The sequence below is a fragment of the Pseudomonas sp. RGM 3321 genome (assembly GCF_022836805.1).
GTDB lineage: Bacteria > Pseudomonadota > Gammaproteobacteria > Pseudomonadales > Pseudomonadaceae > Aquipseudomonas.
The window spans coordinates 1-112,456 of record NZ_JALHBH010000100.1; the positions used below are offsets into that span (position 1 = coordinate 1).

At 59.4% G+C, this 112,456-nt stretch carries 91 protein-coding genes, 4 tRNA genes and 3 pseudogenes; 47 read left to right on the forward strand and 51 right to left on the reverse strand.

The window, feature by feature from the left end; genetic code table 11:
- The 10 genes from RGM3321_RS07955 to RGM3321_RS08000 form a co-directional block, all read left to right on the forward strand.
- Positions 1-96, forward strand: a 96-nt coding sequence (locus tag RGM3321_RS07955; protein ID WP_244390993.1) for an IS3 family transposase, incomplete at its 5' end; no start/stop codon positions are given.
- A gap of 285 nt (positions 97-381) precedes the next feature.
- Positions 382-1,596, forward strand: coding sequence for a methyl-accepting chemotaxis protein (locus RGM3321_RS07960; RefSeq protein WP_244392564.1), 1,215 nt, complete (start codon positions 382-384; stop codon positions 1,594-1,596).
- 9 nt (positions 1,597-1,605) lie between these two features.
- Positions 1,606-1,974: a response regulator gene (locus tag RGM3321_RS07965; RefSeq protein WP_002553206.1), complete on the forward strand. Its 369-nt coding sequence runs from the start codon at positions 1,606-1,608 to the stop codon at positions 1,972-1,974.
- 23 nt (positions 1,975-1,997) lie between these two features.
- Entirely contained in the window at positions 1,998-2,288 is a 291-nt protein-coding gene (locus tag RGM3321_RS07970; RefSeq protein WP_244392458.1) for an STAS domain-containing protein, read from the forward strand.
- Between the two features lie 46 nt (positions 2,289-2,334).
- The gene (locus RGM3321_RS07975) at positions 2,335-4,437 is read left to right on the forward strand and encodes a chemotaxis protein CheA (protein ID WP_244392460.1); all 2,103 of its coding nucleotides are present in this window, start codon (positions 2,335-2,337) and stop codon (positions 4,435-4,437) included.
- Between the two features lie 30 nt (positions 4,438-4,467).
- A complete protein-coding gene (locus RGM3321_RS07980) occupies positions 4,468-6,123 on the forward strand; it encodes a methyl-accepting chemotaxis protein (protein ID WP_244392461.1) in 1,656 nt (551 codons plus the stop codon).
- A 50-nt stretch (positions 6,124-6,173) separates the two neighbouring features.
- Positions 6,174-6,713, forward strand: a complete 540-nt coding sequence (locus RGM3321_RS07985) for a chemotaxis protein CheW (protein ID WP_002553202.1) — start codon at positions 6,174-6,176, stop codon at positions 6,711-6,713.
- Between the two features lie 9 nt (positions 6,714-6,722).
- On the forward strand, positions 6,723-7,532 hold the full coding sequence (locus RGM3321_RS07990) for a CheR family methyltransferase (protein WP_244392462.1): 810 nt from the start codon (positions 6,723-6,725) through the stop codon (positions 7,530-7,532).
- Positions 7,529-8,062: a chemoreceptor glutamine deamidase CheD gene (cheD, locus tag RGM3321_RS07995; protein ID WP_244392464.1), complete on the forward strand. Its 534-nt coding sequence runs from the start codon at positions 7,529-7,531 to the stop codon at positions 8,060-8,062. Before RGM3321_RS07990 ends, cheD begins: the two co-directional genes overlap by 4 nt.
- Entirely contained in the window at positions 8,025-9,101 is a 1,077-nt protein-coding gene (locus RGM3321_RS08000) for a chemotaxis response regulator protein-glutamate methylesterase (RefSeq protein WP_244392465.1), read from the forward strand. Before cheD ends, RGM3321_RS08000 begins: the two co-directional genes overlap by 38 nt.
- Positions 9,102-9,195: 94 nt before the next feature.
- Here the strand turns inward: RGM3321_RS08000 and RGM3321_RS08005 are convergent, their stop codons facing one another.
- Positions 9,196-9,999: a type III effector gene (locus tag RGM3321_RS08005; protein ID WP_244392466.1), complete on the reverse strand. Its 804-nt coding sequence runs from the start codon at positions 9,997-9,999 to the stop codon at positions 9,196-9,198.
- 165 nt (positions 10,000-10,164) lie between these two features.
- Positions 10,165-10,275, reverse strand: a pseudogene (locus tag RGM3321_RS08010) (type III effector); the annotation flags it as partial.
- Between the two features lie 115 nt (positions 10,276-10,390).
- On the opposite strand from RGM3321_RS08010, the gene RGM3321_RS08015 reads away from it, so the two are divergent.
- From RGM3321_RS08015 to RGM3321_RS08060, 10 genes are all read left to right on the forward strand, one after another.
- Positions 10,391-11,404 (forward strand): LacI family DNA-binding transcriptional regulator, encoded by a 1,014-nt coding sequence (locus RGM3321_RS08015; RefSeq protein WP_244392468.1) that lies wholly within the window; start codon positions 10,391-10,393, stop codon positions 11,402-11,404.
- Positions 11,405-11,662: 258 nt separating this feature from the next.
- Entirely contained in the window at positions 11,663-12,607 is a 945-nt protein-coding gene (locus RGM3321_RS08020; RefSeq protein ID WP_244392470.1) for a substrate-binding domain-containing protein, read from the forward strand.
- Positions 12,608-12,618: 11 nt separating this feature from the next.
- A complete protein-coding gene (locus RGM3321_RS08025; protein ID WP_005782656.1) occupies positions 12,619-13,395 on the forward strand; it encodes an ATP-binding cassette domain-containing protein in 777 nt (258 codons plus the stop codon).
- Between the two features lie 14 nt (positions 13,396-13,409).
- On the forward strand, positions 13,410-14,429 hold the full coding sequence (locus RGM3321_RS08030) for an ABC transporter permease (RefSeq protein WP_244392472.1): 1,020 nt from the start codon (positions 13,410-13,412) through the stop codon (positions 14,427-14,429).
- Positions 14,426-15,541, forward strand: a complete 1,116-nt coding sequence (locus RGM3321_RS08035) for a phosphotriesterase-related protein (RefSeq protein WP_244392474.1) — start codon at positions 14,426-14,428, stop codon at positions 15,539-15,541. Before RGM3321_RS08030 ends, RGM3321_RS08035 begins: the two co-directional genes overlap by 4 nt.
- Positions 15,538-16,293 (forward strand): glutamine amidotransferase, encoded by a 756-nt coding sequence (locus RGM3321_RS08040; RefSeq protein WP_244392476.1) that lies wholly within the window; start codon positions 15,538-15,540, stop codon positions 16,291-16,293. Before RGM3321_RS08035 ends, RGM3321_RS08040 begins: the two co-directional genes overlap by 4 nt.
- Before the next feature lie 12 nt (positions 16,294-16,305).
- On the forward strand, positions 16,306-17,430 hold the full coding sequence (locus RGM3321_RS08045; protein WP_244392478.1) for a M20 family metallopeptidase: 1,125 nt from the start codon (positions 16,306-16,308) through the stop codon (positions 17,428-17,430).
- A 233-nt stretch (positions 17,431-17,663) separates the two neighbouring features.
- Positions 17,664-17,861: a hypothetical protein gene (locus RGM3321_RS08050; protein WP_044318962.1), complete on the forward strand. Its 198-nt coding sequence runs from the start codon at positions 17,664-17,666 to the stop codon at positions 17,859-17,861.
- Positions 17,862-17,925: 64 nt separating this feature from the next.
- Entirely contained in the window at positions 17,926-18,102 is a 177-nt protein-coding gene (locus tag RGM3321_RS08055) for a hypothetical protein (RefSeq protein ID WP_244392480.1), read from the forward strand.
- Positions 18,103-18,276: 174 nt separating this feature from the next.
- Positions 18,277-18,501, forward strand: a complete 225-nt coding sequence (locus tag RGM3321_RS08060; protein WP_002553187.1) for a hypothetical protein — start codon at positions 18,277-18,279, stop codon at positions 18,499-18,501.
- A 34-nt stretch (positions 18,502-18,535) separates the two neighbouring features.
- Here the strand turns inward: RGM3321_RS08060 and RGM3321_RS08065 are convergent, their stop codons facing one another.
- The 4 genes from RGM3321_RS08065 to RGM3321_RS08080 form a co-directional block, all read right to left on the reverse strand.
- Positions 18,536-20,152 carry a hybrid sensor histidine kinase/response regulator gene (locus tag RGM3321_RS08065; protein WP_244392482.1) on the reverse strand — a complete coding sequence of 539 codons (1,617 nt, stop codon included), beginning with the start codon at positions 20,150-20,152 and terminating at the stop codon, positions 18,536-18,538.
- A 76-nt stretch (positions 20,153-20,228) separates the two neighbouring features.
- Positions 20,229-21,593 carry a TolC family protein gene (locus RGM3321_RS08070; protein ID WP_244392484.1) on the reverse strand — a complete coding sequence of 455 codons (1,365 nt, stop codon included), beginning with the start codon at positions 21,591-21,593 and terminating at the stop codon, positions 20,229-20,231.
- Between the two features lie 11 nt (positions 21,594-21,604).
- Complete coding sequence (locus RGM3321_RS08075; RefSeq protein ID WP_244392486.1) at positions 21,605-23,743, reverse strand: peptidase domain-containing ABC transporter; 2,139 nt, start codon at positions 23,741-23,743, stop codon at positions 21,605-21,607.
- Complete coding sequence (locus tag RGM3321_RS08080; RefSeq protein WP_244392488.1) at positions 23,740-24,996, reverse strand: HlyD family efflux transporter periplasmic adaptor subunit; 1,257 nt, start codon at positions 24,994-24,996, stop codon at positions 23,740-23,742. The genes RGM3321_RS08075 and RGM3321_RS08080 overlap by 4 nt, the downstream gene beginning before the upstream one ends.
- 249 nt (positions 24,997-25,245) lie before the next feature.
- On the opposite strand from RGM3321_RS08080, the gene RGM3321_RS08085 reads away from it, so the two are divergent.
- Positions 25,246-25,470: a hypothetical protein gene (locus RGM3321_RS08085; RefSeq protein ID WP_005782644.1), complete on the forward strand. Its 225-nt coding sequence runs from the start codon at positions 25,246-25,248 to the stop codon at positions 25,468-25,470.
- Between the two features lie 62 nt (positions 25,471-25,532).
- On the opposite strand, the gene RGM3321_RS08090 is transcribed toward RGM3321_RS08085, so the two are convergent.
- Complete coding sequence (locus tag RGM3321_RS08090) at positions 25,533-26,033, reverse strand: hypothetical protein (RefSeq protein ID WP_244392489.1); 501 nt, start codon at positions 26,031-26,033, stop codon at positions 25,533-25,535.
- A 335-nt stretch (positions 26,034-26,368) separates the two neighbouring features.
- Here RGM3321_RS08090 and RGM3321_RS08095 point away from each other — a divergent pair, with 335 nt between their 5' ends.
- Entirely contained in the window at positions 26,369-29,371 is a 3,003-nt protein-coding gene (locus RGM3321_RS08095; RefSeq protein ID WP_244392490.1) for an autotransporter domain-containing protein, read from the forward strand.
- 160 nt (positions 29,372-29,531) lie between these two features.
- Here RGM3321_RS08095 and RGM3321_RS08100 read toward each other — a convergent pair whose 3' ends face one another.
- The 5 genes from RGM3321_RS08100 to RGM3321_RS08120 all read right to left on the reverse strand — a co-directional run bounded on the left by RGM3321_RS08100 (position 29,532) and on the right by RGM3321_RS08120 (position 35,193).
- Positions 29,532-31,154, reverse strand: coding sequence for an FGGY-family carbohydrate kinase (locus RGM3321_RS08100; RefSeq protein ID WP_244392491.1), 1,623 nt, complete (start codon positions 31,152-31,154; stop codon positions 29,532-29,534).
- Positions 31,155-31,158: 4 nt separating this feature from the next.
- On the reverse strand, positions 31,159-31,887 hold the full coding sequence (locus RGM3321_RS08105) for an SDR family oxidoreductase (RefSeq protein WP_244392492.1): 729 nt from the start codon (positions 31,885-31,887) through the stop codon (positions 31,159-31,161).
- A gap of 36 nt (positions 31,888-31,923) precedes the next feature.
- Positions 31,924-33,171 (reverse strand): hypothetical protein, encoded by a 1,248-nt coding sequence (locus tag RGM3321_RS08110; RefSeq protein WP_244392493.1) that lies wholly within the window; start codon positions 33,169-33,171, stop codon positions 31,924-31,926.
- Positions 33,168-33,989, reverse strand: a complete 822-nt coding sequence (locus RGM3321_RS08115) for an ATP-binding cassette domain-containing protein (RefSeq protein WP_122259808.1) — start codon at positions 33,987-33,989, stop codon at positions 33,168-33,170. Before RGM3321_RS08115 ends, RGM3321_RS08110 begins: the two co-directional genes overlap by 4 nt.
- Before the next feature lie 112 nt (positions 33,990-34,101).
- Positions 34,102-35,193, reverse strand: a complete 1,092-nt coding sequence (locus RGM3321_RS08120) for a sugar ABC transporter substrate-binding protein (RefSeq protein WP_244392494.1) — start codon at positions 35,191-35,193, stop codon at positions 34,102-34,104.
- A gap of 308 nt (positions 35,194-35,501) precedes the next feature.
- Between RGM3321_RS08120 and RGM3321_RS08125 the strand changes: the two genes are divergently transcribed.
- Together RGM3321_RS08125 and RGM3321_RS08130 are read left to right on the forward strand one after the other, a co-directional pair.
- Positions 35,502-36,563 carry a LacI family DNA-binding transcriptional regulator gene (locus tag RGM3321_RS08125; protein ID WP_244392495.1) on the forward strand — a complete coding sequence of 354 codons (1,062 nt, stop codon included), beginning with the start codon at positions 35,502-35,504 and terminating at the stop codon, positions 36,561-36,563.
- 36 nt (positions 36,564-36,599) lie between these two features.
- A pseudogene (locus tag RGM3321_RS08130) lies at positions 36,600-36,727 on the forward strand (DNA-binding domain-containing protein); the annotation flags it as partial.
- Between the two features lie 81 nt (positions 36,728-36,808).
- Here the strand turns inward: RGM3321_RS08130 and RGM3321_RS08135 are convergent.
- Entirely contained in the window at positions 36,809-36,976 is a 168-nt protein-coding gene (locus tag RGM3321_RS08135) for a hypothetical protein (protein ID WP_244392496.1), read from the reverse strand.
- 361 nt (positions 36,977-37,337) lie between these two features.
- On the opposite strand from RGM3321_RS08135, the gene RGM3321_RS08140 reads away from it, so the two are divergent.
- Positions 37,338-39,422: a calcium-binding protein gene (locus tag RGM3321_RS08140; protein ID WP_244392497.1), complete on the forward strand. Its 2,085-nt coding sequence runs from the start codon at positions 37,338-37,340 to the stop codon at positions 39,420-39,422.
- A gap of 274 nt (positions 39,423-39,696) precedes the next feature.
- Here RGM3321_RS08140 and RGM3321_RS08145 read toward each other — a convergent pair.
- From RGM3321_RS08145 to rluD, 7 genes are all read right to left on the reverse strand, one after another.
- Positions 39,697-39,773 (reverse strand) — tRNA-Pro (locus RGM3321_RS08145).
- Between the two features lie 97 nt (positions 39,774-39,870).
- Positions 39,871-39,946 (reverse strand) — tRNA-Lys (locus RGM3321_RS08150).
- A gap of 5 nt (positions 39,947-39,951) precedes the next feature.
- Positions 39,952-40,028: transfer RNA gene (locus RGM3321_RS08155), tRNA-Pro, on the reverse strand.
- A 29-nt stretch (positions 40,029-40,057) separates the two neighbouring features.
- A tRNA-Asn gene (locus RGM3321_RS08160) sits at positions 40,058-40,133 on the reverse strand.
- 296 nt (positions 40,134-40,429) lie between these two features.
- Positions 40,430-42,994, reverse strand: a complete 2,565-nt coding sequence (gene clpB / locus RGM3321_RS08165) for an ATP-dependent chaperone ClpB (RefSeq protein WP_244392498.1) — start codon at positions 42,992-42,994, stop codon at positions 40,430-40,432.
- Positions 42,995-43,164: 170 nt separating this feature from the next.
- On the reverse strand, positions 43,165-43,893 hold the full coding sequence (gene pgeF, locus RGM3321_RS08170; protein ID WP_244392499.1) for a peptidoglycan editing factor PgeF: 729 nt from the start codon (positions 43,891-43,893) through the stop codon (positions 43,165-43,167).
- The gene (rluD, locus tag RGM3321_RS08175) at positions 43,890-44,852 is read right to left on the reverse strand and encodes a 23S rRNA pseudouridine(1911/1915/1917) synthase RluD (protein ID WP_005895286.1); all 963 of its coding nucleotides are present in this window, start codon (positions 44,850-44,852) and stop codon (positions 43,890-43,892) included. The genes pgeF and rluD overlap by 4 nt, the downstream gene beginning before the upstream one ends.
- Positions 44,853-45,001: 149 nt before the next feature.
- Here rluD and RGM3321_RS08180 point away from each other — a divergent pair, with 149 nt between their 5' ends.
- The 7 genes from RGM3321_RS08180 to RGM3321_RS08210 all read left to right on the forward strand — a co-directional run bounded on the left by RGM3321_RS08180 (position 45,002) and on the right by RGM3321_RS08210 (position 54,391).
- Positions 45,002-46,024 carry an outer membrane protein assembly factor BamD gene (locus RGM3321_RS08180; RefSeq protein ID WP_244392500.1) on the forward strand — a complete coding sequence of 341 codons (1,023 nt, stop codon included), beginning with the start codon at positions 45,002-45,004 and terminating at the stop codon, positions 46,022-46,024.
- A 129-nt stretch (positions 46,025-46,153) separates the two neighbouring features.
- Positions 46,154-46,393 carry a PP0621 family protein gene (locus tag RGM3321_RS08185; protein ID WP_002551997.1) on the forward strand — a complete coding sequence of 80 codons (240 nt, stop codon included), beginning with the start codon at positions 46,154-46,156 and terminating at the stop codon, positions 46,391-46,393.
- Positions 46,383-47,975 (forward strand): ATP-binding protein, encoded by a 1,593-nt coding sequence (locus RGM3321_RS08190; protein ID WP_244392501.1) that lies wholly within the window; start codon positions 46,383-46,385, stop codon positions 47,973-47,975. Before RGM3321_RS08185 ends, RGM3321_RS08190 begins: the two co-directional genes overlap by 11 nt.
- A 2-nt stretch (positions 47,976-47,977) precedes the next feature.
- Positions 47,978-49,315 (forward strand): sigma-54 dependent transcriptional regulator, encoded by a 1,338-nt coding sequence (locus RGM3321_RS08195; RefSeq protein WP_244392502.1) that lies wholly within the window; start codon positions 47,978-47,980, stop codon positions 49,313-49,315.
- Between the two features lie 181 nt (positions 49,316-49,496).
- On the forward strand, positions 49,497-50,114 hold the full coding sequence (locus RGM3321_RS08200; protein WP_244392503.1) for a TetR/AcrR family transcriptional regulator: 618 nt from the start codon (positions 49,497-49,499) through the stop codon (positions 50,112-50,114).
- Positions 50,115-50,195: 81 nt separating this feature from the next.
- On the forward strand, positions 50,196-51,305 hold the full coding sequence (locus RGM3321_RS08205) for an efflux RND transporter periplasmic adaptor subunit (RefSeq protein ID WP_244392504.1): 1,110 nt from the start codon (positions 50,196-50,198) through the stop codon (positions 51,303-51,305).
- Positions 51,302-54,391 (forward strand): efflux RND transporter permease subunit, encoded by a 3,090-nt coding sequence (locus tag RGM3321_RS08210; RefSeq protein ID WP_244392505.1) that lies wholly within the window; start codon positions 51,302-51,304, stop codon positions 54,389-54,391. The genes RGM3321_RS08205 and RGM3321_RS08210 overlap by 4 nt, the downstream gene beginning before the upstream one ends.
- 2 nt (positions 54,392-54,393) lie before the next feature.
- On the opposite strand, the gene thiO is transcribed toward RGM3321_RS08210, so the two are convergent.
- Genes thiO through RGM3321_RS08245 form a run of 7 tightly spaced genes read right to left on the reverse strand, consistent with a single transcriptional unit; the run spans position 54,394 to position 61,329 of the window.
- Entirely contained in the window at positions 54,394-55,506 is a 1,113-nt protein-coding gene (gene thiO, locus RGM3321_RS08215) for a glycine oxidase ThiO (protein ID WP_244392506.1), read from the reverse strand.
- Between the two features lie 27 nt (positions 55,507-55,533).
- Positions 55,534-55,935 (reverse strand): type IV pilin protein, encoded by a 402-nt coding sequence (locus RGM3321_RS08220; RefSeq protein WP_244392507.1) that lies wholly within the window; start codon positions 55,933-55,935, stop codon positions 55,534-55,536.
- Positions 55,936-55,946: 11 nt separating this feature from the next.
- Positions 55,947-59,144, reverse strand: a complete 3,198-nt coding sequence (locus tag RGM3321_RS08225) for a PilC/PilY family type IV pilus protein (RefSeq protein ID WP_244392508.1) — start codon at positions 59,142-59,144, stop codon at positions 55,947-55,949.
- Entirely contained in the window at positions 59,131-59,625 is a 495-nt protein-coding gene (locus RGM3321_RS08230) for a PilX N-terminal domain-containing pilus assembly protein (RefSeq protein ID WP_244392509.1), read from the reverse strand. Before RGM3321_RS08230 ends, RGM3321_RS08225 begins: the two co-directional genes overlap by 14 nt.
- Before the next feature lie 11 nt (positions 59,626-59,636).
- Positions 59,637-60,344 carry a prepilin-type N-terminal cleavage/methylation domain-containing protein gene (locus RGM3321_RS08235; RefSeq protein ID WP_244392510.1) on the reverse strand — a complete coding sequence of 236 codons (708 nt, stop codon included), beginning with the start codon at positions 60,342-60,344 and terminating at the stop codon, positions 59,637-59,639.
- Positions 60,341-60,856, reverse strand: coding sequence for a type IV pilus modification protein PilV (pilV, locus tag RGM3321_RS08240; RefSeq protein WP_244392511.1), 516 nt, complete (start codon positions 60,854-60,856; stop codon positions 60,341-60,343). The genes RGM3321_RS08235 and pilV overlap by 4 nt, the downstream gene beginning before the upstream one ends.
- On the reverse strand, positions 60,856-61,329 hold the full coding sequence (locus RGM3321_RS08245; protein WP_244392512.1) for a GspH/FimT family pseudopilin: 474 nt from the start codon (positions 61,327-61,329) through the stop codon (positions 60,856-60,858). Before RGM3321_RS08245 ends, pilV begins: the two co-directional genes overlap by 1 nt.
- Before the next feature lie 131 nt (positions 61,330-61,460).
- Here RGM3321_RS08245 and RGM3321_RS08250 point away from each other — a divergent pair, with 131 nt between their 5' ends.
- Positions 61,461-61,961 (forward strand): GspH/FimT family pseudopilin, encoded by a 501-nt coding sequence (locus RGM3321_RS08250; protein ID WP_244392514.1) that lies wholly within the window; start codon positions 61,461-61,463, stop codon positions 61,959-61,961.
- 6 nt (positions 61,962-61,967) lie between these two features.
- Here RGM3321_RS08250 and ispH read toward each other — a convergent pair whose 3' ends face one another.
- The 6 genes from ispH to murJ all read right to left on the reverse strand — a co-directional run bounded on the left by ispH (position 61,968) and on the right by murJ (position 69,381).
- Positions 61,968-62,915: a 4-hydroxy-3-methylbut-2-enyl diphosphate reductase gene (gene ispH / locus RGM3321_RS08255; protein ID WP_244392516.1), complete on the reverse strand. Its 948-nt coding sequence runs from the start codon at positions 62,913-62,915 to the stop codon at positions 61,968-61,970.
- 58 nt (positions 62,916-62,973) lie between these two features.
- Positions 62,974-63,450, reverse strand: coding sequence for a peptidylprolyl isomerase (locus RGM3321_RS08260; protein ID WP_002551981.1), 477 nt, complete (start codon positions 63,448-63,450; stop codon positions 62,974-62,976).
- Positions 63,443-63,949, reverse strand: coding sequence for a signal peptidase II (lspA, locus tag RGM3321_RS08265; RefSeq protein ID WP_004667306.1), 507 nt, complete (start codon positions 63,947-63,949; stop codon positions 63,443-63,445). Before lspA ends, RGM3321_RS08260 begins: the two co-directional genes overlap by 8 nt.
- Entirely contained in the window at positions 63,942-66,773 is a 2,832-nt protein-coding gene (ileS, locus tag RGM3321_RS08270) for an isoleucine--tRNA ligase (RefSeq protein WP_244392518.1), read from the reverse strand. Before ileS ends, lspA begins: the two co-directional genes overlap by 8 nt.
- Before the next feature lie 20 nt (positions 66,774-66,793).
- Positions 66,794-67,720 carry a bifunctional riboflavin kinase/FAD synthetase gene (gene ribF / locus RGM3321_RS08275; RefSeq protein WP_004659638.1) on the reverse strand — a complete coding sequence of 309 codons (927 nt, stop codon included), beginning with the start codon at positions 67,718-67,720 and terminating at the stop codon, positions 66,794-66,796.
- 122 nt (positions 67,721-67,842) lie between these two features.
- Positions 67,843-69,381, reverse strand: a complete 1,539-nt coding sequence (gene murJ / locus RGM3321_RS08280) for a murein biosynthesis integral membrane protein MurJ (protein ID WP_244392520.1) — start codon at positions 69,379-69,381, stop codon at positions 67,843-67,845.
- 250 nt (positions 69,382-69,631) lie between these two features.
- Here murJ and rpsT point away from each other — a divergent pair, with 250 nt between their 5' ends.
- Entirely contained in the window at positions 69,632-69,910 is a 279-nt protein-coding gene (gene rpsT, locus RGM3321_RS08285) for a 30S ribosomal protein S20 (RefSeq protein ID WP_003344603.1), read from the forward strand.
- Between the two features lie 103 nt (positions 69,911-70,013).
- Here the strand turns inward: rpsT and RGM3321_RS08290 are convergent, their stop codons facing one another.
- The 5 genes from RGM3321_RS08290 to rplU form a co-directional block, all read right to left on the reverse strand.
- Positions 70,014-70,484, reverse strand: coding sequence for a CreA family protein (locus RGM3321_RS08290; RefSeq protein WP_244392522.1), 471 nt, complete (start codon positions 70,482-70,484; stop codon positions 70,014-70,016).
- Between the two features lie 27 nt (positions 70,485-70,511).
- Positions 70,512-71,630: a glutamate 5-kinase gene (proB, locus tag RGM3321_RS08295; RefSeq protein WP_005746379.1), complete on the reverse strand. Its 1,119-nt coding sequence runs from the start codon at positions 71,628-71,630 to the stop codon at positions 70,512-70,514.
- An 89-nt stretch (positions 71,631-71,719) separates the two neighbouring features.
- Positions 71,720-72,943: an Obg family GTPase CgtA gene (gene cgtA / locus RGM3321_RS08300; RefSeq protein ID WP_002551973.1), complete on the reverse strand. Its 1,224-nt coding sequence runs from the start codon at positions 72,941-72,943 to the stop codon at positions 71,720-71,722.
- Between the two features lie 216 nt (positions 72,944-73,159).
- The gene (rpmA, locus tag RGM3321_RS08305; RefSeq protein ID WP_002551972.1) at positions 73,160-73,435 is read right to left on the reverse strand and encodes a 50S ribosomal protein L27; all 276 of its coding nucleotides are present in this window, start codon (positions 73,433-73,435) and stop codon (positions 73,160-73,162) included.
- Between the two features lie 32 nt (positions 73,436-73,467).
- Positions 73,468-73,779 carry a 50S ribosomal protein L21 gene (gene rplU / locus RGM3321_RS08310; RefSeq protein WP_002551971.1) on the reverse strand — a complete coding sequence of 104 codons (312 nt, stop codon included), beginning with the start codon at positions 73,777-73,779 and terminating at the stop codon, positions 73,468-73,470.
- A 239-nt stretch (positions 73,780-74,018) separates the two neighbouring features.
- On the opposite strand from rplU, the gene RGM3321_RS08315 reads away from it, so the two are divergent.
- The gene (locus RGM3321_RS08315; RefSeq protein WP_244392523.1) at positions 74,019-74,987 is read left to right on the forward strand and encodes a polyprenyl synthetase family protein; all 969 of its coding nucleotides are present in this window, start codon (positions 74,019-74,021) and stop codon (positions 74,985-74,987) included.
- Positions 74,988-75,067: 80 nt separating this feature from the next.
- Here RGM3321_RS08315 and RGM3321_RS08320 read toward each other — a convergent pair whose 3' ends face one another.
- The 5 genes from RGM3321_RS08320 to selD form a co-directional block, all read right to left on the reverse strand.
- Positions 75,068-75,964 carry a LysR family transcriptional regulator gene (locus RGM3321_RS08320; RefSeq protein ID WP_244392525.1) on the reverse strand — a complete coding sequence of 299 codons (897 nt, stop codon included), beginning with the start codon at positions 75,962-75,964 and terminating at the stop codon, positions 75,068-75,070.
- Between the two features lie 58 nt (positions 75,965-76,022).
- Positions 76,023-76,610 (reverse strand): NAD(P)H-dependent oxidoreductase, encoded by a 588-nt coding sequence (locus RGM3321_RS08325; protein ID WP_244392527.1) that lies wholly within the window; start codon positions 76,608-76,610, stop codon positions 76,023-76,025.
- A gap of 198 nt (positions 76,611-76,808) precedes the next feature.
- Complete coding sequence (locus tag RGM3321_RS08330; protein WP_244392529.1) at positions 76,809-77,573, reverse strand: sulfite exporter TauE/SafE family protein; 765 nt, start codon at positions 77,571-77,573, stop codon at positions 76,809-76,811.
- A 33-nt stretch (positions 77,574-77,606) separates the two neighbouring features.
- Positions 77,607-78,707 (reverse strand): tRNA 2-selenouridine(34) synthase MnmH, encoded by a 1,101-nt coding sequence (gene mnmH / locus RGM3321_RS08335; protein WP_244392531.1) that lies wholly within the window; start codon positions 78,705-78,707, stop codon positions 77,607-77,609.
- Positions 78,707-79,741, reverse strand: a complete 1,035-nt coding sequence (gene selD, locus RGM3321_RS08340; protein ID WP_244392533.1) for a selenide, water dikinase SelD — start codon at positions 79,739-79,741, stop codon at positions 78,707-78,709. Before selD ends, mnmH begins: the two co-directional genes overlap by 1 nt.
- 235 nt (positions 79,742-79,976) lie before the next feature.
- On the opposite strand from selD, the gene RGM3321_RS08345 reads away from it, so the two are divergent.
- The 4 genes from RGM3321_RS08345 to phnE are packed head-to-tail and all read left to right on the forward strand — an operon-like array spanning position 79,977 to position 83,207.
- Positions 79,977-80,828, forward strand: a complete 852-nt coding sequence (locus tag RGM3321_RS08345; protein ID WP_244392535.1) for a putative selenate ABC transporter substrate-binding protein — start codon at positions 79,977-79,979, stop codon at positions 80,826-80,828.
- Positions 80,825-81,622, forward strand: a complete 798-nt coding sequence (locus tag RGM3321_RS08350) for an ATP-binding cassette domain-containing protein (RefSeq protein WP_244392537.1) — start codon at positions 80,825-80,827, stop codon at positions 81,620-81,622. The genes RGM3321_RS08345 and RGM3321_RS08350 overlap by 4 nt, the downstream gene beginning before the upstream one ends.
- Positions 81,616-82,443 carry an ABC transporter permease gene (locus RGM3321_RS08355; protein WP_244392539.1) on the forward strand — a complete coding sequence of 276 codons (828 nt, stop codon included), beginning with the start codon at positions 81,616-81,618 and terminating at the stop codon, positions 82,441-82,443. Before RGM3321_RS08350 ends, RGM3321_RS08355 begins: the two co-directional genes overlap by 7 nt.
- A complete protein-coding gene (gene phnE, locus RGM3321_RS08360) occupies positions 82,440-83,207 on the forward strand; it encodes a phosphonate ABC transporter, permease protein PhnE (RefSeq protein ID WP_244392541.1) in 768 nt (255 codons plus the stop codon). Before RGM3321_RS08355 ends, phnE begins: the two co-directional genes overlap by 4 nt.
- Positions 83,208-83,274: 67 nt before the next feature.
- Here the strand turns inward: phnE and ggt are convergent, their stop codons facing one another.
- Positions 83,275-85,002 carry a gamma-glutamyltransferase gene (gene ggt, locus RGM3321_RS08365; RefSeq protein WP_244392543.1) on the reverse strand — a complete coding sequence of 576 codons (1,728 nt, stop codon included), beginning with the start codon at positions 85,000-85,002 and terminating at the stop codon, positions 83,275-83,277.
- Between the two features lie 291 nt (positions 85,003-85,293).
- Here ggt and RGM3321_RS08370 point away from each other — a divergent pair, with 291 nt between their 5' ends.
- Positions 85,294-86,058 (forward strand): response regulator transcription factor, encoded by a 765-nt coding sequence (locus tag RGM3321_RS08370; protein ID WP_244392544.1) that lies wholly within the window; start codon positions 85,294-85,296, stop codon positions 86,056-86,058.
- 29 nt (positions 86,059-86,087) lie between these two features.
- Positions 86,088-87,422 (forward strand): ATP-binding protein, encoded by a 1,335-nt coding sequence (locus RGM3321_RS08375; RefSeq protein ID WP_244392566.1) that lies wholly within the window; start codon positions 86,088-86,090, stop codon positions 87,420-87,422.
- 152 nt (positions 87,423-87,574) lie between these two features.
- On the opposite strand, the gene RGM3321_RS08380 is transcribed toward RGM3321_RS08375, so the two are convergent.
- The 3 genes from RGM3321_RS08380 to RGM3321_RS08390 all read right to left on the reverse strand — a co-directional run bounded on the left by RGM3321_RS08380 (position 87,575) and on the right by RGM3321_RS08390 (position 92,123).
- Positions 87,575-89,545 (reverse strand): TonB-dependent receptor, encoded by a 1,971-nt coding sequence (locus tag RGM3321_RS08380; RefSeq protein ID WP_244392545.1) that lies wholly within the window; start codon positions 89,543-89,545, stop codon positions 87,575-87,577.
- Positions 89,546-89,669: 124 nt separating this feature from the next.
- Entirely contained in the window at positions 89,670-90,563 is an 894-nt protein-coding gene (gene mmsB, locus RGM3321_RS08385) for a 3-hydroxyisobutyrate dehydrogenase (protein ID WP_244392547.1), read from the reverse strand.
- 33 nt (positions 90,564-90,596) lie between these two features.
- A complete protein-coding gene (locus RGM3321_RS08390) occupies positions 90,597-92,123 on the reverse strand; it encodes a CoA-acylating methylmalonate-semialdehyde dehydrogenase (RefSeq protein WP_244392548.1) in 1,527 nt (508 codons plus the stop codon).
- Positions 92,124-92,281: 158 nt separating this feature from the next.
- Here RGM3321_RS08390 and RGM3321_RS08395 point away from each other — a divergent pair, with 158 nt between their 5' ends.
- The 6 genes and pseudogenes from RGM3321_RS08395 (at position 92,282) to RGM3321_RS08420 (ending at position 102,299) form a co-directional block, all read left to right on the forward strand.
- Entirely contained in the window at positions 92,282-93,229 is a 948-nt protein-coding gene (locus RGM3321_RS08395; protein ID WP_244392550.1) for a LysR family transcriptional regulator, read from the forward strand.
- Positions 93,230-93,502: 273 nt separating this feature from the next.
- On the forward strand, positions 93,503-95,590 hold the full coding sequence (gene tssI, locus RGM3321_RS08400) for a type VI secretion system tip protein TssI/VgrG (RefSeq protein ID WP_244392552.1): 2,088 nt from the start codon (positions 93,503-93,505) through the stop codon (positions 95,588-95,590).
- Positions 95,587-96,144, forward strand: a complete 558-nt coding sequence (locus RGM3321_RS08405; RefSeq protein WP_244392554.1) for a DUF4123 domain-containing protein — start codon at positions 95,587-95,589, stop codon at positions 96,142-96,144. Before tssI ends, RGM3321_RS08405 begins: the two co-directional genes overlap by 4 nt.
- A pseudogene (locus RGM3321_RS08410) lies at positions 96,141-99,925 on the forward strand (toxin VasX). Before RGM3321_RS08405 ends, RGM3321_RS08410 begins: the two are co-directional and overlap by 4 nt.
- 169 nt (positions 99,926-100,094) lie before the next feature.
- Positions 100,095-100,973 carry a hypothetical protein gene (locus RGM3321_RS08415; protein WP_244392567.1) on the forward strand — a complete coding sequence of 293 codons (879 nt, stop codon included), beginning with the start codon at positions 100,095-100,097 and terminating at the stop codon, positions 100,971-100,973.
- A 447-nt stretch (positions 100,974-101,420) separates the two neighbouring features.
- A complete protein-coding gene (locus RGM3321_RS08420) occupies positions 101,421-102,299 on the forward strand; it encodes a hypothetical protein (protein WP_244392569.1) in 879 nt (292 codons plus the stop codon).
- A gap of 89 nt (positions 102,300-102,388) precedes the next feature.
- Here RGM3321_RS08420 and RGM3321_RS08425 read toward each other — a convergent pair whose 3' ends face one another.
- The 4 genes from RGM3321_RS08425 to recC all read right to left on the reverse strand — a co-directional run bounded on the left by RGM3321_RS08425 (position 102,389) and on the right by recC (position 112,182).
- Entirely contained in the window at positions 102,389-102,799 is a 411-nt protein-coding gene (locus RGM3321_RS08425; RefSeq protein WP_244392556.1) for an NUDIX domain-containing protein, read from the reverse strand.
- 127 nt (positions 102,800-102,926) lie between these two features.
- Positions 102,927-105,020 carry an exodeoxyribonuclease V subunit alpha gene (gene recD, locus RGM3321_RS08430; RefSeq protein ID WP_244392558.1) on the reverse strand — a complete coding sequence of 698 codons (2,094 nt, stop codon included), beginning with the start codon at positions 105,018-105,020 and terminating at the stop codon, positions 102,927-102,929.
- Complete coding sequence (recB, locus tag RGM3321_RS08435; protein WP_244392560.1) at positions 105,017-108,709, reverse strand: exodeoxyribonuclease V subunit beta; 3,693 nt, start codon at positions 108,707-108,709, stop codon at positions 105,017-105,019. Before recB ends, recD begins: the two co-directional genes overlap by 4 nt.
- Complete coding sequence (gene recC, locus RGM3321_RS08440; protein WP_244392562.1) at positions 108,706-112,182, reverse strand: exodeoxyribonuclease V subunit gamma; 3,477 nt, start codon at positions 112,180-112,182, stop codon at positions 108,706-108,708. Before recC ends, recB begins: the two co-directional genes overlap by 4 nt.
- Positions 112,183-112,456: the final 274 nt, after the last annotated feature.

The window sequence follows — 112,456 nt, forward strand, 5'->3', positions numbered from 1 at the left end:
CTGGATGAGTACATCCGCTACTACAACAATGACCGCATCAAGCTGAAGCTAAACGGCTTGAGCCCCGTAAAATACAGGGCTCAGGCGGCGCGCTAAAACTGTCCAACTTTCGGGGGGCAGTCCACTGGAGCGTGAGGAACGGAGAGGCGTGCGGGGAGAACACTATCGTCATGCCGCTCTGGACGCTCTGCGCCCGCTCTTGGGTGAATCTCGCTCTGCGCCAACTTGCAGTGCCCTGAATACCCGCTATTTTTAATCTGACCGGGGTCTGCGCGAAGCGATCGGACGGAAGGCGCTCGTACAGGTATCAAGTTCGTCTGCGCCGTGCAGATAACCATTGAGTCGTGTACAACGCTGCACTGTTCAGGGATCGAACCCATGATGTCGAATCATTCCAGCAGTACTCCTGCGCAAAACCGCCAACGTTTCGTCTGGTTTTCTCTGATTCCCGTCATACCTGCCGCTGCCTGGATCCTCACGCAATCCGGGGCGAGTACGACCAATCTGGTCGCTTGCGCAGCACTGCTGGCTATCGGTCTCGGTGCCTGTGCACTGGCTGCCCGCACCCAGCAGAACGACGTGGGTCGGGCCGTTGCTCAAGCGCTGGACCATCACCAGGCACATAACGCTCAAACCAGCGCCATGGCCTCCCATGCACAGCTCAATGAAGTCTTTCTCGGTGCCATGCCGATCTGGGCCAAACAGGTCGAAAGCTCGCGCCAGCAAACCGAAACCGCCATTGTCGAGCTGAGCAGCCGCTTCATGGGAATTTCCAAACGCTTGCAGGAAACCGTACAGGCCTCGCAACACGCTGCCGGTGAGCTGGACGGTCAGAATGCCGATGGCGCTCTGAAGGTCCTGTCCCAGAGTGACAGCGAGCTGAGCCAGGTGATTGACTCACTTAAAGCCACCCAGGCTAGCCGCGACCAGACGCTCTCTCAGGTTCGCAGCCTGACCGCCTACACAGGCGAGTTGCGCACCATGGCCGCGGACGTCGCAGCGATTGCTGCGCAGACCAACCTGCTGGCCCTTAATGCCGCGATTGAAGCGGCCCGCGCAGGCGAAGCCGGCCGTGGTTTTGCCGTGGTAGCCGACGCGGTGCGCAGCCTGTCGAGCAAGTCCAGCGAAACCGGTCAGCAGATGTCGGCCAAGGTCGACATCATCAACAACGCCATCACGCAACTGGTGCAGGCCGCCTCCAGCGGTGCCGATCAGGACAGCCATTCGGTGGCAGCTTCCGAGCAAAGCATCCAGAACGTCCTGGAGCGCTTCCAGAGCATTACCGGTCGCCTGACCGAATCCGCCGACCTGCTCAAGCAGGAGAGCTACGGTATTCGCGACGAAATGACCGAAGTCCTTGTAAACCTGCAGTTTCAGGACCGGGTTAGCCAGATTCTCGCTCATGTACGCGACAACATCGACTCTTTGCACGCGCATCTGTTGCAAGCCAGCCAGTCTCCCGATGAGGCCGTCGCCATCGACGCCCGGCAATGGCTGGCGCGCATGGAGTCCACCTACGCAACCGACGAGCAACGCCGCACTCACCGCGGCGAATCGGCAGCACAGCGGGATTCGCAGGAAATTACGTTTTTCTAGGAGTAGATCATGGCTAAGAGTGTATTGGTGGTCGACGATTCAAGCAGTGTCCGGCAGGTTGTCGGCATCGCGCTGAAAAGTGCCGGATACGACGTTATCGAGGCTTGCGATGGCAAAGATGCACTGGGCAAGCTGACCGGGCAGAAAGTGCACTTGATCATCAGCGACGTGAACATGCCGAACATGGATGGCATCACGTTCGTCAAGGAAGTGAAGAAGCTGGCCAGTTACAAGTTCACGCCGATCATCATGCTGACCACCGAGTCTCAGGAATCGAAAAAGGCAGAAGGTCAGGCGGCAGGCGCAAAGGCGTGGGTCGTCAAACCGTTCCAGCCAGCGCAAATGCTCGCAGCGGTTTCCAAGCTGATCCTGCCCTGAGACCAAGGGCCATGGAGGCCAGCATGCCGACCCCAAACGACAATCAGGGCGACACCACCCGCGTGCAGATCGACGGCGAGCTGACGATCTACACCGTGACCGAACTCGCCGCCCGTTTGCTGCCGCAGATCACTGGTGCGGCGCGAGTGGAAGTCGACTTGTCACAAGTTACCGAGATGGACGGTGCCGGCCTGCAATTGCTGGCAGTCATCCAGCGCGAAGCCGGCAAGACCGGGACCTCGCTGCACATGACCGGGCAAAGCAAGGCAGTCACCGAAACCTTCGAGTTATGTAATCCCGGTGTCGTGCTTTAGCGCGTCCATTTGCATTATTGCCGAGTGATCGACCAAGGAAGCCATCGTGAGTATTAACCTCGATCAGGCACAGCAAACGTTCATTGTTGAAGCGCGTGAGCTTTTGCAGGCCATGGAGGAGTCCCTCCTGCAACTCGAAAGCGAACCCGGCGATCAGGACGCGATTGGCGCAGTGTTCCGCGCAGCGCACACCATCAAGGGTTCGGCCGGGCTGTTCGGGCTGACGCCTATCGTCAGCTTTACCCACATCGTTGAAGACGTGCTCGACCGCCTGCGTGAAGGCAGCGTTTCGGTGGACGCCGGGCTGATCGCGGTGTTGCTGAAGTCCGGCGATCACATGCTTGAGTTGATCGATGTGGTGGCCAGCCGTGGCGAGCCATTGCAGCCGCCCGCCCTGGAACGCGAAGCAGCACTGCGTCAGGCGTTACAGGTCTATCAGGCACCGGGCAATGCCCAGCCTGCTGACGAGGCGCGAGCGCCGAGCGTGATCGCTGAACAGCCTGCCGAAGTGCTATGGCATATTTCACTGCGCTTTGGCGTGGATGTGTTTCGCAACGGCATGGACCCGCTGTCGTTCCTGCGTTACCTCAATACTCTGGGGCAAATGGTTCAGGTCACCACCGTCACCGACAGCATCCCGGCGTTGGAAGCGTGGGACCCGGAATCCTGCCACCTGGGCTTCGAGATCGATTTTCGCTCGTCTGCCGGGCATGCCGCGATCAACGAAGTGTTCGACTTCGTGCGGGAAGACTGCGCTGTTGAAATCACCCCGGTGAACGAGACGCCAGACCACGTCGAGCCTACCGGCACCGAACTGGTCTCGCAGGCTGAACACAGCCCTGCGGTTGCCAGCGGCGAACTGCTGGGCGACCAGCGTGCCGTGCCGCGTGCGCCTGCGGCGGCAACAGCTGTAGAACGACCTTCTTCGGCCAGCGAGCAGAAAAACAAGGACGGCCGTTATGTTCGCGTCAATGCCGACAAGCTTGATGAGCTGATCAATCTGGTCGGCGAACTGGTCATTGCCAGCGCCGGGGCCAGCCTGCTCGCCCGTTCGTGCGACAACGACCCGCTTCAGGAAGCCAGCTCGACCGTGTCAGGGCTGGTCGAGCAAATTCTGGATGGCGCGCTACATCTGCGCATGATCCCCATCGGCGACACCTTCAATCGTTTCCGCCGCGTAGTGCGCGATGTCAGCCAGGAGCTGGGCAAGGACATCGATCTGATTATCAACGGTGCGGAAACCGAACTGGACAAGACCGTCGTAGAAAAGATCGGCGACCCGCTCATGCACCTGCTGCGCAATTCCATGGACCACGGCATCGAAAGCGCCGAAGCGCGTCGCGCGGCAGGCAAACCGGCAAAAGGTCATTTGAGCCTTAATGCGTACCACGACTCCGGCAGCATCGTCATTGAAATTGCCGACGACGGTGCGGGGCTCAACCGCGAGCGGATCCTCGACAAGGCCCAGCAGCGCGGGCTGGTGGCAGCGGGTGCGAGCCTCACCGATCAGGAGATCTACAACCTGATCTTCGAGCCCGGTTTTTCTACCGCCGAAGCCGTCACCAACCTGTCAGGGCGTGGTGTCGGCATGGATGTGGTGAAACGCAATATCACCTTGCTGCGCGGCGCTGTGGACCTGGACAGCCAGCCCGGTCAGGGCACCCTCGTACGCATCCGCCTGCCGCTGACGCTGGCGATCATCAACGGTTTTCTGGTCGGTATCGATCAGTCGACTTACGTCATCCCACTGGACATGGTTCAGGAGTGCATCGAGCTGGACGAACAGAATCGTCACCTGACCCGCGACAGCGGCTACCTCGATCTGCGTGGTGAAGTGTTGCCGCTGGTCTACCTGCGTGATCACTTCAATCATGAAGGCCCGGCTGCACGGCGCCAGAACGTGGTGGTGGTGCGCTACGCCGAACACAAGGCCGGGTTGGTGGTAGATGAGCTGCTCGGCGAGTTCCAGACCGTTATCAAACCGCTGGGCAAGCTGTTCGGCGCACTGCGCGGCATCAGCGGCTCGACGATTCTGGGCAGCGGTGCGGTGGCGTTGATTCTCGACATACCGGCCTTGCTCAACCAGATCGTCCAAATGGAAGCCCGCTCGACCCAGGCACCTCAAGCCCTGTTGCCCACTTCTCGCTGACGGATTCGCAATTCCCAAGGAGTTACTTCAATGAAATGGTTTTACGATCTGAAGATTTCCACCAAGCTGATTACCTCGTTCCTGGTGGTTCTGGCGTTGACCGCGGCCATGGGAGTCTTTGCCATTATCCAGTTGGGCCAGGTCAATCAGGCCGCCCAGGAAATCAAGGAAAACTGGATGCCGTCCATACGCGCGGCGTCGGGCATGCGCTTTTATGCCGCCAACTTCCGGCTGAAGGAAAACCGCCACATTGCTGCCGACTCTGCCCAGGAAAAGACGCAGATGGAGCTTGAGGCAGCAGAATCGCGCCAACAGTTTGAAACGCGGCTTGCCACTTACGACAAGTTGATCGTCAGCGATCAGGACCGTCAGATGTTCAGTGCCGTGAGTGCCTCCTGGTCCAACTATCTGAAAGTCAGCGACAATCTCTTCGCTCTCTCCCGGCAGGGCCAGGAGGCCGAAGCGCGTGCCTTGCTGCGCGGCGAGTCCAAACTGCACTTCGATGAAGTCACCAACCAATTGCAAAAGATGGTCGAGCTCAATGACGCCGGGGCAACTGCCGCTGGCGACAAAGGCACGAGCCTGTACGAAAGCGCGCGCATCTCGATCATTGCCGTGCTGGTTGCAGCCTTGCTGGTCGGCCTGGGTCTGGCGCTGTTCATTGCACGGGTTATTTCCCGCCCATTGAAAGAGGCAGCGACTGCCGCCGAGCAACTGGCCGAAGGCAATCTGAACGCCCACATCGGGCACGGTTCCAAGGACGAAACCGGCATGGTGCTGAACGCCATGCGCAACATGGTCGGCAAGCTGTCACACATTATCGGCGAAGTGCGTAATGCCGCCGACAATCTGGCCAGCGCTTCGGAAGAAGTCAGCGCCACCGCGCAGTCAATGAGCCAGGCCACCAGCGAACAGGCGGCCAGCGTCGAAGAGACAAGCGCGTCGGTGGAGCAGATGAGCGCCAGCATCAACCAGAACACCGAGAACGCCAAAGTCACCGATGGCATGGCCAGCAAGGCTGCCAAGGAAGCGACCGACGGCGGCGAATCGGTGCAGCAGACTGTCGTGGCGATGAAGAAAATCGCGCAACGCATCAGCATCATCGACGACATCGCTTACCAGACCAATCTGCTCGCCCTCAACGCGGCCATCGAAGCAGCCCGTGCGGGCGAACATGGCAAGGGCTTCGCGGTAGTGGCCGCCGAGGTGCGCAAGCTGGCTGAACGCAGCCAGGTCGCGGCTCAGGAGATTGGCGAGCTGTCGTCAAGCAGTGTGGAAATGGCCGAGAAGGCTGGCAAGCTGCTGGACGAAATGGTGCCTTCGATCAACAAGACTTCAGATCTTGTGCAGGAAATCAGCGCGGCGTCAGAGGAGCAGGCTGCCGGTGTGGCGCAAATCAACACCGCCATGACCCAGCTCAATCAGGTCACCCAACAGAACGCGTCAAGCAGCGAAGAACTGGCCGCCACCGCTGAAGAGATGAGCAGTCAGGCCGAACAGCTGCAACAGGCCATGAGCTTCTTCACCCTCGATGCATCGCCAAGGAATGTCGCACAAGGCAGCCCTGTCGACAGCCGCAGCAGCCCGAACCGCCAGCCCCCGCGCCCACCACAACAGGCTCCGCGCAAGGCGTTTGCGCAAAGCATGGCGGGTGCCCCGGACGAATCGGAATTCACTCGTTTCTGATGACTGGCTGCTGATTGCCGGCCTCGATAGCGATTCACAGGGAGAACGACATGGGCTCATTGGTCACGACTCGACAGACCGCCACGGCGGTCGAGGAAGAGGCGCAGTACCTGACATTCATGCTCGGTGGCGAGATGTTCGCCATCGGCATTCTGGGCATCAAGGAAATCATCGAATACGGCAGCCTGACGGTGGTGCCGATGATGCCCGCCTTCGTGCGCGGGGTGATCAACCTGCGCGGTGCCGTAGTGCCCGTGGTTGATCTATCGGCGCGCTTCGGGCGACAAAACTCGGACATCACCCGGCGCTCGTGCGTGATCATCATCGAGGCCAGCAGCGAGGACGGCCAGCCGCAGGACATCGGCCTGCTAGTCGATAACGTCTCGGCGGTGCTGGAAATACCGGCCTCGCAGATCGAACCGCCACCGAACTTCGGTGCGCGCATTCGTGCCGACTTCATCAGCGGCATGGCCAAGGTCGACGGCAAGTTCGTCATCGTCCTTGAGGTCGATCGCGTGTTGTCTATCGATGAGATGTCCAGCCTCGCCGAAGCAAGCCAGTCGCTGCCTTCCGACGCTGACGCGACGTGAGGCCTGCACATGCCTGATACAGCGTCGCTCACCGATCGCGAGTTCGGCCAATTCCAGGCCTGGCTGTACAACGCTGCGGGCATCAAACTGACGCTGGCCAAGAAAGCACTGGTGGCTGGCCGTCTGTTCAAGCGCCTCAAGCACTACCAACTGGACAACTATGGCGAGTATTTCAAGCTGATCATGGGCGACCAGCGCAATGGCGAGCTGCAAGTGGCGCTCGACCTGCTGACCACCAACGAAACGTACTTCTTTCGCGAGCCCAAGCATTTTGATTTTCTGCGCCAGCAGGTGCTGACCAAGGTGACGCCGGGCAAGGTATTCAGGGTCTGGAGCGCCGCCAGTTCATCTGGCGAAGAGCCTTACAGCCTGGCAATGACGCTGGCGGAACATCTGGGCACCACCCCCTGGGAAGTGGTCGGCTCGGACATCAGCACTCGCGTGCTGAGCAAGGCGCGCAGCGGGCACTATCCCATGGAGCGCACCGAAACCCTGCCGCAACCATTGTTGTTCAAATATTGCCTGAAGGGCATTGGCCGTCAGGAAGGCACCTTTCTGATCGACAAGTCGTTGCGCAGCCGGGTCAGCTTCGTGCAGGTCAACCTCAATGACACTCTGCCCGATCTGGGGGAATTCGACGTGATCTTTCTGCGCAACGTAATGATTTATTTCGATCAGGAAACCAAGAGTAAAGTCGTTGCGCGATTGCTGCCGCGTCTCAAGTCAGGGGGTTATTTCATCATCAGCCATTCGGAGAGCCTCAACGGCATAAACGACACGCTGAAACTCGTCTCCCCTTCGATATACCGCAAGCCATGATCAAGCCCGTCGGCGTGGCCGAAATAGTCCTGGCTCCCGGCGAAGTGGTCTTCGAGACCCGGCCTGCGCGCCTGCGCACACTGTTGGGCTCGTGCGTAGCAATCACGTTCTGGCACCCGTGGCGGCGTATTGGTGGTATGTGCCACTTCATGCTGCCAGGGCGTATTCGCAAGGGTCAGCCACTGGACGGCAAATACGCTGATGAAGCGCTGGAGATGCTTATTATCCATGCGCTGGCCAGCGGTACGCTTCCGGAGGAGTATCAGGTCAAGCTGTTCGGCGGCGGCGAGATGTTTCCCGCTCAGCGCCACGACCAGCAGATGCACAACGTCGCAGATCGCAACATCAATGCGGCGCTGACGCTGGCCAACCGACATCACCTGAAACTGACGGCTCAGGACATGGGCAGCACCGGTCATCGCAACATCATCTTCGACCTGTGGAACGGAAACGTATGGGTCAGGCACCAACCAATGGAAGCAATCGAAAAAGATGCCAAACAAAAAAATCAGCGTATTGCTGGTCGATGATTCGGCCGTCGTTCGCCAGGTACTCGTGGCCATTCTCAACGACACCCCCGATATTCATGTCATGGGCGCGGCGTCAGACCCGATATTCGCCATGGCCAAGCTGGCTCAGGAATGGCCGGACGTCATCGTGCTGGACGTGGAAATGCCACGCATGGACGGCATCACCTTTCTCAAGAAGATCATGAGCGAACGGCCGACGCCGGTAGTGATCTGCTCGTCGCTGACCCAGAAAGGCGCAGAAACCTCGTTGCAGGCGCTGTCTGCCGGAGCGGTGGAAATCATCACCAAACCTACCACCGGCCTGAAGAACTTCCTCATTGACTCAGCCGCCGAGCTGGTCGCGGCAGTCCGCGCAGCGGCGAACTCCAACGTCAAAAACCTTGGCAAGCGCACGGCTCCGCCCGTTTTGGCCCCGGCAAGCAAACTCACCGCCGACGCCATTTTGCCCGCAGCCAACGGTCACGCCATGGCGCAGACCACCGAGCGCATTGTGGCCATCGGCACCTCGACCGGCGGCACCCAGGCACTGGAAGCGGTGCTGACTGCCCTGCCCAGAGTCTGTCCGGGCATGGTCATCGTCCAGCACATGCCGGAAAAATTCACCGCCTCGTTCGCTGAACGCCTCAACGGCTTGTCGCAGATCGAGGTACGCGAAGCCAGAAACAACGACCGCATCCTGCCTGGCCTGGCCCTGATCGCACCCGGCGGCAAACACATGATGGTCACTCGCAGCGGCGCCTATTACCACGTTCAGGTCATCGACGGCCCACTGGTCAACCGCCACCGCCCTTCAGTGGACGTGCTGTTTCGTTCGGTCGCCAAATTCGCCGGCAAGAATGCCACGGGCATCATCATGACCGGGATGGGCGACGACGGCGCACGCGGATTAAAGGAGATGCTTGATGCCGGCAGCTCGACAGTGGCTCAGGATGAAGCCAGTTGCGTAGTGTTCGGCATGCCCAAGGAAGCCATCAAACTGAACGCTGCGCAGAGGATCATGCCACTGCAGGAAATTCATCAGGCGATATTGCACCGATGAACCCGGAGCTGTCGCCGTGCAACCAGCGTTTCTTTCGACACCCACGTTTCACAATAGAAACCCCGGTCGCACGGCCGTGCTCAGAAGAACAGCCTTACCGGGCCCACGGCGGTGGCAGCAAGGCCTGATGGTCAGCGCTGGACCTGGATGACCCTGAAGCCCCGTCAGAGAATGAGACCAACTGGAAAAAAGGCTCTGCCTCCAGGTTTTTGTGCTGATTGGAAGTCCCTGATCTGTTGCTTTTATGCTCATTGCGATAAGACGCATAGCTCCAGTGCCCAGGGGAGACATCGGAGTCCGGGCGATGGCTGCTCTGCCTCACACCGGCGGCGCTCAACTCCTGTTCGATACTGCTGATCATCCCCCTCATTTTGCCCATGTACTCTGGGCTGTAGGTGTTATCTGCACGGTCAGGCTTGGCGTAGATCGTGAACTGAGCGCCCAGCGCCACGCGCTGCTTTGCCGCCGGCATCTCTGCCTGCAGGCATTTCATGTCAGTCACTTTCCACGAGTCCACCGGGCTGTCGCTCGCCTGCAGTATTTTGCCTATCGCATTGAATGCGTCCGGTACATCCTCAGGCGCCACGCTGAGGTGGATCTTGTCTCCGGCAAACTCCCCCTTGCAGTTCGGCTCCAGGCGATCCATATGGATGAAGACCTCAGACCCCGTCATCTTGAAATGATTGGCGGCAGTCCAGCCACCGTGATTTTCACCCAGCGCGCTTTGCGCGACTTCATAAGTGGGGGCACGGTGATTAACGGCGAAACGTGTCTGTGTGTTGGCACGCACTTCGCGCTGATTCAAACGGCGCAATTCTGCACCTGCATCTTTCTTCACAGTCGGCTGGGCAATTGCCGTATTGAGTTTTAAATTGAATGCGGGTCTGTTGATAGGCATAGCTTTTATACCTGCTACTTATCGGTCATGAAAACAATGGGTTGCGCCGATGCCGCAGCATCTGCTCAACCTCTCCAACTCGCCGCTCTGCACTGGTCGTTGAGGACCTCGCAGATAGCTGCCCGCTGAGTGGTCGACAGGCAAAACAGGTTCCATGAAACAGGATCAGGACAATTGATCACCTATCGAGAAACCGACATCGTGTTTGATCTTGCCGTTCTCGAACTGATCCATCCATGGCAGCACATCGGTGCCAGCTGCTTTCAAGGCGTCCATACGGATTTTTTCGACGCCACCCGCAGAGAAAATCGTCGGGGTGTTCGAGCACGCATGAGAAGATACCGGCACCTCACTTCAATGCTTCGTTCTTCAGGCATCAAAGCCGATCGCTATGACCAGACCCGTAACGCTTCAGGATGTCGCCAACCATGCAGGCCTTTCCAAGGCTGCGGTGTCGCGCTATCTGAACCAGAGCATCAGCCTGCCGCCGGAAACGGCGCAACGTATCGACACGGCGATCAAGGCGCTGGACTACCGGGGCAACAGTCTGGCCCGGCGCCTGAGCAAAGGCGGCAGTGAGACCATCGGCCTGGTGCTGCCGGACATCGCCAACCCGTTTTTTGCCGAGCTGGCAGACGCGGCCGAGGAAGAGGCATCCGCACATGGTTACAACCTGGTGCTGTGCGTAACCCGCAACCTGCTTGAACGCGAAAGCACTTTTGTTCGCTGGCTGGACTCACGTAACGTCGACGGGTTGCTGCTGGTCAGCAATCGCCCGGATGATGGCACTCTGGCCCGTCAATTGGCGAGCTACCGCAATATCATTCTGCTGGACGAAGATGTTCCCGGCACCACCCAGCCCAAGGTGTTTGCAGATAACCATCAAGGCGGTCGCCTGGCCACTGACTACCTCATCCGCCATGGTCTTCGGCGTATCGCCCATGTGTCCGGGCCGTCAGCCTTGATGAGCGCACGCGAGCGCTATGCCGGCTACCGTGAAGCACTCGCCCTGGCCAACATTGCAGAAATGCCCGAATACGTGTGTTTTGGTGATTACAGTCGTGAATACGGGCGCCTTGCAGCCGCACAATTGCTTGACCTGCCCCGCCCCCCTGAGGCGATTTTCGCCGCCAGTGACTTCATCGCGCTGGGCGTGCTCGACGTTCTCCGGGAGCGCAATATCAGTGTGCCCGGCGCAATGTCACTGGTAGGCTTCGACGATGCCGTTTACGCCAGCCTGTTGACCCCGCCGCTGTGCACTATCCGCCAATCCTCGCGGGAACTTGGTCGGCGCGGAGTGGCGCAACTGCTGCAAAGAATGACCGGCGGCGAATGTGCGCAGGATGTGCTGCGAGTACCCGTAGAGCTGGTCTGCCGGGGAACGGTAGCAAGACGCAGTGACTGATTGCGGGGCATCGGGTAACACCGCGCGTTAAATCGGTGCAGGGTAACGATGCATTGAAAAGGCGGTATTAATCAGAAACCAGCGCGCATCAGGGCTGGAAGGTCGTAGGTACGTGCGTTCTGGCAAATGGCATAAAATCTGCTTTCACCCTTGTTCAAACCCGAAGACAAACTCCAACTTGTCTTTTTTTTGAGACAATTGGTAAACCGGTTTACCGATCTGATTTGCCGCCCCGGCAATCGGACAAGGAGGATGGCAATGCTGCGTTTCAGCAAGCGTTTCACCCTGACCCTCGGCGCTGTTCTGGCCTTGGCGTTGTCACCCATCATTCAGGCCCAGACCGGCAAACGTCTGGCTCTGGTACAGGTCAACCAGCAGGCGCTGTATTTCACCCAGATTACCCAGGGCGCACAGGCTGCGGCGAAAGCTGCCGGAGCAGAGCTGGTGGTGTTCAACGCCAACGACAATCCGTCAGCCCAGAACGACGCCATCGAGGCCTATATTCAGGACAAGGTCGACGCCATTCTGGTCTGCGCCATCGACGTGAATGGCATCAAGCCTGCGGTCAGCGCCGCAGCGCAAGCCGGTATCCCCGTGGTGGCGATAGATGCGGTAATTGATGGTGACAACTCCGTACAGGTCGGTGTCGACAACCGCGAAGCAGCCCGTCAGATCGGCCAGTACACCGGCGAATACATCAATCGCGAACTCGCGGGCAAGGCCAGCATCGGCGTGGTCGGTGCCTTGGGCTCCTATGTGCAGAATCTGCGTCTGGACGGTTTCCGCGAGGGCCTGGCAAAGACCGCCAGCCAGGCGAAGATCGTCAATACCGTAGACGGCAACAACGTACAGGACACCGCCCAGGCTGCGGCGGAAAACCTGCTGACCGCCAACCCTGAATTGCAGATCATTTATGCCACCGGCGAACCCGCCCTGATTGGCTCGGTAGCAGCCAGCATGTCGCAGGGTACAGGCGAGCGGGTGAAAATTTTCGGTTGGGACCTGTCTTCTCAAGCGGTGCAAGGGCTTGATGACGGCTCGGTTGCCGTGGTGGTGCAACAGAACACTCAGGCCATGGGCAAGACGGCAGTGGATTCGGCTCTGGCGCTGCTGTCCGGAAAGTCGGTGACACGCGAACAGAGTATTCCCGTCACGCTGGTGACCAAAGCCAACCTGGCCGCTTATCGCGCCGAGTTCAAATAAGAGGGCTCAGTATGCAAACGCCTGGCGAAGTGCCTCGGGTACAGATGAGCGCGATCACCAAACACTATGGCTCGATAGCGTCGTTGCGCGGTGTTGACCTGCTGCTGCAGCCCGGTGAAGTGCTGGGGCTGGTGGGCGACAACGGCGCAGGCAAATCCACGCTGACCAAGATCCTCTCGGGTGCAGTGCTGCCTACCAGTGGACGTATCGCCATCGACGGCGAAGAAGTCAGCTTCAGCGGCCCGGCAGATGCTCAACGCTGTCATATCCAGATGGTTTATCAGGACCTGTCGCTGTGCGACACAGTCGACGTGGCCGGCAACCTGTTCATGGGCCGTGAGCCGATGCGCCGGGTGTTCGGTGTGCCGTTGCTCGATGAGACGCGCATGCATCAGGAAGCCCGGCAGATCCTTGAAGCGCTGGGCATCACCATCCCTGATACCCGTGCGCAGGTTCGCCATCTTTCAGGCGGCCAGCGCCAGGCCGTTGCGATTGCCCGCGCGGCTGCCTTCGGCCCCAAGGTTCTGATCATGGACGAACCCACCGCGGCGCTTGCGGTAGCCGAAGTCGAGGCAGTGCTGGAGCTGATTCGCACCATAAGCCGCAAAGGCGTCAGCGTGATTCTGATCACCCACAGGTTGCAGGACCTGTTCCTCGTCTGCGACCGGATCATGGTGATGTATGACGGGGCCAACCTGGCCGAGCGAAGGATCGCCGACACCGACCTCAACGAGGTCGTCGAACTTATCGTCGGGCACAAATTCACTGCCCGCTCCGCTTGTGCCTGAGAGGACACGACTTCATGAACACTCTCGACCTGACACGCCAACGTATCCTGCCGCAATCGCGGCTCAAGCGCGTGCTGCACGATTTCCCCGGCGTGGTCAGCATCGGCCTGTTTTTCGCCCTGTGCCTGGTGCTATTCACGCTGGTGACTGACAACTTCCTGAGCAGTGCAAACCTGCTTAATGTCATTCGCCAGAACGCCCCGTTGCTGATCGTCGCCGTGGCAATGACGCTTGTCGTCACCACCGGCGGCATTGACCTGTCCGTGGGCTCGACGCTGGCCCTGGTCGGGGCGCTGGCCGCCATGGCGCTCAATGCCTGGCACCTGCCATGGCCGCTGGTACTCGTCGGCGGGCTCGGTGTGGGGGCGATGATCGGCGCGTTGAACGGCTATTTCATAGCCTACGCGGGCATCCCGGCGTTTATCGTCACCCTCGCTACCCTGACCATCATTCGCGGCCTGGCAATGCTGTTGACGCAAGGCTACTCAATTCCCGTACCACGTGAAGAGACCGTGTTTCTGAGCCTCGGGCGCGGCTGGTTTCTGGGTGTGCCGCTGGCCGCCTGGCTGGCCCTGCTGGCGGCGCTCGGCGGGGCGTTGATGCTCGGCAAAATGCGTTTCGGACGCTACCTCACCGGTATTGGTGCCAACGCCGAAAGTGTACGCCGCGCTGGGGTCAACCACAGGGGTGTATTGCTGCGGGTGTACATGCTCAGCGGTATGGCAGCGGCGCTGGCGGGCATGATTGTCACGGCGCGTTTAGGCAGCGGCTCTTCGAATCAGGGTGAAGGCTTTGAACTGGAAGTGATCGCCGCCGTGGTGCTTGGCAGCACCAGTCTGTTTGGTGGTTTCGGCACGATCGTCGGCACGCTGCTGGGAGTTCTGACCATGGCTGCGATCAAGAACGGGCTGATTCTGGCCCACATTTCACCGTTCTACACGCAAATTGCCACCGGCCTGATCGTGCTGCTGGCAATCTGGCTTAACACGCGCATTCTGCGCACTGGCCGTCCACTCGGGAGGGCTGGAGCATGAGCCTGTTCCGTCATTCCTCGCCCCTGCCCGTCGGCGTCGACAGCGGTCATGCCATGAGTGTGCTGGGGCCTGTGCCCGTCGAGCGTCTGGGCGTGACCTTGATGCACGAACATATCCTGCTCGATGCCTCAGGCAAATGGGTACCGCCCAGTTGCTGCGGCGAGCGCCATCTGGCCGAGCGTCCGGTCAGCATGGAACTACTGGGCGAGCTGTACATGAACCCATTGGTCAGCCGTGACAACTGCCAATTGTTCGATGTCGACCTGGCTTGCGAGGAACTGCTGAAATACCGCGCCCTGGGCGGTGAAACGGTAGTCGATCCAACCAATCTGGGCATCGGTCGCGACCCGCAAGCGCTGCAACGCATCGCCCGCCTGACCGGCCTGAACATCATCATGGGTGCCGGTTTTTATCTGGAGCCCTCGCACCCGCATTACGTGCGCGAACGCTCGGTGGAACAACTGGCGGAGCAGATCATTCATGACGTGGGCGGTGGCGAGGAAAAGCCGGAGGTGATTGCCGGGCTGATCGGCGAGATTGGCGTTTCTGCCGCATTCACGGCTGACGAAGAGAAATCACTGCGTGCCGCAGCCCGTGCAAGTGCCGCGACCGGCGTACCGCTTTCGGTGCATCTGCCGGGCTGGGAACGCCTCGGCCACCGGGTGCTGGACATTGTTGAAGCGGAAGGTGCCGACCTGCGCCACACGGTGCTGTGCCACATGAACCCCAGCCACAGTGACCCCGCCTACCAGCACGCACTGGCGGCACGCGGAGCGTTTCTGGAATACGACATGATCGGCATGGGTTACTACTTCGCCGACGAGCACGCGCAGTCGCCCGGCGATGAAGAAAACGCGCGGGCCATCGTCGCCCTGATCGAGCACGGCTTCGGCTCGCAGGTGCTGTTGTCTCAGGACGTCTTTCTGAAAACCATGCTGACCCGCTACGGCGGTCATGGTTATGGCTACCTGCTGAAACACTTTGTCCCGCGCCTGCGCCGTCATGGCGTTACCGGTGAACAACTCGAAAACCTTTTGATCGACAACCCGCGCCGGGTCTTCCAGCGCGGCTTCCAGGCTCCTTTTTCATCGCAGAGGAATGCAACGTCATGAAACAGTCCGTATTGCTGGCTGGCGAATCATGGGTCAGCACGTCAACCCACATCAAAGGCTTCGATCAGTTCGATAGCGTCACGGCGCACAACGGTGCCCGACGCCTGCTCGCGGCCATGACCGACAGCGATTACCAGATCACTCAGATGTGCGCCGATCAGGCCCAGACCGACTTCCCGGCCACGATCGAAGCCCTGAGCCAGTATCAAGCGGTGATCCTCTCCGACATCGGTGCCAATACTTTGCTGCTGCACCCCGACACATGGCTGCGCGGCCAACGCACACCCAACCGCCTGAAGGCCCTGCGCGAGTATGTATTGCAGGGCGGCGCATTGATGATGGTCGGCGGCTATTTCAGTTTCCAAGGTATCAACGGCGGCGCGCGCTACCGTGGCACCCCTGTGGAAGACGTCTTGCCCGTGCGTTGTCTGCCGTATGACGACCGCATCGAAGTGCCGGAAGGCTTCCTGCCGCAGCTCAAGACCGAGCACCCCATACTGCAAGGCCTGGGCGGCGAATGGCCGTACCTGCTTGGTTACAACGAAGTGGAGCTGCACCCGGAAGCCCGATTGCTGGCCACCGTCGGGGGCTCTGATCACCCGCTGCTCGCCGCGCGCGAAGTCGGTGCCGGGCGCACGCTGGCCTGGACCAGCGACCTCTCCGAGCACTGGCTGCCGGAAGCCTTTCTCAACTGGGACGGCTATCGCCGCTTCTGGATCAACAGCCTCGACTGGCTGACTCGCCGCACCTGACCGGAGGCCCCGATGCTCGATGACGCGATTGCCCTGACCCGCGCCCTGCTGGCGTTCCAGACTCTCAACCCACCGGGCGATGAAGAGGCCTGTGCAGCCTTTCTCGCCGAACAGCTGATCCGCCACGGGTATCGCTGCGAGTTGCAGCGCTTCGGTGAGCGCCGTTTCAATCTGGTGGCCTGGCTTGACGGTGAAGGCCCTGGCAAACCCCTGGGGTTCACTGGCCACTTGGATACCGTACCGTTGGGCAATGCCACCTGGAAGCACTCACCGTTTGCCGGCGAGATTGTCGATGGTCTGCTGTACGGGCGCGGAGCCAGCGACATGAAGGCCGGCATTGCCGCCTTCATCGTGGCCTGCCAGCGCAGCCGTGCCGCCATTCAGCGCGGCCCGGGCGTTCGCTTGTTGCTCACCGGCGGAGAAGAAACAGGATGTGATGGCGCCCGCGCACTGTGCACTGACGCTCCCCATTTGCTTGGCGAACTCGGCGCACTGCTGGTCGGCGAACCGACTGCCAACTATCCGATACTCGGGCACAAGGGCGCATTGTGGCTACGCTGCGCCAGCCACGGTCTTACGGCGCATGGAGCAATGCCGGAAGAGGGCGTGAATGCCATCTATCTCGCCGCCCGACATATCGACCGCGCACAGACCTTTGAGGTGGGCCCGGCCCATCACCTTATGCGCAAGCCGACCCTGAACGTCGGCACTATCAGTGGAGGCCTGAACATCAACTCGGTCCCGGACTACGCAGAGTTCACCCTCGACCTGCGTACAGCGCCGAATCTGGACCATGATGAGATCCGCACGCGATTGGCGGCGCATCTGGGCAACGGCGCAGAGTTGAGTACCCTGATTGATTTGCCTGGTGTTTGCGCCGACCCCGACGATCCCTGGGTCCGACAGGTTTTTATCCGCTGCCAGGCTTTGCATGACGCTCCTTTGCAGGCGCAGGCCGTACCCTACTTTACCGATGCCGCGGTGCTGCTACCCTCCGTCGGCCACCCACCCACTCTTATTCTCGGCCCGGGAGAGCCGAGCATGGCCCACAAGGTGGATGAGTATTGTGAGGTCAGCAAACTTCAACAGTGCGTCGAGCTGTATGCCGGCTTGATCGAAGACTGGGCAAACATTTAATCCACTGCTGCAGCGCAACACACTAACACCTCACAATAATAGCCTTTTAATATTAAGCCACTGCCTTAGCACACCTGTACTATTTCTTTAGCCTGCGCACTGGTTAAGTATTGTAACGGCCATTAACAAGTATCAGGCAATGACTGAAATGCCTGTAACACGCTAATGGCTTACTGACCAGAACCTTTGAAATGACACAAAAAAGGTGATTTCAAATGAATAAGGAATTGATGATGCGCGAACTCGACAATGAAGAACTGGCACAGATCGGTGGCGGTATGACAGTAGGAGAAGGCGTGGCAGCCATAGGCGTAGTAGCCGCGGCAACGGCGCTGGCTCCGGTGACTGCGGTCGGTGCTGGTGTCATATTGGCCGGCGTGGCAGGGGCCAGTGCGATTGACGCCTTTCAGACCTACCAGATGGCGCAGTAACAAGCCTTGCCATTCCGGGTGGGCAGCGCAGTGCAGGCACCTGCCGGGAAAACAGGAGGACATTATGATGCCCGATCGTCATAAGCTCTTTGGGAAAACCGTCAATTCGTCGGGACTGTTCTGGCTGGCAGCGCTTGCGTTTCTTATTGCCGCCAGTCTTGATTTTCAATGGCATTACATTGGCCTTGCCGGCATGTTTACAGCGGTGGCCGCCATCGCTCGGCGTCGGCAGGAAACCTGACAAGCCCAGACTCATGATGAATGACTTGATCATCTAACCTCTTGCAACGGTTGGTCCGGCTGCAAAACTCACAGACCGCCAGCCTCTGGATGCAACTGATTGCACACGAGGATCAAGTCACCCGACCGCCAACTCGGTTTACCATATTTTTCAATAACGACCACGAGGTTTGACATGATTATCCGCAATCAGAAAACCACTGGAACCACCGTCGACAATTATTCGGTTCATGCTCATGTACTGACCGACGCCGAGATGTACAGCGTCTCCGGTGGTGCCGATTTCACCATCATGCCGGTGCCTGGCATCGGCGTGATCAAACCGGACCCGATCTGCGTCTATCCATTCCCTGACGTGCCCCCGCCGTCGGATATTCGCGGGCCATTCATTACTGCCTGATGCACCTGAATTCCCTGGCCCGTGTGCACGCAGGTCAGGGAATACTCATCCGCCGCTCGCGAATCGAGAGCAGGTTCAGGCGCAGTTCCGAAGGCCGCAACGGCTTGGACAACACTGACACTTCCGCGCCCTGCATTGACTCAAGCACGACTTCCACTTCCCGCCCGGTAACAATCAGCGCAGGCACGTCCCAGCCACGGGCAGCTCGTATGCCCTCGATGCAGTCCAGACCGTTGGCCACTGTGCCCAGATCGTAATCGGCGACGATAATGTCGCAATGAGTGGTCAACCCCTCCGCCGATCGGGCGGTCTGCACTTCGCATCCCCATCGTTCAAGCAGCGCTGCGGTGGCCATCAGAACGTTCTGGTCGTCCTCCACCAGACACACCCTGACCCCTTTGAGCAGGCTCTCGCCCAATGCTTTCTTGGGTACCACCCGAACAGGCGCGCTCACCTCTTCAAGCCCATGAATGGTGACCGTAGTCCCGCGGTCTATTCGCGAGACAATCGCGATTTGCACATTGAGAATCTGGCTGAGCCTTTTGACGATGGACAACCCCAACCCGACGCCCTCCACGTCTTTGTCGCGCACATGGCGGATGCGGTAGAACTCGTCACAGACCCTGGGCAGATGTTCGGCAGCAATACCCCGGCCCTGGTCATACACACTGATCGACAGACGCCCCGCATGGCTGCGCACGCCGATCAGCACCGGGTGGTCAGGGGCATATTTGAGCGCATTGGAAATGATGTTCTGCACCATCGTAGCGAGCAAAGTGGCATCGACCCTGACCCAGCGCCGACAAGGTCGCACCCGAAGCTCTACACCGGCCCAGCGGGCGGCCGCAGCGTTCTGATGAGCGACTTCATTAAGCATGTCACCCAGATTGACCACATCCGACTTGGCTGAAACCTTGCCGCTGTCCAACGTGTAAATATCCAGAATCGAGCGAAACAGCTGTGACACGTTGTGCAGGGAGCGATCGATATTATCGACCAGTTGACGCTCATAATCGCCCAGCGGGCTGGACCGCAGGCAAGCGGTAAACATGCCGATGGAGTGGATGGGCTGGCGCAGGTCATGGCTGGCCTGAGCCAGAAACCGTTCCTTCTCGCGATTGGCCACAGTCGCCTGCTCTGACGCCTCGCGAGCCCTCACCAACAGAATGTGCGCATAGCCAGGCACCAGAATAGTGACGGCGACTAGCATCAAGACCATAAATGGCTGCGCCTGCCAGTACGGCGTCAATTGATAGATGACCAGTATCGCCAACAAGGCCAGGGACGCTGCAATTGCAAGGTATCGCGAACCAAAGCGCATGCCGTTGCCCAGAGTGACCCAGACCATCACGCTGAAAACCGGCAGTGTTGCCTCGCCGCCAACGATCAGTCCGACGGAAATGGCAGTGTAGTCATGCACCATCCCGAGTACACGGCGCAACGCGAATACACCTGGATAGCTGATGATGTGCTGGCGCAAGACCAGAGAAACCACCAGAAAGCCCGCATAGTAGAAAATGATGGGCTGATAGGTGGCAACCTTGAGCCCCGGCAGAAGGCCAATCAACGATACATAGCTGATCGCGAACGTCGCCACGATCAACCGCAAGGTAGCCTGATCCAGTTCAGCGTTTTTCTTTCGGTCTTTCATGGACGCACCTCGTTGTGCAGCGAGCGCAGTACATTCTTGCGTCCATGCAGTCGATCACGCGGGGCCTGTGACGGCATCAGTCGCCGATGTTCAGGCTGCCAAGGTCAGACGCCAACTGCAGCTTGGCGTTATGCCAGTTGACCAGAGACTCCACGCGTTTCTGAGTCGCCGCGCTCAGATCGTTTTGCGAGCGCAGAAGCTCAAGAATACTGCCAACGCCTGCTTTGTAACGACCCTGGGCAATTTCGTAAGACTTGCTGGCACTCTCGACAAAAAGACGACTGATTGCCAGCGCCCTTGTTCTGGACTCCAGAGTCTGTCGACTCTTCCAGACACTAAGCGCAATACTGTTTTCAACCTCGTGCAGGGCCTGTTCGCGGGCGTCGCTTTCGTAACGGGCGGCCCGCGCTCTGCGCCGATTGAGAAAGCCATCGAAAATCGGCACGGTGATTTGCACACCGATGGTCCAGGTGTTCACCTCCTGACGGGTTGAAACCTGCTCGATAGGCGTGTCCTGACGGCTGTAATTGCTGAACAGCGACACCGTCGGCAGCCCCTGGGCTTTTGCCGCATCGGCCTTGGCCTGGCTGGCCGCCCAGTCAGCGCGGGCCTTTTCGATAGCTGGATGGGACGCTCTGGCCTGCTCCATCAGGCTATTGACGTTGCCCAGGAACACTCCTTCATCGGCCCCGGGCTCATCCAGCTCAACCAGCTTGAGCAGTGCCGACGGCGACAACCCCAGCTGACTGGCCAACTCGCCTTGCACCGCCGCCAGATCGCCCTCCGCCATGACCCTGTTCAACTGTGCTTCGGCATAACTGGATTGAGCCTGGAGACGATCCGTCTGCTCGCCGGCACCCGCGCGATACTTTGCGTCAGCGGCTTTCAGACTATTGGCCGCCAGACGCTCGGCGCTGATTCTGGCGTGCAACAACGCCATGTTCGCCTGCACTTGATAGAAAACCCGGGCGGTAGCAAGCATCGACTTCTGCACCTCTTCGATCCGGCTGCTACTGGCGACATTCAACAACTGCCGGGCGCTTTCGACGTTGGCGGCGCGCAGACCAAAGTCGAACAATACCCAGCTCAGGTTGAGGCCGTAGACGCTGGTGTTGGAGTTCAGCCTGGAGTCGGCTTCGGGAAAACCCGGGTAGCGCGTGGTCTTGCCAGCCCGCCCCTTTTGAAACTGCCCCTGCACGGTCGGATAGTAAGCCGAATGCTCGGCATCCAGGTCAGCCTGCCGTGCCAGCTCGGTCAGCCACACCTCACGCAATTTCGGATCGGCACACAGCGCGACAGACACGGCCGTTGCCAGACTCAATGCGTCTGGCAAACGACTGGAGCCGGGGCACGCTTCCACACGAGCATCGGCCAGGCACAACGACGCCATTAACAGGCCGAAAGCGCTCAACAGACACTGCCAGCCAGCGCAACGAATCATGCCCCGCCGCCTCACGCTGAAGGAGCCTCATTGAGCAACGGGCCATCGTAGGCAACCCGGCCTTGCGCAAGCGCCACGACCCGATCCGCCGTGCGGATGGTTTCCGGGCGGTGGGCAACGATGATGCGGGTGATGTTCAACGTTTGCAGCGCCTGATTGACCGCGGCTTCCCGGGTGATATCCAGGTGGCTGGTCGCTTCATCGAGAAACAGGAGTTGCGGGCGCTTGTAGAGGGCGCGGGCCAGTAGCACCCTTTGCTTCTGCCCACCGGACAGTACCGTGCCCATGTCGCCCACCAGCGTGTTATAGCCCATCGGCATCTGCGCTATATCATCGTGGACTGCAGCCAGATGCGCGCATTGCTCGATCCACTTCTGATCGGCACCGGTTTCGAAAAAGCTGATGTTGTCGCCGATGGAACCGGCGAACAGCACATCGTCCTGAAGCACCGTACCGGTGATACGGCGCAGCCTGCCGATGTTTTCCGGCCCGACCGGCAAGCCATCCAGCAGAACACTGCCTGCGCAGGGCGCCAGAATGCCCAGCATGACATTGAGCAAGGTACTTTTACCGCCACCCGATGGACCCACGATGGCTACCGATTCGCCTGCGCGGATATGAATCGACACGTCGTCCAGCACATACGGTTCATGCTCGGAATAGCGAAAGCGCAATTGACGCACTTCAAGGCTGGGCACCCTGTCGTTGCACGCGTCATCGAACTCATCCGGACCAGCAATCGGCTCGGCATCGTGCAGCACGATATCGGCGAGCCGTTCACCGTGCAGGCGCAACATGATCACGTCGACAATCTTGTCGATCAAACCGGCCACACGACCGTTGAACTGCTCCTTGTACGCGTTGAAAGCAATCAGCATACCGGCGCTGAACTGCCCTTCCAGAACCAGCCCGGCCCCCATCCAGATAACAATGATCGTAACCTGCCCGAACAGCACGCCATTGAAGGCGCGATAGGCCAGTTGCAGTTTTTGCGGGTGCAGACCGGCATTGATTTCCTCGACCAGTAAAGCGCTCCAGGCACTGCAACGCTGCTCATGCCGATTGAACAGCTTGATGGTGCGCACGCCGCGCGCACTTTCCAGAAAGTGCGACTGCTGGCGAGCAGCATGGACCAGCTGGTTCTCGCTGGCACGCCGCAACGGCCCGAACCAGATCCAGCGCGCCAGACCGTAGATAATCATCGCCACCACAGCAACGAGCGCCAGCTTTGGGCTATAGGCAATCATCAGCCCCAGCGTGACGACCGTCATCAGCCCGTCCAGCAGGGCTTCAATGAACGATGTGGTCACGGTCTGCTGGATGGCCTTCAGAGAACCGAAGCGCGAGACGATATCGCCCAGATGACGACGCTCGAAAAATGCCACCGGCAGGCGCAGCAGATGGGTAAAGACATTGATCTGCCACTGTGACCCGAGCATCGTGCCCAGGTACATCAGCGCCCACGCACGGGCCAGCGCAACGGTGTGCTGAATGATCAGCAATAGGCCAAAGCCGATCGCCAGCACCGTCAGCAGGTCCAGGTCTGCGCTGACCAGCACCTTGTCGATAACGGTCTGCATGAAGAACGGACTGAGGATGGTGCACAGCTCCAGCGCCAGGGCCAGAAGCAACACCTGCGTCAGCACCCGGCCAAAGCCCTGTACTCGTCCCAGCAGTTTGCGCAGCGGGATCGGCGGCTGTGCAGCGGCGGGCTGAAAATCACTTTCCGGCCACAACTCCAGTGCCACGCCGGTAAATGCTGCCGACACCTCGTCAAGCGTCAGCTTGCACACGCCACGCCCCGGATCATGCACCACCACACCGCGTGCGTTGACCTCCTTGAGCACTACGAAATGGTTGAAGTTCCAGTGCAGCACGCAGGGCAACTGCAACTGACCGAGCGCATTCAGCTCGACCCGCAAAGCACGGCTGCCCAACCCGAGCCGCGCCGCCATGTGGGTCAGTTGCTTGAGGTTGACCCCTTTCATTGAGGGCGAGAGACGTTGCCGCAACGACAAGAGGTCACTGTGCTGGCCGTGATAACTGGCGATCATGGCCATGCACGCCAGGCCACATTCAGTGGCTTCGGCCTGGAGCACCACCGGCAGCTTTCTCCCCACACCAAAAGCGAAGGTATTTCTCAGGTTCAAAGCCGCTTTCCTATTCCGCGCAAGGGCTCCAGCATCCACTCATAGAGCGGCAGCCTTTCCTGCATGATGTCGGCGTCCAGTTGCATACCGGAACGCAAGCGCTCATGCATGCCCTGGCCATCGATGGATTGAGACGCCAGGGCAACCGTGACCCGGTAGAAAGGCCCCTGTTCACGCATCGGCTCAGAAACGTTGCCCAGGGTCATGACTTCATCGGCCGGCAAGGCGGTACGCGAGATCGATGACACCCTGCCCGGTTGCAGTCCAAAGCGTTGATAGGGATAGGCCTGGTAACGCAACATCACCGTGTCACCAGCGCGCACGAACCCCACGGAGCGGCTGGGCAGATACAGTTCGGCGTGCAGTTTTGCGTCGGCAGGCACAACGCTCAGTAACGGTCGCGTACTGTCGACTCGCGATCCATTGGAGACCGCGATCGCCGTGGCCTCACCCAGCGTCGGTGCGGTGATGAAAATCTCTCGCTTGGTTTCACTTTCGATCAAGCGGTCCTGATTCTCGGCCAGTCTGCGTCGCAGATCGGCAAGCTGCTTGCTCTGGTTGAACGGCAGCTCGACCAGTTCAGCCCGCAGCCTGGTACTTTCGGCACGAACCGTCAGCAGCGAGCGATTCAGCTCTTCGCCGCGCAGGCGCATGTCCAGAACTGCATCCTGCTTTTCCTGAAGCTGATCACGGGACACGTAGTCCTGGCGTTGCAGGTTGGCGTAGCGCTCGGCAAGGCCCTTGGTCAAAGCCAGCCGCTGACGCGTCAGGTCGATCTGCGCGAGTATTTTCTGCTGCTCGGTTTCAAGCGCCGCGACCTGACGTTTCTTGCCCTCCAGCTCCTGAAGATGCAGAGCGAGCGTCTCGTCGATTTCCTGAGCGAGGCTTTCCTGACGCCGTTTGATCGACAGGCTGATCGCCCGTTGCGCGCCACCCGCCTCACCGCTTTGTGTGTCGCTGGACAAGGCCATCAGCACGGCACCGTCTGTAACGTGTTGCCCCTCGACGATGTCGAGCCGGGTGATCACGCCAGCTTGTGGTGAGTAGATCCTGATCAGGCCGGTTTCAGGCAGCAGTACGCCGCTTGCGGCCGTACGTTTGGTGTAGGTGGCGAAGGTCAGGAACAGGCCCATGCTGATGCAAAACAGCAACGCCACCGCAGCGGCCAGCCTCATCGACAATGGACTGACCAGCAAAACCGTCCCCAACGTACTGCGCTTTTGCGCATCAAGCGCCTCAGGTCGAAAGAGCATGAATGACCATCGCTTCAATCATCAGGAATGCTCCATAAAACAGGCACCATAAACGGGCGACGCATTACAGCCCTGACGACAACTAACCTCAATAGCACACATGAACTAATGGCCAAAAGACATACTAGCGAATAGCTCATTTGTGCTATTGAGGTGTTGGTAAGCGGTGACTTTAATGGTGTTGTCTTCCGTCGTTCAAAGGTACGGAAGCCCTGATTTATCAATGACCCTTTCAGAGGAAACAACGCCATGACTCAAGCAGTGAACCCACAACAGGCACATGATGCGCTTCCTGCCGGACCAGCACTTCGAGTGCTGAACGAGACCGAGTTGAGCCAGGTCGGTGGTGGTATTGAATTCAGTGCATTTGGTTACACCTTCGCAGGCGGAGAGTCGTTTGCACCAGGTTTCAACTATGCGTCTATCACCAACTCGCGGGGTATTCCGGTTTATTACACAACCTGGCAGAACTGACAGCGTTATCAATGCGCCGCTTACAGAACCCGGACACTGTCCGGGTTTTGTGCTGATGGCGTTTATTTCTGAAGTGTGAATTCGGCTTTGTCAAAAGACAGCCAGCAAGCATCATTGTCGGTCCATTTTGATTCACTGGTGCCCAACACACCTTTCACAAGAACCCTGTCGCCCTTCTTGAAGCTGCTTATTTTTTTCTTGTTGACCAACAGGTCATCGCGGGTGAGGCCCTGGCCCGTGCATTTGGGATTGGACGGATCGCTGAAGATGACCGAAATCTGATTCTGACCTACTGCCGTCCCTGTTTTGGTAATGCGCTGTACGACGCCAGGAATGATCAGTGTTCGGGCGTCCCATTTCTCTTTCGCGGTGACCTCATTGGTCTGCCAATCGCGCCATATTTCTGTCAAGGTTGTTTCTCTGGCCTCGGCCAGCCCTCTAAAATCCCCACTCAGTACATCACCCGTTTGATCAAGGACACCATTGGTCATTGACATGGCCTGATCAAGACCCGCACACCCCGACAATGCCAGAATCAACGGAAACAAAACTACACTTTTCATTCACACACTCCACTGACTGGCACACCAGGCACCTAACGCTGCCACTCATTATTTAAATAAATAACGTCGAATAACTTCGCACGCAACCGTAATCACGGCGCAACAGAATATCAATAGTACAGATGCACTAAGCCATCCCTGGCCAACTGATTAAACCTGACATTAATAGGTGCCACTAGTGCATACGCGCACGTGCCACTAGTACACGCGTGCTATTTCCATTACCCCATCGCCTCTCAATACTCCCGTTGTTGGCACCCCGCCGAACGGAAACGCCTAAGCCCTCAGGGCTGGCAGCCACCCCTTGTGGTCTTTATGGAGTATCTGGAGTCGCTATGAACCCCTTATTTAAACTATCCCCTCTTGCTTTTGCGGTTACTCTTGCACTGCTCCCAGAGGCCCAGGCAGCGGATTACGTTCTTACCGATGGTCAGGAAACCTTTAACAGCGACCGCGTCATCGATGGCTCGATCAACGTACGGTCAACTGACGGCAACACCTCCAGCCTCACCATCAACAGCGGCGCAACCGTGACCAGCGAAGGCGGCAACATTGTTGGTCAAGCCAGCAGTACCGGCGTCAACCCGGCCCAGGCCAGCGTCATAGTCGAAGGGGCCGGTTCGCGCTGGGTGGTGCCGCGGACTTCATTCGTACTCGGTAACACGATCGTTGTCGGTGGGGTCGGTCAAGGCGACCTGAACGTGCGCAACGGGGGTCAGGTGTCGGTGCGGGATCTGGATCTGGGTGATGTCAACGGCTCTCGCTCCAACGCATTTTCAAACGCGCAGTTGCTGGTGAGTGGCCAGAACTCCCTGGTTGACGCGGTCAACATCGAGGCGGGTGGGGTGTTTGTCTACAGGTCGAGCATAACGGCCAATGATGGCGGCAAGATCAACAGCCAGCAGGTAGACATTGACTCCGTCGTCAATCTTTCCGGTGCCGGAACCCGCTGGGACAACAGTGGCGTGTTCAGAAACAGAAACAACCTTACTCTCGATAACGGCGCAGTACTGACCACCGACTCGCTCTTGCTGGGTTCGGCTATCAGCAGCCGCAGCAATCAGGTGAGTATTTCCGGACAAGGCACCCGCCTGGCAGCGCAAAGCATGACGCTTGGCACCAGCGACACCCGCACTTACCTGACGCTGTCCGACGGTGCCGAGCTGAGTTCTACCAACGGTATCCTCATCAGCACTATCAGCAGCATCAACACTCCCACACGCGGCACGCTTGCTGTGGGCGGTCCGGTCGTGACCGACCCCAACCGTACCGATATCGATTCGGTGACTGCCGGAACAGCTCAGGCGGCCGGCCGACTGGACCCGCAAACCGCCATTAATTTCGGCACCGGCAACGGCCACTTGGCGTTCAACCATACCGATACTGATCTGCAGGTTGCCAACACGCTGAATGGAACGGGCCGAGTGTATGCGTTCAACGGCAATACCACCTTGAGCGGCGACCTCACCGGGCTGGCTGGCAGCGTCGTTGTGCGCGGCGGGCGACTGGTGCTGTCGGGGAACGTCGACCAGGTCAATCAGCGCGGCAATACAGCCACGACCCAAAGCCTTTCGCGGTTTAACGTAGGCAACGGCACCCTGGTGGTCAACGGTATTGCCGGGCGCACCGAGTTCGGGACGTATACCAACAGCGCCCAGGTACTGGACGGCGGCGTTCTGGCCGGCGTCGGTCAGGTGGGCACGACGCAGGTAGCGTCCGGCGGTACCCTGTCGCCCGGCGAAAGCGCCATAGGTGCGCTGGCCATACAAGGCGACCTCGACATGGCCGCAGGCTCACGTTACGCCGCGGACATCGCAGGCGACGGTAGAGCAGACAAGATCAACGTAAGCGGCACGGCCACCCTGCGCGGTACGCAGGTCAACGTGACTGCGCTGGATCCTGCGCAGAGCTATCAGAGCGGCAGGACTTACACCTTACTCTCTGCTCAGGGCGGTGTGGTCGACGGCGCCGCCGCAGGGACCGCCTATGCCCAGGCGCTGACCAACTCGGCGTTTCTGAATGTCGGACTGCAGCGTACCGCCAATGATCTGAACCTCACCATCGAGCAAAAAAGCGTAGAGCCGACGCCGACGCCGGAACCAACTCCAGCTCCAACTCCAGAACCTACACCTACACCTGAACCGACTCCGACTCCGACTCCAGAGCCTACGCCTACGCCAACTCCAGAGCCGACTCCAGCACCAACACCAGGCATCTTTCAAACGGTCATGCTGACTCAAAACCAGTTCAATACCGCTGGCGCGCTGAGCGTACTCGAGCAAAGCGGTGAGCCGCTGCGCCTCTACAACAACCTGCTGATTCTGGATGCCGAAAGCGCTCGCAACGCAGCCGATCAACTGTCTGGCGACTACCTCGGCAGTACCTCGACGGCCCTGATCGCCAATAGTCAGGTGGTATCGGGGGTGCTGGGCACTCGTATGCGTAATCTTCTGGATACGGGAACATTGCGCATGCCTGCCATGGCACTCAATCTGATGCCAAGCACATCGACCACGCAAAACGGTGCCTGGGTGCAGCCATTCGGCAACTGGACCAGGACAAGCGGCAATAACGGTGCCGGTGGTCTGCACCAAAGCACTGGCGGCCTGCTGTTCGGGGCAGATGGTAGCTTCACACCGGATTGGCGCGGTGGCGTCTACGCTGGCTACAGCCGTTCGAAGTTCGACGCCGATGACAGCGATGCTGACGGTCACAGCGACAACTATCATCTGGGCCTCTACACCGGTGGCCAGATCGATGCCCTGCGCCTCAGTGCTGACGTCGGTTACACCTGGCACAAGCTGGAGAGTGAGCGGAATGTGGCGTTTGCCGGATTCAGTGATCACTTGACCGGCAAACGCAACGCCCAGTCGCTGCAGGCAAGTGGTGAAGCGGCCTACCGCATACCGGTCGGCAGCATGGCTCTGGAGCCTTTCGCCGGTCTTTCCTACGTGCGCTACGACGCCAAAGACCTGCACGAAAAAGGCGGGCCAGCCGCACTGGACGTGTCCAGCGATAAACAGGACACCTTCTTCTCGACACTGGGTCTGCGCGCGTCGTCGAGCATCAATGTGGCGAACGTCAATACGCAGGTTTACGGCTCAGTAGGATGGCGACGCGCCTACGGTGACCTGGACCCGCGCAACGTCCAGTCTTTCGCCGGCGGTCCAGACTTCGAAGTGCAGGGCGTCGCTCAAACGCGCAACACCGCCTTGACTGAAGTGGGCGCGAAACTGCGCTTGAACAGGCAGACCGATCTGGACCTGTCCTACCAGGGGCAGTTCGGCACCGACACGCGTTTCCATTCGGTCAATGCAGGCGTGACTGTTCGCTTCTGACCGTAGTTGTAGCGCTCAGCGCTATACACAAGTCTGTTCTCGATTCTGGCCTAAGGCCGTGGGAGCAAGCTTGATCGCCAAGGGTCCAGTACAGCACCGAAAACGGGGCGTCTGGACCCTTTTTTGTTGAGCAGGCTCATCACGGACTTCAGGGTCGAACTCACTCTCGAATGAAGATAGATCGCACTTCTCGTTCAGCTGCCTGAAGAACCTCGAACGCAGCGTAGCGCCTGCGATGCTGGTCTGCGAGCGCTCCCTCTACCGGTGTAAACACGCGGTCCAGGCTCGCCATGCGTTCCATGACATCGAGCAGACGGAGACCCGCTTCAGCAGCAACGGCACCCAGCATGGCCGCCCCTCGCAATACCGGTTCCTCGGTGTCACTAACCGCCACCGGTACACCGGTGGCATCGGCAAGCAACTGCCGGACGAAATCGCTCTGGGCTGCACCGCCACTGGCGACGATCAGCTCGATAGGGATACCGTCACGCGCCAAGGCTTCGAGCAGCTGCCGCAGACCGTAGGCGATGCCGCAGAGGCCGGCGACGTATAGACCGGGAAGTCCCTCCAGCTCCCGATCCAGGGTCAGGCCAGCGAGCACCGCACGGGCATCGGGATCGGCGAACGGCGAACGATTACCGAGGAATTCGGGCACCACGTGCAGACCGTCGGCCAAGCTCAGCGCCGCGCTACCGAGAGGCGCCACCTGGGCTTCGAGCCAGGCAAGCAGCGTCTGGCCCTGTTGCTCGGCCGTCTCGCGTGCTTCCCCCACCGCTGGATGCAGAGAGACCAGATGATCGATGGCCGACCCCGCCGCCGACTGCCCGCCCTCGGTGAGCCAGAGCCCCGGCAGCATAGCCGAGTAATACGGGCCCCAGACGCCATTAACGTAGGCCGGCACCGGACTGGATGCCATGGAGCAGGCCGAGGTGCCGAAGATATAGGCCAGACGCTGCGTGACCGCCGTCTGCCCATCGGGGGAGGCACCGCCGAGGGAACCGACCCCGCCAGCATGGGCGTCGATCAGCGCCGCGCCCACCGCCGTGCCCGGCAGCAGGCCGAACTCGGCTGCCGCGGTCGGGCAGAGACCCTGGCCCAAGGGCGTACCGGGTTCGACGATGCGCGTGCCAAGCCGTACGAAACCTTCTTCTGCCAGTTCGCCAAGCCCTATGGTCTCGAAATAGGAGGCGTCCCAGCGTTGCTCGTGGGCCAGGTAGGTCCACTTGCAGGTGACGGTGCAGGCCGACCTCGCCAGGTCGCCGGTGGCACGCCAGGTGAGATAGTCTGCCAGGTCGAAGAAATGCCCGGCGCGGTCGAAAGCCTGTGGCCGATGACGTTTGAGCCAGAGCAGCTTGGGCGTTTCCATCTCCGGCGACATGCGCCCCCCTACGTAGCGCAGTACCGGATGACCAGTCGCGGTGATCTCGATCGCCTCCGCCGTGGCGCGATGATCCATCCAGACCATGACGTTGCGCTGGTCGTCGCCTGAGTCGCCGACGCCGACCGGATCGCCCGCGGCCGTTACCACCACCAGCGAGCAGGTGGCATCGAAGCCGATGCCAGCGATGGCCTCGGCCCCAGCGCCAGCCTTGTCCAGCGCGCCGCGGACGCTGCTGACAATGGCCTGCCAGATCTGCTCAGCCGACTGCTCGACCCGCTGTCCGCCGCCATGCCAGGTCTCAAGCGGAGCCTTGGCCGCGGCCAGCAGCCGCCCGCTGGCGTCGAACACGCCTGCCCGCGCGCTGCCAGTTCCCACATCGACCCCTATGAAATGTCGGCTCATGGCATTAAAGGTCCACGCTGAAGGGCATGATGACCAGATCGCGGACCACCACGTTGTGCGGCCGGGTCAGCATGAACAGCACCGCTTCGGCGACCTCGTTGGCCTCCATCAGGGCACCCGACGCCTTGGCCTCGTCGAGCTTGGATTGCGGCCAGTCGCTGATCAACGCGGTGACCACCGGCCCGGGTGCCACCGCGCCGACGCGAATGCCATGTTTAATCAATTGCCGACGCAGGCTATGAGTGAAGGCCTGGATGGCATGCTTGGACGCCGTGTAGATCGGCTCCCATACCACCGGGATCAGCCCGGCGATGGAGCTGGTCAGCATGATGTCGCCGCTGCCCCGTTCGATCATGTGTGGCAGCACCGCCTGCACCGACCGGAAGACGGCGTTGATGTTCAGATTAAGCATGCGATCCCACTGATCCGGATCGCCATCCGCAACTTCGCCGCCGATGTAGGCGCCGGCGTTGGCGTGGAAGATGTCGAGCCGGCCGAAGCGCTCGAGGATCTGCGGCAGCATGGTCTTGACGCTGTCCGGATCAAGCAGGTCCACCACCACGGGAAAGGCGTTCGGGCCCAGCTCGACGCAGACCTTTTCCAGGCCTTCGCGAGAGCGGTCTATCAACGCCACCTGGGCACCGGCAGCGAGCATTTCCTTGGCGCACGCCAGGCCGATACCGGAGGCACCGCCGGTGATGGCGGCTACTTTCATGGATAGTTTCTGGTTCATGTGTTCACCTTTGCATTCGAAAGTGGGGCGTCAGCGTCACGCCCGCCCGTGGACAGCCCGCGAACGACGCGCCAGCGCGTCGATGATGACCGCGAGCGCCAGAACGGCACCGGTGATCATGTAGCGCAGCGCCGAGGACAGATCGAGCATGGTCAGGCCGCTGGCGATAGACTGGATAACGATCACCCCGAGCAGGGCGGAGTAGGCACTGCCGCGACCGCCGAACAGGCTGGTGCCGCCAATCACCGCCGCGGCGATGGCATTGAGGTTGACGTCACCGGTCCCCGCCTGCTGACTGGCCGAGGCCAGCCGCGCCGCGGCAAGGATGCCGCCCAGCGCGGCCAGGCTGGCGCACAGCACGAAGGCCGAGGTGTAGATGCGCCGCACATTGATACCGGCGCGGCGCGCAGCTTCGCGATTGCCACCCACCGCCATCAGGCTGCGCCCCCAGCGGGTCCGGGTGAAGGCATAATTCATCGCCACCACCAGCGCGACGAAGAAGGCGAAGATCCACGGCACCCCACGATCCTGGTTGAGGTAGTAGGCGACAGAACCGAGCAGGACCGTCAGGGCCAGGGATTGCAGCGCCAGCCCGACCAGCGAGGGCGACGACAGCTGCGCCTGGCGCCGCCGCGCCCGTTCCCGGTAGCCATTGAAGAACCGCAACGTGCCGGTCAGACCCGCCAGCAGGTAGGCCAGAAGCGGCGGCAGGGTGTCGAGTTGGCCGAAGCTCACCAGGAAGGAGTCGTACGGCAGGTTGATGGAGCCGGCATTACCAAGCACCTGAAGCTGCAATCCCAGCACCGTCAGCAGCCCCGCCAGAGACGCTACGAAGCTGGGCATGCCCAGGCGGGTGAACAGCAGCGAATAGAGGCTGCCGATCAGGGCGCCCGCGACCAGGGCAGCAAGGATCGCCAAGCCCACCGGCCATCCCTGATTGACCCAGAGAACGCCCACCAGCGCTGAGGCGAAGCCGCTGATGGAACCCACGGACAGATCAATCTCCCCTACCATCAGCACGCACACAACTCCAAGAGAAATGATGCCCACAGTAGCAGCGTCGAACAGCAGGTTGGACAGGTTGGCGCTGGAGAGAAACACCGGATTCAAAACGCCGAACGCTGTCCAGATCACCACCAGGCCGATCACCACGGGCAGCGGTCCGAGGTCTCCGGCGCGAATTCGCTCAGCCGTGGCCTTGAGGCTGGCGGCCAGGCCCACGGTCTGGTTGACGCGGCTGTCGCTCCGGTCGAGTAACGCCGCCGTTTCGTTGGTCTGGCTCATGACGGCTGCTCCTGAGTGGTTTCGAGGGTGGCAGCCTGACGACGCAGAGCGCGCCGCGAGACCGAATTGTCGTCAGCCCCGGTGATCGCGCCGATCAGCTCCTGGCTGCTCACGTCCGGGGCGAAAATACCGTTGTTGCGCCCAAGACGCAGCACGGCGATGCGATCGGCCACGGCCCGCACGTCTTCCATGTTGTGGCTGATGACCACCACCGCCAGCCCCCGGTCACGTACCCGCTCGATGAGGTTGAGTACCTCGGCGGTCTGGGCCACGCCCAGAGCAGCGGTGGGCTCGTCGAGCAGGATGACCTTGGGTTCGAGCAGCAGTGATCTTGCGATGGCCACCGTCTGACGCTGGCCGCCGGAGAGCGCGGCGATGGGTAGCCGCACGCTGGGAATGCGCGCCGATAGCTCGCCCAGTAGCTTCCAGGTACGGACCTCCATGGTGGTCTCGTCCAGGGCCCAGGGGTGCAGTTCGCGGCCGAGGAACATGTTGGCCACGACGTCGAGGTTCTCGCACAGCGCCAGGTCCTGGAACACTGTAGCGATACCCAGCGCCTGGGCCTGGGCGGGACTGGCAAGGCTCACCGCCTGCCCGCCCACCTTAAGCGAACCGGAGGTGGGCTGGTGAACGCCAGAGATGATCTTGACCAGGGTGGACTTGCCGGCGCCATTGTCACCGACCAGGGCCACCACTTCGCCGGGATAGAGGTCCAGGTCGATATCGGATAGCACCGAGATCGCACCGAAGCTCTTGCAGATACCACGCAAGCTCAATACGGGCTCGCGCGGGGCCGTCTGGCCGGAATGATCAGCCATGTTTGACTCCCTTATATTGTTGTTGATGTCCAGCAGGACGTAAGAAGTCAGCGCGAGCTGAGTAAGGCGGCTGTCCGTCAAGTACCGCGCTCGCCCCGCCCGCGCAATGGCATCAGGGCTTGATGCCCAGTTTCTGACAACCCGCGGCATAACGATCCGTGCACAGCTGGGCAGCGGTCTGGATCGGTTGGCCGGCCACGCGTTGATCGATAATCTGCGCCTTCAAATTCTCGGCCGTGACCAGAGTCGGCACGAACAACCGCGACGGCGCGTCATACAGCGTGGTCTCAGGCTTGGGCGTCTTGCCAGCGATAAACTCGCCCGCAACATCAGCCGCCGCGCTGGCGACGATCTCGCTGGGCTTGGAGATGGTGTTGTACTGGTCGCCAGCAATGATCAGCTGTAGGCCGGCCACAGTGGCATCGTTGCCGGTGATCGGCGGCACCGGACTCACCCCGGCCGCCTTGAAAGCAGCCACGGCACCGCCAGCGGTACCGTCGTTGGCAGCCACCACGCCCAGGATGCGCTTGCCGAAGCGGGTGATCTGGCCGCTGGCCCATTGCTGCGCCTTGGCGGGTGCCCACTCGGGCGTGTCGTAATCGGCGAGGATCTGATAGCCGCCTTCGGCAAGCCCGGCCATGATGCCCTTCTTGATCAGCCCGGCGGCGGCATCGGTGGGCGAGCCGCCGATCACAAGCAGGCCACCGCTCTGCGGATCGACCTTCTGCGCCTGCAGGTGCTGTACCAGCGAGGTGGCGATCGTCTTGCCAATCGCCTCGTTGTCAAAGGACACATAGTAATCGACCGGCACCGAGGTCACCGGTCGATCGTAGGCGATGACCTTGACGCCACGGGCCTGCGCCTGACGGACCAGGGAGCCCGCCGCCTTGGAATCCACCGGATCGAGAACGATGGCCTTGGCCCCCTGCGACAGCGCGGCGTTGAACTGCTGCTGCTGACGGGAGGCGTCGCCGTTGGCGTTCTGGTAAATCACTCGGCAGTCGGCACAGACCGTCTTCATCTGTCGCTGGAAGCCTGGCAGGTCGTGCTCTTCGTAACGGGTGGAACTCTGGTCGGGCATGAGGAAAGCCACCGGCGATGCCGAGGGCGGGGCCGCCTGCAGACCGGAGGCGGCCAGACTGGTGCCGACGGCAAATGCCAGCACGGTGCGGGAGAACCGGGAGAGCTTGAAGATTCGCGCCATTTTCTTGTTATCCTTGGATAGGGCTTTGAACCGGGCTATTCGTAGACTGCGGCCCCGCCCGGTGGGTGGGGTGTGCTGCGGCGGGAGCCTCAGGATCGCTATACTCCCCTACCTGACGACACACACCCGACCGATGCCGATCACGAGATCCGACGAAAGATGGATATGGCCAGCGGCACAGCATTGCAGACCAGATTGCAATTCCATCGACGGTGCTGCGTAAATTGCACAATCGATGGTGCAATAAGATTTACTCCTCTACTTCCACCACTGTCAAGTGACTTTGCGACCAATGGAAAAGCTCTGTGATGCCCCCTAGCAGCAAGAAGAAAGCGACCATCTACGATCTGTCTCAGCTTTCGGGCTCTTCCGCTTCCACCGTCAGTGCGGTGCTCAACGGCTCCTGGCGAAAACGACGGATCAAGGAGGCGACGGCGCAGCTCATCCAGTCTCTCGCTGACGAACACGGCTACAGCACCAACCTGCAGGCCCGTGGCCTGCGGCAGTCTCGTTCCGGCCTGGTCGGGCTGATGCTGCCGCTCTACGACAACCGTTTCTTTTCCGCACTGGCGCAAGGCTTCGAGGCACGCGTCCGGGCGCGTGGCCTCTGCCCGCTGGTCGTCAGCGGCTGCCGCGATCCGCAGTTGGAGCTTAGTACCGTGGAGTCGCTGCTGGCCTACTCCATCGACGAGCTATTCATCGTCGGCGCTACCGATCCGGACAGCATCCACGGCGCCTGCGCGCGTGCCGGCGTGCGCCATCTCAATCTCGACCTGCCGGGTACCCTCGCGCCATCGATCACCAGTGACAACTACGCCGGCGCCTTCGAGCTGACGCAGGCAATCCTCAGCGAACTGGCGCCCATCAGCGACCTGTCATCGTCGGATCTCTGCCTGTTCGGCGGCTACTCCGACTATGCCAGCCGGGAACGGATCGGCGGATTTCTGGCCGCCAAGCGAGCGCATTTCGGCGACGCCACCAGCGACGACGTCTTCAGCGCCCCCGGCTATTCGCCGGCCATGACCCGCCAGGCCCTGACCGCTCACGTCCAATGCCATGGGCGGTTGCCGAGAGGGGTTTTCATCAACTCCACCATCAACCTGGAGGGCCTGCTCGGCGTGCTGCCGCAGCAGTCGACGGACCCTGTCGCGAACCTGGTGGTGGGCTGCTTCGACTACGACCCCTTCGCCTCTTTCCTGCCCTTCCCGGTCTACATGATGCGACAGAACGTCGAACGCATCCTTGAGCTGGCCTTTGAACTCATCGACCAACCCGAGCCAGTGGTTCGGCTGTACAAGGTCGCACCGATACTTGTACCACCACGCACGGCACTGCCCAGCTTGCTGGATGCATCCGCCCAAGACTATTGAGCCGGACTAATTACGCTGCAGGCGCGACTGGCTAAAGCAGGCTTGAACACCTGGACATGCCTGTTAAAGGACCACGAAAAAGCAGACAACTGCGGGGCTATCTGCTCATAGAGCCTACCGACGTCTTCAGCGAGGTGCCCTATGCTCAAAGCGGTCTCGGCTGAAATTTATCCTTGAACAAAAAAAGCGTCCCTGGGGACGCCTTTTCTGTTGAGCTCAATCTTCAAGTCAGGCTGATACCTGGTTCAAGCTTGCTCGCCTTGCTCGTCTTGCTTGTCATCGTCGTCATGCTTGAGTGCTGGCTTCATGCCGGGCTGAGGCGCGTGTTCAGCGTTTGGCGCGATTTCTTCGCCGTGGTTCTTTTTCTCTTGCTGAACTTTTTTGTCGTGGGCGACGTTACGTGGGTCGGTCATGGGAATTCCTTGATTGGGCAGAGGATTCAAGCACCCATCGACGTGATGCGTTGGCTTTGAGCGCCGGGGCAAGTTTTGGAGTCAGACTGGGCGGAGGCGTTCAGTGCATTTCGGCCGGCGAGCGCGCAACCACTCGTACTCATCTCTGATGAATAGAGGTAAGGATGACCGACCCTTATCAACTAACGCTTCTAGCCGCTTGTTCAATATGGGGGTCCTGTCGCAAGGGTGCAGTTGACACGGTGTGCTGCCGACAGAACACAAAACGTTCGCATTTATCCATGCTGCCAAGGTCAGATCCAGAGGATCCGTGCAAGCCCCTTCCCAATCCGTTCGGGTTCCATGCCTAAAGGACACTGTCATGGCGTCAATCGATAGCAAGGCCACCATCAACTACACCGTGCGAACAGGCCCGGGGACAGTGCAGGTCGACCCCTCCACGGGTGGCGATTCAAACTGGAGCATCATCCTTCAGCCTGACGGCAAAATCCTCGTCGGCGGCGAAAGCTTCCAGACTGCCATTGGCTACCCTGGCTCGCCGGGCGATGAAAGCTACGGCACGCGCGGCAGCTTCACGTCGGTGCGCCTTAACAGTGACGGCAGCCTGGACAACAGCTTCGGCCAAGAGGGAATTGCCCTCGTGCCCGGCAACCTGGACCCGGAAGATTATGCTTACTACGTAATGGCGGTACAGGCCGACGGTAAAGTGCTATCAGCACAGCCAGGGCTTGGCGGTTTGAAGGTAGAGCGCTTTAACGTGGATGGCACCCTGGACACCACTTTCGGCAAAGGCGGCGCGGCTGGCCTTGATGTACCGATCGGCGCTGATGGAATGGCTATCTACGCCACAGCAGATGGCTCGGTGTACGTCAGCCTTCGCGGCACATCCCAGGCGATCGTGTTCAAGCTGGACAGCAGCGGGGCTCCGGTCGAGGATTTCGGTGTCAACGGCGCACTTGTCCTCAACCCGACCGGGCATTACGGCACCGGCAATATCGCCACCGTTGTGCAGCCCGACGGCAGCGTATTGCTCGGCAGTTGGCTGTACGTGGGCGCCGACGGCCCTCACGACCCGGGCGATCCGGTTTATGCCGTTCAGCGACTTGCAGCCGACGGCAGCCTGGATACCGCGTTTGGCGTGGACGGCGTGGTGTACTTCGATACTGCGCTGGGGCTGGACTACCGCGCTGCGATAACCGTACAAGACGATGGCAAGATCATCGTGGCCGGCGAGAGTAACGACAATAACGCTTTCAACGTACTGCGGCTGAATGCGGATGGCTCGTTCGACACCTCCTTTAGTGACGATGGCAAGCTGACGATCCAGGTGCCCCAGGGCGCGTCGAACTATGCTCACTCGGCAATCGTTCAGCCCGATGGCAAAATCCTTATCGCCGGCGACGTGATCACCCGTCTGAACGCCGATGGCAGCCTGGACACAACCTTCGGCAGTCAGGATGGCCAATACCACGTGGACGGATCCAGCCAGGCCAATCACCTGATTGGCGACGACACGGCCGAGATTATCCGCGGCCTGGGCGGAGACGATGTGCTGCAAGGCGCGGGTGGCCGTGACGTGCTGGCAGGCGGGACGGGCGCAGATATTTTCCGCTTCACCCAGATCAGCGACAGTTACCGTACCGCTACCGAAACAGGCAGCGACCGGATTCTCGATTTCGACGCCTCTCAGGACCGTGTCGATCTGATTGCGTTGGGCTTTACCGGCATTGGCGATGGCCACAATGGCACGCTGGCCATCCAGGCCAACGCAGAGGGCACTCGCACATACCTGAAAAGCTTCGATGCCGACGCCAATGGACAGCGCTTCGAACTGGCGTTTGAAGGCAACCTGACGGGGCAGTTGAACAGCACCAACCTGGTGTTCACGGCCCCCACCGTCGAAGGAACGGCTGGCAAGGACGTAATCACGGGGAGCGCAATGTCGGAAGTCATCTATGGCTTGGCCGGCAACGACCGTATCGACGGCGGCAGAGGCTCGGATGTGATCATCGGAGGCGCGGGCGCCGACTTGCTGATCGGCGGCGACGACCCGAACCTTTCGGTCTATGGCCGTAATGGCATCAATGACGCTGACGTGTTCCGCTACACGGCAGCCACTGACAGCTACCGCACGGACAGCCAGAGCTTCGTGGACCTGATTGCCCGGTTCGCAGACAACAATGACAAGATCGATGTGTCGGCGCTGGGTTACACAGGGTTCGGCGACGGTACCGGCACTACGCTGAAGATGGCCTATAACGCGGATCTGGACCGCACCTACCTCAAGGATGTGGAACCTGACGCTGAGGGCCATCGGTTTGAGATTGCCCTCACCGGCGACTGGACCCAGGATCTGCGCACCAACGATATGATTTTTGCGCCAACCGCGGAAGTGTCGCTGGTGGGTGTGGCTAGCGCGGCCACCCAATCAACAGACATGGTGTAAACCAGGCATAACGCCTGCGGGGGTTGTAGGAAGCCGGGGGTCGCCTTGAGACGTTTGTGCGTAGCCAGACAGCGTGCAAGCAGTCTTACAGGCAACCCTCTACCGGCCAGACCGTAAACAGGCGGGATGAGGCGTACGAAGTATTAATCGCTTCATGAGTGTTGTAGCTATAAATCTCCAACAAAAAAGGCGTCCCGAAGGACGCCTTTTCTGTTGAGCTCAAAACAACTGTTTTTGAGCTCTGATCTTCAACCCTGATACAGCTGGGCGAAAATGGTCGGGGTAAGGGGATTCGAACTCCTGACATCCTGCTCCCAAAGCAGGCGCGCTACCGGACTGCGCTATACCCCGATGATGCTAAAAAACACCTCCTAGGAGGCGTTTTCTATTTGGGTGACACTTGTGGCGTCACTCCCTAAGATCCAGCCAGATACAAACTGACCAAAAATGGTGGGTCGTGTGGGATTCGAACCTACGACCAATTGGTTAAAAGCCAACTGCTCTACCAACTGAGCTAACGACCCAAATATGGTCGGGGTAAGGGGATTCGAACTCCTGACATCCTGCTCCCAAAGCAGGCGCGCTACCGGACTGCGCTATACCCCGACTGAAACTGCATTGAACCTTGCGAAATCTGGCTCCACGACCTGGACTCGAACCAGGGACCCAGTGATTAACAGTCACTTGCTCTACCAACTGAGCTATCGCGGAACTATCGATTTCAGATTCAACTTTACAACATGTTGCCTTGAAATCAGCGTGCTGTTAACTCGTTGATTTCAATCTCATCGACCTTTGCGCTTCGTTTGTATCGTTGCGTTCACGTCTCTGAGGCGCGCTATTCTACAATTTTAAAAACACCTGTCAACCCTATAAATTGCTTTTTAAGACAATGATTTGCGATTTTTTCCCAGATCCCCTTTCAGGCCCGATTTTACTGCTGGCAGCATCCTCAGAAAAAAGGCCCTCGGCGAGAGGGCCCTTCTATATAGAGCTGGCGAGCGCTATCAGGCAAACACGATCTCGTCGTCGACCACCTTGCCAGTGATGGTGCTGCCGGGCATGAAGCTGCCCGAGAGGATCATCTGTGCCAGCGGGTTCTCGATCCAGCGCTGGATCGCCCGCTTCAGCGGCCGTGCTCCATAGACCGGGTCGTAACCGACGGCAATCAGCTTGTCCAGCGCCTCGGGGCTCAGGGTCAGCGCCAGCTCGCGTTCAGCCAGACGTTTGCGCAGGCGGCCCAGCTGGATATCAGTAATACCGGCGATCTGGTCACGCGCCAACGGTTCGAAGATCACCACTTCGTCGATCCGGTTCACAAATTCGGGGCGGAAGTGCGTACCGACCGCATCCATCACCGCAGCACGTTGCGCCTCACGATCACCAACCAGTTCCTGGATCTGGGCCGAGCCCAGGTTGGAGGTCATGACGATCACGGTATTGCGGAAGTCCACCGTCCGCCCGTGGCTGTCAGTCAGGCGTCCGTCTTCAAGCACCTGCAACAGGATGTTGAACACGTCGGAATGCGCCTTCTCGACCTCATCGAGCAGGATCAGCGAGTACGGCTTGCGACGCACGGCTTCGGTCAGGTATCCGCCCTCTTCGTAACCGACATAGCCCGGTGGTGCGCCGATCAGACGAGCCACGGAATGTTTCTCCATGAACTCGGACATGTCGATACGCACCATCGCCTCTTCGGTATCGAACAGGAATTCGGCAAGCGCCTTGCAGAGTTCGGTCTTACCCACACCGGTCGGGCCGAGGAACATGAACGAACCGCTCGGACGATTCGGGTCGGAAAGCCCTGCACGCGAACGACGTACGGCATTGGAGACCGCGACCACCGCTTCTTCCTGACCGATCACCCGGTTGTGCAGCAGAGTTTCCATGCGCAATAGTTTTTCGCGCTCGCCTTCCAGCATTTTCGACACGGGAATACCGGTCCACTTTGACACGACTTCGGCAATTTCTTCCTCGGTCACTTTACTGCGCAGCAATTGGTTCTCGGGTTTGCCGTGCTGATCGACCATTTGCAGGCTGCGTTCCAGGTCCGGAATGATCCCGTACTGCAACTCGGCCATGCGGTTCAGGTCGCCACGACGACGCGCCGCTTCCAGTTCCTGACGGGACTGCTCTATTTTCTGCTGGATCTGTGCAGAGCCCGTTACTTCAGCTTTTTCCGAGGTCCAGATTTCTTCGAGATCGGCATATTCCTTCTCAAGGCGCACCACTTCTTCCTGAAGTTTTTCCAAGCGCTTGATAGCCGCTTCATCCTTTTCCTTCTTGAGCGCCTGAGCTTCCACTTTCAGCTGGATCAGCCGACGCTCAAGACGATCAAGCACTTCAGGCTTGGAGTCGATTTCCATACGAATGCGGCTGGCCGCTTCGTCAATCAGGTCGATGGCCTTGTCGGGCAACTGCCGGTCGGTGATATACCGATGGCTAAGTTTGGCTGCGGCGATTATCGCACCGTCAGTAATGGCGACCTTGTGGTGCACTTCATAGCGCTCTTTCAGGCCACGCAGGATCGCGATGGTGTCTTCTTCACTTGGCTCGTCCACCAGCACTTTCTGGAAGCGACGCTCAAGTGCAGCGTCCTTCTCTATATATTGGCGGTACTCGTTGAGCGTGGTGGCACCGACACAATGCAGCTCGCCGCGAGCCAGCGCAGGCTTGAGCATATTGCCAGCGTCCATCGAGCCTTCGCCTTTGCCGGCGCCGACCATGGTGTGCAATTCGTCGATGAACAGGATGATCTGGCCTTCCTGCTTGGAGAGTTCGTTGAGCAGCGATTTCAGGCGCTCTTCGAATTCACCACGGTACTTGGCACCAGCAATCAATGCGCCCATGTCCAGCGACAGCAAACGCTTACCACGCAGGCCATCCGGCACTTCGCCGTTGATGATGCGTTGCGCCAGGCCTTCGGCGATAGCGGTTTTACCCACGCCAGGCTCACCGATCAGCACCGGGTTGTTCTTGGTACGGCGTTGCAGGACTTGAATGGTGCGACGAATCTCGTCATCACGACCGATCACCGGGTCGAGCTTGCCCTCTTCGGCGCGCTTGGTCAGGTCGACGGTGTACTTGTCCAGTGCCTGACGCGACTCTTCGATGTTCGGGTCATTCACGGCACCTTCGCCGCGCAGGTTGTTGATGGCATTTTCCAGAGCTTTCTTGCTGACGCCCTGCCCCAGCAACAATTTGCCGAGTTTGCTGTTCTCGTCCATTGCCGCGAGTAAGACCAGCTCGCTGGAAATGAATTGATCGCCTTTCTGCTGTGCCAGACGGTCGGCCTGGTTAAGCAGGCGCGCAAGATCCTGCGACATGTTGACGTCACCGGTCGGGTTCTGGATTTTTGGCAGTCGGTCCAGCTCTGCGCTCAGTTCCTTGCGCAGGCTGTTGATGTCGAAGCCGACTTGCAGCAATAGAGGCTTGATGGAACCGCCCTGCTGCTCAAGCAGCGCCTGCATCAAATGCGCAGGCTCGATGGCGGGATGGTCGAGGCCAACGGCCAGCGACTGGGAATCGGATAACGCTAACTGTAATTTACTGGTCAATCTGTCGATACGCATTAGTCACCTTCCTTTAATGCAGGCCGGAGCAATGAACACACCTATAAAGAAAACCTGCTGAATAGCCAGTTAGATGCGGACGATTCTGCGCGTTTCAAGCGGGCCGTGGTTGATACAGATCAGACGTGTGTTCAGGCAAGCCTAGCTGGCCCGCGCAAAAGAGCCTGCAATCAGGCGTGATCAATCCAGATCAGCGAGGCGAAGCGGCCGGTGCGCGCGCCACGGCGGTAGGAAAAGAAGCGAGAGTCGGTAAAAGTGTCCAGACCGCCGCCATACACCGCATGAATGCCCTTTGCCGCGAGTCGCAGCCGGGCAAGACTGTAGATGTCGGCCATGAAACGATCAGGGTTCGAACTGGCGACAAATGCATCGGCTGTCTGCGGATGGCTGTGGATAAAGGCTTCGCGCACCTCGGGGCCGACTTCGAAAGACGGCTGGCCGATAGCCGGGCCAAGCCAGACCATGATGTCTTCGGCAGCGCACTGCAAACTGTCGGCGGTGGCTTCCAGCACACCGGCCGCCAATCCGCGCCAGCCAGCGTGCGCGGCGGCGACGCGAGTACCATCGCGACGACAGAACAGTGCGGGCAGACAATCGGCGGTCATGATGGTGCAGGCGACGCCTGGGCTATCGGTCCAGCTGGCATCGGCTTCGACAACCCGGGACGGATCAGCAGGCACGACGTCTACGCCATGCACCTGCTTCAACCAGGCGGGCTCAACATTGAGACGGGAGGTCAGGAGCAGGCGATTGCTCGCCACGGCCTGTGGGCTGTCATCGACGTGATCGCCCAGATTGAGGCTGTCGAAAGGGGCCAGACTGACCCCGCCCGAGCGGGTGGTGACGCACGACTTGATCCGAGCTGGCGCAGGCCAGTCAGGTATCAGCCAGTCATTCACCCGATGAACGCCTCGCGATCCTGCTTGAGCAGCGACAGCAACCAGACGAAATCATCCGGCAGTGGCGATTCCCAGCTCATGCGCTTGCCGGTGATCGGATGATCCAGCTCCAGGAAGCGGGCATGCAGCGCCTGCCGCGGGAAAGTCTTGAGCGAGTCGACCATGGTCAGGCTGGCGGCTGGAGGAATGCGGAAGCGACCACCATAGGCCGGGTCGCCGACCAACGGGTAGTTGATATGCGCCATGTGCACGCGGATCTGGTGGGTACGGCCGGTTTCCAGCTTGACGCGCACATGCGTGTGCGAACGGAAGCGCTCCAGCACGCGGTAATGACTGACCGCCTGCTTGCCGCCTTCCATCACGGCCATGCGCTGACGCTGCTGGCCGTGACGACCGATCGGAGCGTCGATCTTGCCGCCTGCGGTCACCACGCCGATCACGATGCACTCGTAGATACGGCTGACACTGCGACTCTGCAACTGGGTAACCAGTTGGGTCTGTGCCTGAATGGTCTTGGCGACCACCATCAGACCAGTGGTGTCCTTGTCCAGACGATGCACGATGCCGGCACGCGGAACATTAATGATGTCCGGCACATGGTGCAGCAAGGCATTGAGCAGCGTACCGTCGGCATGACCGGCAGCCGGATGCACCACCAGACCCGCAGGCTTGTTGATGACGAGGATCTGGTCGTCTTCATAGATGATGTCGAGCTCGATGTCCTGAGCAACCCATTCACCCTGGGCCTCCTGCTCGGCAATCAGCTCGAGAACAGCGCCACCATGCACGATGTCGCGGGGGCGCAATACGCCTCCGTCCACAGTCAGGCGGCCGTCCTTGATCCAGGCGGAAAGGCGCGAGCGCGAGTGCTCAGCGAATAATTGTGCGGCGACTTGATCGAGGCGTTGACCGCCCAATTCGGACGGCACCTCTGCGCGGAGTTCTATATTTTCGGACATGACCAGACTAGGTGGCGGCTAGCCTTTGGTTTCGGCAGCGCGCTTGTGGTTAAATACGGCGTCTTTTGTCCCGCCGGTATCGCGGGGCGCTCATCATAACAGGACGGCCCCGCCCAAGACAGCAGGCCGTTATAGGGACGCAAGCCGCCATGCAAGTGAAACACCTGCTGCTGATCGCCATCCTCGCATTGACTGCGGCCTGTTCGTCGAAGGAAGTCATCGACGAAAACCTCAGCGAAGTCGAGCTGTACCAGCAGGCGCAGGCCGACCTGGGAAATAACAGCTATAACAGTGCCACGGAGAAACTCAAGGCGCTGGAATCACGCTATCCGTTCGGTCGCTACGCTGATCAGGCCCAGCTCGAGTTGATCTACTCGAACTACAAGAACGGTGAACCCGAAGCAGCCAAATCCGCTGCCGAGCGTTTCATCCGCCTGCATCCGCAGCACCCGAACGTCGATTACGCGTATTACATGAAGGGCCTGACCTCCTTCGATCAGGATGTCGGCCTGCTGGCGCGCTTCCTGCCGCTGGACCAGACCAAACGTGACCCGGGTGCTGCCCGCGACTCGTTCAACGAGTTCGCTCAGTTGACCAGCCGCTTCCCGAACAGCCGTTATTCGCCGGATGCCAAGCAGCGCATGATCTACCTGCGCAACCTGCTGGCCTCCTACGAAATTCACGTAGCCGACTACTACCTGACCCGTCAGGCCTATGTCGCCGCCGCCAACCGTGGCCGCTATGTCGTGGAAAACTTCCAGGAGACGCCATCGGTAGGTGACGGTCTGGCCGTGATGGTCGAGTCCTATCAGCGTCTGCACCTCGACGACCTGGCAGCCACCAGCCTTGAAGTGCTCAAGACCAACTACCCGAACCACCCGCAGTTGGCTGACGGCAAGTTCACCCCGCGTCAGGCCGAAGCTGACAACCGCTCGTGGCTGTCGAAAGCGACCCTTGGCCTGATCAACGGTAGCGCACCGCTGCCACCGGGCCAGACCCGTGCCGATCAGGACATCAAGAAGCAGTATCAGGACGCCAAGGACGCCATTCCGAAAGAGCTGTTGCCGGAAAATCAGGCAGAGCTGGACGAGCAGGCGGAAAAAGACGCCGAAGCGAAAGGCACCAAGAGCCGTTCGTGGTTCAGCTACATGACCCTGGGTCTGTTCGACTGATCTTCACGGCATTAAGAAAGGGGCCTTCGGGCCTCTTTTTTTATGCAGCACATTTATGCGCCGCAGCCACTGTGCGCCTGACTGTACCTTGGCTACACTGCGCCATCGTCAATCACTAAGCTGGTAGTCATGGTTCGCTTACTTATGTGGGCCGCGTTGATCGCGGCGGTGATCTGGTTCGTCAAGCGCCTGATCAATCCCCCCAAGCCGAAATCCCGTGCCGAGCCGCCTGAGATAGCGGCCACCCCGATGGTGCGCTGCGCACACTGCGGCGTTCATCTGCCTCAGGATCGCGCGCTGAGCCAGGCACAGCAATGGTATTGCAGCGAGGCACACCGCCTGGAAGGCCCCGCGGCACGTGACCGCTGACACACCCTCGCTTGCCAGCCCACAGGCGCAACGGATCCTGCGGCTTTACCACCTTTATCGACTGACCATCGGCGTCGTACTGGTCCTGCTGATTTCCAGCAGCCTGGAAACCGAACTGTTGCAACTGGCCAATCCGAACCTGTTCCGTTCGGGTTGCTGGCTGTATCTGGTGTTCAACATTCTGGTCGTCGTGCTGTTGGAGCGCCCCAGCCGTCAGGCGCAGCTGTTCAGTCTGGCGATGACTGACGCAATCATGCTCTCGGCGCTGTTTTACGCGGCGGGTGGCCCTTCCAGCGGCATCGGCAATCTGTTGATTGCTTCCGTGGCAATCAGCAATGTGTTGCTGCGGGGCCGTATCGGTCTGCTGATCGCTGCCGTTTCGGCCATCGGCATCATCTACCTGACGTTCTATATCAGCTTCGGTACACCGTCGGTTTCCAACGACTACGTGCAAGCCGGCTCTCTGGGTGCCCTGTGCTTCGCCGCCGCACTGCTGGTGCAGGCGCTGACAGCGCGTATGCAGGTCAGCGAAGTGCTGGCCGAACAGCGTGCAGCGGATGTCGACAGCCTTGAAGAACTCAACGCGCTGATTCTGCAACGCATGCGTACCGGCATTCTGGTACTGGATGCCAACCGTCAGGTGCTGCTGGCCAATCAAGGTGCCCTGACCCTGCTCGGCCACGAGCGACTGGTCGGGCAGGTTATCGACGCTTACTCGCCGCAGTTGGTGGAACGCCTGCGTCAGTGGCTCGTCAACCCGATCATGGCGCCGCGCAGCGTCACCAGGTCACCCATCGGGCCGGTGCTGCAACCGAGCTTTGCCGCACTCAATCGGGGCGATCAGCGCCAGACGCTGATTTTTCTTGAAGACCTGTCGCAGATTGCCCATCAGGCGCAGCAGCTCAAGCTCGCCGCGCTGGGACGCCTGACCGCCGGGATTGCCCACGAGATACGCAACCCGCTGGGCGCAGTCAGCCATGCCGCACAGTTACTCAACGAATCTGAAGAACTCAGCGCAGCAGACCGACGCCTGGGGCAGATCATTCATGACCAGTCGGGGCGTATTGATCGGGTCATCGAAAATGTTCTGCAACTGTCACGCCGGCGTGAGTCGCAACCCGAACTGCTGGACCTGAAAACCTGGCTGGAGAACTTTGTTGCCGAGTTTCGCAGCGCCGCCGCGGCCGGACAGTCGGTTCATGTCGAAATCAGCCCCGGAACGCTGACAACCCGCATGGATTCAGGGCAACTGACCCAGATCATGACCAACCTGCTACAGAACGGCCTGCGCTACAGCAGCAGAAATCATTCGTCAGCGCAGGTCTGGCTGAAGCTGCATCACGACCGACAAAGCGACTTACCGATTCTGGAAGTGCAGGACGACGGGCCGGGGGTCAGCGAGCAACATTTGGCCAAGCTGTTCGAGCCGTTTTTCACCACGGAAAGCAAAGGCACCGGTCTTGGTCTATATCTGTCACGCGAGCTGTGCGAAAGCAATCAGGCGCACCTGGAATACGTCCCGCGGCAAGGTGGCGGCAGTTGTCTGCGCATAACCTTCGCCCACCCGTTCAAAACGAGCTGAGCATGAGCCAACGGCAAAAAATCCTGATAGTCGATGACGAGCCGGATATCCGCGAACTGCTGGAGATCACTCTGGGGCGCATGAAACTCGACACCCGATGCGCCCGCAATGTTGCCGAGGCCCATGACTGGCTGGCCCGCGAGCCGTTCGATATGTGCCTGACCGACATGCGTCTGCCCGACGGCAATGGCCTTGAGCTGGTGCAGCATATCCAGCACGGCTACCCCCATGTGCCGGTGGCGATGATCACTGCCCACGGCAACCTGGACATCGCGATTAATGCGCTCAAAGCCGGGGCTTTCGATTTTGTGACCAAGCCGGTTGACCTCGGCAGGCTGCGCGAACTGGTCAATAGTGCGCTGAGCCTGCCTTGCGCCCAGCCAGCACGCAGCATCGACAGCCGCCTGCTGGGCGACTCGCTGGCGATGCGTACCTTGCGCAACCAGATCGGCAAGCTGGCCCGCAGCCAGGCGCCGATCTACATCAGCGGCGAATCGGGCAGTGGCAAAGAGCTTGTAGCGCGGCTGATCCACGAGCAGGGTCCGCGCATCGACAAACCGTTCATACCGGTGAATTGCGGGGCCATTCCTTCCGAGCTGATGGAGAGCGAATTCTTTGGCCATCGCAAAGGCAGTTTCAGCGGTGCCCACGAAGACAAGCCCGGTCTGTTTCAGGCGGCACATACCGGGACGCTGTTTCTCGACGAGGTGGCAGACCTGCCGCTGGCCATGCAGGTAAAGCTGTTGCGAGCTATCCAGGAAAAATCCATCCGCAGCGTAGGCAGCCAGCAAGAACAGATCGTGGACGTACGCATTCTGTGCGCCACCCACAAGAACCTGAATGCAGAGGTTGCGGCAGGCCGTTTCCGTCAGGATCTGTATTACCGGTTGAACGTGATCGAAGTGCGCGTCCCCTCATTGCGCGAGCGGCGCGAGGACATCGATCAACTGGCAGCCAGTGTTCTCCGGAGACTTGCCGGCAATGGCACGCAACCGGTGGCGCGCCTGAATGCGCAGGCGCTGGATACGCTGAAGAGCTACCGATTCCCCGGTAACGTGCGCGAACTGGAAAACATGCTGGAGCGCGCCTACACGCTCTGTGAAAACGATGAAATCCATGCCAGCGATCTGCGCCTGGCAGAGTCTGCCAGCCCCCAGGAGCACAACAGCCCTAGCCTGGCCGACATCGACAACCTTGAAGACTACCTCGAAAGCATCGAGCGCAAGCTGATTCTGCAGGCTCTGGAAGAAACCCGCTGGAATCGTACCGCGGCGGCAGAAAGGCTCAGCTTGTCCTTCAGATCGCTGCGTTACCGGCTGAAGAAACTGGGGCTGGATTGAGCGCTCCGTACGGCACAGCCTGACCGACTATCGTGCGACGCGCCGCGTCGGCATGCCTTTCTGGACGCTCTGCGTCCGGTCCCGGTTGGATGTCGCGTGCGTTGAGACCGTAATGGTCGTGACCAATCCCCGACAATGTCACTTATTGTCCACTTACTCCAATGTCAGTAAGCTCCGCCTCATGAGCAAAAACATCAGCAATACCGCAGCAGGCCGTGGTCCGGTGGACCATGAGATTCGTGATCAGATCGTGATTGCGGCCACCGAACATTTCAGCCAGTACGGTTACGGCAAGACCACCGTGTCCGATCTCGCCAGGGCTATCGGTTTTTCCAAGGCGTACATCTACAAATTCTTCGAGTCCAAACAGGCCATCGGCGAGATGATCTGCGCCCACTGCCTGAGTGAAATCGAGGCCGAAGTCAGCGCTGCAATCAGCCAAACGGACAAGCCACCGGAAAAGCTGCGACGCATGTTCAAATCAGTCGTTGAGGCCAGCATTCGCCTGTTTTCGCAGGACCGCAAGCTGTACGAAATCGCCACATCGGCAGCTACCGAACGCTGGCAGGCTACACTGGTTTACGAGGAACACCTCAAGGCCACTCTCCGGGACATTCTGCAGGAAGGCCGACAGACCGGCGACTTCGAGCGCAAGACGCCTCTTGATGAAACGGTCATGGCGATCTATCTGGTCATGCGCCCCTACATCAACCCGCTGCTGCTGCAATACAGCTTCGAGCACACCGACGAAGGGCCGAGTCAGTTATCCAGCCTGGTGCTGCGCAGCCTGTCGCCTTAACAAAACAACAGTTGTGACTATTGACTAAATTGGTCACTGGAATCAAAGTGCAGACACTGATCACTGCACATTGAGATTCCCATGCTCCGGCACCGATTCGTTTTGCTTGCTCTCGCCAGTGTTTTGCCGGCTGTCCTGACCGCCTGCAACGAAAAAACGCCAGCGGACCCGCGCACAGAAGCGCCACTGGTGCGCGTTGCGAGCCTCCAGGAGGCCGGCCTGGAGCCCCGTTCCTTCACCGGAACCGTAGCGGCGCGGGTGCAAAGCGACCTTGGTTTTCGGGTGTCCGGCAAGGTGCTGGAGCGGTTTGTCGATACCGGGCAGGCCGTCAAGCGCGGTCAACCGTTGATGCGTATCGACCCAGCCGACTTGAAGCTCGCTGCCAACGCCCAACGCGAAGCAGTGAATGCGGCCAGAGCCCAGGCAAAGCAGGCCGCAGACGAAGAGATACGTTACCGAAGCCTTCGCAGCAGTGGTGCCATTTCAGCGTCAAGCTACGACCAGATCAAGTCGACGGCTGATTCGGCCAAGGCTCGACTCAGTGCAGCCGAAGCGCAGGCAGAAGTTGCTCTTAATGCAACTCGCTACGCAGACCTTGTGGCGGATGCCGACGGCATTGTCATGGAAACCCTCGTTGAGCCCGGTCAGGTCGTCAGTGCAGGGCAAGCCGTGGTACGCGTGGCCCACGCCGGACCGCGTGAAGCGGTTATTCAACTTCCGGAAAACCTGCGCCCCCGTATCGGCTCTATCGCCCAAGCCACGCTGTTCGGCAATCAGGACATCAGCGCCACGACACGCTTGCGACAGCTGTCGGACGTTGCGGACCGTCAGACCCGCACCTTTGAAGCTCGCTGGATACTGGAAGGCGAGATGGCAAATGCCCCACTGGGCACCACCATCACCGTGAAAATCCCCAGCGCAGATAGCTCCAGTCAAAGCACATTGCGGGTGCCAATCGGCGCGCTGTATGACGCTGGCAAGGGACCGGGCATCTGGGTCATTCAAGGGGAGCCAACACAGGTTTACTGGACGCCAGTAGTGGTTCAGCAGCTTGATGACGAGCAAGCCAGCATCAGTACGCAGCTCAAGCCAGGCACACGAATAGTCGCACTTGGCGCGCACCTTCTGCACGAAGGCCAGCAAGTAAGAGTGACCGCTCAAGCGGCCTTGGCACAGAGCGCGCGCCCATGAGTAATGACCGTTTCAATCTGTCAGCGCTGGCCGTCCGCGAGCGCTCGATTACCCTGTTCCTTGTTTGCCTGATTTCGCTGGCCGGGATCATTGCCTTTTTCAAACTGGGCCGGGCCGAAGACCCGGCATTTACCGTCAAGGTAATGACCGTGGTGTCCGTCTGGCCGGGAGCAACCGCCCAGGAGATGCAGGATCAGGTGGCGGAGAAGATCGAAAAACGCCTTCAGGAGCTGCGCTGGTACGACCGCGCTGAAACCTACACCAGGCCAGGCATGGCATTCACAACCCTGACTCTGCTCGACAGCACGCCACCGTCGCAAGTGCCGGATGAGTTTTACCAGGCGCGCAAGAAAATTGGTGACGAGGCCATGACGCTTCCGTCCGGGGTTATCGGGCCGATGGTCAACGACGAGTATTCGGACGTCACTTTCGCGCTGTTCGCGCTGAAGGCCAAAGGCGAGCCGCAGCGCGTACTGGCGCGTGACGCCGAATCACTGCGCCAGCGCTTGCTGCATGTGCCGGGAGTGAAGAAGGTCAACATCGTGGGCGAGCAGCCCGAGCGAGTCTACGTCGAGCTCTCTCACGAGCGACTGGCAACACTGGGGATAAGCCCTCAGACGGTGTTTGCCGCGCTGAACGATCAGAACGCGCTGACTGCCGCAGGCTCGGTCGAAACCCGAGGACCGCAGGTATTTATCAGGCTCGACGGCGCTTTCGATGAGCTGCAGAAAATCCGCGACACACCTGTTGTGGCACAGGGCCGGACATTGAAGCTGGCGGACATTGCCACAGTAAAGCGTGGTTACGAAGATCCGGCGACGTTCATGATTCGCAACGGCGGCGAGCCTGCGCTGCTGCTGGGGATTGTCATGCGCGATGGCTGGAACGGGCTGGACCTGGGAAAGGCGCTGGACCAGGAAGTGGGCGCGATCAACGCCGAACTGCCACTGGGCATGAGCCTGAGCAAGGTCACGGATCAGGCCGTCAATATCAGTTCGGCGGTCGATGAGTTCATGATCAAGTTCTTCGTCGCACTGCTGGTGGTCATGCTGGTCTGTTTTATCAGCATGGGCTGGCGTGTCGGTGTGGTGGTTGCTGCCGCCGTCCCGCTGACCCTGGCGGTGGTATTCGTAATCATGGCCATGAGCGGCAAGAATTTCGACCGGATCACACTGGGCTCGCTGATCCTGGCACTCGGGCTGCTGGTAGATGATGCGATCATCGCCATCGAAATGATGGTGGTGAAGATGGAAGAAGGATACGACCGCGTCGCTGCCTCTGCGTATGCCTGGAGCCACACCGCCGCGCCGATGTTATCCGGCACGTTGGTCACCGCTGTCGGCTTCATGCCCAACGGCTTCGCGCGCTCCACGGCAGGCGAATACACCAGCAATATGTTCTGGATCGTCGGTATCGCGCTGATTGCCTCGTGGGTGGTCGCCGTGTTTTTCACCCCATATCTGGGCGTGAAACTGTTGCCTGAGGTGAAGCAGGTCGAAGGCGGACACGCAACGCTTTACGACACGCCGCGCTACAACAGCTTCCGTCGGATTCTGGCGCGCGTCATTACAGGTAAATGGCTGGTAGCAGGCTCGGTCATCGGGCTCTTTGTGCTGGCCGTGCTTGGCATGGGACTGGTCAAGAAACAGTTCTTTCCGGTATCCGATCGTCCTGAAGTATTGATCGAACTGCAGATGCCTTATGGCACCTCGATCTCTCAAACCAGTGCGGCCGCTGCAAAAGTGGAAAGCTGGCTGGCCGAGCAGGCGGAAGCCGGGATCGTCACTGCCTACATTGGTCAGGGTGCACCACGCTTCTACATGGCGATGGGGCCGGAATTGCCTGACCCGTCATTCGCCAAGATCGTGGTGCGCACCGACAGCCAGGAACAGCGTGAAACGCTGAAACACCGATTGCTCCAGGCTATTTCCGAGGGACTGGCTGCAGAGGCACGGGTAAGGGTCACGCAACTGGTATTCGGCCCCTATTCGCCCTACCCCGTCGCTTACCGTATTGCCGGACGCGACCCGGAAACACTGCGCAGCATTGCGGCGCAGGTGCAACAGGTTCTGAACGCCAGCCCGATGATGCGCACCGTCAATACCGACTGGGGCACACGTACTCCGGCGCTGCATTTCACTTTACAACAGGACCGTATGCAGGCCATGGGGCTGAGTTCCAGCCAGGTCGCTCAGCAACTGCAGTTTCTCCTGACAGGTCTGCCCGTCACGGCAGTGCGCGAGGATATTCGCACCGTGCAGGTGGTTGCACGCTCGGCTGGCGACACCCGACTTGATCCGGCGAAGATAATGGACTTCACCCTCACCGGCGTCGACGGGCAACGTGTTCCGCTGTCGCAGATTGGTACCGTTGATGTGCGTATGGAGGAACCGGTGATGCGACGGCGGGACCGCACGCCGACCATCACTGTTCGGGGCGACATAGCCGACGGCCTGCAACCACCGGATGTGTCGACAGCCATAACCCGGCAGTTACAGCCGATCATCGACAAGCTGCCCAGCGGCTACCGGATCGAGCAGGCAGGTTCAATCGAGGAGTCCGGCAAGGCCATGACTGCAATGTTGCCATTGTTTCCGATCATGCTGGCGGTCACGCTGATCATCCTGATTCTTCAGGTGCGTTCGATATCCGCCATGGTCATGGTCTTCCTGACCAGTCCGCTGGGGCTGATTGGTGTGGTGCCTACGCTGATCCTCTTTCAGCAGCCATTCGGCATCAATGCGCTGGTCGGGCTGATCGCACTGTCCGGCATTCTGATGCGCAATACGCTGATTCTGATCGGCCAGATACACCACAACGAACAGGCGGGGCTCGATCCGTTTCAAGCGGTGGTCGAGGCCACCGTACAACGTGCGCGCCCCGTGATACTGACAGCGCTGGCCGCTATTCTGGCGTTTATCCCGCTCACCCACTCGGTGTTCTGGGGCACGCTCGCCTACACGCTGATCGGCGGCACCTTTGCGGGTACGGTGCTGACCCTGGTGTTTCTGCCGGCCATGTACTCGATCTGGTTCAGGATCAGGCCGGATGGCGGCGGGCGAGGCCTGGAGACACAGCCCGCCTGAATTCAGGCAGTCGGAAAATGCAAACGCCCTGAAGGTGTATAAGGCGAAGGATCAATAATGGGCTCGCGGTTCAGCAGCAGGTCAGTGATCAACTGGCAGGAAGCCGGGGCCAGCACCAGGCCGTTGCGGTAATGACCGCAGTTGAGCCACAGGCCATCAAACCCGGCCAGCGGCCCGATGAACGGAATGCCCTCGGGCGAGCCGGGACGCAGGCCTGCCCATTGGGCGACAGGCTCAGCGTTGGCCAGCTCCGGAAGCAATTCGATGGCCGACGCCTTGAGGCTTTCCAGCGCGGCATGCGTGGTGGTCTTGTCGAACCCTTCATGCTCCAGGGTGCTGCCGATCAGGATATGCCCGTCACGACGCGGGATCGCGTAGCGCCCTTTCGCCAGCACCATGCTCGACAGAAAGTCCGATGCGCACTTGTAGAGAATCATCTGGCCCTTTACCGGCTCGACCGGCAGGTCCAGACCAAGGGTCTTGAGCAGTTCACCGCTCCACGCGCCTGCTGCCAGGATCACCCTATCCCCGGTTACATCGCCTGAAGGTGTGCTCACGCCTGAAACCCTGCTGCCCTCGCGCACAAAACCGCTGACTTCACACTGCTCGCGAATCTCGACATTGGGCATCGCCAGCAAGGCAGCCTTGAGCGACTTGACCAACCGGGGGTTGCGCACGTTGGCCACATCGGCCATGTAGATGGCCCGCGAATAGCCCTCCCCCAGAACCGGTACGGCATCATGCACCGCCGAAATATCGACACTGGTCAACGAGCGTTTCTCGCGCACGGCCCATTCAAGCGCGGCCTGTTCGTCGTCAAGATCGAGCCAGTAAAGGCCTGTCTTGTGAACCTCGGGATCGATACCGGTCTGTGCGAGCAACCGCTCGGCGAGATGCGGGTAGAAGTCCTGCGACCAGTGCGCCAGCGCGGTGACTGCCGGGCTGTAGCGCCACGGATAAAGCGGCGAGACAATTCCGCCGCCCGCCCAGGAAGACTCCTGGCCAACACCCGAACGATCCAGCAGCACGACGCTGACCTGCTCGGAGGCGAGATTGAAGGCGGTCAGCAGACCTATGACGCCACCGCCGACAATGACTGTTTTTTGCTTGGACATCTTGGTCTCGGGACAAGGAAAACGGTTTTAGCGGCCCCAGCAGTCTTTGGTGGTCACGCCCGAGGTAGCGCCAGTGTTGCTGCGCGCACCGGTGTTGGTGATCACGAAACTGCCGCATTTGTCACCGGCCATCAGCGTGCCCGGGGTTGGGGCTGCTGTCAGCGTGAAGTCGGTGGCGTTGAGGACCGAATTAATCGTGTAGTACGCATTGCTGGCAACCACACCCTTGTAATCAGCATAAGTTCCCTTTTGCGAATAGAAGCGTTCCAGCGCCTGAGTCTGCTCTGACAGCAGGCTGGCGATTGCAGACCGCTGAGTACGCTTCACGTACTCGGTGTAAGCGGGATACGCGACAGCGGCAAGAATACCGACTATCGCCACGACGATCATGAGTTCGATCAACGTAAAGCCCCTGGATGTCGCTCGCATGATTCGTTTCCCTATTGGATTTGTCGCCACATGATGCGTTGGAAGACGTTGGCGCTACCGCCTTTTTCAAGGATCTTGGTGGGCGTGCCGCCGCTGGAGTCAATCACGTATTTGTTGTCGTTGGTACCGTTTGTACCGGCAACGATAGAAGCAACTACCGGGATGCCGGTCCCGATACCGAGACCGCCAACGATCAAATCCGAAGAGTTGATATCGCCGTCATTGTTGGTGTCCAGTACTTGGTAATTAAGCATGCTGCCGGTTGCAGCGTTTAGCTCGAACAAGCGCCCGGTCCCGGTGCTTTCGCAGGGGTCGGTAGAGTTGACGGCTGCCGTGGTGAAGATGATCCGACCGCGAGAGGTTTGCGCCGGATAGATAATCCGTTCGCCGACGTAAGGAGCCGTGGTTGCCAAAGGCAGGTACCAGCCTTTCTTGGTGCCCCAATCCACATCATTGGAAGTCGTGGTGTAATACGTATTGCCACTCCCGACTACCGTCCCGTTAATGGCCTGGGGCTGCAGATTGGCCTCAACGATGCTGCCTGAACCGTTGTCGCCATCCCAGATGGCATAGAAATCCTGCAACGAGCTGGTCTGCTTGTCCGCAGTTTCGCTGAATTTCCCGGTGCCGAAATACACGATTTTGCCGTTGAGTGGATGGTCCAGCAACAACGGCTGAACGGTAATCGACTGACTGGCCCCTTGAGGTGCAGTGAACAGTGGTGAGCCATTGAAGGCGACTTTCCAGCTGGACGCTGCGGCCCCGCTCATGTCGAACTTCCATAGGCGGCCCTTGAGATCACCCGCATAGGCTGCTTGAACGACATTCTGCGAATTGACCCGAAGTTTCACCGAAGACAGCCCGTTATCCGTTTCACTGCCCATGACCGGAGTAGGGATTTCGGCAATGAACTGTCCGGTGTTGGCATTGAGTACATACAGAGACGCCCTCCCGGTAAAACTGCCGTAACCATTGCCAACGACAACGATCCCTGTGCCATCAGCCATACGCGCTACATCCGGCTTGGAGTAGGTGTATCCAAGGTTGTTGAACTTGTTGTTGGTGTCTGAAGTGTCGGGAGCCTTGACCTCCCACAATGCCCCGATGCTGTCTGCCGAACCTTCGAAAAGCTTGATCGCAAAAAAAGCCTTGCCGCCAGCGCCCAGCCCGGAATACGCCACCGTGCGCCATACACTCCCTGCGGATGCCTGCGTATCGAAGACTGCAATCTGACCATCCACCGTAAAACGGTGAACGCCGGAACCGTAGGAAGAGGATGAAATGGTCGCCAATGAACTCAGAGACGTAGACGGCATATACGCGTATTTACGCGCACCGGAGCTGGCATCGATCACATTGAAGAAGCCATCGTTGGCGTTGGCAAGCAGGCTGGAACTCATGTTGCTGGACTTGCCAGACAGGTAAGTGGTGTACGTGGTGTCTCCGAGCAGGTCAGAAGCCGTTTTCTCTGTCGGCAGCCCGGCGCCCAGTGATGAATTGACGATATCGCCCAAAAGCATGGTACGGGTACGAAGCTTGGCATTGGCCGTGCCCTTGGCCCATGCAATAACTTCCGCGCCGGTCACTCCGGTCGGCAATGTTGCTGTGAAAGCATCACGCTGAGCCTGCGTGAAATTCAGAAAATCCAGAGTGATTTTCGTCGGCGTCGCAGCTGTGCTCCATGACTCGAAAACAGGCGCCTGGGTGCTGCTGGTGATCGTGGTGTCGGTGGTCCAGATGGGGGCGCTCAGCGCTCCTGTCGTAGCGTCCAGATTGTACGCCTTGATCGTGCCATGCCAGTCCGTTGGATCATAAAGCGTCTGATAGAAGCGGCTGCCCGCCTGAAGAGTGGACGAGTTTGCCACGCCACCACCGCCCGAACCGGCCTTGGCATAGATATCGCTCAATGTGAGGTTCAAGGCGTTGTTCAAGCCGGCACTGTCATTGGTCTGGAAATACTTGCCGTGCCCATGATTATTGTCGGCAGCATCTATCAGCATCTGGTTGGCGGCGGTGAAACCAATGGTGTAGGTGGTCATGTTCTGTTGAGCGAAGCCATCGTTATCCCAACTTCTCTTGGTCAGATCGGTGGCAGGCGTACTGGTGCCCCTTCGCATGTCGATGTCATAGGCAAACTTGGCGATGTCGTCCAGATACAGCGTATCCCCTTCGCCGTCGCCATTGAGGTTGGCCCCATCGTTCGCTGCGTTCAAATCCCAATTGGGCAATGAACGGGAAGTATTGAGGACATCCTCAGGGTCGTCGGTTGGAAATGTACGGTCGTAGGTCGGCAGACCGTCAGTTATGACGACGCCGAAGTTTTTCTGACAGCGATACTGTATCGGACTGGTGTAGGTGCTCGGCGCACCGCTGTAGCCGTAATAAGGCTTCATGCCTCGAAAATAGCGGGTTATTTCATAATAGGTTTCAGCCAGCGGCGTATTGGAATCACCCCTGAGAGCCTTGATCGCTGTGTTGAGGGCATCGAGGTTCTTGGTTGCCTGGTCCTGGCTGACACCTCCATTGTTGTAAGTCGTGGCTGGAACGGGCGAAAGGTCCAGGACTTCCCTGGAAACTTTCCCGCCGGCACCTGGGTCCGAGCCCGAGGGCGGATTGAACCCGGCCAGACCGATTCTCAGGGTTTTATTGTTGGCAACAAGGTTCAATGAAACGTTACGCGCGACATTGATGCGGTAATCGTTGGGAATGATGTTGTTGACGGTGAAATCTTTGGTATTGGTGTTGGCGGCCCGCGTCAGGTCAATCAGATAAGAGAGGTAATCTGCAGTGTAGCGAGTGGTGCTCTCGTTGCCGGCCGGATCGGGCAACTTCAGGCAGTAACCCACGTTGTCACGCGCAACGTAAGTGTAAGCGTTGTTGCACGTGTAGGGCCCGGCAGAGTCCAGCGAGAGCGTGTCGTCGCCCTGAATGGAGACGCCTCGGCAGTTAAAAAAACCGCATGACCCTGGCTGCGCATAGATAATCGACGGACGATTGGTCACCGTCGGATCAAACCCCGTTGCCCAGATGATGTTGTACATACTCCCGGAGTTATCCACCAGCAGCATGAGGTTGGGCGGCACGGCCGACGCACTGAGCAACGGTACTTGGGCTGGCGTGAACGCATACACAGGCGTAAGGGCATAAAAAGCCAAAAGCGCACCGCCGAGATACTTCAGGCTGTGACGGAGTTTCTCAGCAATTGGCATAAATACTCTCCAGCACAGTGCGCGACGTGCCTTGAATAGCGACTGATGTCACACGGTACAACGTTACCGTACCGGTGCAGGTGGGAGGACGTCTGATAGGTGTCGCCGTGGTCCCCAGATTCTGTACACCGTAAAAACCACCACCTGCTGCAGCAAGCCAGCTCACTCCGGACGCCCCCACTCCCGCAGCGGTCAGGGTGGCAGACTCAGCGGGTGGGGCGCAGTTTGTACACTTGGCCAGCGTGTACCCGGCCACCTTGATCGAAGACTCACCCAGCCTTAACGCAGCTTCGGACCTTTGAAAGGTCTGATTGCGCAACGTCACGCTGCCCGACATTTTCTCCTGCAACGTTGCGTTCTGCATGGAAGAAATACCCAGCAGTGTCAGCAGCAGCAGAAACACCAGACTGACGAGCAGCACCATACCGCGCTGCTTGGCAGGGAACGTGTTTTGCAACTTGAAACGCAGGGTTCTGTTCATGCCGGGCCCGTTCAAAAGCGATTACGCAGGTAAGCAACAACGTTGTACTGCTGACTCTTGACGATGCCGTTCTGGCCGTCCTGCATTGTCAGACTGATACGCACGCTGCGTATGTCAGGGGCATTGGCGGCGGTAATAACCGAGGTGTAGGACATCGGGTTACCCGCCATGCCAAAGGAAACGGAAAAGTCAGCGACGTTTTGCAACAGCGGCTGCGGCGTAGTCGAGTTCCCGGGCCTGATCGTCAGGTCGGTGCCACTGAAGGCGTAAATCCACTGGCGAATTGGAAACGCCGTTTGCCCGGTACCAGGTGTTCTTGCGCCGGAATAAAGCTGAGTCGTTGTCTGGCAGTCGGAAACGATTGTCCAGGTCGGAGTACTGCCAGCCGTCCCCACGTCCGCAGTCACCAGCGTCAGCGTTTTGCTCGCGTTATCCCATAGAATCGGAGTGGTGAGTGCACTAGGCCACGCGATCGCCGGAGAAACAGGCGTGACGTTTTTATAATCCAGGCAGCCGTACATCCCGGACATCCTGATTTCCTGAATCAGCTTGCTCAGTATGAAGCGCGCATCTTCCTGCATGCGTGCGGCGGCGTTCTGGCTCTGATAAGTGGCTCTTGAGGCCGAGAATATCTGGATGATGCCCAGACTGACCACCAGCCCCAGCACCAGCGCTACCATGATTTCGATCAGCCCGAAGCCTTTGGAAAACCTCCTCATGGGTTGACCCCTACACGCGAGGTCAAAACAAACACTTGCCCGGCTGCCGTTGCCGCTGTGTTGCTAATGGCGTTATCGCTAGCCCCCGTGGCACGCGCGTCACTCCAGCCAATGGTGATAGTGACAGCGGGGGCATTGCTGACGTCTATGCTGCCCGTGCCGCTCGGGCCTGCGAACGTGGTTATGTTGTTACTGAAGTCATACAGATCCTGATCCCGGGCTTTGTTCAAATTGGCTACTGGCGCCGCTGCCAGATTCGCCAAGGCATAGGTCGCCAGTACGTTGGTCGAGCCGTTGGCACTGGCATTGCCATCAACATTAGCGCGAATACGATCCATCATGTCGTAGGCAATGAAGCTGGCCTGGCTTCTGAGGGTCGAACTGTCGGTGTACTTGAGGGCGTTCAGCTGGATGGCGGCGGCCCCCAGCAGGCCAATCGCCAGGATCAGTACCGAAACCAGCACTTCGATGAGGGTCATGCCAGTCTGGCGATGTCGGGCTTCACAGGCCATCAGCAGCCTCCGCCCAAGGTGATCCGACCGGTCAGACAGACCTTTATGGTCTTGCTAATAGTGCCTCGGGTGTAGGTCATGGTCACCGCCGCAGCCGGGGCAATGAGCGCTCCCAGGTTGTTGAAATCAATTGCCGTGGCATTGTTATCGGCCACAAGTGTGGCGCCGCTGCTCATGGCCGCCACTTTTCGCAGCGCCGTAGGCGTCGTCTGAGTATCGGAAACCAGATAAACCTGCAATTCGCCAGTCCACGCCGTCCCGCTGGTCGGCGCAATACGCACTGCCACTCCCCGGTTTATCGCCTCGAGTCGCGCATAGTTGAGCGCCCGCTGCAAATCGCTGAGCTCGGTATCGGCCTTGTTGCTCTGGATAGCGCTGGTGAAATTCGGGATAGCGATAGCCGCCAGGATGCCCACCAGGGACACAGTGACTAACAATTCGATGAGGCTGAATCCCTTGGCTATATGACGCATTGAGTGTCTCCTAGACGTTACGACTATAAGGCAGCAATGCCGCAGGAAAATCCATAGCGGGACGTACGGTTGTTTTGTGACGACGAACGCCCGCAAGGTTCTGAGAACGCGGTTTCCAGGGAGGAAAGCATATGAGGCATGCAGGGTTCACACTGATCGAATTATTGATCGTCGTTGCACTGATCGGCATTCTGGCCAACGTCGCAACACCTTCTTTCAAGCAACTGATCGAATCCAGTCGCGGGCTCGCCACCGCTCAGGAACTGGCCAGCGGTATCCGTTCGGCAAGAGTCGCCGCTATAACGCGCAATCAAATTGTGACGATTCATGCCATTGAAGATGACTGGAGCAACGGCTGGCGGATCATACTCGACCTGGACGGCAAAGGCCCCGACGAAAACGATACGCTGCTTGTAGAGCGCGCCAATGGCGGAATGACCCGCGTGGTCGGCAACCAGAAAGTGACGGAACGACTGAGTTTCAACGGCCTGGGCAACTTGCGCAACAGAACCAACGGCACGTTGCATGTGTGCCTCAACGACCAGCCGGTCAGCAACTATCGCGTGATAGTTGCGCCAACTGGACGGGTCAGGATAGAGGACACGAAGCGTGATGTTGCGTTGTGCGGGTAGGCAGCCTCAGAGCAGCGACTTGACGCGCAATTCCTTGGGCATGGAGAACGTGATGTTCTCCTCGCGACCGGCGAGTTCATCCGCACCGGTGGCGCCCCAGGCATGCAATTGCTGGATCACACCGCGCACCAGAACTTCCGGAGCGGACGCGCCAGCGGTGATGCCGATACGCTCGACGCCTTCGAACCAGCCTTGTTGCATGTCCTCGGCACCGTCGATGAGGTAAGCCGGAGTCGCCATGCGCTCGGCCAGCTCGCGCAGGCGGTTGGAGTTGGAGCTGTTCGGGCTGCCCACCACCAACACCACGTCACACTCGTCGGCCAGTTGCTTGACCGCATCCTGACGGTTTTGCGTGGCGTAGCAGATGTCGTCCTTGCGCGGCCCGCCAATGGCCGGGAAGCGCTTGCGCAACGCGTCGATCACCCGGCTGGTGTCATCCATCGACAAGGTGGTCTGGGTCACGAACGCCAGGGAATCAGGGTTGCGCACCTGCAGGCTGGCAACGTCCTCTTCGTCTTCGACCAGATAGATCGCGCCGCCATTGCTGGCGTCGTATTGGCCCATGGTGCCTTCGACTTCCGGGTGACCGGCGTGGCCGATCAGTATGCACTCGCGGCCATCACGACTGTAACGGGCGACCTCGATATGCACCTTGGTCACCAGCGGACAGGTGGCATCGAACACTTTCAGGCCACGACCAGTTGCCTCGGTACGCACAGCCTGGGAAACACCGTGGGCGCTGAAGATGACAATGACATCATCCGGCACCTGGTCCAGCTCTTCGACGAAGATCGCACCGCGAGAGCGCAGGTCTTCGACGACAAATTTGTTGTGAACGACTTCATGGCGCACATAAATTGGCGGACCAAACACTTCCAGAGCGCGATTGACGATTTCGATCGCGCGGTCCACTCCGGCACAAAAGCCGCGGGGGTTGGCGAGTTTGATTTGCATGCTGTGCCTCATGGTTGGTACGGGGCAGCCCGGTCTGGACAGGGCTTGATGGCGAAGGTCAGGAAGCCAGAATCGCCTTCACTTCGAAGATTTCCACTTCAAAGCTCAGAGTCTTGCCTGCCAGCGGGTGATTGAAGTCGATGGTGACCTGATCATCATCGAAAGCTTTCACCACGCCGGGCAACTCGGTATTGGCGGCGTCATTGAAGATCACCAGCAACCCTTCGGACAGTTCCATTCCGACAAACTGCGAGCGTGGCATGATCTGCACGTTTTGTGGGTTGGGCTGACCAAAGGCGTTTTCCGGCGGAATTTCCACGGTCTTTCGATCGCCCGCCTTGAAGCCGAAAATCGCCATTTCGAAACCGGGCAACAGGTTGCCGTCACCAACCTTGAACGTGGCCGGGGCCTTTTCGAAAGTGCTGTCGACGGTATCGCCGTTTTCCAGACGCAGGGCGAAGTGCAAGGTGACCTGCGTATTCTGACCGATGCGCAGCTCGCCAGACGAGCCTTGAGTCGACGACTGTTCAGTCATTGACGGTTTCTCCGGTTTTCTTGCTCTTGAACATATCCAGCGCCAGCATGATTGCGCCGACAGTGATCGCGCTATCGGCGACGTTGAACGCCGGGAAGTACCAGCGGTTCTGCCAGTGGACCAGAATGAAGTCGATCACATGGCCCAGCACGATACGATCGTAGAGGTTGCCCAGTGCGCCGCCAAGTACCAGCGCCAACGCAACGGCCAGCCATGTGTCGTCACGCCCCAGACGTTTGAGCCAGACGACCAGCACGGCACTTACCACAATAGCGATCAGGGCAAACAACCAGCGCTGCCAGCCGGCACCGTCTGCCAGAAAACTGAAGGCAGCACCGGTGTTATAGGCCAGGGTCCAGCTGAAGAAGTCCGGAATCACAATGATCTGTTGGTACAGGCTCAAAGCGTTCTCGAAGTAATACTTGCTGGCCTGGTCAATGACCAGAACCAGCACGCTCAACCACAGCCAGGCCAGACGGCCAAACGAGGTGTCAGGCATAGTGACGCACCTCGCCTGCACCGCTGATGTTGTCTACGCAACGGCCGCAGATTTCCGGATGCTCAGGGTTTACACCCACATCCTCGCGGTGGTGCCAGCAACGGGCACACTTGGCGTGGCTGGACTTGAGCACTTTGAGTTTCAGGCCCGCGACCTCGGTAACCACCGCATCAGCCGGAGCCGACACCAAAGGAGCCACGCTGGCCGTCGAGGTGATCAGTACGAAGCGCAGTTCGTTGCTCAGCTTCGACAGGTCGGCGACCAGCGAATCTTCAGCGTACAAGGTCACTTCGGCCTGCAGGTTGCCGCCAATCGCCTTGGCCGCGCGCAGGTTTTCCATTTCCTTGTTGACCGAGGTCTTCACCGCCATGATCCGCTCCCAGTAGGCGCGGTCCATGTCGAAGTCGGCAGGCATTTCGGTCAGGCCTTCGTACCAGGTGTTGAGCATCACCGATTCGTTGCGCTCGCCCGGCAGGAACTGCCACAGCTCGTCGGCAGTGAACGCCAGGATCGGCGCGATCCAGCGCACCAGCGCTTCGGAGATGTGGAACAGTGCGGTCTGGCAGGAACGACGCGCGGTGCTGTCGGCAGCCGTGGTGTACTGGCGATCCTTGATGATGTCCAGATAGAAACCACCCAGCTCCTGCACGCAGAAGTTGTGGATCTTCGAGTACACGTTCCAGAAGCGGTATTCGCCGTAATGCTCTTGCAGCTCGCGTTGCAGCAGCAGCGTGCGGTCTACAGCCCAACGGTCCAGCGCGAGCATTTCTTCAGCCGGCAGGATATCGGTTGCCGGGTTGAAGCCCGACAGGTTGGAGAGCAGAAAGCGCGCAGTGTTGCGGATACGACGGTAAGCATCGGCGCTGCGCTGCAGGATCTGGTCGGAAACCGCCATTTCGCCCGAATAGTCAGTCGCCGATACCCACAGGCGCATGATGTCCGCGCCCAGCGAGTCGTTGACCTTCTGCGGTGCTACCACGTTGTTCAACGACTTGGACATCTTGCGGCCGTTCTCGTCGACCACAAACCCGTGGGTCAGCAGCTCGCGATATGGTGCGTGGTCGTCCAGCATGCAACCGGTCAGCAGCGACGAGTGGAACCATCCACGGTGCTGGTCGGAGCCTTCCAGATACAGATCGGCACGTGGACCGCTTTCATGGCCCATCGGATGCGAACCGCGCAATACGTGCCAGTGCGTGGTGCCCGAGTCGAACCAGACGTCCAGGGTGTCGGAGATCTTGTCGTACTTGGCAGCCTCGTCACCCAGCAGTTCGCTGGCGTCCAGCTTGAACCAGGCTTCGATACCCTCTTTCTCGACGCGCAGAGCCACTTCTTCCATCAGCTCGACGGTGCGTGGGTGCAGGTCGCCGCTTTCCTTGTGCAGGAAGAACGGAATCGGCACGCCCCAGTTGCGCTGACGCGAGATGCACCAGTCAGGACGGTTGGCGATCATCGAGTGCAGGCGCGCCTGGCCCCAGGCCGGAACGAACTCAGTGTCTTCGATGGCCTTGACCGCACGCTTGCGCAGGGTCTCGCCGCTCTCAGGCTGCTTGTCCATGCCCACGAACCACTGCGCGGTGGCGCGGTAGATCAGCGGCGATTTGTGGCGCCAGCAGTGCATGTAGCTATGGCTGATGGTTTCGGTGTCCATCAGGCTGCCGACTTCGACCAGCTTGTCGATGATGTTCTGGTTGGCCTTGAAGATGAACTGGCCACCGAAGAACTCCAGCGATTCGACATACACGCCGTTGCTCTGCACCGGGCTGATGATGTCGTCGTTGCTCAGGCCGTACTGCTTGCAGATATTGAAGTCGTCTACGCCATAGGCAGGCGAGCAGTGAACGATACCGGTGCCGGCCCCCAGCTCGACGTAGTCAGCCAGATAGACGGGCGACAGGCGGTCGTAGAACGGATGGCGGAAGTTGATCAGTTCCAGCGCCTGACCGGTGGTGGTCGCGACGACGGTGCCTTCCAGTTTGTAACGGGCCAGACAGCTTTCGACCAGTTCGGCGGCCAGTACCAGCAGTTTGTCGCCGACATCGACCAGCGCGTATTCGAATTCAGGGTGGACGTTCAGCGCCTGGTTGGCGGGGATGGTCCACGGAGTGGTGGTCCAGATCACGATGGAGGCAGGTTTACCCAGCGAAGGCACGCCGAACGCGGCTGCCAGTTTCGCTTCGTCGGCGACCGGGAACGCGACGTCGATAGTCGAGGACTTCTTGTCCTGATACTCGACTTCGGCTTCAGCCAGTGCCGAGCCGCAATCGAAACACCAGTTGACCGGCTTGAGGCCCTTGAAGACGAAACCGCCCTTGACCATCTCGGCCAGCGCGCGGATTTCCCCGGCTTCGTTGGCGAAGTTCATGGTCAGGTACGGATTGCTCCAGTCACCCAGCACGCCCAGGCGGATGAACTCGGACTTCTGGCCTTCGATCTGCTCGGACGCATAGGCGCGGCACAGCTCACGCGTACGATCTGCGGAGAGGTTCTTGCCGTGGGTCACTTCAACCTTGTGCTCGATCGGCAGACCGTGGCAGTCCCAACCCGGCACATACGGGGCATCGAAGCCCGCCAGGGTCTTGGAACGCAGGATCATGTCCTTGAGAATCTTGTTGACCGCATGACCGATGTGAATATTGCCGTTGGCGTACGGAGGACCGTCGTGCAGGACGAACTTGGGACGATCCTTGCCAATCTCGCGCAGCTTCTGGTACAGGCCAATGCTGTCCCAGCGCTGCAGAGTTTGCGGCTCGCGCTGGGGCAGGCCGGCCTTCATAGGGAAGGCGGTGTCCGGAAGATTTAGCGTGGCTTTATAGTCAGTCATTTCAGGCTCTTGTTTAGCGGTTAGCCATGCCAATGGGCACGGGCGGCGGCGACGTCCGCATTGATCGCCGTCTTGAGCGCCTCCAGTGAGGCGAAACGCTGCTCATCACGCAGCTTGTGGTGGAAAGCCACCGTCAAACGCCGGTCGTAAAGGTCGCCGGCAAAATCCAGAAGGTGCACCTCAAGGTGGGCACTGCCATCACCCGCTACCGTCGGGCGCACACCGATGTTGGCGACCCCCGGCCAGGTTTTGCCATCGATTTCCGTGCTGACCAGGTAAACCCCGCTCAACGGCACACGACGACGCTTGAGTTGCACATTGGCGGTGGGCGTACCCAATTGACGCGCCAGCTTCTGACCATGCAATACCCGTCCAGTGATCTGGAACGGACGACCAAGCATGCGTTCGGCCAGGGCAAAATCCGACGCAGCCAAGGCCTTGCGTACCTTGGTACTGCTGACCCGGATGCCATCTATTTCAACGGTCTGCGCCGCTTCTACAGTAAATCCATACGTCGTGCCGGCCTGTTGCAGGAAGTCAAAATCGCCGACCCGGTCAAAACCGAAGCGAAAATCGTCGCCCACTTCGAGGTGTTGGACGCCGAGGCCGTCGATCAGCACGGTTTCGACGAAACTCGCCGCACTGAGCTTGCACAGCCGCTGATTGAAGGACAGGCAAAGTACCCGGTCAACGCCTTCGGCACTCAGCAGCTCGAGCTTGTCACGCAGGCGGGCCAGACGTGCCGGAGCGGTCTCGGGAGCAAAGAACTCACGCGGCTGCGGCTCGAAAATCACCACACAGCTGGGCACACCCAATTCAACGGCACGCTCGCGCAGACGCGCCAGGATAGCCTGGTGGCCGCGGTGAACGCCGTCGAAATTGCCAATCGTGGCGACGCAGCCCCGATGTTCGGGGCGCAGGTTGTGAAGGCCTCTAACCAGCTGCATAACGCACTTCTTGCTCATAAAGTGGCCGATTATAACCACACACGGCCGTGGACGACAGGCAACACACCAAGACCGGATGAAGGTTCTTGGCGTGCCCCCGGAAAACAACGATCAAACCGGGCCTACATAATGGCCTTGCGGGCGAAATCCCTCAGGCGAAAACCCAGCAACAGAAGCATGGCGAAGTAAGTCACGACACCCGCCGCAACCAGCGCACCCAGACGCAGAAAACGCTCCAGCATGTGACCTTCGTCCCACGCTGGCATGACGTGCATGAGCCCGAGCAGCACAGCCGACATCACCGCAACAGCGACCACCAGCTTCAACAAAAATACCGTCCAGCCAGGTTGCGGCTTAAACAGATCCTGTTTGCGCAACTGCCAGAACAGCAACCCGGCGTTGATACACGCCCCCACACTGATGGCCAGCGCCAGACCGGCATGCTGCAAGGGCACGATAAAGGCCAGGTTGAGCAACTGAGTCACTATGAGGGTGAAGATCGCGATTTTCACCGGGGTGCGGATATTTTGTTGGGCATAAAAGCCGGGGGCCAGCACCTTGATCAGGATGATCCCCAGCAAGCCGACCGAATAGGCAACCAGAGCACGCTGGGTCATGGCCGAATCAAGCGCATCGAATCTACCATACTGGAACAACGAAACGGTCAACGGCTCGGCGAGCAACCCCAGCGCCAGTGTGCAAGGCAGGACCAGCACGAAACACAACCGCAGCCCCCAGTCGAGAATCCGCGAATATTCCTGACGATCGCGCTGCGCGTAGGTTTTCGACAGGATCGGTAGCAGGATTGTACCCAGCGCAACACCCAGCACGCCGGAGGGTAATTCCATCAGACGGTCGGCGTAGTACATCCATGACACCGAACCGGCGACAAGGAACGAGGCAAATATCGTATTGATGATCAGAGAAATCTGACTGACAGAAACGCCAAGGATGGCGGGCAGCATCTGTTTCATTACGCGCCAGACGCCGGTATCACGCAGATTCAGGCGCGGCAGCACCAGCATGCCGATCTTTTTCAGGTGTGGCAGCTGGTAGAGCAGCTGCAACAGGCCGCCGACCAGCACCGCCCAGCCCAGCGCCATGACCGGAGGATCGAAGTACGGGGTCAGGAACAGCGCGAAGAAAATCATGCTGACATTGAGCAGCGTTGGTACGAACGCAGGCACCGAGAAACGGTTCCAGGTGTTGAGGATCGCCCCGGCCATCGATGACAGAGAGATCAGCAATATATAAGGAAAGGTCACCCGCAGCAGGTCCGAGGTCAGCGCAAACTTCTCCGGGGTGTCGACAAAGCCGGGGGCAGTGGCCCAGATCACCCAGGGCGCAAAGATCACCCCGAGCAGCGTCACCAGCGCCAGCGCCAGGGTCAGCAACCCGGTGACGTAGGCAACAAAGGTGCGAGTCGCCTCCTCCCCTTGCTGGCTCTTGTATTCAGCCAGAATAGGCACGAACGCCTGGGAAAAAGCGCCCTCTGCGAAAATCCGGCGCAGCAGATTGGGCAGTTTGAAGGCAATAAAGAACGCATCCGTGGCCATTCCGGCTCCGAAAGTGCGCGCGATGATAGTGTCGCGAACAAAGCCCAGAACCCGGGAAACCATGGTGATAGAGCTTACGGCGGCGAGTGACTTGAGTAGATTCATTGAAAGAGTTGTGCGCCTTGGCAAAGGATGGGCGATTAAGCCCGCCATTTATGCGATACTTCGCGCCGCAAAAACGCCCGAAGCAAAGGCCGCGAGTTTACAGGTCACAGGCCGGAAATAAATCCTCCGGTCAAATGTAGCAACCACTCAGCGGAACACATTAACTGCCCTTGACAAGACTTCAACTCATCGGCATGATTCGCGGCCTATTTTGTTTGCTATTTCACAAAGTCTTTCGAGGAGCTCGACGGTGGCCAACACACCTTCCGCCAAAAAACGTGCAAAACAGGCTGAGAAGCGTCGCAGCCACAACGCCAGCCTGCGTTCCATGGTTCGTACCTACATCAAGAATGTAGTTAAAGCCATCGACGCAAAAGACGCAGAAAAAGCGCAAGCCGCTTATGTTCTGGCTGTTCCTGTTATCGACCGTATGGCCGATAAAGGCATCATCCACAAGAACAAGGCTGCTCGCCATAAAGGTCGTCTGAACGGCCACATCAAGGCTCTGAGCCTTGCTGCTGCAGCCTAAGCGACCCGTTTGTTAAAAAACCGACCTCAGGGTCGGTTTTTTATTGCCTGCAGGAAAGTAGCGGGAAACATGAATGCGCGACGCGGCGCAGATCTGTGACGCATCAAGGCGCTGGAGCGGTCGACCAGGGCAGAATAGGGATTGCGGTCACGGCATTCTGCGGGCTGCCTTCGATGACCCGGTCGCTGTAGACCAGGTACACCAGCGCGTTGCGCTTCTTGTCGAAGAAACGCACCACCTGCATGGTCTTGAAGACCAGCGACGTACGCTCCTTGAACACCTCATCGCCATCCTTGAGGGCTTCCTTGAAGCGGATAGGCCCGACCTGACGACAGGCGATGGACGCCTCGGCACGGTCCTCGGCCAATCCCAGACCACCCCTCACGCCACCGGTCTTGGCGCGCGACAGGTAGCACGTCACGCCGTCGACCTTGGGATCGTCAAACGCCTCGACCACAATGCGGTCGTTTGGCCCGACCATCTTGAACACCGTCGACACCTGACCGATCTCTTCAGCCGAGACCAACGCCGGCATCAACAACGCGGCCGCCAATAAACCTTTCATGAAGCGCATCAAATAGTCCTTTTTTGCAGCCTCGAGTCAGACGAGGATCAGGTTGTCCCGATGAATCAGCTCAGGCTCGGCCATATAGCCCAGCTCGCGTACGATGGATTCGGAAGAGTGACCAATGATTTTCTGGGCTTCGATGGCACTGTAGTTGCTCAGCCCGCGAGCGATCTCGCGACCGTCCGGGGCGACGCATACCACCATCTCGCCACGCCGAAAGCTGCCCTGGACCAGCTTGACACCCACCGGCAGCAGGCTTTTCTGATCCTTTGCCAGCGCCGCAACAGCACCATCATCCAGCACTAGCGTGCCGCGAGTTTGCAGGTGCCCTGCCAGCCACTGCTTGCGCGCGGCGAGCATGCCGCGCTCGGGAGACAGCAATGTCCCCAAACGCTCGCCACCCTTGAGCCGCGCCAGCACACGCTCGATACGCCCACCGACAATGACGGTATGCGCACCGGAACGCGCCGCCAGACGCGCAGCGCGTAACTTGGTCTGCATACCGCCGCGTCCCAGCGCGCCGCCTGTACCACCAGCCACAGCATCCAGCGCGGGGTCATCGGCGCGCGCTTCGTAAATGAGCTGCGCATCGGGGTTGTTGCGCGGATCAGCGTCGAACATGCCGTCGCGATCAGTCAGGATGACCAGCAGATCGGCTTCGACCAGATTGGCAACCAGCGCCGCCAGCGTATCGTTGTCGCCGAAACGGATTTCGTCGGTGACCACTGTGTCGTTTTCGTTGATGACCGGCACAACCCCAAGCTCGACCAGCGTGCGCAGGGTGCTGCGGGCATTGAGGTAGCGCTTGCGGTCTGACAGGTCGTCGTGGGTCAGCAGAATTTGCGCGGTATGCCGGCCATGCTCGGCAAAACTCGATTCCCACGCTTGCACCAAGCCCATCTGACCGATGGCCGCAGCAGCCTGAAGCTCATGCATGGCACTGGGTCGGGCCGTCCAGCCAAGACGGCTCATACCGGCAGCCACCGCCCCGGAAGACACCAGCACCAGCTCGACACCCGCCTCATGCAGCGCCACCATCTGCTCCACCCAAACACCCATGGCGTTGCGATCCAGGCCCTTGCCATCCGCGGTCAGCAAGGCACTGCCAATCTTCACAACCCAGCGCTGGGCGCCCGTCACTTTGCTGCGCATCTTCTTCCAACCTTAGCCAGAGATTTTCAAATTCGGGATACAAAAACGCCGCTGACAATCGTAGCGGCGTTCAAGTTTACTTCAAGCGATCAGTCACGGACGTAAATGATTTCCGGACCATCTTCATCATCCACATCTTCTTCATCCCAATCATCGTCACCGATGTCGTGCACGCTCTTCACGCCACTGCGACGCAGTGCACGCTGATCGTCCAGCGCCTGCAACTGAGCACGGGCCTCGTCTTCGATGCGCTGATCCAGCTCGGCCAGCTCTTCAGCGTAGCCAGGCTCCTCGGCGATACGCTGGCTGCGCTCTTCGAGGTAACGCATGATGTCACGGGTCAGCTGCTCGGTGCCTTCTTTGGCAATGGCAGAGATCACGTAAACCGGGCCGGTCCACTCCAGACGATCGACGATTTCCTGCTTGCGCGCTTCCTGTTCTTCTTCAAGAATCTGATCGCACTTGTTCAGCACCAGCCAGCGATCACGCTCGGCCAGCGACGGGCTGAATTTTTCCAGCTCGTTGACGATCACTTCGGCGGCATCCGGAGCACTGCTTTCATCCAGCGGTGCCATATCGACGAGGTGCAACAGCAGGCGGGTACGCGCCAGATGCTTGAGGAAGCGAATCCCCAGACCAGCACCATCGGATGCACCCTCGATCAGGCCCGGAATGTCGGCCACCACAAAGCTCTTCCAGCGATCGACACTGACCACGCCCAGGTTTGGCACCAGCGTGGTAAATGGATAGTCGGCGACTTTTGGCTTGGCAGCGGATACCGAGCGAATGAAGGTGCTCTTGCCAGCGTTCGGCAAGCCCAGCAAACCAACGTCAGCCAGCACTTTCAGCTCAAGCTTGAGATCACGCTGATCACCCGGCTTACCCGGCGTGGTCTGACGCGGAGCGCGGTTGGTACTGGATTTGAATCGGGTGTTACCCAGACCGTGCCAGCCGCCTTGCGCGACCATCAGACGCTGACCGTCTTTAGTCAGGTCACCAATGATTTCCTGAGTAGTGGCGTCGATGATGGTGGTCCCGACCGGCACACGCAGCACCAGCTCTTCACCCTTGCGACCCGTGCAGTCTGCGCTTCCGCCATTGGAGCCGCGCTCGGCGTCGAAGTGACGGGTATAGCGGTAGTCGACCAGCGTATTCAGGTTGACGTCGGCGACCATGAAGATCGAGCCACCATCACCACCATCACCACCGTTCGGACCACCGTTTTCAATGAATTTTTCGCGACGGAAGCTCATGCAACCGTTGCCGCCGTCACCGGCTTTTACTCGAATGGATACTTCATCTACAAATTTCATAACGCACGCCTCCCGCCACAGGGACGAGCAGAACCACATAAATTACATAAGACTCTTGCAAAAATGAGCGTTGCGATACCGATCAGAAACCAGCGACCCCAAGGGTCAACATCACAACAGCCCGCACAAACAGTTTTGCAAGAGACTCACCTGCCTCTCTACCTCTACAAACAAAAAAGCCCCGTCGCAAGACAGGGCTTTTAAGCAACTGCGTGATTACGCTGCGGAGACTTCAGTCTTCGGAACGATGCTCACGTAGCGGCGACCGAAGGCGCCCTTGACCTGAAACTTGATCACGCCTTCCACTTTCGCGAACAGGGTGTGATCTTTACCCATGCCAACGCCGTAGCCAGCGTGGAATTGGGTACCGCGCTGACGCACGATGATGTTGCCAGGAATGATAGCCTGGCCGCCATACATCTTCACGCCAAGGCGTTTGGCTTCTGAGTCGCGCCCGTTACGGGTACTACCACCAGCTTTTTTGTGTGCCATGAGTCAATTCTCCAAATGAGGATTAGGCTGAATTAAGCCTGAATACCTGTGATTTTGATCTCGGTGTACCACTGGCGGTGGCCCATACGCTTCATGTGGTGCTTACGACGACGGAACTTGATGATACGAACCTTATCGTGACGACCTTGCGAAACCACTTCAGCCACAACGGTAGCGCCAGCAACAACTGGAGCACCGATGTTGACGTCGTCGCCATTGCCAACCAGCAGAACGCGGTCGAAAGTGACGGATTCGCCAGTAGCGATTTCCAGTTTTTCAATTTTCAGGTATTCACCTGGGGCGACTTTGTACTGCTTGCCACCGGTAACAATTACTGCGTACATGGTATTTCTCCGAAAATCCTGCTCACCCAGCTCTTTATAAGAAGAGTATCGGCTGGCATGGCTGCATGGGGCTGGAACGGCCCGTTTGCATTGCGTAAGGCAGGTGCTGCCCAGGAAAGTTAGGGTGCGCGATTGTACGCAAGGCATTCGTGTGTTGCAAGAGGCGGGTCGTCATACCTTGACACGCTCTACCTCGCGACCTAGCATGCGGCGCAACCTATCCGGAGCACGTGTCGCTGATGCAACCCCAAGCCTTCTATCGCGCGGTGGCGGACGACTTTAGTGCCGTTGACCTTATCATCAAAAAGCAACTGACGTCGCGCGTACCGCTGGTCTCGAAAATCGGTGATTACATTACGTCGGCAGGCGGCAAGCGTCTGCGTCCGTTGCTGGTACTGCTGTGTGGCAAGGCGCTGGGCCGCGAAGGCGATGACCTTCGCCTGCTGGCCGCCACCATCGAATTCCTCCACACCGCAACCCTGCTGCATGACGATGTCGTCGACATGTCCGGCATGCGTCGCGGTCGATCCACCGCCAACGCGCTGTGGGGCAATGCGCCCAGCGTGCTGGTGGGTGACTTCCTGTATTCGCGCTCGTTCGAAATGATGGTCGAACTGGGCTCGATGGAAGTCATGAGAATCCTGTCCAAGGCGACCCGTATCATTGCCGAAGGTGAAGTGCTGCAGTTGTCGAAGATTCGCGACGCCAGCACCACCGAAGAAACCTACATGGAAGTGATTCGCGGCAAGACAGCCATGCTGTTCGAAGCCTCGACTCACAGTGCCGCAGCCCTGTGCAACGCACCAGAGGTACAGAGCGAAGCGCTGCGCACCTTCGGCGACCACCTGGGCGTGGCTTTCCAGCTGGTCGATGACCTGCTGGACTACCGTGGCGATGCCGAAACCCTGGGCAAGAACGTCGGCGACGACCTTGCCGAAGGCAAACCGACCCTGCCACTGATCTACACCATGCGTGAAGGCAGCCCGGAGGAGGCCGCGCTGGTTCGTCAGGCGATCCAGAAAGGTGGCCTGGAAGATCTGGAAAGCATTCGCAATGCCGTGGAAAGCGCTGGAGCGCTGGACTACACCGCACAACTGGCCCGCGACTATGCCGCCCGCGCGATTGCCTGTCTGGACGCCCTGCCGCCCAGCGAGTACCGGGATGCACTGGTCGAGCTGAGCGAGTTTGCGGTCGCCCGCACACACTGACAGTCATCGCAATGAAAAGCCCGTCCAGCGTGACGGGCTTTTTATTACCTGCGCATAACGCCCATCACGCTCAAGCACCTTCAGTGCGTGTAGTCAGCAAGTTTCTCCTGCATGAAATCCAGAAAACACTGAATCCTCAACGCCAGTCGCGAATTGCGGTAGTACACGGCATGAATCGGCTGGCGATAGCCACTGTTGGCGTCTTTCAACAGACAGACCAGCCGTCCCTCGCGCAGGTCATCACGGGTCATGAAGTCGGAAAGACAGGCGATGCCCACGCCCTCCAGCACCAAATGTCGCAAGGTGTCACCGCTGGATGCCGAGATGGCAGGCCTGATGGACAGGTGATCGCCTTCAGCGTGGCGCAAGGGCCATTGATTAAGAAATTCTACGTGTGTGAAACCCACCAATACATGTTGCGCCAGGTCTTCTGCGGTTTTCGGGGTGCCGTGGCGTTGCAGGTAGGCCGGGCTGGCGACGATATTCAGCGGGCAACTGCCCAGCGAGCGGGCATGCAGGGTCGAGTCAGGCAGCTCACCGATTCGAATGGCGATATCGGTACTCTGCTCAAGCAGGTCGATGAACCAGTCATCGCTGTTGAGCTCCAGCTCGATGTGCGGATAACGCTGACGAAACTCTGCCACGTGCGGCACGACGGAATGCAGCATGAACGGTGACGCGGCGTTGATACGCAAGCGCCCGGCGGGTGTCTGCCTGGAGAAGGAGAGCCGTTCTTCGAGGCTTTCCATCTGCTCAAGGATGTGACGGGCACGCTCCAAAAAGAACTTGCCCTCCTCGGTCAGGCCCATGCGCCGCGTAGTGCGGTTGATCAGCGTGGTTTCCAGCTTGGCTTCCAGACGCGACAGGGTGCGGCTGACGCCTGAGGGCGTCTGGCCCATTTTCTCGGCTGCGGCGGAGATCGAACCGCTTTCGATAACCGAGACAAACACCTGTAACTCATCGGATCTGGCTTTCACTGTTGTCCCCTGCTCAACGCTCAGAGGATATTAGCGCCGTTCAGCGCAGAAGTTATGCTCACTGCGCAGCAAACACCGTGGCCAGATGAGCCTGGTAACGCTGCACATCCGCCTCGATATGCGGCATTTTCATCACGTCTACTGCCAGAAACGTCGGCAGCCCGGTCATGCCCAGAAACTCGTTGGCCTTGTGAAACGGGAAGTACACAGCATCGACACCTCTGGCTTCGAAGAAGTCGGACGGGTCGTCGAAGGCTTTCTGTGGCGCATTCCAGGTTGCCGAGATCATGTACTGTTTGCCCTGCAGCAAGCCGCCGCTGCCGTATGTCTGCGACGCATCCGAACGCGTACGGCCGTCATTGGCATACAGGCTGCCGTGGCCCTCGGTGAACACTTCATCGATGTATTTCTTCACTGTCCACGGCGCGCCCATCCACCAGCCAGGCATTTGCCAGACGATGACATCAGCCCAGAGAAACTTCTGCACTTCCTCGGCCACGTTGTAACCGCCGTCGATGAAGGTTTCCTTCACATCAAAACCGGCGCGGTCCATGAACGCTACGCCCGCCTCGTGCAGGGTCGCGTTGTAGCGACCATCGGAGTGCGCGAACTGCTTGCCGCCGTTGAGGAACAATACTTTTTTCATGGCTGATCTCTCGCTACCCGACCCCGGCCGTCTTGAGGCTGAGGTGGAGGTGATTAATGGATGAGCCGAGAGTAAAGAGATGCGCGCCTGTGAGTAAGACAGCGAAGGGCAAAATACTCTTGCTTCACAGTCACGAATGGCGTGAAGACTATTGAGCGAGATGCGTGAACTGATGAAGACAGCTTTACCCCATCAGGCTCAACCCTTTATCAGCAGATGCAGCCCCAACAGGCCCATGCCGATAAAGAACACGCGCTTGAACAGCACCGCACTGATTCGCTGGCGCAGCCATTGCCCCAGCAGCATGCCCAACAGGGCCGGAATCAGCGCCAACGTGGATGCGCCCAGTTCTGCGCCACCCAGCGCACCGTTCCACGACAAGCCCGCGGCCAACGCCAGCGTCGAAACGGTGAAGGACAAGCCCAGCGCCTGCACCAGTTGATTGCGCTCAAGCCCCAAAGCCTGCAAATAAGGCACTACGGGAATCACGAACACACCGGTGGCCGAAGCGATAACCCCGGTAATCAGGCCGCACAACGGCCCCAGCCAGCGCTCTTTGGCGGCCGCAACCTTGAAGGTCGGCAGCAACAGCCCGCTCAACGCGTAAAGAAACAGCGCACCGCCCAATGCTCGCGTCATCGAATGACTGCCGCTCATGCCAAGCCAGAAAGCCCCGGCCAGAGTACCGATGAGAATCATGCCCAGCATCAGCCATAGCCGCTTCAGCAGCGGTCGCAGGTTTCCGCCCGTCGCCAGTTGCCAGACGTTGGTGAATGTCGACGGGATGATCAGCAACGCCGTAGCCTGCGCCGGCAGCATGGCCAGCCCCAGCAACCCCATTGCCACCGTGGGCAAGCCCAGACCGATGACACCCTTGACCGTTCCGGCCAGCAGAAAGGTGCCGATCACCAGCGCCGAAAGGCCCCAGCCCAGCGTTTGATAGAAGTCGAGAATCGAGTGCATGGCGTCCCTTGCCAGATGGATAGAGGTCGAGGCTTAACGTTGCTCAGAGCGCTCGCGCAGATAGGCCAGCACTTGCGCTTGATCACCTGCGAATTCGATACGCGCCGCTTTGTGTTCGCGCTGGTAAGCGTACATCGGGTCGTAATATTCGCCGAGCAGCCCTTCGATCCAGCCGCGGTGCAGGTCAACCGCACCGCTACGCTGCTGTTCTTCCAGCGCCGCCTGCATCAGGTCCGACAGGCGCTGATGACGCTCGCCGCCCAGACGTTTGTGAATATTGTTCAGGCTTTGCAACAAACGCTCGGCGAACAGGCCAAAGCCCTGCTCTTCGCCCTTGACGGTGATGAACTCTGCGCAGAGGTTGATCACGTAGTCCTCGAGAATGCGCTCGACGCGGTTCTCGAAGCTGTCTTCCAGCCAGACCATCGGGCAGCCCAGCATCGCCTGGTGCAGTTCCAGCGGCACGTTGCAGCTGCCAACCAGACGGCTTTCATCTTCCACAACGAATTGCTCGATACCGGCTGCGCGCTTCTTGAGCAGGTCGATGGCCAGGCGGTTCTCGAAGTCGATCTGCGCCGGCTGCCCGGTGGCACGCTTGCCGAAGCTGGAGCCGCGGTGATTGGCGATGCCTTCCAGGTCCACGCTATTGCGCAGTTGCGTCAATACTTCGGTCTTGCCCGTGCCGGTCATCCCGCCGAGCACGACGATAGCGCATTCGCTCACCGCCTCGTGCAGGGTATCCAGCAGGAACGTACGCATCGCCTTGTAGCCGCCAAGAACGCGCGGGTAGTCGACCCCGGCATCCTTCAGCCAACGCTGTACGGTCTGCGAGCGCAGGCCGCCACGAAAGCAGTACAGATAGCCCTCCGGATTCGCCCTGGCGAACTCGATCCATGCGCTGACACGTTCGTCCTTGACCTGACCGCAGACCAATTGATGTCCGAGCTGGATAGCGGCGTCCTGGCCGTGTTGCTTGTAGCAGGTGCCGACCTTCTGCCGCTCGATGTCGTTCATCAGCGGCAGGTTGATCACGCCCGGAAACGCGCCCTTGGAAAACTCGACCGGAGCGCGAGCGTCCATCATCGGCACGTCATTGAGAAAAAGTGTGCGGTAGTCGCTGCTGTTGCCGGCCATCAGAACACCTCGACGGCGTGGGTCTGTCGCTCACGCAGGGTACCGATAGGGTTGAGCAGCAGGCCCAGTTCGGCAGCCACCGTCAGAAACTCCGCCTCACCTTCAGGGCTGACCGCGACCAGCAAGCCGCCGCTGGTCTGTGGGTCGCACAGCAGGTCGCGCTGGGCATCGCTCAGTGCGCCGATCCTGTCGCCGTAACTTTCAAAATTGCGCAATGTGCCGCCCGGCACACAGCCCTCGGCAATGTAATGCTCGACGCCGGGCAGGCGTGGTACAGCGGCGTAATCCAGACGAGCGGTCAAGCCTGCACCGTCAGCCATTTCAACCAGATGCCCGAGCAGACCGAAGCCGGTGACATCGGTCATTGCCAGCACCCCGGCCAGCTTGCCGAAGCGACTGCCCGGCTTGTTCAAGGTACACATCCAGTCGCGCGCCAGACCGATGTCTTCATCGCGCAACCTGGATTTTTTCTCGGCGGTGGTGAGGATGCCGATGCCCAAGGGCTTGGTCAGGTACAGCGTGCACCCCGCCTGGGCGGTGTCGTTGCGTTTCATGTGCTTTTTCTGCACCACACCAGTTACAGCCAGACCGAAGATCGGCTCCGGTGCATCGATGGAGTGCCCGCCAGCCAGCGGAATACCGGCAGCGTCGCAGACTGCACGGCCACCGCGAATGACTTCACGAGCGACCTCTGGCGGCAGCACGTTGACCGGCCAGCCGAGAATGGCGATGGCCATCAGCGGGTCGCCGCCCATCGCATAGATGTCGCTGATGGCATTGGTTGCGGCGATACGGCCGAAGTCGAACGGGTCATCGACGATGGGCATGAAGAAGTCAGTGGTCGAGACCACACCGCGTTCGTCATCCAGTGCATAGACCGCCGCGTCATCACGCGAGGCATTGCCGACCCAGAGCTTGGGGTCGAGGTTCTGAGCGCCGCTGCCAGTAAGGATCACGTCCAGCACCTTGGGGGAAATCTTGCAGCCACACCCTGCTCCGTGACTGTACTGGGTCAGGCGGATTGGCTCGTTCATCGCGACACTCTCGGTTACCGGGAAACAGGCTGCGGAGTCTAGGGGCTGTTCCCTTATCAGCGCAAACCGCATCGCCCGCCGGTTGTATCTCGGGGCCGAGAACCTGCTGAACTGGCCTTTCTCGCCATGCCTCTTATAATCCCCGCGCATCACCACCGAATTCTGTGAAGCGCCGCCTGCTGATGCACGCGGGCTTTGCCTCTTCCTTTTTCCGCTATTGAACCGGAGAACCTCCATGCTCAAGCGTACCCTGGCGCTCGCCGCCAGCCTTGCCCTGTCCTTCTCCGCGCTGACCAGCCATGCGGCCGACACCCTGCGCGTCTCGGCCATTCCCGATGAAGCGCCCACCGAATTGCTGCGCAAGTTCAAGCCGCTGGGTGCTTATCTGGAGCAACGCCTGGGCATGAAAGTCGAGTTCGTTCCGGTCGCGGATTACCCGGCAGTGGTCGAGGCGCTGGCCACTGACCGGCTCGACATGGCCTGGCTGGGCGGCTTCACCTTCGTTCAGGTCAACCTCAAGACCGGTAACGCCGTGCCGCTGGTACAGCGCGAGCAGGATGCGAAATTCACCAGCAAATTCATCACTTCCGACCCGGACGTAAAGACGCTCGCCGATCTCAAGGGCAAGACGTTTGCCTTTGGCTCGGTGTCGTCCACTTCCGGCAGCCTGATGCCGCGTTATTTCATGCTCAAGGAAAACATCAAGCCGGAAACGTTCTTCAGCCGCGTCGCCTATTCCGGCGCGCATGACGCGACCGCTGCCTGGGTTCAAGCGGGCAAGGTCGATGCGGGCGTGCTCAACGCCAGCGTCTGGGACAAACTGGTCGCCAGCGGCAAGGTCGACACCAATAAGGTTCACGTCTTCCAGACCACGCCGACGTATTTCGACTACAACTGGACCGTGCGCGGCAGCCTCGACCCGGCACTGGCAGCGAAGATCAAGCAGGCCTTCCTTGACCTTGACCCGGCCAACCCGGAGCAGAAGGCAATCCTCGATCTTCAAGCCGCCAGCCGCTTCATCGAGACCAAGCCAGAGAACTACAAAGGCATCGAAGAAGCCGCTCGCGCTGCCGACCTGCTGAAATGACCCTGCGTCTGTCCGGCATCGAGCTGCGCCACAGCGACGGCACACTGGCGTTGCGCGGTCTTGATCTGAACATCGCTCGTGGCGAGCGGGTTGCGATCATCGGGCCGTCGGGTGCGGGCAAGACAACGCTGCTCAACCTGCTGGCCAGCGCGTTGCCGCCCAGTGCCGGACAACTGGAAGTGCTGGGGGCTGATCCCTGGCAGCTCTCCAGCAAGCGCCGCCAGCGGTTGCGCAGCCGCATTGCGCTGGTCCATCAGGCACCGCCGTTACCCGCGCGCCAGCGGGTCATCACTGCGGTGTCGGCGGGCAAACTGGGTCAATGGGGGCTGGGCAAAAGCCTGCTGAACCTGCTGCATCCACTGGACGTTCCCGGCACCCGCGAAGTGCTGGCCCGTCTGGACCTTGCGGACAAACTGTTCGAGCGTTGCCAGCAGTTGTCTGGCGGGCAGCTACAACGCGTCGGCATTGCCCGTGCCTTGTATCAGGCACCTGAACTGCTGCTGGCCGACGAGCCGGTTTCGGCGATGGACCCGCGCCTCGCCGATCACACCCTTGCGCTGTTATGCCAGCACGCCATCGCGCACCAGGTGACGCTGGTCGCCAGCCTGCATGCGGTGGAGCTGGCGCTGGCGCATTTTCCGCGAATCATCGGGGTGCGCGACGGGCAAGTTCACTTCGACCTCGCCGCAAATGAGGTCGACCGGCAGCATCTCGACACCCTGTATGCCAATGAACAACTTAGCCCTCAGCCTGCCCCGGATGTGTCTGAAACACTCTGGACGCCGCGATGCTGACTCAGGATCAGCGCGACCCGGCAGCAACGCCACGCCTGTTGCTGACGCTGCTGGCTATCGCACTGCTCTGGCCGGGCATTCGGCTGGCCGAACTGAACCCGTTTGTATTGCTGCAAGCCGATAACGCCAGGACGATGGGCAGCTTTCTCGCTGGGTTCTGGCCTGTGGCGCACTCTGCGGAATTCCTCGGGCTGTTACTGGAGGCGACATTGCAAACGCTGGCTATCGCCACGGCCGGCATCGCCCTTGCTCTGCTGCTGGCTGTACCGGCAAGCCTGCTCGCCAGCAAGACGCTGTCCCTGTCGGCCGCCTCACGCGGCGGGCGTCCCGGCTGGCTCGGCCAATTCCTGCGCTGGCCGGTGCGCGGCACGTTGATCTTCCTGCGCAGCGTGCCGGAAATCGTCTGGGCGCTGCTGTTCGTGCGCGCGGTCGGCCTGGGCCCGACGGCGGGCGTGCTGGCCATCGCCATCACCTATGCAGGCATGCTCGGCAAGGTGTACGCGGAGATTTTCGAATCGGTGGACCAACGCCCGGCCCACGCGCTGCTCCAGGCTGGCAGCGGACGGCTGACCGCGCTGGCCTACGGCATCCTGCCCAATGCGGCAGCCGAACTGACTTCCTACACGGTGTACCGCTGGGAGTGCGCCGTGCGTGCATCGGTGGTCATGGGTTTCGTCGGCGCAGGCGGACTGGGTCAGCAGATCGACCTGTCGATGCGTATGTTTGCAGGCGATGAGGTGGCAAGCATGCTGCTGACCTTTCTGCTCCTGGTGCTGCTCGCCGATCAGCTCAGTCGCCTGTTGCGCAGGCGGTTCAAATGAAGCGCACGGGCAACCTGCTGCTGTTGCTGGCGATGGTTACGGCAGTGATCGCATCGTTTGTGTACCTCGGGCTGGACCTGTTCACCCTGGGCAGTCACGACAACCTGACGCAGATGGGCCGTTACGCACTGCGCTTCATGAGCCCGGACCTCAGCAGTGAGCATTTGCAGGCAATCGGCCAGGGCGCTCTGGAAACCTTGGCAATGTCTGCACTTGGCACGTTGCTGGCTGCCATTGCAGGTTTGTTGCTGGCATTGCCCGCTGCCGGTCGCCTGGGCTGGCCGTTGCGCAGCGTGAGCCGCATGCTGCTCAATGCACTGCGCGCCATTCCGGAACTGGTGTGGGCCGTGTTGATGGTGCTCGCCGCAGGTCTGGGACCCAACGCGGGTACTCTGGCGCTTGCACTGCACACCACTGGCGTGCTCGGCAGACTGTTTGCCGAAGCGCTGGAAAACACCGCGCCCGAGCCCGCCGCTGCCATTCGCCTGCAAGGCGGTAGTGCCTGGCAGGCATTCGGCTATGGCACCCTGCCCAACCTGTGGCCGCAGTTGCTGGCCTACACGCTGTACCGCTGGGAGAACAACATTCGCATGGCCAGCGTGCTGGGTTTTGTGGGCGCGGGCGGTCTGGGGCAGATGCTGTATGTCAGCCTCAGCCTGTTTCAGGAAGCGCAGGCCAGCACCGTGATTCTGGCGATGCTGATACTGGTGTTCGCCGTCGACGCCTTGAGCGGCTGGAGCAGACAGCGCTGGGTGCGTAACTGAGCAGACCTCAGAAAGCAAAACGCCACGGCCCTGAAACTCAGGGCCGTGGCGTGACTCGCAGCGTGACTCAGTAGCCCAGCGACAACCCGGTGTTGCGACGCGGGTCGTTGGCACCGTAGAAGCGGTTGTTACCGACCGGTTTGCCGCCCAGCGAAGGCGCGCCGACCAGAATCGCCGCCACATGATTGAGTGGCTGCGGACCGGCAAACTTGTGGCCCCAGCTCTCAAGAATCTTCAGCGTGTCGGGGCTGACCGCGAAGGTATCGATGTTGGTCGCCTCAGGCTGCCATTGCTGATGGAAACGCGGCGCGTCCACAGCTTCCTGAATGTTCATGCCATAGTCGATGACGTTGAGCATGGTCAGCAACGTCGCGGTAATGATGCGACTGCCGCCTGGCGTGCCGACAACCATCACGGCCTTGCCGTCCTTGGTGACGATGGTCGGGCTCATCGAAGACAGCGGCGTCTTGCCCGGCGCGATGGCGTTGGCTTCGCCCTGCACCAGACCGTACATGTTGGGTACGCCGACCTTGACGGTGAAGTCATCCATTTCGTCGTTGAGAATCACACCGGTCTTGCTGGCCATGACGCCCGCGCCGAACCAGTTGTTCAGGGTGTAGGTCACCGATACCGCATTGCCCCATTTGTCGACGATCGAATAATGGGTGGTGTTGCTGCCTTCGTGCGGTGCGACGCCCGGTTTGATCTTGTTCGAGTCGCCAGCCTTTTGCGGCTCGATGGCCTCACGCAGCTTGGCCGCGTACTTGACGTCCAGCAGGTGCTCGACCGGGTTCTTGACGAAGTCCGGGTCGCCCAGATAGCTGTTGCGGTCTACGTACGCATGACGCATGGCTTCGATCTGATAATGCATACCCTGCGCCGAGCGGAAGCCCAGCTCTTTCATCGGGTAGCCTTCGAGGATGTTGAGAATCTGGCAGATGACCACGCCACCGGAACTTGGAGGTGGCGCTGACACGACGTGGTAACCACGGTAGTCGCACTCGACCGGAGCCAGCTCGCGGGTCTTGTAATGGTCGAGGTCGGCTTGGGTGATGATGCCCTTGCCAGCCTGACTTGAATCGACCAGCGCCTTGGCGACCCAGCCTTTGTAGAAACCATCGCTGCCCTTGTCGGAGATTTCTTTAAGGGTCTTGGCCAGGTCTTTCTGCACCAGTTTCTGACCAACCTGCATCGGCTCGCCCTTGTCGAGGAAGATCGACCCGGAATCGGCCATGTCTGCCTTGAACACATCCGTGGCGCTCGACAGCATGTCGACGTCGCCCTGGCCCAGCACAAAGCCCTCCTCGGCGAGCTTGATCGCCGGGGCGATGACTTCTTCGCGTTTGCGGGTGCCGTACTTGCTCAGGGCCACTTCCATGCCGGACACGGTGCCCGGCACGCCAACGGCCAGATGACCTTTGGCACTGAGATCAGGAATGACCTTGCCGTCCTTGTCCAGGTACATGTTGGCCGTCGCGGCCAGAGGTGCCTTTTCGCGGAAGTCGAGGAAAGTCTTGCGCCCGTCCGCCAACTGAACGGTCATGAAGCCGCCGCCACCGAGGTTACCGGCCGCGGGGTAGACCACCGCCAGCGCGTAGCCAACCGCTACCGCCGCATCGACGGCGTTGCCGCCAGCCTTGAGTACATCGACTCCCACGTGGGTAGCCAGGTGCTGAGCCGTCACAACCATGCCGTTTTCGGCAGCAACCGGGGCTTGTGATGCAGCAAATGAAGGGGAATACGCGACAATCAGTGCCGTCGCGATCAGCGATCTGGTGAGGGGTTCGAACTTCATGATCGATCTCTTCTTTTTCTGGGTCAGGGACGTTTGATGATTAAAGCAGCGGCATTCCGAACAGGGACTTTGCGCTTCTCATCAAAGCGTACCGAGCATCCCTGCGCCGGCTTGACAGGGTCAAAGTAGCCGGTTCTGGCGCGTTTACCTAGTGTAAAAATCTGCATGACACTGGCGTGTCGCCTGTTTGGATAATGGCGTACTGCCCAACAGCGACTCACCAGTCACAAATGGGATAAGATCTCACCACACAATGAGAATCATCCCCAGCCGTGCCGCAGGAACATCACGATGTGCGCTACAACTCCGCCCCGCCCTGCTCCACGCGTGCTTGTCGTGGACGACCACCGCAAGATCCGCGACCCGCTCGCCGTCTATCTGCGCCGCCATTTGTTCGATGTGCGTACAGCAGAAGATGCGGCAGGTATGTGGCAATTGCTCAGGCAACAGGCGTTCGATGTGGTGGTGCTGGATGTGATGCTGCCAGACGGTGACGGGTTTGAACTGTGCAGCCGCTTGCATCGACGCGAGAACACTCCGGTCATTCTGCTCACCGCGCGCGACACCTCCGCCGACCGGGTTCGCGGGCTGGATATCGGTGCCGACGATTACATCACCAAGCCGTTCGAATCGCGTGAACTGGTGGCGCGCATCAACAGCGTGTTGCGCAGGCGCGGGCCGGTCCCGGCGCAGATCGAGGCTAAAGCTGCCGACACTAAGTCTGCGCCGACACAACACTATGCGTTCGCGGACCTGAGTTTCATGAGCAGCACCGGAACGCTGTTGCGCAATGATGGCTCGGCGGTCAGGCTCAGCACCGTGGAAAGCCGTCTGCTGAGCGTGCTTCTCAGCCATCCCAATACCGTTCTCAGCCGCCAGCGACTGATCGACCTGACGGCGCGTCCGGGCAATGAAGTCTACGACCGCGCCATCGACCGACAGATCAGCCGCCTGCGCCGCAAACTGTGTGACAACCCGGTCGAGCCGGAACTGCTGCGTACCATCTGGGGTGACGGCTACATGCTGGCGGCTACTGTCAACGTTCTCGACGCATGAGCAGGCTGAGCCGTTTCTGGCCAGGGCGCATGACGCACCAGTTGGCGCTGTTGCTGCTGATAGCTCTGCTGGCCTCCAACGCCATCGCCATGCTCTATCTGCAACGCACCGGCGCGCTCATTCATCCGCTGTCGCGCACGCTGGCAATCGAACGGCTGATCACCGCTTACCATGCGACGCAGGGGCTTTCGGCTGCAGATGCTTCGCGCTTGCTGGCTGCCCTGCAAACGCCGGATTCAGAGCTGTGGGTGTCGACTTATCCAGTCGCCAATACCCTGGACATGCGCGCCGAAGAACATCGGCTGGTCGCCGACCTCGGCAAGCGCCTGACGCTGCCCGCCGAAACCACCATTGGCATGCAACTTGAGCGTATCAGTGGCGGACCGGCGCGCGAGCATGTGTTCGTTGCCGCCGGGTGGGCCCCTTTGCGGCTACGCACCAGCATCGACCTGTTTAACGGGTCGCATCTCAACGCCATTCAATATCCCGCGGGCGGCTATGAATGGGGACGCATGCTCGCTTACACCCTGCCAGTGACGACCATTCCAGTGCTGTTGATCGTGGTGTTTTTCATGCGCCGCATTGTGCAGCCGATCAAGACACTGGCCAAGGCGACCGAACGCGTCAGTCGCGGTGAATGGATACCGCCGCTGCCGCTGTCCGGCCCACAGGAGGCGCGTGACCTGACTATCGCGTTCAACATCATGCAAGCGCGCATTGCCCGCCATGTGGAAGGCCGTACGCGCATGCTGGCCGCTATCAGTCATGACCTGAACACGCCGATCACCGAACTGCGCCTGCAAATGGAATTGCTTGAAGACGGGCCAGAGCGTGATGACATGCTCGAAAGCCTTGATGAGTTGCGCGCGATGGTGCGCGAAACCCTGAACTTTGTGCGCGGCGATGCGGTGCAGGAAGCCACGGTGGAGATATCGCTGACCACCCTGCTCGATGATCTGGCAAAGCGTTACGCGACGATGGGAACGCCGATTGGCTGGCGCGGCGCAAGCGAGATCACATGTCGCTGCCGGCCCTTGGCGCTGAAACGCGCATTGACCAATCTGATCGACAACGCGCTGAAGCACGCCGGGGATGCCACGATGAATTTATTCAAAGCGCCTGACGGGAACATTCACCTGGAGATCCTTGATCACGGCCCAGGCATTGAACCGGCCTGGCTGACTCAGGTGTTCGAACCCTTCGTGCAACTGAGCCAGACCGGCACGGACCATTCTCAGGGTGGCGGGCTCGGCCTGGGTCTGGCGATCGCCCGCTCCTGCGTGCAGGCCCACGGCGGCGAACTCACCCTGGAAAACCGTTCGCCAGCGGGGTTGTGTGCGGTGGTGCGGCTGCCGGTGGGCTGAGTCTTTGCGATAGACTGGCTAACGATTATCGTGGCAATGCTCTACGCTCAGCGTTGTGCCTCAGATTTGTGACGCAGAGCGTCACCCAAGGCGTTCCTACGCTGGAGAGTAGGGAACGATAATCTCAACTATGAAGAACGAGAGGTGCTCCCTCAAAACCGCACGGTGGTGCTCGCCCAGAGTGTCCGGCCGTAATTGACGGTGCCGTAGGTTTCATCATCCAGGCGCTTGTCTGCCACGTTGTACAGCGCGGCATTGAGCGAGATGTTTTTGCTCAGTTCATAGGAGCCGCCGAAGTCGGCTGTGGTATAGCCCGGTGCGGCCTCGTCGGTGAGGGTGTTGCCGTACTCCTTGCCGTAGTAATTGGTTGAAGCCCACAGTTGGGTGCGGTCGTTGAGTGTCCATTCGGCGCGCACATTGGCTTTCTGTTCAGGCGTGAGCGCCAGCGGGGCACCGGCGTTGGCACCGCTTTTCTGTTCGAAGTCGGTGTAGGTGTAATTGCCCTTGATCGCGACCGCCGAGGTGATGTCCCAACGACCGTTCAGCTCGACACCCTTGATGACCGCCTTGTCGACGTTGACCCGATCCATGACGATAAAGCCGTTCCACACCTGGGTGGTGGTCACGGTCGAAAGCTTGTCCTGGAAATCGTTATAGAACACCGTCGCACCCGCCGACAGGTCGTTGCGGTTGGACCACAGCGCAGACAACTCGTAGTTGGTGCTGGTCTCCGGCTTGAGGTCCGGGTTGCCGAACATCACGAACCGGTTGCGACGCAGGTACGAATAACCCGGTACAACGGCGCGTACTTCTGGGGCCTTGAAGCCTCGCGCCACACCGCCCTTGACGGTCCAGTCGTCGGTAGCGCGCCAGACGCCATAAACCCTTGGGCTGAAATGCACGCCGTACTGTTCGTGATGATCCATGCGCAGGCCGGTGGTCAGCGCGAAGGTATCGGTCATCGACCATTCGTTTTCCGCGAACACAGCCTTCTGCACTACCGAGAACTCGTAGTCCTTGCGGTCGCCCAGCCCCTGATTCCAGTCGGTCACCGTGGTGTCGTTCCACTGCATGCCGGTGGTGGTGATATTGCGCTCGGTGGGCATCACCAGCTTGGCGTCGAGCACCGTGTTTTCGACCTCGGGCTTGCGCCCCAGCACGTCGGTCTGGGTGGCGCTGGCCTCGCCTTCACGGCTGGACTTTTCGTACGCAAGAGACACATCCGAGGTCGCCCAGCCCCAGCGGCCCTGATGTGAAATCGACCAGTGATCACGGTTGTTTTCCTGCTCGCGCGTCGCCCAGTTGGCGCTCACGCCATCGCCGTTCTTGAGCCGCGTGGCACCGGCTTCCAGGAGGATGTCGTGGTCGATGGTCGGCGTGAACGACAGTCGTGCGGTCAGGTCGCGGTGGTCGGCTTTGCTGAAACCGTTGGTTTGTTCGACGTTGTCATCCGCCTGGCGATCCAGATAGCGTCCCCAGACCTGCAATCCCAGCAGGTCTGCCTTGATCGGGCCGCCAAGAAAGAACTGGGTCTGACGCGCGTTGCCTTGATCGCTGTGCTGGCGTGCCGAGTAATCGTAGGTGACTGAGCCGCCCCACTCCGGGGTGACTTTGCGCGTAATGATGTTGATCACCCCGCCGATCGCATCCGAACCGTACAACGATGACATCGGCCCGCGAACCACTTCGATACGCTCGATGGCTTCGGCGGGCGGGATGAAGCTCTGCTCGTAACCACTGTTGCCATTGACCCGTGATTCGCGGGCGCTCTGGCGTTTGCCGTCAACCAGAATCAGCGTGTAATCGGCAGGCATGCCGCGAATGGAAATGTCGGTTTCATTGGCACCGCCGTTGACCGTCACGCCCTCTACGTCGCGCAGTGCATCGGTCAGGTCACGAAAGGACTTCTTGCGTAACTCGTCCCCGGTAATCACCGTCATCGAGGCGGGTGCATCCTCCAGGTTCTGCTCGAAACCGGAAGCTGTGACCACGACGTCATCAAGCGACAGCACATTGGCAGACTCGATGACTTGCTCGGCAGCGAACACCTGGCCTGATGCAATGCAGGCCAGCGCGAGTTTGACCATCACAGCCGCAGGCCGCAAACGAAGAGGAGAATGCATGAAGCTTCCTTACGATTCACAAGTAAAAGAGAATCGTATGCATCTGCATTCGGGAAGGTTGGACAAGATGTGACAACCTCACGGCGCGGCTGACACCCCGTGACAGCCGTTACCGGAGCACCTTTTACGATAGAACCTGTTTACGATAGCCCTCGATAATCGCCGAGAAGTCTTTGCCGCCATCACCGCGCAGGCTCATCGCCTGATAAAGCTGCTGCGCAACCGCGCCGAGAATAACCGGTTGATGTGCAGCGCGTGCGGCCTCGGTTGCCAGCCCCAGGTCTTTGAGCATCAGCTCGGCGCCAAAACCGCCGCTGTAACCGCGTGACGCGGGAGCGGTTTCGACGATGCCGGGCCACGGGTTGTAGGCCTCGGAACTCCAGCAACGGCCAGTCGAGGTATTGATGATGCCGGCCAGCACTTCGGTGTCGATACCCAGTGCATTACCCAGCGCCATGGACTCGGCCACGCCGATCATGGAAATCGCCAGCAGCATGTTGTTGCAGATCTTGGCAATCTGGCCGGTGCCCACGTCGCCACAATGTACGATGTTGCGACCCATCTGTTCCAGCACCGGTTTGAGCACGGCAAAGTGCTCGGCAGAACCGCCGACCATGAACGTCAACGTCCCAGCCTGCGCGCCACCGGTGCCACCCGACACCGGCGCGTCGCCCAACACCACGCCTTGCTGCGCAGCGACAGCGGCGATGTCGCGGATGGTCTGCGGGTCGATGGTGCTGCAATCAACCGCAGGAACGCCGGGTGAGATGCCTTTCAGCACGCCGTCGTCGTTCAGGTACACGCTACGCACATGCGCCGCAGCGGGCAGCATGGTGATGACCAGCTCACTGCCTGCGGCGGCCTGCCGGGGTGAGTCACTGACCTGTGCGCCCAGCCCGGTAAATTCCGCCAGCACGCTCTTGTTGAGGTCGAACACCTGCAAGCTGTGTCCGGCCTTGATCAGGTTGCGGGCCATGGGCGCGCCCATGTTGCCCAGACCGATAAATGCGATGTTCATTATTGTTCTCCTGGCCTGGCTGAGAGGCTGTGATCAACGCAAATTGATCGTGGTGTTCACGCCGTCGTTCACGCTGTCATCATCGAACCAGCGGCTGGTAACGGTCTTGGTCTGAGTGTAGAACTGCACCACCTGTTTGCCATACGGTCCCAGGTCCCCCAGTTTGGAACCTCGCGAGCCGGTGAAGCTGAAAAACGGCACCGGTACTGGAATCGGAATATTGATCCCGACCTGCCCGACATCGATCTCGCTTTGAAACTTGCGCGCCGCCGCGCCGCTCTGGGTAAACAAGCCAGTGCCGTTGCCGAACGGGTTGGCGTTGACCAGCGCGATAGCCTCATCGAGGGTATCGACCTCCAGCACAACCAGCACCGGACCGAAAATCTCCTGAGTGTAGATCTGCATGTCGGTAGTGACGCCCGAGAACAGCGTCGGCCCTACGAAGTTGCCGCCCTCGTAACCCGGCACCGAAACCTGCCGACCGTCCAGTTCAAGCGTCGCGCCTTCACGCACACCGCTCTCGATGAGGTCCAGAATGCGCAGCTTGGCCTTTCTGGAAATTACCGGGCCGATGTCCGTGCCCGCCTCCTGACCGGCATTGACCTTGAGTTTCTGCGCCCGCGCCTTGAGGTCCGGCAGCCACTGTTTCGACGCACCGACCAGCACCACCACGGAGGTCGCCATGCAACGCTGGCCCGCCGCACCGAAACCTGCGCCCACCAATGCATTCAGCGTTTGCTCACGGTTGGCATCAGGCAGCACGACCGCGTGATTTTTCGCGCCCATCATCGCCTGCACACGCTTGCCGTGCCGACCAGCCAGATCGTAGACATGCGTGCCGACAGCGGTCGAACCGACAAAGGAAACAGCCTTGATGTACTTGTGAGTGCAGATCGCGTCCACCACCTCCTTGCCGCCATGCACCACATTCAGCACGCCGGCCGGTACTCCCGCCTCAATCGCCAGTTCAACCAGCAACAGCGTCGACAACGGGTCCTGTTCAGAAGGTTTGAGGACAAAGGTATTGCCACAGACAATCGCCATCGGAAACATCCACAGCGGAATCATCGCCGGGAAGTTGAACGGCGTGATGCCCGCGCAGACGCCGATGGGCTGGCGCAAGGTGTAGGTATCTACGCCACTGGCAACGTTTTCGGCAAACTCGCCCATTTGCAGCGTGCCGATCGAACACGCGTGCTCGACCACCTCAAGGCCGCGAAAAATATCGCCCTCGGCATCGGCCAGGGTCTTGCCTTGCTCGGCACTCAATACCGCCGCAATGCGTTTGGAGTGTTCGCGGATCAGCGCCTGCAATTTGAGCATGATGCGCATACGCACACCGACAGGCGTTTCGCGCCAGGTGCGAAAGGCCGCATGGGCCGCAGCGACAGCAGCGTCCACCTCACTGGCGGTGGCAAATGGCACCCGGGCGAGGATTTCCTGAGTCGCGGGGTTGACGATGTCTTGCCATTCGCTGCTTTGCGAGTCTATCCACTCGCCGTTGATCAGCAGTTTTACGCGAGCAACGGTGGTTGTGGTGTCGTTCAACGAGGCGTTCATTTCAGCGGTTCTCCCTTCAGCAAGCCACGCATCCAGCGCATGTGCAGATGGATCGCCGTGGTCTTCCGGCAGTCTTGTTTTTGAGTTGGTCAGGGGGCGTGCTTTGGAGTATAGATGTGCAAACTTCTAACAAGAATGCAGATAAAAGCAGGGTCAACATGCAAAAAAACATCACCTCCCTGGGGCTGTTGAACTGGGATGACCTGAAGTTTTTCCTCGAAGTGGCACGCACCCGCAAAGTCAGCAGCGCGGCCCGGCGCCTGGCCGTTGACTACACCACCGTGTCGCGACGCATCAACTCGCTGGAAACCTCGCTCGGCACACTGCTGTTCGAAAAGTCGCGTAACAACGGCTTCATCATGACCGCCGAAGGCCAGCGTCTGCTGGGCTACGCCGAGTCCATCGAAAGCACACTGCACATGGCCTGCGAACAGGTTTCCGGGTCCAGCGTCGCATTATCCGGGCATATCCGCATGGGCTGCACCGAAGGCTTCGGCAGCTTTTTCATCACCCCGCAACTGAGCCACTTTCTCGACAGCTACCCGAGTATTTCGCTGGATATCCTGCCGCTGCCGCACTTCATCAGCCTCTCGAAACGCGAGGCAGACATTGTCATCGCCCTGGAGCGCCCGGAACACGGCCCCTATGTGTGTTGCAAACTCTGCGATTACAGCCTGCGCCTGTACGCGACCCAGACGTATCTGGACAACCACACGGCCATCGAGCAAAAAGCCGACCTGAGCGAGCACGTCTTCATCAGCTACGTCGACGATCTGGCGTTCAGTTCCGAACTCCTTTACCTGAGCAACCTGCTGCCCAACGCCCAGGCACAACTGCGCAGCACCAGCGTCATCGCCCAATACACCGCCGCACTACAAGGCCGCGCACTGGCGATCCTGCCATGCTTTCTGGCCGCCCAGGACCCGAGGCTGCTGCCGGTGCTGGCAGAAGAAGTGAATATTACTCGGCAATTCTGGATGTATTGCCGCGAGGATTTGAGGAAGCTGAAGCGGATTACGTTGTTGTGGGATTACATTCGGGAGGTGACGGAGTTGAACAAGGGGTTTTTGTTGGGGGAGAAGGCGGAGTTACGGTTTTCGAGATGATGCGCAAGAAGTTGCTTGGTCATGCCGTGTAACAGACGCACTGGATAGCTGAAGAGCAAGCTTCACATACGTTTCGAGGCGCTGCGCAACATCGCGAAAAAGCGCGCAAGATGATGCGCAGATTTTGCTGATTTTTTTGCTCCACGCACCTAAAACCCATCCTCAACGTCACCAACCGACTGATTTATATATAAAAAAATTATCTGGCACCTTTCTTGTTATCTCTCACGCTATTCAGCGGGCGAATTCGTCCGTTACCGCGGAGAGTTTCGGATGTTCGCACCTGCCAGTCAGCCTCGTTTCAGCCTGAGCATCGATAGCCACAACGGCATTGATCATGGTTTTCAGGTAATGGCGTTTACCGGCCATGAGGCCATCAACCAGCCCTTCTGCTTTACGCTTGAGCTGGTCAGCGAGCGCACTGCGCTGGACCTTGAAGACCTGCTGAATCGTCCTGCATTTCTGCAGTTCGCACCTGACGATGGGGGCATTCACGGCTTGATCGATCAGGTGTCTCAAGGCGACTCCGGCAGACGTCTCACGCATTATTCGATCACCCTGCGCCCGCATCTGGCCCGGCTCGGGCATCGCACCAATCAGCGTATTTTCCAGAATCGCACAGTGCCGCAGATCATTACGCAGGTACTGGAAGAACATCACTTGCTGGCCAATGCCTACCGCTTCGAACTCGGCACCACATACGCGGGACGGGAATACTGCGTGCAGTACAACGAGTCGGATCTACATTTCGTCCAGAGACTGTGCGAAGAGGAAGGTCTGCACTATCACTTTGAACACAGCCCCGCAACGCATCAGCTGGTGTTTGGCGATGACCAGACGGTGTTTGCGAAACTCGGTTCGGTGATTTATCGCCGGGACAATGGTCTGGTGGCCGATGAGCCGGTCATCAAGCGTTTCAAGCTGCGCCTGGAAACCCGCGCCAACCGCACCGCCCGCCGTGATTATCACTTTGAAAAACCCCTTCTGAAAATGGAAGGGTCGGCGCATGCCGAGACGCAGCCTGACCTTGAGGACTATGACTACCCTGGCGGTTTCACCCACCGTGATCGGGGTGCGCAACTGGCGAATCGAGCCCTTGAACGCCACCGCCACGATTACCGGCTGGGCGAAGGTCAAAGCGATCAGCCTCGCTTGGTCAGCGGTCATTTTCTGCCATTGGATGGACACCCCAACGAGGACTGGAATGATCTGTGGTTGCTCACTGAGGTGCGTCACGAAGGCCACCAGCCTCAGGTTTTTGAAGAATCCGTACATGAAATCCAGAGCCCTGACAACTTTCAACAGGGCTATCGCAATACCTTTTTTGTTACCCCCTGGCTGGCCTCGTATCGCCCGCCTCTGCATCATCCCAAACCGAGAATATTCGGCAGTCAGACTGCGGTGGTGACTGGCCCGAAAGATCAGGAAATCCACTGCGACCGGCATGGCCGGGTCAAGGTGCAGTTTCATTGGGATCGTGAAAGCGACGGCGATGACAAGAGCAGTTGCTGGCTGCGAGTGTCGTCCAGCTGGGCTGGTAATCGCTACGGTGGCATGACCATCCCGCGAGTCGGCATGGAAGTGCTGGTGACGTTTCTGGAGGGCGACCCCGACCGGCCATTGATCAGCGGCTGCCTGTACCACGCCGAACATATCCCGCCCTACGACTTGCCTGCGCATCAAACGCGCAGCGTGTTCAGAACCCTGAGCAGCCCCGGCGGCAATGGCTCCAACGAGCTACGCATCGAAGACCGGGCCGGTCAGGAGCATATCTACATCCATGCACAGCGCGACTGGGACCAGAACATCGAGCACGAGCAGAAAATAAGAGTCGGTCATGAGCGACATGACCGGGTCGAGGGCAACAGCTACAGCGAGTTCAAAGCTGAAGAGCATTGCACTGTCGATGGCAACCGGCTGACCGAAGTCAAAGCGGACGATCACCTGACGGTGGGTGGAACACAGCACATCAGGGTAAGTGATGGATTACTGACACACGCCGGGCAGGAAATTCATTTCAAGGCCGGTAACAACGTGGTGATTGAGGCGGGGCTGGAGATCACTGTCAAGGCCGGTGCTTCCTTCCTAAAGATCGACGCCAGTGGCGTAACCATTACCGGGCCTCAGATAAAACTCAACTCAGGGGGCACGCCAGCCTTGGGCACCGGTGCATCGCCCGATTTGCCTGGGCTTGTGAAACAGGCAGATGACGATGGGCCAGGGCAGTTGCTGGCGCAGCGCCTGGGTGAACCAGGCCCGATAGTAGAGCTGTGCCAGAAACCCAAGAACGGAACGCCCATGGACTGCCCGCTTGCCGATTGCGGCTGTCGCAGGGCGTTGCTGTCGAGAGGTCGGGCATGAACGTTTACGTGCTGCTGGAGCGCACCGACTCGCTGCTGGAACAACTTTACCAACGGCTGCCTGATCCAGCGCCAGCCGTATTATTCGACAAGACCGAGCTGGCCACTTACCGGGAGAAAAGTCCGCTTTTTTTGAACACATCAGGCAGCAATACCCTCGTCGAGGCCATGCATGAAAAACCAGAATGCTGGCCAGGCCTGATCATCGAAAGCCTCTCTCCCGCCGACGTGTTGCTCGGCCATCTCCGGCACATTCTGTTTGTCAGGTTCGAGGGCCAACGCCGAGGCGTGCTGCGCTACTCACATCCTGTCACTGCCAGCTATTTCTTTACGGCAGAGCCCCCTCAATCCAGTACCCAGTGGTTCGGTCCTATTTCCAGACTGGGCTGGTACGGCGGCACCTGGGAGGACCTTGCACAAGGCAAGCAGCGCTGGTTCGACGTTCGCAATCCACACGCACCTGATTGGCAACCGCCACAACCTCAAGTGACGTTCGGTTTAAACCAGCGGCAAGAAGACGCGTTGCGGCGCCAGAACAAGGAGTTCTTACGATGACCAACGGCAGCCTGAGCGCTGGCCCTTCCTGCGAAATGGACAAACTGATCGTCCAGATCGTGGGTAAGGATCATTCGGAGCAGCAGCAGGTTTTGCTGGTCGGCCCTGATGGAAATCGACTCTATCAAGCCAAATCGGAAAGGCTGGTAAACGAGCTGTTCAGCAGCACACTGAAAGTCTGGGATCACATCGACGGCGGGCGTCTTCATCTGCAGATCGCGACCATTGAAGGCGAGCCGATTCGCCTGCCGTTGCTCAGCGGCACGAAAGTCACGCCGCGACAGGCCGATGCGCAGTTCAATCAAATCGTTCCGGTATTACCGTTCGTGGCATTGCCCGGTTCGAAAACGGTGGACGACATGGGCACACCGGTGCTGGCTCGCGCGGGTTATGTGTATGTGTTTTATCAGGAGAAGCTGTGGCGCGAGCTGGAGATCCACGTCAGCGAAACCGGCAACACGTATCACGACATCGACGTGGCCCGATATCGTCAGCAAAGCGGGTTTCTAGCGGGCGAGCGCAAGGCCACTGGCCAGGCGCTTGAGGACATCTGGCTGCCGGTACTCTGGAACAACCGGCACGTACAGACGCTACAGTTGTGTTTCTCGGAAATACAGCTCAGCGCGGCACGCCTTGAGCGTCTGGAAAAAGACGCGGCTTCAAGAGATCAGCGCTGCACCAGCCCTGATCTGAGCGGGTCGAAAATGCGCTTCACGGACCTGTACAAGGGCAAGCCCGATGGCAAGGCGATGCTCGATGCGTTTTCCGGCTTTGATGCCAAAAACCCTGTCGCCCAGGCACTCATCGCCCCGATCAAGGCGAACCGGCTTAATCTGCAATACAACGCGTTTCCGGTCAGCCTGGCTGCACCGCAGCGCGCCCGTCAGCCCGGTTATGAAAGGCTGCTCGATCATCCGGCGCGGTATCTGTGTGATCTGTCGGGGCAGTTTCCGGTCGAGTCCTTCAGAGAAGCCAAGGCATTTCTCGCTCAGGCTGGCAGAGGTGTTGCTGTGCAGGATGTCAGGCTCCTGGAGCTGACAGCGATGGCCGACGCGCTGCTCGCCAGTTTGCCGATCGAAGCGGATGCCGAGCCCGTCGATGCGGGGGTGCTCTGGGAAGCGCAGGCCGGTGTCGTCGATGTGCTGGACAAAGCGCGGCAGCGGCAGGTCTGCGGCGTGCTGCTGGACGATGCCTGTTATCGACTGCGTCATCTGCGGCAACGTGTCGATACGTGCCAGCAACTGTTCGCGCTGTGCGCCCGACACGCCGTTCTTCACCCACACCATGCCAGCGCGTTGCTGGTGCAACAATTGGTGGTGCCGCGCAGTATTCGCGGTCAGGAAAACCCGCTGCATGCGGCGATGGCCAAGCTGCATGAGCCGGGCAGACGAGCGATCAACCAATGCACTGCCACGGTCCAGCGCGCGGTGGTCTGGCGGCACATGCTCAGTGCTCAGGACGCGCTGGTCGCCAGCCTTAAACAAAGCGCCACGGAGCAAATGCTGGCGGATCACCTGAGCCTTGAAGGTTTCGACTACGTGGCGGCGATGTATGAATTGAGTCGGACGCTGGCGACTCTCGCGCTGCTGCCATCCAACGTCGATCCGCTGGCACCCGGTGGCGACATGGTGGATGCGGTCACGGGTGTTGGGCTATGGGATCAGGCCGTGAGCCTTGGGCAGAAGTTTTTGAACCAGACGGCCAGCGATGACACATCGCCCCTGCACCTCATGCTCTGGCCCGAGTGCGATCTACAGACCGCTTGCGCGCCTTATGTCGTGCCGGTTACAGATGACGAGAACAAAGGCGACGGCCGTTTTCGCGCCACCGAACTGGCCCGTTTCGAGAATCAGCCAGCGCCTGACCCCATCGCCCAAGTCACACTGGACGCCACCACCCTCGCTAACCTGCTGGCGGGCGACAGCCTGCAGAACTTCTTCCTGATCAACAACGGCAAAGCTACAACAGCTGCGCTGGTCGGGATCTTTGAAAACCTGCAAAGCGCCGCAGATGGCGCTGCGAACGCCGTCGCCAAAGCCAGCCAGACTCTTGCGTCAGCCAAAGGTAATGCAAACAGCGCCAATGCCAACGTCCGCTCGGCAAACGACCGACTGGCCCAGATACAAGAACGCCTCGGCACCAACGCCCACAAGATCAACGTCAACCGCCAGGGCCGAGGCGTACAACAACTGCGCAGCATGATCCCCGAGCATTTCGGTGCGGCCTTCCTGATCCGCCGTAATCAGGTCACTCCACAACACTATGTATTCGGTCTGGAAGACCTGCCCGGCCGGGAGTCATTGCCAAAAACACGCTATGGCGAATATCTGAGACCCGACGGAACGCCCTTCGGCGACATCGCCCCTCCGCATCCCTTTTCTACCCGCCTGCCCAAGGGCGACCATCTGGTGCTGGTGATTCCACGCGGCCACAAAACCGCGCAGGTGGTCGGCGACATGAACCGAACGCTTAAAAAAGCCCGTGAAGCGGCCGGTGCGGTGGGTGATGCTGAACGGGGTCATATTCGGGCGAAGAGCGGTTTGAGTGATGCCATTGAGGGGCTGGATTCGGAGAAGAACAAGGCGGCTTATCGGGTGCTGGGACCGACACCGTTTTGTCTGGCGGTGTTGATGCTGGAGGTTTGGAATGAGAGTTCGGAGAATGAGGCTCTGAAACAGACAATGCGAGAAAAGAATAGTGCAAGGACAACCGCCGGCATCATCAGCGCTATTGTAGATCTGACTATCGCGCTGGAGGCGCTGACTGTAAAATTACTGGGTAGCCAACCAAAAGATTTTTTAAGTAGAAAGTCTCTGTGGGTAATCTCTGAAGAAGGCGCAGAACGGTGGCTTGGAAAGACACTTGGCGAAGTTGTAACCAAGCAAATCACCAGCCGCCTGATCGCTCAAATAATTTCAGGAAGTCTACTTTGCACTATCAACCTATATGACATTTGGTATGCATGGCAATGGAATGATCAAGCTATATATGGCTATCTGCTAATTTCCATGGGCGGTCTACTAAGCGCTCTTGGTTCGATATTCGGGGGACTAACGGTCTACTTCGGCCTCAATCCGCTAGGCTGGGCGGCGTTGCTGCTGATCGGCATGGGCGTGGGTTTGGTCATCATTATGAGCTCAACGCCACTGGAGTCCTGGTTAGCAAACGGACCATTCGGTGAGAGCCATTCAATTGACCTGTATTTACAGGACCCATCAGAGGCCTTTTACCGGCTGGCAAGCCTGCTTGCGGGTATCAGTATCTCAATAGAGAGAAATCCGGCTCACGAACAGCACGCCACATTTGATACCACGCAAAAATACCGCATGCCATACGCAGCGCTGACACCGTCATTCGTTTAGAGAGCCGTCTACCAGGCGTTATTGGCAGCCTTCACAGTGTCAGCATTCAAGCCGACTGCCGTCACTGCCGCATTATTGAAAGGATCAATAATCAAGGCGTTCCCTACCGGGCAACAGTTGAAGTCACAGATAAAGCAACACGCCCCAATGCGCAGCGCCTCTATCCTGATGCGATTGAGCTGTTTTTCACCACACCGACTAGCCAGATCTCATCAACTGGCAACAGCAGGCATTATTATAAATGGGCTGTAAGGGCTCAGTTCGTTTTAACTCACGAAGGAGAGAATTTATATTTCCCATCGCCTCCGGTCAAAGACCCGACTAAATATAGTTCAAAATGGGCAGTGCCAAATTTTGAAGTCATCAATCAACCCTTTTGGGCAGATGAAATAACGCATAAGGTATCTTTGAATGACTGAATCAAAGACGCACACTTGCTATGGACATAAAGCCTATAAGCCTCACAATATCCCTGAGCAAAGACCGTCTATTCGAAAGTCACGCGCGACTTACAAGTTTCGCCTGCCATGGGGTTTGACTCAGCAAGTGGCTACACCAGGGATCGTTAGACAATCCACCCCAGAAAAAATGAGATTCTGGGAGAGGGTGAAAATAGAGGATGACCGAAAAAAAAACCTCGGAACCTATAAAGCCAGAATATTTGAAGACGTGGAGCTCCATCAGAATTTTGATCAGGAACGCTTTAGATTTTCACAGTTTCCATTCAGATCTCAATTCTGGATATTTATTCTACTGTTTGGAAAAGTAGGCTTCATTATCCTCTTTCCAATTTCAATACTCTCACACATCGCTGTTGTCCACGCTTCCGATGACTCGTGGCAACAGGTCACTGTCGAGCTGCTAATAGGCCTCTACCCGTTTTTGCTAGGCATTCCGTTGCTCAGCTGGCTTATCGGCCATATCGTGATCAATCACTTTCCCCGCCTCTGGTTCCGTCCGCCAAAAGGCCCACTCTGGGAGCTAAACCGCAGAACCGGTCTGGTCACGATCTTCGGCTACAAACGCCATCGAAAAGAAGGGGTGATCGACGAGTTCATCGCGCCGTTCTACGAGTTCGATGCCTACATGACCACCACGCATGATCGTCATGGCTGCTATCACGGCCTGATGCTCCAGCATCGCTACGAAGAGCAGTCCATCAACTTTCACGCACTGCTCAGCCCTGACGATTTCCAGCAACGCCCCTGTGCACTCTGGGACTTCCTGCAAAACTACATGGACACCAGCGGCCCGATTCCGGACATTCCGCTGTTTGAACCGTATCGGCACCTGGACCCGGTCACTGCCAGTTACGATCAGCAGCGCGGCCGCAACCCTCGTTACTGGATCGACATGGATAACGAGACGTTCAAGGCCGAGGTTGATGCCATGTGGCAGCGGGTTTATGCGATCGATACGTTTAGCCGCCCTAACCTTATGGCGCGGTATGTGGATTATGGCTCATGACTGGTGGCGTCCGGTCTACGACGGAGCAGTGTTCCAGGTCGGGCGCATGCAAAACCTCAACGTCAGTCACACCTGATAATGCGCAAGGCTGCAGATTTGTGACGCAGAGCGTCACGGGATGCATGCCAACGCGGAGCATTGGCACGAGAGTCAGTTGGATGTGCGTACAAAAAGATTCCACTCAATGCAGTCAAGATTGGACAACACTCAACCTCAGGAAAGTCGACCAACCATTCTGGACCGATGACGAAGCTCATAAGGCATTTGCCAATGGCTGAATCGAGCGGCCGCTCCTACTACGGGTGTCTGGCCTATCAACCTGGCAATATTCCCGAGCAGGCATCATTGCGCACGGATCCATATCACTCTTGCTCGGTCCGACTCCCTTGGGGGAATACTCAACAGACGACATCAATGAAGCTCCTTGAGGAATCTACCCCAGAAAAAATGAGAATCTGGGAGCAAGTAGCGAAAGAAAAAGAGGAAAACAAAACAGCTGGAACCCATGTGCTGGCATTCCATGAAGAAGTCGAACTTCACAATAAGTGTGACCACGAGCATTTCAGATTTGCGCCTCTTCCACGCTGGTCACGGTTTTGGCTGATCTCATTACAACTCGGGAAAGGAGGATTCATCGTGCTTTCCCCTTTCATAGTGTTAGCACACCTGTCTCTAATCTCGGTATCCCATAAACCATGGCATACGGTGACCGTCGACTTACTTTTAGGGGCCTACCCGTTGTATCTAGGTAGCCCTTTACTGCTTTGGCTAATAGGCCACGTTGTCATTTACCATTTCCCTCTCGTTTGGTTCCGCCCGCCAAAAGGCCCACTCTGGGAGCTAAACCGCAGAACGGGTCTGGTCAACGTCTTCGGCTACAAACGCCATCGAAAAGAAGGAGTGATCGATGAGTTCATCGCGCCGTTCTACGAGTTCGATGCCTACATGACCACCACGCATGATCGCCATGGACCGTATTACGGCCTTCTGCTCCAGCATCGCTACGAAGAGCAGTCCATCAACTTCCACGCACTGCTCAGCCCTGACGATTTCCAGCAACGCCCCTGTGCACTCTGGGACTTCCTGCAAAACTACATGGACACCAGCGGCCCGATTCCGGACATTCCGCTGTTTGAACCGTATCGGCACCTGGACCCGATCACCGCCAGCTACGATCAGCAGCGCGGCCGCGACCCTCGCTACTGGATCGACATGGATAACGAGACGTTCAAAGCGGAAGTCGATGCCATGTGGCAGCGGGTTTATGCAATTGACACGTTTAGCCGACCGAACCTCATGGCGCGGTATGTGGATTACGACCAATGATGGTCGGGGCGGCGGACGAGCAGAATTGGACAGTTGCTATTGCATCAGAGGGTACTGGCTAACTTAATCAAGATGGGTTGAACGTACGCTCAGGCTTGAGCAAGGGTAATCCTTAGAAAGCTCAAGGCGTCCTTGAACACCTGGTGCCAGCTTTCGGACGGATCAGACATCAGCGGGTGCCAAAAAAACCTGAATTCATGCCCGCCATCATCTTCTGCAAAATGCACCCAGTTATCGGGCAGGTCCTGGGCCACGAGGCACTCATGAAATGCCCAGGTGTGCCCGGTTACAGGGGAACGCCACTCACCCAAATGTCGCCTGACTGTCGCCTGAATACCGGCCTCTTCCATGAGTTCTCGTACAGCAGCCATTTCGGTAGATTCGCCTGGCTCCACACTGCCTTTTACCAGCTGCAGTCCTGCCAACGGGTGCTCAAACGCCAGGATTTCCAGCGCTCCACGGTCTCGTACCACCACAGCGCAAGCTTTATCCGCTGTCATGTCCTTATACCTTTGCCTTGTTCAACGGAACTCTAGCCTAGTCGCCAGGCATATGGATTGTGGCCCATGACGGTCTACTTCGGATCTACGCTGCTCAGTAAAGATCAGGCTCAGAGCCTGAACGCAATCAAAGCCCCAACATCAGCCCACTCAGGCGTTTGACCTTGCGGCGCAGGGCTTCTTCGAAGATGCCCTGGCGGGGTTCGATCAGGCTGAACCAGTGTTTGGCGCGGGTGATGCCGGTGTAGATGAGTTCTTTGGTCAGTACCGGGTTGAGCGCTTCGGGCAGGATCAGGGCGGTGTGGGCGAATTCCGAACCCTGGGATTTGTGTACAGTCATGGCGTACACGGTTTCTACCTCATTGAGGCGGCTGGGCAGGACGAAGCGCACGCCATCGCTGCCGTCGTTGCGCGGGAACGCGACACGTAGCACTTGCTTGCCGTCGCCGTCGCGCTCGGGCAGGCGCAAGGTGATGCCGATGTCGCCGTTCATCAGGCCCAGGCCGTAGTCGTTGTGGGTCATCAGCACCGGGCGGCCTTCGTACCATTGCTGTTCGCTTTCGATCAGCTTCGCGTTGAACAGCGCGTGAGTGATGCGCTGGTTCAAGCCTTCCACGCCCCACGAGCCTTTGCGCACGGCGCACAGCAGTTGAAAGGCGTCGAAGGCGCTGAGTACCAAGCGCGCCCATCGCGTCCAGCACTGGTCGTCGAGTGCCGAATCATCGGCGGGACGCCCGGCGGCGAGTACGTTGAGGTAATGGCGGTAACCCTGCGGGCCTTGCTCGCCTCTGCCAAGCCCGTCGAGGACCAGGCGTTCGAACTTGAGGTCCTGCTCGCCCTTCAACGTCAGGGCGAACAGGTCGTCGTGACTGCCAGCCGCAAGCAGCGCGCGGGCCTGTTGGTCCTGCTGCTGGTTGACCAGTCGGGCCAACTGGCCGATACCGCTGCCTTGGCCAAAACGACGCGAGTGGCGCAACATCACCACTTGTTGTGCCAACGGATGGTGCTGCGCATCGCCTTGGCGCAAGGCGCCTTTGCTGAGGTCTTCGCCGCTGACAGCTTCAAGCCAGGCCTGAGTTTCAGCACTGTAAAAACCTTCTTCAGCGTCGCGACACAAATCGCCCAGCACGGCACCCGCCTCAACGGAGGCCAACTGGTCCTTGTCGCCGAGCAGCACCATGCGTGCATGCGGCGGTAATGCGTCGAGCAGATTGGCCATCATTTCCAGGTCGATCATGGATGCTTCATCAACCACCAGCACATCCAGCGGCAGCAAGTTGCCCGCATGGTGACGGAAGTGCCGGGTACCGGGGCGGCTGCCCAGCAGTCGGTGGACGGTGGTGACTTCGCTGGGGATTTTCTGCCGTACGTCGTCGCTGACGTCCAGGCTCTGCACCTGCTGGCTGATGGACTCGGTCAGTCGGGCAGCCGCCTTGCCGGTAGGTGCCGCCAGACGGATGCGCAGCGGTTGGCCGCTCTGCACCGCCGGGGCCTGCAATAACGCCAGCAAGCGCACCACGGTTGTGGTCTTGCCGGTGCCGGGGCCGCCGGTAATGATGCTGAAGCCCTTGCGGGTCGCCAGCGCGCAGGCAAGTTTCTGCCAGTCGATAATGGCTTGAGGCGCTGAGTTCGCAGGCCCGAACAGGGCATTCAGGCGCTGCGGGAGATCCTCCGGTGGCGCTTCGCTCTGCGCCAGGCGCTGACGCAAGGCTGCGGCGATACGCCGTTCATAGGTCCAGTAGCGGCGCAGGTATAAACGTCGCTCGGCAAGCACCAATGGTTTTTGCAGCGCCTCGACACTTGAATCGCCCACCTCGGCAACCAGCATGCTGTCTGCAAGCGCCTGGCACCAGGCGGCGCCATCCAGTGCTGCCAGCAGTTGCGAGGGCAGCAGCATTGTCCCGCCTTGCTGATCGCCCTCGGGTGGCAATGACAGGGCGAAGTCCGGTTCTTTCAGGGTTTCGTACAGATCAAGGCAAACATGGCCATGGCCGAGTTGATGACTGGTCAGCGCCGCAGCGACCAGCACCAGCGGATCGGCCTGCGGATCGAGGTCGCTGAGAAACGCGACAAATGCTTTGTCCAGCGCACGCAACCAGCCGCGCTCGACCCAGCGCTCCAGCAGGATCAACAGATCGCCGACGCGCGTCAGCGGACTCAATTCAGCGAGGCTGATGTCGTCCAGCGCGGTGGGCAACAGATCGTCAAACGAGCGGCTCATGCCAATGCTCCCGACAGGTCATGCGCTAACGGTTTGCCCTGAAACAAAAGGTCCAGGCTCTCGATAAGTTCGCGTGGCGGGCGGACGAAATACGCACCCTGAGAGGCCGAGCGGCTGCCGCGCAGGAACAGATACAGCGCGCCGCCCATGTGCTGGTCGTAATCATAGTCGGCCATCCGTGCCTTGAGCTGACGATGCAACGCCAGCAAGTACAGGACGTATTGCAGGTCATAACGGTTGTCGAGAATGGCCGCTTCCATCGCCAGTTCGGTGTAGGCAGTGTCGTCGATGCCCAGCCAGTTGGACTTGTAGTCAGCCACGTAATAACGGCCTTCGTGTTCGAACGTCAGGTCGATAAAGCCTTTGAACATGCCGTTGAGCGAGACCGTCTCGGTCGCAGCACGCGGCGCGTTGTTGTGGGTGAAGCGGCGCACCAGGGCATCCATCTGCGCCACATTGACGTTGTTGCTGGCGAACCAGAATTCCATTTCTATGCGGTACTGATTGGGCTGGTCCAGCTCACCCAGGGCGACCGGTGTGGCATCCGGCGACAGACGCAACGGCATGTTCAGCATGTGCTGCAGCCAATCGCTCAGGGTATTGATCCAGCCCGCCCAACCGCGCCGATTGCAGCGCCGGGCAACGGCGTCCTGCAGTTTGTCCGGCGCGTGCGCGGTCATCGCAAAACCTTCGTTGCCTGCCCACTCGAGCAGCCCGTGCAGAAAGGTGCCGGGATTGGGGCCACGCGGAAAGCGATGGATATCGCCGCCGCTGGTCAAAATGTCACGCGGGGCTTCGGGGTCCAGGCGCTCATCGTCGAACAGCTTCTGTGCCTGCGGGCTGTCAGGCGATTCATCGGCACCAGCGGTTACAGTGTCGCCGATACGCAGGGCGCTGTAGGAGGCGATCCACCAGTTCTCGGCAGCGCGACGTTTGGGCACCAGCAGTTTGACCAGCGCGGCTTCGTTGCGCGGCGCGCTGAAGCGTTCGTCAGTGGGCTCGGGAACAGGCTGCAAGGCAATCGCATCGCAGCCTTGCGCGAGATCACGCAGCCAGACTTTCAGCTCTGCCGATTCGGCCAGCGCTAAACCGCCACCCAGCAAATAACCCAACGCAGAACGGTGCAGCATCGAGTTGCTGGCATTGCCGCGTTTGAGGTCGGCAACGCCCAGCCAGCAAGCGTGTTCGGAACGGGTCAGAGCCACGTAGAGCAAGCGCAGGTCTTCGGCCAGACGTTCGTCATCGGCTTGCTGAATCAGCGCTTCGGTGGGCTGCAGGCTGATCTGCGACTTGCCGTCGGCGTCATGAAACTGCAGTGGCAGGCGACTGCCGTCCACGGGTTTCGAGGAGCAAATGAATGGCAGGAACACCAGCGGATATTGCAGTCCCTTGGACTTGTGGATGGTCACAACCTTGACCAGTTGCTCGTCGCTTTCCAGACGCAGGATCTGTTCTTCGCCAGCCTGACCGGACAGCGCCAGGTGGTCGCCCAGATGCCGAATCAGCGCCTGTTCGCCGTCCAGTTCGGCGGCGGCCTGCTGCAGCAGTTCAGACAAGTGCAACAGGTTGGTCAGTACTCGCTCACCGTCGGTGCGCGTCATCAATGTCTGCGGCAGGGCGAAGTCGTGCAGCAGGCGGCGCAGCATTGGCAGCACGCCCTGGCTGCGCCATACGGCACGATAGCCACGGAACTGCATGACGCGCCGTTCCCAAGCCAGTTCGTCCTGATTCAGACGCTCCAGCTCGGCCAGCGGCAGGTCCAGCGTGATACACGCCAGCGCGGCACGCAGCGTACGTTCGGAATCGGGCTCGGCACAGGCTTTGAGCCAGGACAGCAGGTCGTGGGCTTCCTGAGCGGCGAACACTGAGTCCTTGTCCGACAGATAAACGCTGCGCACGCCACGCGCGGTGAGTTGCTGACGCACCGCCTGCGCTTCCTTGCCGTCGCGGACCAGAATCGCAATGTCGGCCGGACGCAGCCCGCGCAGCGGTTTATCAAGCACGGCGAAACCGGCACGGCCCTGTTGACCGGCGTTGAGCAGACGCACGATCTCGCTGGCGCAACTGGCCGCCAATTGTTGGCGATAAATGACCCCAGACACCGGCTGTTCGCTTTCCAGATGCCAGACCGTCAGTGCAGTCAGTGGCGCGCCGTCGACTTCCAGGACCTCTTTACGACCCTGGGCCAGCGCATCGGAGAACGGCACCTGATTGCCTTGATCATCACGAAACAGGAACGCTCCGCGACCTTGCGGACGTTGCTCTGCGCGCGTGAAGACATGGTTGACCGACGCGACCATTGCATGGCTGGAGCGGTAGTTGGTGTCCAGCGTGTGCCAACGGCCGTCGGTGGCCTGCCGGGCGCGCAGGTAGGTGTAGATATCGGCACCGCGAAACGCATAGATCGCCTGCTTGGGGTCGCCGATCAGGAACAGCCCGGTCTGCTCGTCATTACCTTCAAGGTGATAGATGCTGTCGAAGATCCGGTACTGCACCGGGTCGGTATCCTGAAACTCATCGATCAACGCCACCGGAAACTGCTCACGAATCAGGGTGGCCAGACGTTCGCCGCCAGCGCTGTGCAGGGCGGCATCGAGCCTGAGCAACATGTCGTCAAAACCCATCTCGGCACGGCGCCGCTTCTCTTCTTCAAAGCGGGCACTTACCCACTGCGCCGCATGCTGCAATACCGCGGCATCCGGCTTGGGCAAACTGTCCAGCGCAGCTTTCAACTGTGCCATGGCCTCGAAAGCCGGATGTGAAGGCGGATCACTTTTCCAGGCTTCGGCAACACCGTCCGGGGTCAGGCGCGTGAAACCGGTACCCAGGTCCAGCGCTTCCTGTGTGTCGTCAGCAGCCCACGCGGCAAGCTTTTCAAACCAGGGTTTGAAGTAGCGCTCCTGCATCTTGCGGCCATCGACTACTTTGCGGGCAACGGCGTCCTGACAAAGCGCATACAGCTCTTCAGCCCAGGCGGTCCAAGGCGCTTTCAGGGCAGCAAGCACTTCTCGACGCTCCTGCAACGACGCCTCGATCAGTTCGGTGGGCTCTTGAGTGAGCGGGCTGCGATCACGACCAAACAAACCTCGCACACGCGGCAACAACGCCGCCGGACCGCTCAGGTTTTCCCGCACCCAGGTCAACGCGTCGCCGCTCATGGGGTAGCAGAAGCGGCGCCAGTAGTCGCGCAGCACTTCACCGAGCAAATCGCTGTGGTCGGTTTCCAGGGTCTGGGTGAACAGGCTGCCGCTGTCGAATGCGTGTTCGCGCAACATGCGCTGGCACCAGCTGTGAATGGTCGAGACGGCGGCTTCGTCCATCCACTGTGCGGCGATGTCCAGACGGCTGGCACAGGCAGGCCACTGCTCGGCCTCGAACTGCTCGCGCAGCTCGGCAATCAAACCGTCAGGTGCAGCAATCTCGTCACGAAAGAACCGTGCTGCTTCCGCCAGCCGGGTACGAATCCTGTCACGCAGCTCCTTGGTAGCGGCGTCGGTGAAGGTCACCACAAGGATCTGCGGCGGCAGCAATTCACGACCAAAGCCTGACTGTTCGGTGCCGTGCCCAAGTACCAGACGCAAGTACAGGGCGGAGATGGTGAAGGTCTTGCCGGTCCCGGCGCTGGCCTCGATCAGCTGACTGCCGCGTAGTGGAAAGCGCAGTGCCAGAGGAAGGGATTGTTCGTTCATGCGCCACCCTCCCCGCCAGACAGCGACTGCCAGGCTGCATCGTAAACCGGTTTGTAGAGCGTCTCGCACCAGCCTGCAAACTCTTCACTGTCGACCAGCGCGTCAAAGTCTGGAAACTGTCGGGCCAGCGCGGTGCTTTCGCGGCGCTCGCCATCAGTGGTCTGCCCGTCACCCTCGTAGGCTTTACGGGCTGCCGCTTCGGCTTTGTCGGCGGGCTGGCCCAGCCAGGCAAATGCAGTTTTGACGGCGACTGGCAAAGGCTCTTGCATGCCGCGTAGCCAGGCCATCAGCAAGTGATTCAGGGTGGTTATGGCCGCGTCCTTGTCCAACGGATCGAGCATGAGGGTTTCGTCACTGGCCACCAGTGCCGTGTGCAACGGCAACTCGCAGGCGCAGGCCACCAAGTGGTTGACCCACGGTCGAATCAGCCGGTGCCATTTGCGAGTCTTTTTCGAGCCGATGCTGTTGGGAATCGCCGTGACCAGCAACAGCTCACCAACAGCGTTACGGTGCAGTCCGCCAAGCCAGCCATCGATACTCACACTGCCATGGCTGAAACTGATCGGTAATGCGCTGCTCAACGTTTCGGGCCAGAGGGTCAACAGATCGTGGTAACGCTTGAGAACGTCTGGCAACGGCTCGATCAGTTCGCCCTGCATCAACGTGCCAAATCCCGCGAGCGGCAGCAGGCCACTGGCTTGCAGTTTCAGTGCCTGGGCTTTCAGAGCGGCATCCATATCGTCAGAGGAAGCCATCGCTGCGCTGAGCAGGCTTTCACTGAGGCCGTAACGCTCAAGCGCATCGAGCACGAACGGTTCCTCATCGGCGAGCGGCGCTTCGGCGACTTCAAAATAGATCTTCAGGCGCTGGCTGAAGAAATGCTTCACCGGGTTTCTCAGGAAATCCTGTAACTGTGCAATGGACAGCGGTTCTTCCTGCTCATGGGGGGAAAGTGCTTGAGGTACGGGCACCTGAAGGTCGGTTTCATGCAGCAGGCGCCACTCGCGGGCGAAGCTGAAATACCCAGTGCCTGCATGGAAGTAATTGGCACTGAAAGGCTGCAGCGGGTGATCCACAGTCAGCGCGTTCAGTAAGCGCTCACCATCGTCCTGCTTGCCGTCAGGGTCGGTCTCGCCAGCCAGCTTCCAGCCACTGGCCAGGTGATCGCGCAATTGGCCAATCAGCACCGATGCAGGACGCTCGCTGTTGTCACGAATGCTGTGGCCAACCCAGCTGATATAGAGCTGGTCCCTGGCCGAGAGCAGCGCTTCCAGCAACAGGTAGCGATCGTCTTCACGCCGGGAACGGTCGCCGGGGCGGTAATCGCTGCCCATCAGGTCGAAATCCAGCGGCGGTTGTGCGCGTGGGTAATCGCCGTCGTTCATGCCCAACAGGCAGACCACTTTGAACGGAATGGCACGCATGGGCATCAGCGTGCAGAAGTTGACCGAGCCTGCCAGAAAGCGTTGCGACAGACGCCCCTGATCAAGCCCGGCCAGCCAGGCCTCACGCACAACGGTCAACGGCAGCTCATCGGTCAGCCCTACCGCGTCACAGGTTTCCAGCCAGCTTTCGCGCAGTGTTTCAAGTTGAGCGAGCAGGTAGTCATCGTGTTCGCTGTCGGCGAGGAAGAACAACTGCAACAGCGATTGCAGACGCGTTCCCCACGCGAACGGAGTTGCGGGTGTCGATAATTCCGTATGGGCCACCTGAAGCGCGTCAATCAGCGCTACCAGTGGGCCGATCAAAGCGGCATCAAGTCCGCCAATCTCATCGTAAGGCTCGATGCCGTCGTAAGCCTCACCTGCCCCCACGGCGTAACCCAGCAGCATGCGACGCAGGCCGAAATGCCAGCTGTTCTGCTCCAGCGCATCCGGCAACCCCAGACCTGCACGCTGCTGTGCGTTGAGGCCCCAGCGAATGCCGGCACCCTCTATCCAGCGGTGCAGCGTTGGCAGATCGCGCTCCTGAACCCTGAAGCGCGCGCGCAAGGCAGGAACGTCGAGCAGGTCAAGGATTTCGCTGACCGGGAAGCGGCTGTCCGGGAGTTTAAGGAGGTGTTCAACGGCAATCAGCAAGGGTTCGCGACCACGTTGCCCCTGGTCGGCCAGCGTAAAGGGAATGAAGCGACGATCTTCGCGTTCGATTTGCCCGAATACCGCTCGTATGTGGGGGGCGTAGCTGTCGATATCCGGGACCATGACAATCACGTCACGCGGGCGCAGGCCAGGGTCTTTGCTGAATCGTGCCAATAGCTGGTCGTGCAGCACTTCCACTTCGCGCTGCGCACTGTGCGCAACATGGAAACGGACCGAGCGATCTTCCAGCGGATCGACTGCCGGCCAGAGCTCACGGGTTTCATCCAGCGGGCGCAGCTCGAGAATATCGTCCTGCAACTGGTTCAGTAGTGTTGTGGGCTCCGCTTCACTGAACAGATCAATGCGCTCGTCCTTGAACGAGGAGCGGTAGCTGCGTGGGTCGTCATGGCTGTCCAGCAGGTTGATGTAATCACGTCCCTGCTTGCCCCAGGCCGCGAGCAACGGGTGAGCATGCTGATGCAGCGCTTGCGGGTCGAGGACCATCGGCATTCCGGTCTTGCGCGCCTGGCGTTTGTACTGGTGACGCAGCAGGTCTTTGTCGGCGACGATATCAGCCCAGTGATGGCGGCACGGGTTGTGAACGCAGAGCAGAACCTGGCTGAACTTCGCCAGACCCGCCAACGCCTCAAGCGCTTGTGCGGGCAACGAGGAAATGCCAAAAACGATGACGCGTGCCGGCAAACCCGGGGGCGCTTCGGTCATGTTGCCGATGCGCTCGATGAAGCGCTGATGCACACCCGCTCGACTCTGCGACATACCTTCGGCACCGACATCATCCAGCAGCGCGCGCCACAGTTCGGCTTGCCAGCAATTGGCGGCTGACAGTGGTCTGGCCTGACCTCGGCCATCGCGCAATTGATGGCGGCCAGCGGCCCAGTCCTCCAGCCAGTCGGCGCGGTAAACCTGATATTGATCGAACAGATCTGACAGGCGCTCGGACAATTGATAGCGCTTGCGTAGATCAGTGTCGTCGGTCAGGAAACGCTGCAGGGGCTCAAAGTGCGGCTGATTGATAAGTTCGGGGAGCAAGCGCATCAAGCGCCAGGTCAGCGGGGTCTTGTCGAGCAAGGAGGTCGAGGGGATTTCATCGCTTCCGAGAACCATGCGGTACAGCGTCCACATGAAACTACCGGGCAATTGGACGTCTATGGCTGCGGCAATGCCACAGCCACCGCTATCTTCATCCTGAGCATCCTCGGCCAACGCCAGTTTCAACCACTGCGCAATGCCGTTGCTCTGGACCAGCGCAATCTCGTTTTCCAGGGGGGCCAATGGATAACGTCGCATCCACGACACAACCAGGCTGCGCAGTTCATCCGGGCGGTTGCCTTGGACCACCATGAAACCTGCACTCAGAGAGGTTGTAACGGACATGCTTGCTTCCTTGACCGGTGCGTAGAACCTGATGCCGAACCATAAGGGCAAGCGCGCTGGATTGCCATAAGCATGTTGGTCTGAATGACTGTCGGAGAGGTGGGGTTATGAGTTCAGGAGAATGCAGAGGTTTGTGGAACCCCAGAAAAACAAAAACCCTCAACGCGTAAGCGATGAGGGTTTCTGGAATTTAATCTTGACGATGACCTACTCTCACATGGGGAAACCCCACACTACCATCGGCGATACATCGTTTCACTACTGAGTTCGGGAT

Excerpts from the sequence above, each read along its gene's own strand:
- RGM3321_RS07960 (WP_244392564.1), top strand. The coding sequence starts at position 382 with ATGTCGAATCATTCCAGCAGTACTCCTGCGCAAAACCGCCAACGTTTC.
- RGM3321_RS07965 (WP_002553206.1), top strand. The coding sequence starts at position 1,606 with ATGGCTAAGAGTGTATTGGTGGTCGACGATTCAAGCAGTGTCCGGCAG.
- RGM3321_RS07970 (WP_244392458.1), top strand. The coding sequence starts at position 1,998 with ATGCCGACCCCAAACGACAATCAGGGCGACACCACCCGCGTGCAGATC.
- RGM3321_RS07980 (WP_244392461.1), top strand. The coding sequence starts at position 4,468 with ATGAAATGGTTTTACGATCTGAAGATTTCCACCAAGCTGATTACCTCG.
- RGM3321_RS07985 (WP_002553202.1), top strand. The coding sequence starts at position 6,174 with ATGGGCTCATTGGTCACGACTCGACAGACCGCCACGGCGGTCGAGGAA.
- RGM3321_RS07990 (WP_244392462.1), top strand. The coding sequence starts at position 6,723 with ATGCCTGATACAGCGTCGCTCACCGATCGCGAGTTCGGCCAATTCCAG.
- cheD (WP_244392464.1), top strand. The coding sequence starts at position 7,529 with ATGATCAAGCCCGTCGGCGTGGCCGAAATAGTCCTGGCTCCCGGCGAA.
- RGM3321_RS08000 (WP_244392465.1), top strand. The coding sequence starts at position 8,025 with ATGCCAAACAAAAAAATCAGCGTATTGCTGGTCGATGATTCGGCCGTC.
- RGM3321_RS08005 (WP_244392466.1), bottom strand. The coding sequence starts at position 9,999 with ATGCCTATCAACAGACCCGCATTCAATTTAAAACTCAATACGGCAATT.
- RGM3321_RS08015 (WP_244392468.1), top strand. The coding sequence starts at position 10,391 with ATGACCAGACCCGTAACGCTTCAGGATGTCGCCAACCATGCAGGCCTT.
- RGM3321_RS08020 (WP_244392470.1), top strand. The coding sequence starts at position 11,663 with ATGCTGCGTTTCAGCAAGCGTTTCACCCTGACCCTCGGCGCTGTTCTG.
- RGM3321_RS08025 (WP_005782656.1), top strand. The coding sequence starts at position 12,619 with ATGCAAACGCCTGGCGAAGTGCCTCGGGTACAGATGAGCGCGATCACC.
- RGM3321_RS08030 (WP_244392472.1), top strand. The coding sequence starts at position 13,410 with ATGAACACTCTCGACCTGACACGCCAACGTATCCTGCCGCAATCGCGG.
- RGM3321_RS08035 (WP_244392474.1), top strand. The coding sequence starts at position 14,426 with ATGAGCCTGTTCCGTCATTCCTCGCCCCTGCCCGTCGGCGTCGACAGC.
- RGM3321_RS08040 (WP_244392476.1), top strand. The coding sequence starts at position 15,538 with ATGAAACAGTCCGTATTGCTGGCTGGCGAATCATGGGTCAGCACGTCA.
- RGM3321_RS08045 (WP_244392478.1), top strand. The coding sequence starts at position 16,306 with ATGCTCGATGACGCGATTGCCCTGACCCGCGCCCTGCTGGCGTTCCAG.
- RGM3321_RS08050 (WP_044318962.1), top strand. The coding sequence starts at position 17,664 with ATGCGCGAACTCGACAATGAAGAACTGGCACAGATCGGTGGCGGTATG.
- RGM3321_RS08055 (WP_244392480.1), top strand. The coding sequence starts at position 17,926 with ATGATGCCCGATCGTCATAAGCTCTTTGGGAAAACCGTCAATTCGTCG.
- RGM3321_RS08060 (WP_002553187.1), top strand. The coding sequence starts at position 18,277 with ATGATTATCCGCAATCAGAAAACCACTGGAACCACCGTCGACAATTAT.
- RGM3321_RS08065 (WP_244392482.1), bottom strand. The coding sequence starts at position 20,152 with ATGAAAGACCGAAAGAAAAACGCTGAACTGGATCAGGCTACCTTGCGG.
- RGM3321_RS08070 (WP_244392484.1), bottom strand. The coding sequence starts at position 21,593 with ATGATTCGTTGCGCTGGCTGGCAGTGTCTGTTGAGCGCTTTCGGCCTG.
- RGM3321_RS08080 (WP_244392488.1), bottom strand. The coding sequence starts at position 24,996 with ATGCTCTTTCGACCTGAGGCGCTTGATGCGCAAAAGCGCAGTACGTTG.
- RGM3321_RS08085 (WP_005782644.1), top strand. The coding sequence starts at position 25,246 with ATGACTCAAGCAGTGAACCCACAACAGGCACATGATGCGCTTCCTGCC.
- RGM3321_RS08090 (WP_244392489.1), bottom strand. The coding sequence starts at position 26,033 with ATGAAAAGTGTAGTTTTGTTTCCGTTGATTCTGGCATTGTCGGGGTGT.
- RGM3321_RS08095 (WP_244392490.1), top strand. The coding sequence starts at position 26,369 with ATGAACCCCTTATTTAAACTATCCCCTCTTGCTTTTGCGGTTACTCTT.
- RGM3321_RS08100 (WP_244392491.1), bottom strand. The coding sequence starts at position 31,154 with ATGAGCCGACATTTCATAGGGGTCGATGTGGGAACTGGCAGCGCGCGG.
- RGM3321_RS08105 (WP_244392492.1), bottom strand. The coding sequence starts at position 31,887 with ATGAACCAGAAACTATCCATGAAAGTAGCCGCCATCACCGGCGGTGCC.
- RGM3321_RS08110 (WP_244392493.1), bottom strand. The coding sequence starts at position 33,171 with ATGAGCCAGACCAACGAAACGGCGGCGTTACTCGACCGGAGCGACAGC.
- RGM3321_RS08115 (WP_122259808.1), bottom strand. The coding sequence starts at position 33,989 with ATGGCTGATCATTCCGGCCAGACGGCCCCGCGCGAGCCCGTATTGAGC.
- RGM3321_RS08120 (WP_244392494.1), bottom strand. The coding sequence starts at position 35,193 with ATGGCGCGAATCTTCAAGCTCTCCCGGTTCTCCCGCACCGTGCTGGCA.
- RGM3321_RS08125 (WP_244392495.1), top strand. The coding sequence starts at position 35,502 with ATGCCCCCTAGCAGCAAGAAGAAAGCGACCATCTACGATCTGTCTCAG.
- RGM3321_RS08135 (WP_244392496.1), bottom strand. The coding sequence starts at position 36,976 with ATGACCGACCCACGTAACGTCGCCCACGACAAAAAAGTTCAGCAAGAG.
- RGM3321_RS08140 (WP_244392497.1), top strand. The coding sequence starts at position 37,338 with ATGGCGTCAATCGATAGCAAGGCCACCATCAACTACACCGTGCGAACA.
- clpB (WP_244392498.1), bottom strand. The coding sequence starts at position 42,994 with ATGCGTATCGACAGATTGACCAGTAAATTACAGTTAGCGTTATCCGAT.
- rluD (WP_005895286.1), bottom strand. The coding sequence starts at position 44,852 with ATGTCCGAAAATATAGAACTCCGCGCAGAGGTGCCGTCCGAATTGGGC.
- RGM3321_RS08180 (WP_244392500.1), top strand. The coding sequence starts at position 45,002 with ATGCAAGTGAAACACCTGCTGCTGATCGCCATCCTCGCATTGACTGCG.
- RGM3321_RS08185 (WP_002551997.1), top strand. The coding sequence starts at position 46,154 with ATGGTTCGCTTACTTATGTGGGCCGCGTTGATCGCGGCGGTGATCTGG.
- RGM3321_RS08195 (WP_244392502.1), top strand. The coding sequence starts at position 47,978 with ATGAGCCAACGGCAAAAAATCCTGATAGTCGATGACGAGCCGGATATC.
- RGM3321_RS08200 (WP_244392503.1), top strand. The coding sequence starts at position 49,497 with ATGAGCAAAAACATCAGCAATACCGCAGCAGGCCGTGGTCCGGTGGAC.
- RGM3321_RS08205 (WP_244392504.1), top strand. The coding sequence starts at position 50,196 with ATGCTCCGGCACCGATTCGTTTTGCTTGCTCTCGCCAGTGTTTTGCCG.
- RGM3321_RS08210 (WP_244392505.1), top strand. The coding sequence starts at position 51,302 with ATGAGTAATGACCGTTTCAATCTGTCAGCGCTGGCCGTCCGCGAGCGC.
- thiO (WP_244392506.1), bottom strand. The coding sequence starts at position 55,506 with ATGTCCAAGCAAAAAACAGTCATTGTCGGCGGTGGCGTCATAGGTCTG.
- RGM3321_RS08220 (WP_244392507.1), bottom strand. The coding sequence starts at position 55,935 with ATGCGAGCGACATCCAGGGGCTTTACGTTGATCGAACTCATGATCGTC.
- RGM3321_RS08225 (WP_244392508.1), bottom strand. The coding sequence starts at position 59,144 with ATGCCAATTGCTGAGAAACTCCGTCACAGCCTGAAGTATCTCGGCGGT.
- RGM3321_RS08230 (WP_244392509.1), bottom strand. The coding sequence starts at position 59,625 with ATGAACAGAACCCTGCGTTTCAAGTTGCAAAACACGTTCCCTGCCAAG.
- RGM3321_RS08235 (WP_244392510.1), bottom strand. The coding sequence starts at position 60,344 with ATGAGGAGGTTTTCCAAAGGCTTCGGGCTGATCGAAATCATGGTAGCG.
- pilV (WP_244392511.1), bottom strand. The coding sequence starts at position 60,856 with ATGGCCTGTGAAGCCCGACATCGCCAGACTGGCATGACCCTCATCGAA.
- RGM3321_RS08245 (WP_244392512.1), bottom strand. The coding sequence starts at position 61,329 with ATGCGTCATATAGCCAAGGGATTCAGCCTCATCGAATTGTTAGTCACT.
- RGM3321_RS08250 (WP_244392514.1), top strand. The coding sequence starts at position 61,461 with ATGAGGCATGCAGGGTTCACACTGATCGAATTATTGATCGTCGTTGCA.
- ispH (WP_244392516.1), bottom strand. The coding sequence starts at position 62,915 with ATGCAAATCAAACTCGCCAACCCCCGCGGCTTTTGTGCCGGAGTGGAC.
- RGM3321_RS08260 (WP_002551981.1), bottom strand. The coding sequence starts at position 63,450 with ATGACTGAACAGTCGTCGACTCAAGGCTCGTCTGGCGAGCTGCGCATC.
- lspA (WP_004667306.1), bottom strand. The coding sequence starts at position 63,949 with ATGCCTGACACCTCGTTTGGCCGTCTGGCCTGGCTGTGGTTGAGCGTG.
- ileS (WP_244392518.1), bottom strand. The coding sequence starts at position 66,773 with ATGACTGACTATAAAGCCACGCTAAATCTTCCGGACACCGCCTTCCCT.
- ribF (WP_004659638.1), bottom strand. The coding sequence starts at position 67,720 with ATGCAGCTGGTTAGAGGCCTTCACAACCTGCGCCCCGAACATCGGGGC.
- murJ (WP_244392520.1), bottom strand. The coding sequence starts at position 69,381 with ATGAATCTACTCAAGTCACTCGCCGCCGTAAGCTCTATCACCATGGTT.
- RGM3321_RS08290 (WP_244392522.1), bottom strand. The coding sequence starts at position 70,484 with ATGCGCTTCATGAAAGGTTTATTGGCGGCCGCGTTGTTGATGCCGGCG.
- proB (WP_005746379.1), bottom strand. The coding sequence starts at position 71,630 with ATGCGCAGCAAAGTGACGGGCGCCCAGCGCTGGGTTGTGAAGATTGGC.
- cgtA (WP_002551973.1), bottom strand. The coding sequence starts at position 72,943 with ATGAAATTTGTAGATGAAGTATCCATTCGAGTAAAAGCCGGTGACGGC.
- rpmA (WP_002551972.1), bottom strand. The coding sequence starts at position 73,435 with ATGGCACACAAAAAAGCTGGTGGTAGTACCCGTAACGGGCGCGACTCA.
- rplU (WP_002551971.1), bottom strand. The coding sequence starts at position 73,779 with ATGTACGCAGTAATTGTTACCGGTGGCAAGCAGTACAAAGTCGCCCCA.
- RGM3321_RS08315 (WP_244392523.1), top strand. The coding sequence starts at position 74,019 with ATGCAACCCCAAGCCTTCTATCGCGCGGTGGCGGACGACTTTAGTGCC.
- RGM3321_RS08325 (WP_244392527.1), bottom strand. The coding sequence starts at position 76,610 with ATGAAAAAAGTATTGTTCCTCAACGGCGGCAAGCAGTTCGCGCACTCC.
- RGM3321_RS08330 (WP_244392529.1), bottom strand. The coding sequence starts at position 77,573 with ATGCACTCGATTCTCGACTTCTATCAAACGCTGGGCTGGGGCCTTTCG.
- mnmH (WP_244392531.1), bottom strand. The coding sequence starts at position 78,707 with ATGGCCGGCAACAGCAGCGACTACCGCACACTTTTTCTCAATGACGTG.
- selD (WP_244392533.1), bottom strand. The coding sequence starts at position 79,741 with ATGAACGAGCCAATCCGCCTGACCCAGTACAGTCACGGAGCAGGGTGT.
- RGM3321_RS08345 (WP_244392535.1), top strand. The coding sequence starts at position 79,977 with ATGCTCAAGCGTACCCTGGCGCTCGCCGCCAGCCTTGCCCTGTCCTTC.
- RGM3321_RS08350 (WP_244392537.1), top strand. The coding sequence starts at position 80,825 with ATGACCCTGCGTCTGTCCGGCATCGAGCTGCGCCACAGCGACGGCACA.
- RGM3321_RS08355 (WP_244392539.1), top strand. The coding sequence starts at position 81,616 with ATGCTGACTCAGGATCAGCGCGACCCGGCAGCAACGCCACGCCTGTTG.
- phnE (WP_244392541.1), top strand. The coding sequence starts at position 82,440 with ATGAAGCGCACGGGCAACCTGCTGCTGTTGCTGGCGATGGTTACGGCA.
- ggt (WP_244392543.1), bottom strand. The coding sequence starts at position 85,002 with ATGAAGTTCGAACCCCTCACCAGATCGCTGATCGCGACGGCACTGATT.
- RGM3321_RS08370 (WP_244392544.1), top strand. The coding sequence starts at position 85,294 with ATGTGCGCTACAACTCCGCCCCGCCCTGCTCCACGCGTGCTTGTCGTG.
- RGM3321_RS08375 (WP_244392566.1), top strand. The coding sequence starts at position 86,088 with ATGACGCACCAGTTGGCGCTGTTGCTGCTGATAGCTCTGCTGGCCTCC.
- RGM3321_RS08380 (WP_244392545.1), bottom strand. The coding sequence starts at position 89,545 with ATGCATTCTCCTCTTCGTTTGCGGCCTGCGGCTGTGATGGTCAAACTC.
- mmsB (WP_244392547.1), bottom strand. The coding sequence starts at position 90,563 with ATGAACATCGCATTTATCGGTCTGGGCAACATGGGCGCGCCCATGGCC.
- RGM3321_RS08390 (WP_244392548.1), bottom strand. The coding sequence starts at position 92,123 with ATGAACGCCTCGTTGAACGACACCACAACCACCGTTGCTCGCGTAAAA.
- RGM3321_RS08395 (WP_244392550.1), top strand. The coding sequence starts at position 92,282 with ATGCAAAAAAACATCACCTCCCTGGGGCTGTTGAACTGGGATGACCTG.
- tssI (WP_244392552.1), top strand. The coding sequence starts at position 93,503 with ATGTTCGCACCTGCCAGTCAGCCTCGTTTCAGCCTGAGCATCGATAGC.
- RGM3321_RS08405 (WP_244392554.1), top strand. The coding sequence starts at position 95,587 with ATGAACGTTTACGTGCTGCTGGAGCGCACCGACTCGCTGCTGGAACAA.
- RGM3321_RS08415 (WP_244392567.1), top strand. The coding sequence starts at position 100,095 with ATGAGATTCTGGGAGAGGGTGAAAATAGAGGATGACCGAAAAAAAAAC.
- RGM3321_RS08420 (WP_244392569.1), top strand. The coding sequence starts at position 101,421 with ATGAGAATCTGGGAGCAAGTAGCGAAAGAAAAAGAGGAAAACAAAACA.
- RGM3321_RS08425 (WP_244392556.1), bottom strand. The coding sequence starts at position 102,799 with ATGACAGCGGATAAAGCTTGCGCTGTGGTGGTACGAGACCGTGGAGCG.
- recD (WP_244392558.1), bottom strand. The coding sequence starts at position 105,020 with ATGAGCCGCTCGTTTGACGATCTGTTGCCCACCGCGCTGGACGACATC.
- recB (WP_244392560.1), bottom strand. The coding sequence starts at position 108,709 with ATGAACGAACAATCCCTTCCTCTGGCACTGCGCTTTCCACTACGCGGC.
- recC (WP_244392562.1), bottom strand. The coding sequence starts at position 112,182 with ATGTCCGTTACAACCTCTCTGAGTGCAGGTTTCATGGTGGTCCAAGGC.